At 66.3% G+C, this 109561-nt stretch carries 115 protein-coding genes and 2 pseudogenes (2 of these 117 cut by a window edge); 61 read left to right on the top strand and 56 right to left on the bottom strand.

All coding sequences use genetic code 11. The features are described from left to right. The 6 genes from ACWEO2_RS03680 to ACWEO2_RS03655 all read left to right on the top strand — a co-directional run. A protein-coding gene (locus ACWEO2_RS03680; protein WP_452403917.1) for a form I ribulose bisphosphate carboxylase large subunit crosses the window boundary here: on the top strand, nt 1-1282 show its 3' portion. 161 nt of this gene lie to the left of the window's left edge; 1282 of the gene's 1443 nt are visible here — the last part of the coding sequence; its start codon lies off the left edge, out of view; its stop codon occupies nt 1280-1282. A gap of 16 nt (nt 1283-1298) precedes the next feature. Continuing rightward, nucleotides 1299-1721, top strand: coding sequence for a ribulose bisphosphate carboxylase small subunit (locus ACWEO2_RS03675; RefSeq protein ID WP_452403916.1), 423 nt, complete (start codon nt 1299-1301; stop codon nt 1719-1721). Then, complete coding sequence (locus tag ACWEO2_RS03670) at nt 1711-2811, top strand: AAA family ATPase (protein ID WP_452403915.1); 1101 nt, start codon at nt 1711-1713, stop codon at nt 2809-2811. Before ACWEO2_RS03675 ends, ACWEO2_RS03670 begins: the two co-directional genes overlap by 11 nt. Nucleotides 2812-2826: 15 nt before the next feature. Further along, nucleotides 2827-3891, top strand: coding sequence for a class 1 fructose-bisphosphatase (locus tag ACWEO2_RS03665; protein WP_354956715.1), 1065 nt, complete (start codon nt 2827-2829; stop codon nt 3889-3891). A gap of 41 nt (nt 3892-3932) precedes the next feature. Continuing rightward, nucleotides 3933-4811: a phosphoribulokinase gene (locus ACWEO2_RS03660; protein ID WP_354956717.1), complete on the top strand. Its 879-nt coding sequence runs from the start codon at nt 3933-3935 to the stop codon at nt 4809-4811. A gap of 207 nt (nt 4812-5018) precedes the next feature. Further along, nucleotides 5019-6185, top strand: a complete 1167-nt coding sequence (locus ACWEO2_RS03655) for a thiolase family protein (protein WP_452403914.1) — start codon at nt 5019-5021, stop codon at nt 6183-6185. 21 nt (nt 6186-6206) lie between these two features. Here the strand turns inward: ACWEO2_RS03655 and ACWEO2_RS03650 are convergent, their stop codons facing one another. Both ACWEO2_RS03650 and dinB read right to left on the bottom strand, forming a co-directional pair. After that, the gene (locus ACWEO2_RS03650) at nt 6207-6584 is read right to left on the bottom strand and encodes a PLD nuclease N-terminal domain-containing protein (RefSeq protein WP_452403913.1); all 378 of its coding nucleotides are present in this window, start codon (nt 6582-6584) and stop codon (nt 6207-6209) included. Between the two features lie 199 nt (nt 6585-6783). After that, a complete protein-coding gene (dinB, locus tag ACWEO2_RS03645) occupies nt 6784-8055 on the bottom strand; it encodes a DNA polymerase IV (protein ID WP_452403912.1) in 1272 nt (423 codons plus the stop codon). A gap of 286 nt (nt 8056-8341) precedes the next feature. On the opposite strand from dinB, the gene ACWEO2_RS03640 reads away from it, so the two are divergent. Then, on the top strand, nt 8342-9541 hold the full coding sequence (locus tag ACWEO2_RS03640) for an FAD-dependent monooxygenase (protein WP_452403911.1): 1200 nt from the start codon (nt 8342-8344) through the stop codon (nt 9539-9541). An 81-nt stretch (nt 9542-9622) separates the two neighbouring features. Here the strand turns inward: ACWEO2_RS03640 and ACWEO2_RS03635 are convergent, their stop codons facing one another. Next, nucleotides 9623-10840: an erythromycin esterase family protein gene (locus ACWEO2_RS03635; protein WP_452403910.1), complete on the bottom strand. Its 1218-nt coding sequence runs from the start codon at nt 10838-10840 to the stop codon at nt 9623-9625. A gap of 113 nt (nt 10841-10953) precedes the next feature. On the opposite strand from ACWEO2_RS03635, the gene ACWEO2_RS03630 reads away from it, so the two are divergent. Continuing rightward, nucleotides 10954-11652, top strand: coding sequence for a TioE family transcriptional regulator (locus ACWEO2_RS03630; RefSeq protein ID WP_452404148.1), 699 nt, complete (start codon nt 10954-10956; stop codon nt 11650-11652). 414 nt (nt 11653-12066) lie between these two features. Then, entirely contained in the window at nt 12067-13116 is a 1050-nt protein-coding gene (locus ACWEO2_RS03625; RefSeq protein WP_452403909.1) for a hypothetical protein, read from the top strand. A gap of 134 nt (nt 13117-13250) precedes the next feature. Here ACWEO2_RS03625 and ACWEO2_RS03620 read toward each other — a convergent pair whose 3' ends face one another. Next, a complete protein-coding gene (locus ACWEO2_RS03620) occupies nt 13251-14129 on the bottom strand; it encodes an alpha/beta hydrolase family esterase (RefSeq protein WP_452403908.1) in 879 nt (292 codons plus the stop codon). A 98-nt stretch (nt 14130-14227) separates the two neighbouring features. Here ACWEO2_RS03620 and ACWEO2_RS03615 point away from each other — a divergent pair, with 98 nt between their 5' ends. From ACWEO2_RS03615 to ACWEO2_RS03605, 3 genes are all read left to right on the top strand, one after another. Beyond that, the gene (locus ACWEO2_RS03615) at nt 14228-14638 is read left to right on the top strand and encodes a BlaI/MecI/CopY family transcriptional regulator (RefSeq protein ID WP_354961760.1); all 411 of its coding nucleotides are present in this window, start codon (nt 14228-14230) and stop codon (nt 14636-14638) included. A 17-nt stretch (nt 14639-14655) separates the two neighbouring features. Then, on the top strand, nt 14656-15585 hold the full coding sequence (locus tag ACWEO2_RS03610) for a M56 family metallopeptidase (protein WP_452403907.1): 930 nt from the start codon (nt 14656-14658) through the stop codon (nt 15583-15585). Nucleotides 15586-15676: 91 nt separating this feature from the next. After that, on the top strand, nt 15677-16789 hold the full coding sequence (locus tag ACWEO2_RS03605) for a winged helix DNA-binding domain-containing protein (protein ID WP_452403906.1): 1113 nt from the start codon (nt 15677-15679) through the stop codon (nt 16787-16789). Here ACWEO2_RS03605 and ACWEO2_RS03600 read toward each other — a convergent pair. Beyond that, on the bottom strand, nt 16683-17024 hold the full coding sequence (locus ACWEO2_RS03600; RefSeq protein ID WP_452404147.1) for a methyltransferase: 342 nt from the start codon (nt 17022-17024) through the stop codon (nt 16683-16685). The two genes, ACWEO2_RS03605 and ACWEO2_RS03600, sit on opposite strands and share 107 nt — an antisense overlap. Before the next feature lie 76 nt (nt 17025-17100). On the opposite strand from ACWEO2_RS03600, the gene ACWEO2_RS03595 reads away from it, so the two are divergent. The 3 genes and pseudogenes from ACWEO2_RS03595 (at nt 17101) to ACWEO2_RS03585 (ending at nt 19798) form a co-directional block, all read left to right on the top strand. Then, nucleotides 17101-18015, top strand: a complete 915-nt coding sequence (locus tag ACWEO2_RS03595) for a D-alanyl-D-alanine carboxypeptidase family protein (RefSeq protein ID WP_452403905.1) — start codon at nt 17101-17103, stop codon at nt 18013-18015. A 73-nt stretch (nt 18016-18088) separates the two neighbouring features. Further along, nucleotides 18089-19013 (top strand): annotated as a pseudogene (locus ACWEO2_RS03590) (NADP-dependent oxidoreductase). A gap of 548 nt (nt 19014-19561) precedes the next feature. Further along, on the top strand, nt 19562-19798 hold the full coding sequence (locus tag ACWEO2_RS03585; protein WP_452403904.1) for a DUF6400 family protein: 237 nt from the start codon (nt 19562-19564) through the stop codon (nt 19796-19798). 157 nt (nt 19799-19955) lie between these two features. Here ACWEO2_RS03585 and ACWEO2_RS03580 read toward each other — a convergent pair whose 3' ends face one another. After that, nucleotides 19956-20102, bottom strand: coding sequence for a hypothetical protein (locus tag ACWEO2_RS03580; RefSeq protein WP_452403903.1), 147 nt, complete (start codon nt 20100-20102; stop codon nt 19956-19958). Then, nucleotides 20099-21043 (bottom strand): aldo/keto reductase, encoded by a 945-nt coding sequence (locus ACWEO2_RS03575; protein WP_452403902.1) that lies wholly within the window; start codon nt 21041-21043, stop codon nt 20099-20101. Before ACWEO2_RS03575 ends, ACWEO2_RS03580 begins: the two co-directional genes overlap by 4 nt. A 77-nt stretch (nt 21044-21120) precedes the next feature. Here ACWEO2_RS03575 and ACWEO2_RS03570 point away from each other — a divergent pair, with 77 nt between their 5' ends. Continuing rightward, nucleotides 21121-21708, top strand: coding sequence for a TetR/AcrR family transcriptional regulator (locus ACWEO2_RS03570; RefSeq protein ID WP_452403901.1), 588 nt, complete (start codon nt 21121-21123; stop codon nt 21706-21708). Nucleotides 21709-22006: 298 nt separating this feature from the next. On the opposite strand, the gene ACWEO2_RS03565 is transcribed toward ACWEO2_RS03570, so the two are convergent. Further along, entirely contained in the window at nt 22007-22360 is a 354-nt protein-coding gene (locus ACWEO2_RS03565) for a YybH family protein (RefSeq protein WP_452403900.1), read from the bottom strand. 61 nt (nt 22361-22421) lie between these two features. Here ACWEO2_RS03565 and ACWEO2_RS03560 point away from each other — a divergent pair, with 61 nt between their 5' ends. Continuing rightward, nucleotides 22422-23396: a helix-turn-helix transcriptional regulator gene (locus ACWEO2_RS03560; protein ID WP_452403899.1), complete on the top strand. Its 975-nt coding sequence runs from the start codon at nt 22422-22424 to the stop codon at nt 23394-23396. A 15-nt stretch (nt 23397-23411) separates the two neighbouring features. Here the strand turns inward: ACWEO2_RS03560 and ACWEO2_RS03555 are convergent, their stop codons facing one another. Further along, nucleotides 23412-24134: an SDR family oxidoreductase gene (locus ACWEO2_RS03555; RefSeq protein WP_452403898.1), complete on the bottom strand. Its 723-nt coding sequence runs from the start codon at nt 24132-24134 to the stop codon at nt 23412-23414. Between the two features lie 152 nt (nt 24135-24286). Here ACWEO2_RS03555 and ACWEO2_RS03550 point away from each other — a divergent pair, with 152 nt between their 5' ends. Next, nucleotides 24287-25168, top strand: a complete 882-nt coding sequence (locus tag ACWEO2_RS03550; RefSeq protein ID WP_452403897.1) for a helix-turn-helix domain-containing protein — start codon at nt 24287-24289, stop codon at nt 25166-25168. Between the two features lie 188 nt (nt 25169-25356). Here the strand turns inward: ACWEO2_RS03550 and ACWEO2_RS03545 are convergent, their stop codons facing one another. Next, nucleotides 25357-26784, bottom strand: coding sequence for an MFS transporter (locus ACWEO2_RS03545; protein WP_452403896.1), 1428 nt, complete (start codon nt 26782-26784; stop codon nt 25357-25359). A 15-nt stretch (nt 26785-26799) separates the two neighbouring features. Then, on the bottom strand, nt 26800-27603 hold the full coding sequence (locus ACWEO2_RS03540; RefSeq protein ID WP_452403895.1) for an acyl-CoA thioesterase: 804 nt from the start codon (nt 27601-27603) through the stop codon (nt 26800-26802). Nucleotides 27604-27656: 53 nt separating this feature from the next. Between ACWEO2_RS03540 and ACWEO2_RS03535 the strand changes: the two genes are divergently transcribed. The 4 genes from ACWEO2_RS03535 to ACWEO2_RS03520 all read left to right on the top strand — a co-directional run bounded on the left by ACWEO2_RS03535 (nt 27657) and on the right by ACWEO2_RS03520 (nt 29554). Next, complete coding sequence (locus ACWEO2_RS03535; RefSeq protein ID WP_452403894.1) at nt 27657-28145, top strand: winged helix-turn-helix transcriptional regulator; 489 nt, start codon at nt 27657-27659, stop codon at nt 28143-28145. A gap of 25 nt (nt 28146-28170) precedes the next feature. After that, complete coding sequence (locus ACWEO2_RS03530) at nt 28171-28587, top strand: NUDIX hydrolase (RefSeq protein ID WP_452403893.1); 417 nt, start codon at nt 28171-28173, stop codon at nt 28585-28587. Between the two features lie 38 nt (nt 28588-28625). Then, the gene (locus ACWEO2_RS03525) at nt 28626-29123 is read left to right on the top strand and encodes a hypothetical protein (protein WP_452403892.1); all 498 of its coding nucleotides are present in this window, start codon (nt 28626-28628) and stop codon (nt 29121-29123) included. Nucleotides 29124-29389: 266 nt separating this feature from the next. Beyond that, nucleotides 29390-29554: a hypothetical protein gene (locus ACWEO2_RS03520; RefSeq protein WP_452403891.1), complete on the top strand. Its 165-nt coding sequence runs from the start codon at nt 29390-29392 to the stop codon at nt 29552-29554. Here ACWEO2_RS03520 and ACWEO2_RS03515 read toward each other — a convergent pair. From ACWEO2_RS03515 to ACWEO2_RS03495, 5 genes are all read right to left on the bottom strand, one after another. Then, entirely contained in the window at nt 29551-30159 is a 609-nt protein-coding gene (locus ACWEO2_RS03515) for a GTP-binding protein (RefSeq protein WP_355184940.1), read from the bottom strand. The two genes, ACWEO2_RS03520 and ACWEO2_RS03515, sit on opposite strands and share 4 nt — an antisense overlap. Next, complete coding sequence (locus tag ACWEO2_RS03510) at nt 30140-30514, bottom strand: DUF742 domain-containing protein (protein WP_452403890.1); 375 nt, start codon at nt 30512-30514, stop codon at nt 30140-30142. The genes ACWEO2_RS03515 and ACWEO2_RS03510 overlap by 20 nt, the downstream gene beginning before the upstream one ends. Then, nucleotides 30511-30906, bottom strand: coding sequence for a roadblock/LC7 domain-containing protein (locus ACWEO2_RS03505; RefSeq protein ID WP_355184936.1), 396 nt, complete (start codon nt 30904-30906; stop codon nt 30511-30513). Before ACWEO2_RS03505 ends, ACWEO2_RS03510 begins: the two co-directional genes overlap by 4 nt. Further along, nucleotides 30884-33370 (bottom strand): sensor histidine kinase, encoded by a 2487-nt coding sequence (locus tag ACWEO2_RS03500; protein ID WP_452403889.1) that lies wholly within the window; start codon nt 33368-33370, stop codon nt 30884-30886. Before ACWEO2_RS03500 ends, ACWEO2_RS03505 begins: the two co-directional genes overlap by 23 nt. Before the next feature lie 424 nt (nt 33371-33794). Continuing rightward, nucleotides 33795-34523 (bottom strand): TetR/AcrR family transcriptional regulator, encoded by a 729-nt coding sequence (locus ACWEO2_RS03495; RefSeq protein ID WP_452403888.1) that lies wholly within the window; start codon nt 34521-34523, stop codon nt 33795-33797. A gap of 102 nt (nt 34524-34625) precedes the next feature. On the opposite strand from ACWEO2_RS03495, the gene ACWEO2_RS03490 reads away from it, so the two are divergent. Together ACWEO2_RS03490 and ACWEO2_RS03485 are read left to right on the top strand one after the other, a co-directional pair. Continuing rightward, complete coding sequence (locus tag ACWEO2_RS03490) at nt 34626-34880, top strand: hypothetical protein (RefSeq protein ID WP_452403887.1); 255 nt, start codon at nt 34626-34628, stop codon at nt 34878-34880. A gap of 156 nt (nt 34881-35036) precedes the next feature. Then, on the top strand, nt 35037-36605 hold the full coding sequence (locus ACWEO2_RS03485; RefSeq protein WP_452403886.1) for a carboxylesterase/lipase family protein: 1569 nt from the start codon (nt 35037-35039) through the stop codon (nt 36603-36605). Between the two features lie 205 nt (nt 36606-36810). Here the strand turns inward: ACWEO2_RS03485 and ACWEO2_RS03480 are convergent, their stop codons facing one another. Beyond that, nucleotides 36811-37179: a DoxX family protein gene (locus ACWEO2_RS03480; RefSeq protein ID WP_354960369.1), complete on the bottom strand. Its 369-nt coding sequence runs from the start codon at nt 37177-37179 to the stop codon at nt 36811-36813. A 180-nt stretch (nt 37180-37359) separates the two neighbouring features. On the opposite strand from ACWEO2_RS03480, the gene ACWEO2_RS03475 reads away from it, so the two are divergent. Further along, complete coding sequence (locus ACWEO2_RS03475) at nt 37360-38913, top strand: succinic semialdehyde dehydrogenase (RefSeq protein ID WP_452403885.1); 1554 nt, start codon at nt 37360-37362, stop codon at nt 38911-38913. 156 nt (nt 38914-39069) lie between these two features. Here the strand turns inward: ACWEO2_RS03475 and ACWEO2_RS03470 are convergent, their stop codons facing one another. The 3 genes from ACWEO2_RS03470 to ACWEO2_RS03460 all read right to left on the bottom strand — a co-directional run bounded on the left by ACWEO2_RS03470 (nt 39070) and on the right by ACWEO2_RS03460 (nt 42303). After that, complete coding sequence (locus ACWEO2_RS03470; protein ID WP_452403884.1) at nt 39070-39474, bottom strand: DUF779 domain-containing protein; 405 nt, start codon at nt 39472-39474, stop codon at nt 39070-39072. Next, entirely contained in the window at nt 39474-40991 is a 1518-nt protein-coding gene (gene exaC, locus ACWEO2_RS03465; protein WP_452403883.1) for an acetaldehyde dehydrogenase ExaC, read from the bottom strand. Before exaC ends, ACWEO2_RS03470 begins: the two co-directional genes overlap by 1 nt. Nucleotides 40992-41082: 91 nt before the next feature. Further along, complete coding sequence (locus ACWEO2_RS03460; RefSeq protein ID WP_452403882.1) at nt 41083-42303, bottom strand: transcriptional regulator; 1221 nt, start codon at nt 42301-42303, stop codon at nt 41083-41085. Nucleotides 42304-42446: 143 nt separating this feature from the next. Between ACWEO2_RS03460 and ACWEO2_RS03455 the strand changes: the two genes are divergently transcribed. Continuing rightward, the gene (locus tag ACWEO2_RS03455) at nt 42447-42872 is read left to right on the top strand and encodes an MmcQ/YjbR family DNA-binding protein (protein WP_452403881.1); all 426 of its coding nucleotides are present in this window, start codon (nt 42447-42449) and stop codon (nt 42870-42872) included. A 25-nt stretch (nt 42873-42897) separates the two neighbouring features. Here ACWEO2_RS03455 and ACWEO2_RS03450 read toward each other — a convergent pair whose 3' ends face one another. From ACWEO2_RS03450 to ACWEO2_RS03435, 4 genes are all read right to left on the bottom strand, one after another. Then, nucleotides 42898-43266, bottom strand: coding sequence for a hypothetical protein (locus ACWEO2_RS03450; RefSeq protein ID WP_452403880.1), 369 nt, complete (start codon nt 43264-43266; stop codon nt 42898-42900). A gap of 70 nt (nt 43267-43336) precedes the next feature. Continuing rightward, a complete protein-coding gene (locus tag ACWEO2_RS03445) occupies nt 43337-44470 on the bottom strand; it encodes an alkaline phosphatase family protein (protein WP_452404146.1) in 1134 nt (377 codons plus the stop codon). Between the two features lie 74 nt (nt 44471-44544). After that, the gene (locus tag ACWEO2_RS03440; RefSeq protein WP_452403879.1) at nt 44545-44856 is read right to left on the bottom strand and encodes a nuclear transport factor 2 family protein; all 312 of its coding nucleotides are present in this window, start codon (nt 44854-44856) and stop codon (nt 44545-44547) included. Nucleotides 44857-44943: 87 nt separating this feature from the next. Continuing rightward, nucleotides 44944-45090, bottom strand: coding sequence for a hypothetical protein (locus ACWEO2_RS03435; RefSeq protein WP_452403878.1), 147 nt, complete (start codon nt 45088-45090; stop codon nt 44944-44946). A gap of 56 nt (nt 45091-45146) precedes the next feature. Here ACWEO2_RS03435 and ACWEO2_RS03430 point away from each other — a divergent pair, with 56 nt between their 5' ends. The 4 genes from ACWEO2_RS03430 to ACWEO2_RS03415 all read left to right on the top strand — a co-directional run bounded on the left by ACWEO2_RS03430 (nt 45147) and on the right by ACWEO2_RS03415 (nt 48710). After that, on the top strand, nt 45147-45398 hold the full coding sequence (locus ACWEO2_RS03430) for a hypothetical protein (RefSeq protein WP_452403877.1): 252 nt from the start codon (nt 45147-45149) through the stop codon (nt 45396-45398). A 52-nt stretch (nt 45399-45450) separates the two neighbouring features. After that, nucleotides 45451-46359 carry an aldehyde reductase gene (locus ACWEO2_RS03425; protein WP_452403876.1) on the top strand — a complete coding sequence of 303 codons (909 nt, stop codon included), beginning with the start codon at nt 45451-45453 and terminating at the stop codon, nt 46357-46359. A 244-nt stretch (nt 46360-46603) separates the two neighbouring features. Next, nucleotides 46604-47491 carry a TIGR03621 family F420-dependent LLM class oxidoreductase gene (locus tag ACWEO2_RS03420; RefSeq protein WP_452403875.1) on the top strand — a complete coding sequence of 296 codons (888 nt, stop codon included), beginning with the start codon at nt 46604-46606 and terminating at the stop codon, nt 47489-47491. 352 nt (nt 47492-47843) lie between these two features. Then, nucleotides 47844-48710: a class I SAM-dependent methyltransferase gene (locus ACWEO2_RS03415; RefSeq protein WP_452403874.1), complete on the top strand. Its 867-nt coding sequence runs from the start codon at nt 47844-47846 to the stop codon at nt 48708-48710. A 321-nt stretch (nt 48711-49031) separates the two neighbouring features. Here ACWEO2_RS03415 and ACWEO2_RS03410 read toward each other — a convergent pair whose 3' ends face one another. From ACWEO2_RS03410 to ACWEO2_RS03400, 3 genes are all read right to left on the bottom strand, one after another. Continuing rightward, a complete protein-coding gene (locus ACWEO2_RS03410) occupies nt 49032-49241 on the bottom strand; it encodes a DUF397 domain-containing protein (RefSeq protein WP_452403873.1) in 210 nt (69 codons plus the stop codon). A gap of 75 nt (nt 49242-49316) precedes the next feature. After that, on the bottom strand, nt 49317-49523 hold the full coding sequence (locus ACWEO2_RS03405; RefSeq protein ID WP_452403872.1) for a DUF397 domain-containing protein: 207 nt from the start codon (nt 49521-49523) through the stop codon (nt 49317-49319). After that, nucleotides 49513-50421, bottom strand: a complete 909-nt coding sequence (locus ACWEO2_RS03400; RefSeq protein WP_452403871.1) for a helix-turn-helix domain-containing protein — start codon at nt 50419-50421, stop codon at nt 49513-49515. Before ACWEO2_RS03400 ends, ACWEO2_RS03405 begins: the two co-directional genes overlap by 11 nt. A 378-nt stretch (nt 50422-50799) precedes the next feature. On the opposite strand from ACWEO2_RS03400, the gene ACWEO2_RS03395 reads away from it, so the two are divergent. The 3 genes from ACWEO2_RS03395 (at nt 50800) to ACWEO2_RS03385 (ending at nt 53627) form a co-directional block, all read left to right on the top strand. Then, complete coding sequence (locus ACWEO2_RS03395) at nt 50800-50922, top strand: hypothetical protein (RefSeq protein WP_452403870.1); 123 nt, start codon at nt 50800-50802, stop codon at nt 50920-50922. Then, nucleotides 50919-51155: a hypothetical protein gene (locus ACWEO2_RS03390; protein ID WP_452403869.1), complete on the top strand. Its 237-nt coding sequence runs from the start codon at nt 50919-50921 to the stop codon at nt 51153-51155. The genes ACWEO2_RS03395 and ACWEO2_RS03390 overlap by 4 nt, the downstream gene beginning before the upstream one ends. A 189-nt stretch (nt 51156-51344) precedes the next feature. After that, nucleotides 51345-53627, top strand: coding sequence for an ATP-binding cassette domain-containing protein (locus ACWEO2_RS03385; protein ID WP_452403868.1), 2283 nt, complete (start codon nt 51345-51347; stop codon nt 53625-53627). Between the two features lie 207 nt (nt 53628-53834). Here the strand turns inward: ACWEO2_RS03385 and ACWEO2_RS03380 are convergent, their stop codons facing one another. Beyond that, on the bottom strand, nt 53835-53927 hold the full coding sequence (locus ACWEO2_RS03380) for a hypothetical protein (RefSeq protein WP_452403867.1): 93 nt from the start codon (nt 53925-53927) through the stop codon (nt 53835-53837). A gap of 27 nt (nt 53928-53954) precedes the next feature. Here ACWEO2_RS03380 and ACWEO2_RS03375 point away from each other — a divergent pair, with 27 nt between their 5' ends. Beyond that, a complete protein-coding gene (locus tag ACWEO2_RS03375; RefSeq protein WP_452403866.1) occupies nt 53955-54101 on the top strand; it encodes a hypothetical protein in 147 nt (48 codons plus the stop codon). A 121-nt stretch (nt 54102-54222) separates the two neighbouring features. On the opposite strand, the gene ACWEO2_RS03370 is transcribed toward ACWEO2_RS03375, so the two are convergent. From ACWEO2_RS03370 to ACWEO2_RS03360, 3 genes are all read right to left on the bottom strand, one after another. Next, complete coding sequence (locus ACWEO2_RS03370) at nt 54223-54660, bottom strand: hypothetical protein (RefSeq protein WP_452403865.1); 438 nt, start codon at nt 54658-54660, stop codon at nt 54223-54225. 664 nt (nt 54661-55324) lie between these two features. Next, nucleotides 55325-56215, bottom strand: a complete 891-nt coding sequence (locus ACWEO2_RS03365) for a tetratricopeptide repeat protein (protein WP_452403864.1) — start codon at nt 56213-56215, stop codon at nt 55325-55327. Nucleotides 56216-56610: 395 nt separating this feature from the next. Next, nucleotides 56611-57180, bottom strand: a complete 570-nt coding sequence (locus ACWEO2_RS03360; protein WP_452403863.1) for an SMI1/KNR4 family protein — start codon at nt 57178-57180, stop codon at nt 56611-56613. Here ACWEO2_RS03360 and ACWEO2_RS03355 point away from each other — a divergent pair. Then, nucleotides 57179-57346, top strand: a complete 168-nt coding sequence (locus ACWEO2_RS03355; RefSeq protein WP_452403862.1) for a hypothetical protein — start codon at nt 57179-57181, stop codon at nt 57344-57346. The genes ACWEO2_RS03360 and ACWEO2_RS03355 overlap by 2 nt on opposite strands. 46 nt (nt 57347-57392) lie before the next feature. Further along, nucleotides 57393-57707, top strand: a pseudogene (locus ACWEO2_RS03350) (DUF4158 domain-containing protein); the annotation flags it as partial. Nucleotides 57708-57939: 232 nt separating this feature from the next. Here ACWEO2_RS03350 and ACWEO2_RS03345 read toward each other — a convergent pair. From ACWEO2_RS03345 to ACWEO2_RS03335, 3 genes are all read right to left on the bottom strand, one after another. After that, complete coding sequence (locus ACWEO2_RS03345) at nt 57940-59571, bottom strand: MFS transporter (protein ID WP_452404145.1); 1632 nt, start codon at nt 59569-59571, stop codon at nt 57940-57942. Nucleotides 59572-60160: 589 nt separating this feature from the next. Beyond that, nucleotides 60161-60607 (bottom strand): tyrosine-type recombinase/integrase, encoded by a 447-nt coding sequence (locus ACWEO2_RS03340; RefSeq protein ID WP_452403861.1) that lies wholly within the window; start codon nt 60605-60607, stop codon nt 60161-60163. Beyond that, on the bottom strand, nt 60604-61320 hold the full coding sequence (locus tag ACWEO2_RS03335; RefSeq protein WP_452403860.1) for a hypothetical protein: 717 nt from the start codon (nt 61318-61320) through the stop codon (nt 60604-60606). Before ACWEO2_RS03335 ends, ACWEO2_RS03340 begins: the two co-directional genes overlap by 4 nt. Nucleotides 61321-61353: 33 nt before the next feature. On the opposite strand from ACWEO2_RS03335, the gene ACWEO2_RS03330 reads away from it, so the two are divergent. Together ACWEO2_RS03330 and ACWEO2_RS03325 are read left to right on the top strand one after the other, a co-directional pair. Continuing rightward, nucleotides 61354-61608, top strand: a complete 255-nt coding sequence (locus tag ACWEO2_RS03330) for a Tn3 family transposase (RefSeq protein WP_452403859.1) — start codon at nt 61354-61356, stop codon at nt 61606-61608. Next, nucleotides 61605-62054 carry a hypothetical protein gene (locus ACWEO2_RS03325; RefSeq protein WP_452403858.1) on the top strand — a complete coding sequence of 150 codons (450 nt, stop codon included), beginning with the start codon at nt 61605-61607 and terminating at the stop codon, nt 62052-62054. Before ACWEO2_RS03330 ends, ACWEO2_RS03325 begins: the two co-directional genes overlap by 4 nt. Before the next feature lie 429 nt (nt 62055-62483). Here ACWEO2_RS03325 and ACWEO2_RS03320 read toward each other — a convergent pair whose 3' ends face one another. Further along, on the bottom strand, nt 62484-63323 hold the full coding sequence (locus ACWEO2_RS03320; RefSeq protein WP_452403857.1) for an SDR family NAD(P)-dependent oxidoreductase: 840 nt from the start codon (nt 63321-63323) through the stop codon (nt 62484-62486). A gap of 96 nt (nt 63324-63419) precedes the next feature. On the opposite strand from ACWEO2_RS03320, the gene ACWEO2_RS03315 reads away from it, so the two are divergent. The 6 genes from ACWEO2_RS03315 to ACWEO2_RS03290 all read left to right on the top strand — a co-directional run bounded on the left by ACWEO2_RS03315 (nt 63420) and on the right by ACWEO2_RS03290 (nt 68338). After that, nucleotides 63420-64706 (top strand): PucR family transcriptional regulator, encoded by a 1287-nt coding sequence (locus ACWEO2_RS03315; protein WP_452403856.1) that lies wholly within the window; start codon nt 63420-63422, stop codon nt 64704-64706. Nucleotides 64707-64853: 147 nt separating this feature from the next. Continuing rightward, nucleotides 64854-65258, top strand: a complete 405-nt coding sequence (locus ACWEO2_RS03310) for a DUF1330 domain-containing protein (protein WP_452403855.1) — start codon at nt 64854-64856, stop codon at nt 65256-65258. Next, nucleotides 65255-66133 (top strand): alpha/beta fold hydrolase, encoded by an 879-nt coding sequence (locus ACWEO2_RS03305; protein ID WP_452403854.1) that lies wholly within the window; start codon nt 65255-65257, stop codon nt 66131-66133. Before ACWEO2_RS03310 ends, ACWEO2_RS03305 begins: the two co-directional genes overlap by 4 nt. Further along, nucleotides 66130-66501 carry a hypothetical protein gene (locus tag ACWEO2_RS03300; protein WP_452403853.1) on the top strand — a complete coding sequence of 124 codons (372 nt, stop codon included), beginning with the start codon at nt 66130-66132 and terminating at the stop codon, nt 66499-66501. The genes ACWEO2_RS03305 and ACWEO2_RS03300 overlap by 4 nt, the downstream gene beginning before the upstream one ends. Further along, on the top strand, nt 66498-67058 hold the full coding sequence (locus tag ACWEO2_RS03295; RefSeq protein WP_355186263.1) for a 2,4'-dihydroxyacetophenone dioxygenase family protein: 561 nt from the start codon (nt 66498-66500) through the stop codon (nt 67056-67058). Before ACWEO2_RS03300 ends, ACWEO2_RS03295 begins: the two co-directional genes overlap by 4 nt. A 512-nt stretch (nt 67059-67570) precedes the next feature. Next, entirely contained in the window at nt 67571-68338 is a 768-nt protein-coding gene (locus ACWEO2_RS03290) for a pirin family protein (RefSeq protein WP_452403852.1), read from the top strand. 290 nt (nt 68339-68628) lie between these two features. Here ACWEO2_RS03290 and ACWEO2_RS03285 read toward each other — a convergent pair whose 3' ends face one another. Beyond that, nucleotides 68629-69468 carry an MBL fold metallo-hydrolase gene (locus ACWEO2_RS03285; RefSeq protein WP_452403851.1) on the bottom strand — a complete coding sequence of 280 codons (840 nt, stop codon included), beginning with the start codon at nt 69466-69468 and terminating at the stop codon, nt 68629-68631. On the opposite strand from ACWEO2_RS03285, the gene ACWEO2_RS03280 reads away from it, so the two are divergent. Then, nucleotides 69467-70414, top strand: coding sequence for a LysR substrate-binding domain-containing protein (locus ACWEO2_RS03280; protein WP_452403850.1), 948 nt, complete (start codon nt 69467-69469; stop codon nt 70412-70414). The two genes, ACWEO2_RS03285 and ACWEO2_RS03280, sit on opposite strands and share 2 nt — an antisense overlap. 341 nt (nt 70415-70755) lie before the next feature. On the opposite strand, the gene ACWEO2_RS03275 is transcribed toward ACWEO2_RS03280, so the two are convergent. Together ACWEO2_RS03275 and ACWEO2_RS03270 are read right to left on the bottom strand one after the other, a co-directional pair. After that, nucleotides 70756-71487 carry an arginase family protein gene (locus ACWEO2_RS03275; RefSeq protein ID WP_452403849.1) on the bottom strand — a complete coding sequence of 244 codons (732 nt, stop codon included), beginning with the start codon at nt 71485-71487 and terminating at the stop codon, nt 70756-70758. A gap of 121 nt (nt 71488-71608) precedes the next feature. After that, a complete protein-coding gene (locus ACWEO2_RS03270; RefSeq protein WP_452403848.1) occupies nt 71609-72517 on the bottom strand; it encodes an NmrA family NAD(P)-binding protein in 909 nt (302 codons plus the stop codon). A gap of 81 nt (nt 72518-72598) precedes the next feature. Here ACWEO2_RS03270 and ACWEO2_RS03265 point away from each other — a divergent pair, with 81 nt between their 5' ends. After that, nucleotides 72599-73021 (top strand): winged helix-turn-helix transcriptional regulator, encoded by a 423-nt coding sequence (locus ACWEO2_RS03265; protein ID WP_452403847.1) that lies wholly within the window; start codon nt 72599-72601, stop codon nt 73019-73021. A gap of 56 nt (nt 73022-73077) precedes the next feature. Then, the gene (locus ACWEO2_RS03260) at nt 73078-73734 is read left to right on the top strand and encodes a hypothetical protein (RefSeq protein ID WP_452403846.1); all 657 of its coding nucleotides are present in this window, start codon (nt 73078-73080) and stop codon (nt 73732-73734) included. 2 nt (nt 73735-73736) lie between these two features. On the opposite strand, the gene ACWEO2_RS03255 is transcribed toward ACWEO2_RS03260, so the two are convergent. Beyond that, on the bottom strand, nt 73737-74585 hold the full coding sequence (locus ACWEO2_RS03255; protein WP_452403845.1) for a helix-turn-helix transcriptional regulator: 849 nt from the start codon (nt 74583-74585) through the stop codon (nt 73737-73739). A gap of 100 nt (nt 74586-74685) precedes the next feature. Between ACWEO2_RS03255 and ACWEO2_RS03250 the strand changes: the two genes are divergently transcribed. Beyond that, nucleotides 74686-75405 carry an SDR family oxidoreductase gene (locus ACWEO2_RS03250; protein ID WP_452403844.1) on the top strand — a complete coding sequence of 240 codons (720 nt, stop codon included), beginning with the start codon at nt 74686-74688 and terminating at the stop codon, nt 75403-75405. Nucleotides 75406-76081: 676 nt separating this feature from the next. Here the strand turns inward: ACWEO2_RS03250 and fabG are convergent. Beyond that, nucleotides 76082-76834, bottom strand: coding sequence for a 3-oxoacyl-ACP reductase FabG (gene fabG / locus ACWEO2_RS03245; protein ID WP_452403843.1), 753 nt, complete (start codon nt 76832-76834; stop codon nt 76082-76084). A gap of 34 nt (nt 76835-76868) precedes the next feature. Continuing rightward, nucleotides 76869-78017, bottom strand: coding sequence for an acyl-CoA dehydrogenase family protein (locus ACWEO2_RS03240; protein WP_452403842.1), 1149 nt, complete (start codon nt 78015-78017; stop codon nt 76869-76871). 131 nt (nt 78018-78148) lie between these two features. On the opposite strand from ACWEO2_RS03240, the gene ACWEO2_RS03235 reads away from it, so the two are divergent. Next, entirely contained in the window at nt 78149-78796 is a 648-nt protein-coding gene (locus ACWEO2_RS03235) for a TetR/AcrR family transcriptional regulator C-terminal domain-containing protein (protein WP_433734355.1), read from the top strand. On the opposite strand, the gene ACWEO2_RS03230 is transcribed toward ACWEO2_RS03235, so the two are convergent. Further along, on the bottom strand, nt 78793-79401 hold the full coding sequence (locus ACWEO2_RS03230) for an HAD family hydrolase (protein ID WP_354960048.1): 609 nt from the start codon (nt 79399-79401) through the stop codon (nt 78793-78795). The two genes, ACWEO2_RS03235 and ACWEO2_RS03230, sit on opposite strands and share 4 nt — an antisense overlap. A gap of 188 nt (nt 79402-79589) precedes the next feature. On the opposite strand from ACWEO2_RS03230, the gene ACWEO2_RS03225 reads away from it, so the two are divergent. Beyond that, entirely contained in the window at nt 79590-81704 is a 2115-nt protein-coding gene (locus ACWEO2_RS03225) for a serine/threonine-protein kinase (protein ID WP_452403841.1), read from the top strand. Between the two features lie 18 nt (nt 81705-81722). On the opposite strand, the gene ACWEO2_RS03220 is transcribed toward ACWEO2_RS03225, so the two are convergent. Next, nucleotides 81723-83291, bottom strand: a complete 1569-nt coding sequence (locus ACWEO2_RS03220; protein ID WP_452403840.1) for an alpha/beta hydrolase — start codon at nt 83289-83291, stop codon at nt 81723-81725. Between the two features lie 173 nt (nt 83292-83464). Here ACWEO2_RS03220 and ACWEO2_RS03215 point away from each other — a divergent pair, with 173 nt between their 5' ends. Next, nucleotides 83465-84853 (top strand): phenylacetate--CoA ligase family protein, encoded by a 1389-nt coding sequence (locus ACWEO2_RS03215; protein ID WP_452403839.1) that lies wholly within the window; start codon nt 83465-83467, stop codon nt 84851-84853. 91 nt (nt 84854-84944) lie between these two features. Here ACWEO2_RS03215 and ACWEO2_RS03210 read toward each other — a convergent pair whose 3' ends face one another. Beyond that, nucleotides 84945-85193 carry a hypothetical protein gene (locus tag ACWEO2_RS03210; protein ID WP_452403838.1) on the bottom strand — a complete coding sequence of 83 codons (249 nt, stop codon included), beginning with the start codon at nt 85191-85193 and terminating at the stop codon, nt 84945-84947. Between the two features lie 16 nt (nt 85194-85209). Continuing rightward, nucleotides 85210-87057, bottom strand: coding sequence for an asparagine synthase (glutamine-hydrolyzing) (asnB, locus tag ACWEO2_RS03205; RefSeq protein ID WP_452403837.1), 1848 nt, complete (start codon nt 87055-87057; stop codon nt 85210-85212). Nucleotides 87058-87127: 70 nt separating this feature from the next. Here asnB and ACWEO2_RS03200 point away from each other — a divergent pair, with 70 nt between their 5' ends. Continuing rightward, complete coding sequence (locus ACWEO2_RS03200) at nt 87128-87724, top strand: TetR/AcrR family transcriptional regulator (protein WP_452403836.1); 597 nt, start codon at nt 87128-87130, stop codon at nt 87722-87724. A 10-nt stretch (nt 87725-87734) separates the two neighbouring features. Then, a complete protein-coding gene (locus ACWEO2_RS03195) occupies nt 87735-88247 on the top strand; it encodes a recombinase family protein (RefSeq protein ID WP_452404144.1) in 513 nt (170 codons plus the stop codon). A 74-nt stretch (nt 88248-88321) separates the two neighbouring features. Here the strand turns inward: ACWEO2_RS03195 and ACWEO2_RS03190 are convergent, their stop codons facing one another. From ACWEO2_RS03190 to ACWEO2_RS03175, 4 genes are all read right to left on the bottom strand, one after another. Beyond that, entirely contained in the window at nt 88322-89362 is a 1041-nt protein-coding gene (locus ACWEO2_RS03190; protein ID WP_452403835.1) for a crotonase/enoyl-CoA hydratase family protein, read from the bottom strand. A 104-nt stretch (nt 89363-89466) separates the two neighbouring features. Next, nucleotides 89467-89880, bottom strand: a complete 414-nt coding sequence (locus ACWEO2_RS03185; RefSeq protein ID WP_452403834.1) for a YybH family protein — start codon at nt 89878-89880, stop codon at nt 89467-89469. 139 nt (nt 89881-90019) lie between these two features. Beyond that, the gene (locus ACWEO2_RS03180; RefSeq protein ID WP_452403833.1) at nt 90020-91441 is read right to left on the bottom strand and encodes an APC family permease; all 1422 of its coding nucleotides are present in this window, start codon (nt 91439-91441) and stop codon (nt 90020-90022) included. A gap of 48 nt (nt 91442-91489) precedes the next feature. Next, entirely contained in the window at nt 91490-91627 is a 138-nt protein-coding gene (locus ACWEO2_RS03175; RefSeq protein WP_452403832.1) for a hypothetical protein, read from the bottom strand. A 147-nt stretch (nt 91628-91774) separates the two neighbouring features. Here ACWEO2_RS03175 and ACWEO2_RS03170 point away from each other — a divergent pair, with 147 nt between their 5' ends. Then, nucleotides 91775-93325, top strand: coding sequence for a flavin-containing monooxygenase (locus tag ACWEO2_RS03170; RefSeq protein ID WP_452403831.1), 1551 nt, complete (start codon nt 91775-91777; stop codon nt 93323-93325). A gap of 189 nt (nt 93326-93514) precedes the next feature. Here ACWEO2_RS03170 and ACWEO2_RS03165 read toward each other — a convergent pair whose 3' ends face one another. The 3 genes from ACWEO2_RS03165 to ACWEO2_RS03155 all read right to left on the bottom strand — a co-directional run bounded on the left by ACWEO2_RS03165 (nt 93515) and on the right by ACWEO2_RS03155 (nt 96506). Next, complete coding sequence (locus ACWEO2_RS03165; RefSeq protein WP_452403830.1) at nt 93515-94744, bottom strand: glycosyltransferase; 1230 nt, start codon at nt 94742-94744, stop codon at nt 93515-93517. 400 nt (nt 94745-95144) lie between these two features. Next, nucleotides 95145-95375, bottom strand: a complete 231-nt coding sequence (locus ACWEO2_RS03160) for a hypothetical protein (RefSeq protein ID WP_452403829.1) — start codon at nt 95373-95375, stop codon at nt 95145-95147. A gap of 21 nt (nt 95376-95396) precedes the next feature. Continuing rightward, a complete protein-coding gene (locus tag ACWEO2_RS03155) occupies nt 95397-96506 on the bottom strand; it encodes an FAD-dependent oxidoreductase (protein ID WP_452403828.1) in 1110 nt (369 codons plus the stop codon). A gap of 68 nt (nt 96507-96574) precedes the next feature. Between ACWEO2_RS03155 and ACWEO2_RS03150 the strand changes: the two genes are divergently transcribed. Next, on the top strand, nt 96575-97255 hold the full coding sequence (locus ACWEO2_RS03150) for a TetR/AcrR family transcriptional regulator (RefSeq protein ID WP_452403827.1): 681 nt from the start codon (nt 96575-96577) through the stop codon (nt 97253-97255). Between the two features lie 307 nt (nt 97256-97562). Here ACWEO2_RS03150 and ACWEO2_RS03145 read toward each other — a convergent pair whose 3' ends face one another. Together ACWEO2_RS03145 and ACWEO2_RS03140 are read right to left on the bottom strand one after the other, a co-directional pair. Then, entirely contained in the window at nt 97563-99014 is a 1452-nt protein-coding gene (locus ACWEO2_RS03145) for an amidase (RefSeq protein ID WP_452403826.1), read from the bottom strand. 333 nt (nt 99015-99347) lie between these two features. Then, nucleotides 99348-99959, bottom strand: coding sequence for a TetR/AcrR family transcriptional regulator (locus ACWEO2_RS03140; RefSeq protein ID WP_452403825.1), 612 nt, complete (start codon nt 99957-99959; stop codon nt 99348-99350). 28 nt (nt 99960-99987) lie between these two features. Between ACWEO2_RS03140 and ACWEO2_RS03135 the strand changes: the two genes are divergently transcribed. After that, entirely contained in the window at nt 99988-103398 is a 3411-nt protein-coding gene (locus ACWEO2_RS03135) for a carboxyl transferase domain-containing protein (protein WP_452403824.1), read from the top strand. A gap of 6 nt (nt 103399-103404) precedes the next feature. Here the strand turns inward: ACWEO2_RS03135 and ACWEO2_RS03130 are convergent, their stop codons facing one another. Further along, the gene (locus tag ACWEO2_RS03130; protein ID WP_452403823.1) at nt 103405-104571 is read right to left on the bottom strand and encodes a serine hydrolase domain-containing protein; all 1167 of its coding nucleotides are present in this window, start codon (nt 104569-104571) and stop codon (nt 103405-103407) included. A 341-nt stretch (nt 104572-104912) separates the two neighbouring features. Here ACWEO2_RS03130 and ACWEO2_RS03125 point away from each other — a divergent pair, with 341 nt between their 5' ends. Genes ACWEO2_RS03125 through ACWEO2_RS03110 form a run of 4 tightly spaced genes read left to right on the top strand, consistent with a single transcriptional unit; the run spans nt 104913 to nt 107666 of the window. Then, nucleotides 104913-105326, top strand: coding sequence for a YciI family protein (locus tag ACWEO2_RS03125; RefSeq protein ID WP_354959492.1), 414 nt, complete (start codon nt 104913-104915; stop codon nt 105324-105326). Nucleotides 105327-105335: 9 nt separating this feature from the next. Beyond that, a complete protein-coding gene (locus ACWEO2_RS03120; RefSeq protein ID WP_452403822.1) occupies nt 105336-106601 on the top strand; it encodes an RNA polymerase sigma factor in 1266 nt (421 codons plus the stop codon). After that, nucleotides 106601-106969 carry a hypothetical protein gene (locus ACWEO2_RS03115; RefSeq protein ID WP_452403821.1) on the top strand — a complete coding sequence of 123 codons (369 nt, stop codon included), beginning with the start codon at nt 106601-106603 and terminating at the stop codon, nt 106967-106969. Before ACWEO2_RS03120 ends, ACWEO2_RS03115 begins: the two co-directional genes overlap by 1 nt. 52 nt (nt 106970-107021) lie before the next feature. Continuing rightward, nucleotides 107022-107666 carry a pentapeptide repeat-containing protein gene (locus ACWEO2_RS03110; protein WP_452403820.1) on the top strand — a complete coding sequence of 215 codons (645 nt, stop codon included), beginning with the start codon at nt 107022-107024 and terminating at the stop codon, nt 107664-107666. On the opposite strand, the gene ACWEO2_RS03105 is transcribed toward ACWEO2_RS03110, so the two are convergent. Then, complete coding sequence (locus ACWEO2_RS03105) at nt 107663-109042, bottom strand: bifunctional lysylphosphatidylglycerol flippase/synthetase MprF (RefSeq protein ID WP_452403819.1); 1380 nt, start codon at nt 109040-109042, stop codon at nt 107663-107665. The genes ACWEO2_RS03110 and ACWEO2_RS03105 overlap by 4 nt on opposite strands. Before the next feature lie 499 nt (nt 109043-109541). On the opposite strand from ACWEO2_RS03105, the gene ACWEO2_RS03100 reads away from it, so the two are divergent. Then, nucleotides 109542-109561 carry the 5' end (the start) of an SDR family oxidoreductase gene (locus tag ACWEO2_RS03100; protein ID WP_355186327.1) on the top strand. 841 nt of this gene lie beyond the right edge of the window, so the window shows 20 of its 861 coding nt (coding positions 1-20); the start codon lies at nt 109542-109544; the stop codon falls past the right edge of the window.

The following is a 109561-nucleotide window of genomic DNA, read 5'->3' as shown; positions in this document are numbered from 1 at the left end:
AGTTGCGGGTGAATCCTCAACGGCCACTTGGACCGTCGTATGGACCGACCGACTCACGGCGCACGATCGCTACCAGGCCAAGTGCTATCACATCGATGAGGTGCCCGGCCGCCAAGGGGAGTACTTCGCCTATATCGCCTACGATCTCGACCTGTTCGAGGAGGGGTCGATCACCAACCTCACCTCCTCGATCATCGGCAATGTCTTCGGATTCAAACCGCTGCTGGCATTGCGCCTGGAAGATATGCGTATTCCGGTGGCCTACGTCAAGACCTTCCAGGGTCCGCCGCACGGCACCGTCATGGAACGCGAGTATCTGAACAAATACGGCAGGCCGCTGCTCGGTGCGACGGTGAAGCCGAAACTCGGTCTGTCCGCGCGCAATTACGGGCGGGTGATCTACGAGGCGTGCAAGGGCGGCCTGGATTTCACCAAAGACGATGAGAACATCAACTCCCAGCCGTTCATGCGCTGGCGCGACCGGTATCTGTTCGCCATGGAGGGCGTCAACCGCGCGGTGGCCGAAACCGGGGAGATCAAGGGCCACTACCTCAATGTCACCGCGGCAACGATGGAGGAGATGTACGAGCGCGCCGAGTTCGCCAAGGAACTGGGCAGCGTCGTGATCATGATGGACCTCACCGTCGGATTCACCGCCATGCAGTCGATGTCGCACTGGGCGCGGCGCAACGGTGTGCTGCTGCACCTGCATCGCGCGGGGCACTCCACCTACACCCGGCAGAAGACCCATGGTGTGAGCTTCCGGGTGCTGGCGAAGTGGTGCAGGCTGATCGGCGTCGATCATCTGCACGCGGGCACCGTGGTCGGCAAGCTGGAGGGCGATCCGGCAACGACCAGGGGTTTCTACGATACGTTGCGGGAGAACCACATTCCTACCAACCCGGGCAATGGCATCTTCTTCGATCAGGAGTGGGCGAGTCTGGGTGGGGTCATGCCGGTCGCTTCCGGCGGTATCCACGCGGGGCAGATGCACCAGCTGCTCGACCTTTTCGGCGATGACGTGGTGTTGCAGTTCGGCGGCGGCACCATCGGACATCCGCTCGGCATCGCCGCGGGCGCGGAGGCCAATCGGGTGGCGTTGGAGGCGATTGTCAAGGCCCGCAACGAGGGTCGCGACCTGCTGAAGGAGGGGCCGGAGGTGCTGCGCAAGGCCGCCGAGATCTGCCGCCCGCTCGATGTCGCGCTCTCGACCTGGGGCGATGTCACCTTCGACTACACCTCCACCGACGCACCGGATGCCGTGCCGACGGCCAGCCGCTGAACGACAGGACCTTCCCATGTATCTGCGTCATGGCACCTTCTCCTACCTGCCCGAGTTCACCGATGCCGAAATCGCGGCCCAGGTGCGGTACGCATTGCTCAACAATTGGCCGGTGTCCATCGAGTACACCGATGATCCGCACCCCCGCAACGCCTACTGGGAAATGTGGGGGTTGCCGCTGTTCGATCTCGACGAGCCCGACGGCGTGCTCGCCGAGATCGACGCCTGCCGCAATAATTTTCCGCGGCACTACATTCGGGTACTCGCCTACGATGCCCGCTACGGCAGGCAGACCACCGCATTGAGCTTCCTGGTGCAGCGCCCCGCCGATGAACCCGGCTTCCTGCTGACCCGCACCGAGGGCCCGGACCGGCGGCAGATCTACGGACTGCGGCCGTATGCCGCCGACGAACGGCCGGGTGCCCGCTATGGCGGCTGAACGGTCTGGCGCGGCAAGCGGTTTCCGATTGCACCGGCCCGCCGTCGACGACGGCAGGCCGGTGCGGGCCGTGCCCGCGGACGCACCACCGGACGGCGAGGTGCTGGCCGAGGACGCCGTGCTGGATCTGACCACCGATATCGCGGGCAACGACGTCGAGGACGTATTGAGCAGGCTCGACGCCGAACTCGTCGGATTGGCGAATGTGAAGCGGCGGGTGCGCGAGATCGCAGCGCTGCTGCTCATCGACCGGGCCCGGGCGCGGTTCGGCCTGCAAGCGTCCCGGCCCACCATGCACATGAGCTTCACCGGCGGCCCTGGCACCGGTAAGACCACAGTCGCATTGCGGATGGCGCAGATGCTGCACGCGCTCGGCTATATCCGCAAACCCAAGGTGCACACGGTGACTCGCGATGATCTGGTCGGCCAGTTCATCGGGCACACCGCACCCAAAACCAAGGAAGCCCTCGCCAAGGCGGCCGGGGGAGTGCTGTTCATCGATGAGGCGTACTACCTGTTCCGCCCGGAGAACGAACGCGATTACGGTCAGGAAGTCATCGAAATCCTGCTGCAGGAAATGGAAAGCGAACGCACCAGCCTGGTGGTGATCTTCGCGGGCTATCCGGATCGGATGGAGAAATTCTTCTCGGCCAACCCAGGACTGTCCTCGCGGGTGGCCCATCATCTGGAATTCAGCGACTACACCCACGACGAATTGGTGCGCATCGCCGAACTCATGGTGGCGCGCGACAACTTCCGCTTCGACGACACCGGATCGGCTGCCTTCGGCGAATATCTCGCACTGCGGATGAGCAGACCTCGATTCTCCAATGCGCGCAGCGTGCGCAATGCCCTGGACCGCTGCCGGTTACGGCAGGCCAAGCGGCTGGTCGAGCTGCGGCGACCGCTCACCAAGGCCGATCTGATCACGCTGACCGACCGGGATGTCTACGGCAGCAGTGTGTTCGGCGGCGCGAACGACGAACCCGGAGGCGGTAGCTTGCGTGACCACGCAGGGCCCCGCGAGTGCCGCCGATCCGACCGAGCAGAACAGCAGCCGGATGGGCCGACCGCCAGGGCGCCCGCGTGACGAGATCGAGAACTCATGCCAGAAGGACTGAAGACCCTCACCCGATACACGATCGAGGAGGAACACCGGCATCCCGGATCGTCCGGTGAATTCTCCGCTCTGGTGAATGTCGTCGCGACCGCGACGAAGATCATCGCCAACCAGGTGACCAGGGGAGCCATTGTCGGCTCCCTCGGCGCCGCCGAACCCGACAACCTGCCGCCGACAGTGCACCGCAAGCTCGACGCTATCGCCAATGACATCATGGTGGCCGAGACCCAATGGACGGGGCATCTGTCGGCGCTGCTGTCCGAGCAGATGACCGATGTCCACCCGGTGCCCGACACGCACCGGCGCGGCAAATATCTACTTGCCTTCGATCCGTTGGACGGATCTTCCAATATCGATGTAAATCTGCCTGTCGGAACGATTTTCAGCATATTGCGGGCCTCGGATGGCGGCCCGCCGAGCGCCGATGACTTCCTGCAACCGGGGGTGCGCCAGGTCTGTGCCGGATTCACCCTGTACGGACCGGCGACAATGCTGGTACTCACCACCGGCAGCGGTGTCGACGGATTCACCCTCGATCGGGAGATCGGGGCGTTCGTGCTGACCCATCCGCGAATGCGAATTCCCGAGGACACTTCGGGTTTCGCGATCAATGCGGCCAATGAGCGCTTCTGGGAGCGGCCGGTGCGCCGGTATGTGCACGAATGCCTCGACGGGGTGGACGGGCCACGCGGGCGGGATTTCAATATGCGCTGGGTCGCATCGTTGGTCGCGGATACCTTTCACATTCTGACCCGTGGCGGGGTGTATCTGTACCCGTATGACACCCGGCGGCCGGGGCGGGTCTCGCTGCTGTACGGCGCCAATCCGATCGCCTACATCGTCGAACAGGCCGGGGGATGGGCGACCACGGGCGGCGATCGGGTGCTGGAGGTGCCGCCGGAGCAGGTGCACCAGCAGGTGCCGCTGATCTTCGGTTCGCGCAATGAGGTCGAGCGGATCGAGCGCTATCACCGCGAGCCCGAGGAAGGGCCCAGCTTCGACAGCTCACTGTTCGGTTCCCGGTCGCTGTTCCGTCCGGCCGGGCGCTGACTGCCCACACATGAACATTGTCCGGCAATCGAGGAGACGCCATGTCGGTCAAACATCCCGTCGTCGCCATCACCGGATCATCCGGTGCGGGAACGACCAGTGTCACGCGGACCTTCCAGGAGATATTCCGCCGCGAAGGCATCACTGCGGTGATCGTGGAAGGTGATTCGTTCCACCGCTACGACCGCAACGAGATGAAACTCGCGATGGCCGAGGCGGAACAGAACCACAATCGCACCTTCTCACATTTCGGCGAGGAGGCGAATCTGCTCGAGGAGCTCGAGACACTGTTCCGCGATTATGGTGAAACCGGCGTCGGCTCGGTGCGCAAATATCTCCACGACGAGTTCGAGGCGAAACCCTATGGGCAACCCGCGGGCACGTTCACGCCTTGGGAGGACCTGGCTCCCGGTAGCGATCTGCTGTTCTACGAGGGACTGCACGGCGCCGCCGTCACCGATACGGTGAACGTCGCGCAATACGCGGATCTGCTGGTCGGGGTGGTGCCGATCGTCAATCTCGAATGGATCCAGAAGGTGATCCGCGATAAGACCGAACGTGGCTATTCCAGTGAGGCTGTAATCGATACGATCCTGCGCCGCATGCCCGACTACGTGAAGTACATCTGCCCCCAGTTCTCGCACACCTACGTCAACTTCCAGCGCGTCCCCACCGTGGACACCTCCAATCCCTTCATCGCCCGCACCATCCCCACCGCCGACGAGAGCTTCGTCGTCATCCGTTTCGCCGATCCGAAGGTCATCGACTTCCCCTACCTGCTGTCGATGCTGCACGACTCCTTCATGTCCCGCCCCAACTGCATCGTTGTCCCCGGCGGAAAGATGGAGCTGGCCATGCAACTCATCTTCACCCCGCTCATCCTGCGCCTGATGGACAAGCGCCCCAAGCGTTTTCGCTGATCGAGACTGCTGACGGTTCGGGTGCCGTTGGGCAGGAATCGGAGTGTGCGCGGCGCGTCGAGGTGAAGCCGGGCCGGGAGGCAGGTCGGTGCCCCGGATATGTAGCGAGCGAACCCGGGGATCGCGGGCGTGCGGCGGTTCGACGTACAGTGTCCTAAGTTAATCATCGTTCGCATTGTCGAATCGCCGACACAGCAAGGAGCCGTCATGACATCCGCAGTCATCGTCGACGTTGTCCGCACCCCCTCCGGTAAAGGGAAAACCGGTGGTGGACTTTCCGATGTGCACCCGGCGACACTGCTGGCGGGGGTGCTGGGGACGCTGATCGAGCGCACGGGCATTGATCCAGCACTCGTCGACGATGTGATCGGCGGTTGCGTCACCCAGAGCGGCGAGCAGGCGTTCAATATTTCGCGCACGGCGGTGCTGGCGGCCGGGTTCCCGGAGTCGGTGCCCGCGACCACCGTCGACCGGCAGTGCGGATCCAGCCAGCAGGCCGCGCATTTCGCGGCGCAGGGTGTGATCGCCGGGGCCTATGACATCGCGATCGCCTGCGGCGTCGAGTCGATGAGCCGGGTGCCGATGTTCTCCAATGCCCAGGGCAAGGACGCCAACCGTGCCCCGCTGGCCCACCGCTTCCCGGAAGGCCTGATCGGACAGGGTATTGCGGCGGAGATCATCACCCAGCGCTGGAAGCTGGACCGGGAGACCCTCGACGCGTTCGCCGCCCGCTCGCATCGGCTCGCCGCCGAAACCGCCGCGGCCGGTGGCTTCGACAACGAACTCGTCCCCGCGGGTACCCTGACCGCCGATGAGACCATCCGCCCGGCCACCACCCCCGAAGGGCTGGCCGGCCTGCGCCCCGCCTTCGCCGATGACGAATTCAAGGCGCGCTTCCCGGAGATCGAATGGTCGATCACTCCCGGCAATTCCTCACCGCTCACCGATGGCGCCTCCGCCGCGCTGATCATGAGCGAAGACAAGGCCAACGCCCTCGGGCTGCGCCCGCGTGCCCGCTTCCACTCCTTCGCGGTCACCGGTGACGACCCGCTGCTCATGCTCACCGCCGTCATCCCCGCCACCCGCAAGGCGCTCGCCAAGGCCGGTCTCACCATCGACGAGATCGACACCTACGAAGTGAACGAGGCCTTCGCCCCCGTCCCGCTGGTCTGGCAGCACGACCTCGATGCCGACCCCGCCAAACTCAACCCCCGCGGTGGTGCCATCGCCCTGGGCCATCCGCTCGGCGCCTCCGGCACCCGCATTCTGTCGACCATGGTCAACCACCTCGAACAGTCCGGCGGCCGCTACGGGCTGATGACCATGTGCGAAGCGGGCGGCCTGGCCAACGCCACCATTATCGAGCGTCTGTAGATTCCGGTGCGCCGCTGATGATTACAGCTCGCCCTGTTCGTGGCGCCGATCCAGGTCGCGCTGGCGCTCTTCCTCCTGGCGGCGGGCCTCGCGGCGTTGGGATTCGGCGCGTTCGCGCAGGCCGCGGAGGAAGGCTTCGTCATCGTCCGGATTCTGCGGAACGTGGCGGCCGGGGCGGTCGTATTCGGCATAGCGGGTGGTTGAGCGCGGGCGGGCCTCATCGAGAGGGCGGCCCGCGAACAACCACAGCAGCGCGCCCACGGTCGGCGCCAGGATGACGATGATGAGCCAGCCCATTTTGGGGAGATGGCGGATGCCCGCGTCCGGGCAGGTGACGATGTCGACCAGGCAGTAGACCCACAGGGCCAGGGTGATCAGGCCGAGTATCGCGTAGGGCATCGGGAACTCCTCGGGTTCGCGGCATGGCTGCGGGCCTGTTCTTCCGCGGTTTCCGAAGTTCGATGCTCACCCCCCCGCCGAACCGGCCCGCATGGAGAATACACGGTGTGGGCGTGCCTGTTCGGGCGCTCGGTCGGCTGGACCTGGCCACCGCATTTGCGCCCACCATGTGTGCGTGCGCCCAGTCGACCGATCCGAATCAGTCCGGTAGCAACGGAACTGAGAGACCTTCGCCGCGGCCGATGAGGGCGGCGCGGGTGACGGCGGCGGAGCCGAAGCGGCGGCGCAGGTCGTCGAGGGTGGCGTCCAGAGTGTTGGTGGCGCGGGGTTCCAGGGGCAGGGTGAGTTGGACGGCATCGGCATTGTCGAGATTGGTCAGGGCCAGGCCGATCAGGGTGAGGCCGCGCTCCTGGATCATGGGCATCGCGGTGCCGAGCAGGGCGCGGGCAGCCTGCAGGATCGTCTCGGTGTGGTCGGTCGCCTCGGGCAGGGTGTGTGAGCGGGTGGCGCGGGTGAAATCGTCGAAACGCATGCGCAGCACCACAGTTCGGCAGACGCGCTCGGCCGCACGCAGTCGGCGGCCGAGGCGGTCGGTCAGGCCGTGTAAGTAGGCCTCGATCTCGTCGGGCGGGCGATACCTCCTGCCGAGTGCGCGTTGGGCACCGATGGAGCGGCGGCGGACGCCGGTTTCGACGCGGCGCGGATCACGGGCCCACGACAGTGCGTACAGGTGCCGGGCGGCAGCGGGTCCGAGGATCGAGCGCAGCGGCGCCTCACCGAGTTCGGCAAGTTGGCCGATCCGGGTAATGCCGTGTTCGTGCAGGGTGCGGGAGGTGACCTCGCCGACGCCCCAGAGTCGTTCGACCGGCAGCGGATGCAGGAAGTCGAGTTCGAATTCCGGTGGCACCAGCCGCAATCCGTCGGGTTTGGCGACCGCGCTGGCCACCTTCGCGAGGAATTTGGTGCGCGCGATGCCGACCGAAATCGGCAGCCCGACCTGATCGCGCACCGCAGCCCGCAGCCGCCGCCCGATCTCGATGGGTTCGCCCGCGATCCGCCGCAGCCCGCCCACATCGAGAAAAGCCTCGTCGATGGAGATGCCCTCGACCACCGGTGTGGTGTTGTGGAAGACCTCGAAGACGGCCCTACTCGCCTCGGCGTAGGCCGACATGCGCGGCGGCACGACTACGGCATGCGGGCAAAGCCGCAGCGCGGCACCACCATTCATCGGCGTGCGCACCCCGAACGCCTTCGCCTCATAACTGGCCGCGAGCACCACCCCGCCGCCGACTATGACCGGACGCCCGCGCAGCCGAGGGTTGTCCCGCTGTTCAACCGAGGCGTAGAACGAGTCGAGGTCCGCATGCAGAATCGACGCCTCGGCCCGCGCCTGGATCCGCGGCCGCCCCGACCGGGCGCGAGCACCGTTGACCTGGGGCTGCGGCGGGCGAACGAACTCGGACACGAACATATGTTCGCATAGACCGGTGTCCAGCGCGATGGTCCTATAGACCGTGGAGCCAGGTTGCGCATGGCCGTCCAGTTGTTTCGCAGTAGCTGCACGGTCCCGGCAGCACCGCTTCGATGCACCCTCATGCCGAGTTCAGGGTGTTCGCAGGAGCGTGGACACGATCTCGGCTGCACCGATGAATTTTGTGTGGATCCGTCGTCGATACCTCTGGATACACCGACAGCGGTGGGTCAGAGCAGGAGTAAACGATCCGGACAGTGATCCGGACGGGTGAGCAGGAGGCGCAGTGAGTGGTACCAGGGTGTTGGTGGCGGGGGCGAGCATCGCGGGGCCCGCGCTGGCCCACTGGCTGCGCCGGCGGGGGGCCCAGGTGACCGTGGTGGAGCGGGCCCCCGAGCTGCGTCCCGGTGGGCAGGCGGTGGACGCGCGCGGGGTGGCCAAGGAGGTCATCCGGCGGATGGGGCTGGACGAGGCGGTGCGCGCGGCCTGCACCGAGACCGCTGGCGCGTACACCGTGGACGCGGACGGGAACGTGCTGGAGACCTACCGCGCGGACGACGACGGCGGCGACGGGTACATCTCGGAGATCGAGATCCTGCGTGGGGACCTGTCCCGAGTGCTCCACGACGACACCCGCGACGGTGTCGAGTACGTCTTCGGCGACCGGATCGCCGAGCTCACCCAGGATGCGGACGGGGTCGACGTGGCCTTCGAGGGTGGCGACCGGCGGCGCTTCGACCTGGTGGTCGGGGCGGACGGGCTGCACTCGGCGCTGCGTGCGATGGTCTTCGGGCCGCGCGAGCGGTTCGTCCGCCACCTCGGGCACGTGCTGGCCTTCTACAGTGTGCCCAACGAGTTCGGGCTGGACCGCTGGCTGATCGACTACCAGGAGTCCGGGCGCTCTGCCGGCCTGCGGCCGATCCAGGACGCCACCCGGGCGATGGCCATGTTTTCCTTCCCCGCGGCCGACCTCGACGTCGACTACCGTGACGTCGCGGCCCAGAAGCGCCTGCTGCGCGCGCGGATGGCCGGCCTGGGCTGGTTGACCCCACGCATCCTCGCGCACCTGGACGACACCCCGGACTTCTACCTTGACCAGGTCGCCCAGGTGGTGATGGACCGCTGGTCGAGCGGACGGGTGGTGCTGCTCGGGGACGCGGCGTTCAGCTCGTCGCCGATGTCTGGGCAGGGCACCGGGCTGGCCCTGGTCGGCGCCTACCTGCTGGCCGGAGAGCTGGCCGCCGCGGGGTGGGACCCGGAGGCCGGGTTCGCCGGCTACGAGGGGCGGATGCGCTCGTTCGTCGAGGCCAACCAGGAGATCGGCCGGTTGAACGCGCGCAGCCGCGACGTCCCCGGGCCGGACGCCGAGCCGAACATCGATTTCGGCAGTGAATGGTTCACCGAGCTGGTCGAGCGTGCGATCAACGGCGCCGAGCTGCCCGACTACGCAGGGGTGCCGGACTCCGGGGCCCCGGCCAAGCCGTAGGTGTCACATAACGTGCCGAGAGGGACGACGCTTCGGTACGGCTCTGCCGAAATTCCCGTGGCACCTCCGTATCAAAAGCGGCTACCAGTACTGATGCCGTTTTCCGTCGGTATCGGCGACGAATATGACCGCGTCGACGCCGTCCAAGTCCGCCGGGGTGAGCGGGATGTGGCCCGGCAGGATGGGTTCGCCCGCTCCGATCGACGGGGCAAGCGCGGCGCGCAATGCCGGTGTCGGGAACAGGGCGCGGCGGCTGGTCGCCGCCGCCAACACACCCTGGAGGGTGTCCGGATCGCTGTGGGGGTTCGCGTCGGTTGCCAGGAACACATAACGCTCGCCGAGGGTGATTCCGACGAGCGCGCCAGCGCTGCCCCGGCTCAGGTCGTGCTCGCCGTCCGGTATGAGGGACTGCGCACGCTGCAGGTGCGCGTTGTGCGCGAACACCAGGCTCGGACCGCGGTGCCGCTCCTGGGCAACGATTGCGAGTAGGTTCTCGGCCATCATCTCGGTGCGCAGGCTGATCAGAGTTTCGATGCGATCGGATGCGGGGCTGGCCATGGCCGCGTGATAGCGCAGTAGGCCCTGGGCGGTGCGCGCGTGCGCGACGGCATGGTCGTAGCCGGTCGGGTCGGCCGGACGCAGGGCGGGCGCGGCGCGGCGCAGTGCGCTGGCGAGGTCGTCGGCGACGATGCGCAGGACGCGAGCGCGGTCGGAATCGCCGACCGATGCGGCCGGGTCGAACATGGCCGCCTCGTTCGTCCAGTCCGCGTCCTCGCCGAGCAGCGCGTCGAGGTCGCGGACCGATGCGGGGCGGAGCGCCGCGGGCAGATAGTCGGTGGTCGAGGACAGTGCACGTCGCGGACTCGGCGCACCGGAGTACTCCACCGGCGCGTCGAAGCCGTAGAAGCGAATCCGGTCCTGCGGCGAGCGGTCGGCATTATGGGCCCGGAGCCATTCGACCAGTTCACGGTTGCCCGGCACGGCGCCGAAACCGTGGCTGAACCCGGTAGCGAGCACCTCGTCGATATTCGCCGTTGCCCCGGCCACGTAGTCGTCGACAACGGACGCGGCGAAGACATCGGTCTCCAACCCGATCGACCGGTACCCGCGTTCGATGAGGTGACCGAGGAGTTCGTTGCGCAGCAACGGGAATGCCTCGATCCCGTGGGTCGGCTCGCCGAGGGCGAGCAGGGTCGGCGGCTCGGACCGCGCGGCGAGCAGTTCGTCGATGGCACGGCCAAGGCTGGCCGGGTCGTCGAGTTGGCGGCCGACCTCATGCAGCGATGTGGCAGCGGACATGAACACCTCTCTTCAGAAGGAACTGCCCTTGACAGTATCGTTGAAGATTCCAGTGAAACTTCTGCGACTTCTACCTGAGATCCAGCGATCAAAGCCTCAATCGGAGGTGCAATCTGCGACCCATCGACCTGGCCCGGGAACACGGGTTGTCCGCGCAGGCGATCCGCAACTACGACGACGCGGGCATTCTTCCGCCGACCGAGCGCAGCGAGACCGGCTACCGGCGCTACACGCCCCTGCACGCGCAGGCCCTGCGCGCCTTTCTTGCGTTACGCGGTGGCCACGGGCACCGGCAGGCAATGGAAATCATGCGGGCGACGAACCAGGGCGACACCGAGTCCGCCTACCGGCTCATCGATGCCGCGCACGTCGCGCTGCTCGCCGAACGCGATACCCGCACCGAAGTCGCAACGGCCCTGGGCAGCCTGTCCGCCACGACACCGCCCCCGGTCCACGGTCGACCGCTGACCGTGGGTGAACTCGCGCGTCGACTCGGCGTGCACCCGGCGACGCTGCGCACCTGGGAGGCCGAGGGCATCTTGCGCCCCGAACGCGACCGGGCAACGGGGTACCGCGAATACGGACCGGACTGTGTGCGCGACGCCGAGATCGCACGACAGCTGCGCCGAGGCGGGTACCTGCTGCACCAGGTCGCGCAGTTCATCGAGTCGCTGCGCGAGGCGGGCGGGACGGACGCGTTGAGCGCCTTCCTCGACTCCTGGCAGGACCGGCTGACCACGCGCAGCCGTAACCTTCTCACCGGCGCGGCCCAGCTCGATACCTATCTCACCATGCTCGGTCGGACACCGTAGGGATGTCCGGCGACATAGCGTGAGGGCAGGTCCGAGTCGTGGGACCGCTCGCGCGGTGCTGTCCAGAAACACACCTCGCGTGCGGTTAACACATTCGACTCGGCATCAGCGAGCCGGCCGGCGTCCGTCGAGCTCTTCGGCGGTCTTGACGACGGCAATGTTGTAGGCGCGGAGAGTGTTCGCTTAGCACATCGTGTCCAGGAATTCCGCGGCCGACTCGCGCAGGGTGCGCGATGGTTCGGATCCGGGTCATGGTCGCCGCCATGCGTTCCCGCCTTTTCGCTTGCCCCGGATAACGGGGGCACTTCGTGTACCGCCCAGGCGAGGTTGCCACAGGCGCTACCGTCCTCCCAGGTGGTAACGGTAGGGCACGCGATATGGGGCATCGCAGTACGTTTGCGAACCGCGCGGCCGGTGGCGGCAGTGCAGGATGTTGTCATGACGAATGGGCACGAATCCCTGAGGAACGTTCTCGTCGCTGGGTTCACCGCGCCGACCACGGCCGCCGAGCGTAAAGCGGCGTTTCGTCGGCCGTATCCGGTCCCTGCCGCCATGGCTCCCGCTCGTGACCAGGTTCTGCGGGAGCTCGAGGCCCGGCTCCCGGACGAAGGGGACGGGCCGCCTACGGTCACACGAGCCTTGGGCCCGATCGAGAGTTATCGCGAAACGGTCCGTCTGCTCGGTCTGCCGGGCTGTGGGCTTTTCGAGTTTGCAGATGCGACCTGTGCACTGATCGCGGTGGGGGCACTGACCACGGCTGAGGTCGAGGACCTTGCCCCCTTCCTGCGCGAGTGGTGCGGTTTTCGCCGGCAGTTCGTACTGAACCGCATCATCGCTGGTGATCTGGAAGGCGCCCGCCTTTTAGCTGGACAGCTCGAGAATGAATTCCGCTGGCGCGCTTATCGCGATATCGGCACCGTACTCGCGGCTCGCGGCGATGCCCGGGGCTTTTTCACCGAGTGGAGGCATTACGGGATCGCTCGCGATCGTGACGACCTGGCCGAACTCGCGAAGCTACTGGTCGCGGGTGTCGCTCGTCGCGAGGGGTGGCGACCCGCGCCGACAGTCACCCGTGCCGAACGAATCAGTCCGTTCGGCGACCAGGCGTTCTCCGCATTCATCCACACGGCCGACGTCGAGGGGCTACAGCGCGTGCTCGACAGCCACGCCGTAGGGATCCTGTCCGAGCTCGATCAGCTGGTTCTGTTGTCCATCGCCATCAAGGCCGCTACCGAACCCAATCCCCAATGCAACCACCCCCTGCTGGATACGGTCATCGACCGCCTCATCGCCATAGACCCGACCGAGGACAAAAGGACCATGCACCGACGCGATGCCGAGCTCGTGGGATTGTGGCCGGCCATTGGCGATCAAAGCACGCTCGCCTGCGTCCGCAAGGCTGTCCGCGGGTACCGCGAGGAGCTGACGAGGTTGCCGCGGGATACGCCGACCTGCCCGAACTGACCGTTCATTCAGCGCGTGCGTTGGTAGCGAAGGTAGACCTCCCACACCAGCATTCCCTGATACACGCCGCGCCGGCACAGTTGCGCGAATACCGGGTTCGCGCTGAGCGCGACGGGCTGGCGTGCCGAAACGCATCAGAGTTTGCGGTCTTCGGCCGGTGCGAGGAGGGGGCGGGCGAAGCGAAGGATTTCCTCGGCGGCATCGAATTCCATGGTCACGCCCGTACCCGGGCGGTCGGCCCATTCGGGCGGCACCGGCGTGCCCGGCCAGGTGTGCCCGCCGCCGAATACTGTCCAGGCCGTCACCTGGGTGCCTCCGGCGCCGCCGGTCACGGTCTGTCGGCTCGAGGTCTCGGTGGTGATCGTGGGCTGGTTGTTCCCACAGCGGTTGAGTGTCCGCCAGTGCTGGGCGGTCTCGATCAGTCCGAGTGCGCGGCCGCGCGGTTCACCGTCGGGTCCGCGGTGGCGCGAAAAGCCGCCGGTGATCGGTTGGATGGGGTCGGCATCGCCATTGACGAGCATCGCCGATACGGCATGGCTGGGCCGGATATCGCGTAATGCCGCAGGGAAGCCACCGGCGACCGCGGCGAATACCGGCACCAGGTCGGCGGCCCCCAGTGCGAATCGGTGAGACATGAACGCGCCGTTGGACATACCGACCACAATGGTCCGATCTGGTGCGGTGCCGAATTGGTCGGCGCACCGATCGATCACCGCGCGCAGAAACGACACATCGTCCACGCCCGCCAGGTCAGCGGTCGTGACGCCCCGCCCGTCGGCCCAGCAGCCGCCGTGCCCGTCGGGATAGGCGACCGCGATGCCCGAATCGTCGGCATGCGCCGCGAAACTGGTCCAGTCGTACATGATCGGTCTGGCCGCCGCCGCCGGATTTCCGGACATATTGCCGTGCAGAACCACCACTAATGGCGCGTGCTGCTCACGCGGTGGGCGCACGGCGCAGGTGCGGACGAGCCCGTCGATGGCGAATTCGCCGGTTACCAGGTCATCGACCAACGCCTGCCTCCTCGAGCCGAGGTCTACAGCCTAGCGAGCGAATCTACGGTATGGCTACGTAGCAACAAGCCCGGACAGCTACCCTGGGACGTCAGAGGGTGTCCAGTAATGATGAGGGAGTCGGCATCGTGCGTGGTTTCGGGGACTTGGAGGCGGTGATCATGGACCGCATTTGGGATCGGGACGCGGAGACCACAACGGTCCGCGAAATCTTCGACGAACTGGCCGCCGAACGCGGCATCGCCTACACCACGGTCATGTCGACCATGGACAATCTGCACCGCAAGGGTTGGCTGGCGCGCGAACGCGCGGGCAAGGCCTACCGATACTGGCCCACCCTCACCCGCGAGGAGCACAGTGCCCGACTCATGCTCGAGGCGCTCGGCTCGGGCGGCCGTTCGGATCTGGTGCTCAGCCATTTCGTCGATCGGATAAGTGAAGAGGAGTCGGCCGGGCTGCGCGCCGCGCTGCGTCGGCTGACCTCGCGCAAGACCCCCGAGGCGCCGTGAACATAGCGGTGAGCCTGATGATCTACGGCAGTATGGTGGCCACCTTCGGCCCGACCGTGCTGCGCAGACTCACCCGCCGCGGCGCCGCCCCGAGGCTGGGGGCGCTCGCGTGGCTGGTCGCGATCGCGGGCGCGCTCGGCGCGTGGGCAATGGCGGCCGGACTGCTGGTCATCGAATTCGCCACCTTCTGTCAGCATCCCGCCGACACCCTGCGTGACTCCTACGCGGTGCTGTCCACGCCCGTCCACCTGCACGGCGGCTTGATCGCCCAATTCGGCACCCTGACACTCGCGGCACTGGTCGCCATCGCCGTTATCGGCATGCTGGTACATACCGCGCGCGCCATGCTGCGCTTGCGGCGCACCACCCGCGCGCACGGGCGCGCCGTGCGGATGGTCGGTCGCCGAGTGCCGGGCGTGAGTGCGGTGGTACTGGATTCGCCGGTGCGCCAAGCCTATTGCGTGGCCGGACGCCCCGACACCATTGTCGTCACCAGCGCGGCGGTCGACGCGCTGACCCGCGACCAACTCGCCGCGGTGCTAGCGCACGAACACGCGCATCTGAGCGGCCGCCACGGCACGCTGATCGGCTTGCTGCGCGCCATCGCGATCACGTTGCCCGGTGTGCGTCTGGTGACCGACGGCGTCGGCGAAATCGGTCGGCTGCTGGAGATGTGCGCCGACGATACGGCCGCGCGCAGACACGGCGCGGAACCACTGCTCGGCGGCCTGCTCGCGATCGTCGGCGCGACCGGTCCGGTCCCGGCGGGTGCGCTCAGCGCTGCGGCCACCGCGGTATTGGCGCGGGCCGAGCGCTTGGCGGCGCCGGTCGGCCCGGTGCAACGTGCGACCAACCGGACGGCCTTGCTCGCCGTAATCGCGGCAACGGTAGTCGGTCTACTCGAAATCGCCGTCGGAGTACTGTTCTGCACCACAGTGCTGGGATGAATCAGGTGGGATGAATCCGGCGCTGGCATGAATCCGGCGCTGGGCTCAGTCCGCCGCGTGCCGGTCCGCCGAATCGGAGGAGGGGAAGTAGGTGCACGTCACCTGGGATCAGGTTTTCGCCTGGAGACTGCGCAGGCAATACGTCACGAAACCGGTCGATATCGGGATCTCAAACATTGTCGAGCGACTGTGCGGCGTGCAGGCTCAGGTGACCGCGTCGGCCGATCTCGCGGTCGCGCTACGGCGCTGCAAACCCGAACCCGGCGCGCTACTACCGGAGTTGGCCGCGGGCACGCTGATGAAGACCTGGGCCATGCGCGGCACTCTGCATGCGCTCGCCCCGGACCTGGCGGCGGCGGTCCTTTCGTTGATCGGCTCGGCCCGCACCTGGGAAAAGCCCGCCTGGCAGCGCACGTTCGGGGCATCCCCGGCGGAGGTCGCGGCATTGGCCGATGCGGTGTCGCAGGTGCTCGATGGTGTCGTGCTCAGCCGGGAGGAACTGGTCGACGCACTGGTCGCCGATCCCGCCTTCCACCGACTCGGTGCAGAGTTGCGCTCCGGCTGGGGTGCGCTGCTCAAGCCGCTGGCCTGGCAGGGGGCGCTGTGTCACGGTCCGGCGCAGGGCAATCGGGTTACGTTCTCCAGTCCGTCCCATCTCATTCGCGGCTGGCGCGGCCTGCCCGATCCGGATGCGGCCGCACCGGTGGCCATCACGGCCTACCTCGGCGCGTACGGCCCGGCCACTCCGGAAAGATTCGACGCCTGGCTCAGTCGCAACAGTCTCGGGAAAACGACGGTGCGTCGGTGGTTTTCGGAATTGGGGGACGCGTTGACCGAGGTCGATATCGCGGGCCGCCGCGCCTATGTGCTCACCGAACACGCCGATGAACTCGGCGCCACCGAGCCGCTGGACACCTCGGTCCATCTACTGGGCGCCTTCGACCAATACGTGCTCGGCCCCGGCACCGCCGATACCGAACTGCTGCCCGCCGAGCACCGCGCGCGAGTAAGCCGGGCGGCAGGGTGGATCTCGCCGATCCTTGTCATCGGCGGTCGTATAGCGGGTACCTGGGAGATCAGCGGCAACGACCTGTCCGTCACCACTTTCGACGGATCCTTGCCGCCGACCCTCGAACTGAAGGCCGCCGCCGATCACGTCGCGGCTGCCACGAGCCACAGCGGATTCGCCGTGCACGTGGCATAAGGCCCGACTTATGTTGTGCCTCTTGATCGGTGCTGGCTCGCCGTCCTCCTGCTGGTTCTATGACGAGAACGCGGCCGGTTGGACGTGCGGCCTCGACGCATCGAGCGAGGATGCGGTGGGCGTGCTCGACGTCCCAGTCGTGGAGGATGTCGCACAACAATGTAGGCGCCCGCTCCTGCCGGGAGCGCACGCGAGAAGCGTCGGGCCGAGAACGTCCTGAATTAGCCAACTGCATGCTGTCGTCGGAGAAACGCGGCAATTCGGTCGCTGAAATCCTGCTTATTGACTGGGACACACTGCAGAATGTGGCAATGCGGACATTTGCCCGATTGTTGCAGACTGCCGTCGCCGCGGCGCTTGTCGTGGTAGCCGGTCATGGTCTCGCGGCCGCCCCCGCCGCGAGCGAGGCCCATATTCAGTTGCCCTGGCTGACTCCTGAGCCGGACGCAGTGCAGGCGTCGGGAGCAGCGCTGGCAGACGGAATCACCGGCACGGTGCTGTGGTCGCGACAGCCGAACACCCCCGTCCCGATAGCCAGCATCACGAAGGTGATGACGGCACTGGTCGTGATCAACGCCGGCGACCTCGACCGGACCATTACCGTGCCGCAGGAAATCATCGCCTACGGCACCAAGTACGGCGGAAGCAACGCAGGCCTGGTCCCCGGCGAGGTGCTCACCGCGCGACAGCTCCTCTACGCGATGATGCTGCCGTCCGGCTGCGACGCCGCCTATGCCCTTGCCGAGGCATACGGGCCCGGCCAAGACGGCTTCATCGCCAAAATGAACGACACCGCGCGTCAAATGGGCCTGGCGGGAACATATTTCACCGACCCCAGCGGGCTGCCCGCCCCCACCGACGACTCCACCTACTCCACGCCGGCGGACCTGGTGGCCCTCGGCCTGCGCGCGATGAGCCTGCCGGTGTTCCGCGACATCGTTAGGTCGCAGAGCTATCACCTGCCCGCCGGACCGGACAACCGCGATCACCTCTGGCGGACCACGAACTCGCTGCTGCGCGACTATCCCGGCACTGTCGGCATCAAAACCGGATCCACCGACGCTGCGGGGACCTGTCTGCTGTTCGAGACGGTCAGGGCAGGAATACCGCTGATCGGTGTGGTCCTGCACAGCTCACCCGACAGCGGCATTGCCGCAAAGGAAGACGCCGAGCGCATGTTGAATTGGGCCTACAACCCGATCCTGAGCGCGCTGCCGATCGGTTAGCGCCGAATGCGGCAGGCTGCCCAACGTTATGCCTCGCCTCCACGTCGCGACACACGACAACGAAGGACCAACCATGCAGGCCATCATTGTTGGAAACCGTGACGCCGGCGTCGCCGGGATGAGCCTGACCCACGACCTGCCTTACCCCCACGCCGCCGAGAACGACGTGATCGTGAAAGTACACGCCGCCGGGTTCACCCCGGGCGAGCTGGACTGGCCCGGCACCTGGACCGACCGCGCCGGTCGGGATCGGACTCCGAGCGTGCCCGGGCACGAATTATCGGGAGTGATTGTCGAACTGGGGTACGGCACTACGGGTTTGACCGTCGGGCAGCGGGTCTTCGGTCTGGCCGACTGGACCCGCAACGGCACACTGGCCGAATACACCGCGGTGGAAGCCCGCAACCTCGCTCCCTTGCCCGCAGATATCGACCACACCGTGGCCGCCGCGCTGCCGATCTCGGGGCTGACCGCCTGGCAGGGCCTATTCGACCACGCCCGCCTCACCACCGGTCAGACCGCCCTGATCCACGGCGCCGCCGGCGGTGTCGGCTCGATCGCGGTGCAACTCGCGCGCGAGGCCGGGGCCCGAGTCATCGGCACCGGCCGGGCGCGCGACCGCGACCGCGCGCTCACGTTCGGCGCGCACACCTTCCTGGCCCTGGACACTGAACCGCTGGAGCAGGTCGGCGCGGTCGATGTGGTATTCGACGTGATCGGCGGAGACGTCCTGGATCGCTCGACCGCCCTGGTACGCGCCGGCGGAACCCTGGTCACCATTGCCATGCCGCCCACTATCCAGCCCGACAACGGACGCGCGGTCTTCTTCGTCGTCGAACCCGACCGGACCCAACTCACCGAGCTTGCCACGCGCCTGCGCGACGGCCGCATCAAGCCGGCCGTCGGTGCCGTCCGACCCCCTCGCCGAGGCACCCGACGCCTTCAGTCCCGGCAGGCACAGCCCCGGCAAGACGATCATCCGCGTCAGCGACGAATGAATGCACACCGCCGTTCACCCTGATTGCGATCGGTCGCCGAGTCGGACGCCTGGGCCCCGATCCATTCCGACTGCAAAAATGCGAGAACAGCAACAGCGCGCCGACTGCAATCAGAGCGAGTGACCGCTTAGGCCGTGACCCGCGCGGTCGATCGGGGACAAACGTTGGCCAGCAGTTGATCTCGTGAACACGCGCTTATGCCGAACAGCGGGGCTCGTTGTCGGCGTACGATCCAGTTCGCGTTCGATCGGTGCACGGATGTTCGCCTCGGGGGAATAGCAACGAGGGCAACAACAGCGCCATCGACGGCCATTGACGAGTTCCGCTCTGTTGGTGGCGCGGCTATAGCGTGGCTGTGACCGACTTCAGCGGTGGACTGTGTCGTGGCGATTGTGTGGACGCATCTACTCCATGGTCCCAGTCCGCGCACGGGCATCAAATGTGATGAAGGCCAACCGTAGAACGTGACGCAGGTCATTGCCCGAGAAGGCGTGGTTGGGCATCGTCGTCACTTCGTTTTTGGAAAGAACCTGGTTGGAGATGCCCAAATGGCCGACCACAATGTTGACTTTGCTTACGATCTCACGCTGGACGAGGCACGGCGGCGCAGCGCCGTCGTCGCGGCGCTCGGTGACGACTGGGATCCGGTTGCGGTGCTCGCCGAGGAAGACCTGGCGTACGACATGCTGTACTCGAATCTCGACGATGAGCAGCAGCGGATCTACGAGGAACTCGTCCGAGCAGGGGTCCTGCCGGAGCGGGCAACGCGCTATATCACCGACTGATCGCACCGCCGAGTTGGTGTTCGGCATATTGCCTCCGGCGTAGCTGCTCCGGCCCCCTTCCTGAAGTCGCCAGCCGCACGCTGACACCCCTCGGACTGCTGTTACGACGAGTACGTGACAGCTGAATCCGACCTGATGAACTGCTCGCTCACGCTGATTACGTGATATCCGGTTCAGGGTAGGGAGCGTTCTTACCACCGTCGTCGCGGTCGAACTCGTCGTCGGCCAAGTCATCGTCGGGGTCGGCCCGCCCGAAGCGGTACCCGCGCGGCCGGGCCGGTTGCATCCCAACAGGTGTGCTCAACCGAGCGGAATATCGGCGGAGGTCGACGGGATCGTGTCGAGTGCGGCCATGACGGTGTCGTGCGGGGCGATCGTCGCGGCGGCGATGTTGGCTTCGAGATGACGGATGTGGGCGGTGCCGGGTATGAGCATTACGTTCGGTGCGTGGTGCAGCAGCCACGCGAGGCCGACCTGTGCGGGGGTGCAGCCGAGGGATTGCGCCGCGGCGGCGACGACCGGATCGTCGGTGACCTTCGGCATGGCAGGGAAGGCGCCGCCGAGCGGGAAGAACGGGACCCACGCGATCCGTTCGGCCGCGCAGAGTTGCAACATGCCCTCGTCGCCGCGGGAGACGAGACTGTAGGCGTTCTGGACGCATGCGATCCGGGCCGGAAGGGCCCGGCGCAGGCCATCGAGGGTGATGCCGCTGAGCCCGATCGCGCCGATCTTGCCCTCATCGCGCAGCGTGATCAGGGTCGCGAGTTGATCGTCGAGGTCGACGACCTGGTCGCCGGAGGCCCGCAGGCCCGGCCCGGCATCGAGGCGGCGCAGGTTCACCACCGGGATCCGATCGAGGCCGAGGGAGCCGAGATTGTCCTCGACGCTGGCCCGCAGTTGTTCGGGTCGCTGAGCCGGCCGCAGCGGGATATCGGCACCTGGGTCGGGGTCGGCGCCGACCTTGCTGACGACCACGACGCCGTCCTCGGGGCCGAATGCGTCCCGGATGAGCCCGTTGACGAAGCCGTCGCCGTAGAACTGGGCGGTATCGACGTGATCGACCCCGAGTTCCCACGCACGGCGCAGCACCGCGATCGCGGCGGCGCGGTCGGCGTGCAGGCGTTCGAGCTGCATCGCGCCGTATCCGATGCGCGACACGGTGTGGTCGCCGAGCGTCCCGGCCCCACCGGGGCGCGGCACGCCCGAGGGAGCGAGCTTGGTGAGGGACGTGGTGTTCGCGGTCATGGGAGCCCTCCCACATGAGACGATAGGTGAAGCGGAGGATGCTCCGCTTTTTCAACTATACCGGAGGTGCCTCCGAATTGAGTCCGACGTCCCCTGGGAACAAGCCTCGCGCCCCCCGTGCCGACGCACAGCGCAATCGCAACAAACTCGTCGAGGTTGCCAGGGCCGCATTCGCCGATGCCGGCGAGACCGCGACATTGGAGGGCATCGCTCACGGCGCCGGTGTCGGCATCGGCACCCTGTATCGCCATTTCCCCACCCGTGAAGCCCTGGCCGAAGCCGTGTACGCCGCCGAACTCGACGATGTCACCGACAGCGTCGCGGTCCTGCTGCAGCAGCGGCCCCCGGATGCGGCGCTGCGTGCGTGGATGGGGAAATACGCCGCCTTCGTCGCGACCAAGCGCGGCATGGCCGACACCCTTCGCGCCGGTTGGGCCTCGGGCCGGATCGCGGTACCGGCAACCCGGGAACGCATCACCGCAGCCATTGCCACAATCCTGGCCCGTGGAGCCGAAGCCGGCTCACTGCGTGGCGATGTCGAACCGGAGGACATCACGGTGATGCTCCTCGGAATTCTGCTCACCACGGCGGGCGATTCCTCCGAGCAAACCGAGCGGGTACTCGACCTCATGCTCGATGCCCTACGGCCGAAAACGACCAGCTGACCCAGCCCAGAAGCGGAACCACGTCGGCCGCTGCTGCCGCAGACGCAACACGATTGCCGAGTTGAGTGCGGTCAGGTCAGCGGTTTTCGAGTTGGTCTGCCCGCCGGCAAAGATCGGCCGCAATGCTGTTGAGGCTCCGGCCGTAGACGCCGATCGTCGCGATGCGCCTCATCGCAGCACCCGGCCGGCTGGGTGGCGTGGCGGAAGCCGAGGCGCCGGTACCGACGCGGCGCGCGCCGCACGTCCACACGGCGCTGCGCGGCGGTGGGCTCGGTCACGCCGGCCCACCGCCGCCCCGCTACGGCACTAGTGCGGGCTGGTCCACGGCCCATAGCCACGACCCGTCCGGCTGCCGACGGGCGATCTCGACGGTCACCTCGCCGGTGGTCAGCGTGGACGCTGTCAGCGCCAGGTCGCCGCTAACCAGCGCTGGATGCTGCCTACCCGGCGACAGCACCGGCGCGGCCGCGACGAACTGCTCGTACACCTTGCGGATCTCCGCATGTCCGGTCGCGAGGTTGCCCGGTGGGAACGCCAGCACGGCGTTCGGCTCGTACAACGCCACCAGCCCGTCGACGTCGCCCGCGTTTGCGTGCTCGATGAAGTACCTGCCCAGGTCGTTCGGCTCAGTGGCCACTTTCTTGTTCGTCATACTGATAAGGCTCCCAACGAATTACGACATCCTGTGTCGTGTATTTCTGCAAAGGTTCCATATGCGCGCCGACCGGTTGGTCTCGCTGGTGCTGCTGCTGCGCCAGCACGGTCGGATGTCCGCGGCGGCGCTGGCCCGCGAACTGGAGGTATCCACCCGCACCGTGCTGCGCGACATCGAGGCGCTGTCCGCTGCCGGCGTCCCGGTCTACGCCGAACGCGGCCGGCACGGCGGTTTCGCATTGTTGCCCGGTTTCCAGACCGAGCTGATCGGACTGAATCACGACGAGGCACTTGCCCTGCTGGTCGCGGGATCACGGCGCGGCGCACAGGCATTCGGCCTCGGCTCGGCGCTCGCTTCGGCCATGCGCAAGGTGGTCGACGCGCTACCCGAAAGCTATCGGGCCACCGCGACCGGCGCGGCCCAGCGGTTGCTCATCGACCCGGAGACCGACCTGTTCTCGCGCCGACTGTTCGGTGAGGAGGTGCCAGACACCATTGCGACCGAGGTCCGGCGTGCGGTTTTCGCCGGACACAAGCTGCGCATCCACTACGCGGCGGTGGACCAGACCCCGAAGTGGCGCACGGTGGACCCGATCGGCCTGGTCACCGTCCGCGACCAGGGCTACTTGCTGGCCACGAGGTCTGGCGCGGACCGCACCTACCGGCTGTCCCGGGTCTTGGCCGCCGAGGAACTCCCTCAACCCGCACAGCGACCGAACCGGGTCGATCTGGACCGGGCCTGGCAGGAACGCAGCACGCACTTTCGGACCGGCGGCGATCAAGTCACGGTGCTGGTACGGGTGAACCCCGCACGGCGGGAGGAACTGGTGGGCACCGCGCTGGCCGTCCGTGCCGAAGAAGTCGACGCCGACGGCTGGCTGCGGCTGGAGGTGACCTTCCAAGATCCGAGACACGCCGAATGGGCGCTGTGGCAGCTCGCCACGAATGCGGAAGCACTGGCCCCGCAGTGGTTGCGCACCGCACTGCGCAACCGCGCCGCCGAGATCGCCACCTGTTACGGAGTGTCATCCTGAGAGTTGTCGCCTGGTTCAGGCTTCCTGGCCGGTGGCGGCGAGGACGATCTCGCGGATGGTGACGTTGGGCGGCTGCTGGTAGGCGTAGGCGATGGCCTCGGCCACGGCCTGTGGGGCCAGTGCGCCGCCGGCGGACTTCTTCCACGCCTCGTAGTCGGTCTTGATCTGCTCGTCGCTGGTGTGGGAGAGCAGTTCGGTCTCCACCGCGCCGGGAGCGATGGTCACCACGCGCACGCCCGAGGAGGCGACCTCCTCGCGCACGTTCTCCGACATGGCGTGGACCGCGAACTTCGTGCCCACGTACGCGGTGTGGTTGGGGAAGGTCTTGCGGCCGGCGATGGAGCTGACATTAATGATCGTGCCGGTGCCCCGGGCGATCATGCCGGGCAGCACCGCCCGGGTGCCATAGAGGACACCCTTGATGTTGAGGTCGATCATCCGTTCCCACTCGTCGACCGGCTGGTCGGCGATGCGGCCCAGCAGCATGACTCCGGCGTTGTTGACGATCGCGTCGGCCGGGCCGAACCGCTGCTCCGCCTCGCGCACGGCCTCCGCGACGGCGCCGCGGTCGGTGACGTCGACCTTGTGGCACAGGGTGTTCGGCAGGGCGAGTTCCTCCAGCTTGTCGAGCCGTCGAGCGAGCAGCAGCAGCGGGTGCCCCTGCGAGGAGAGCAGGCGGGCGGTGGCGGCGCCGATGCCAGAGCTGGCTCCGGTGATGACGATCAGGGGCTTGGTCATGGGAACCTCCGAGGTGGTGGGTGGTGTCGCAGTCCAAGAGATCACGGATCGGGGCCCCGCTCGTACCACCAGAGGGGGCCGGGTTCACCGGGGGTCCGACAGACCCCCTCTCATGGGGCACTCGGCCCCGTGCACCGCCCTAGTCTGAAGGGATGAGCACGTCACCGGAGCGCGGACCCAACCTGGAGCTGCGGGACTTCCTGCGCTCTCGCAGGGCTCGGATCAGCCCCGACGAGGTGGGCCTTGGTTCGCACGCCGGTCGGCGTCGGGTGCCGGGCCTGCGCCGCGAGGAGGTCGCACAGCTGGCCGGGGTCAGCGTCGACTACTACGTCCGTCTGGAGCGTGGCCGTACCCCGAACGCCTCGGCGTCGGTGCTGGAGGCTGTGGCCCGCGCCTTGCGGCTCGATCCCGCCGAGCGGGCCCACCTGTTCGACCTGGCCGAACCCAGGCCGGGGTTCGGCCGTCGGCGTCCCGCGCCGCCCCAGCGGGTGCGGCCCGGACTGCTGCGGGTCCTGGACGCCCTGACCGACACCCCGGCGATGATCCTCGGACACCGGCTTGACGTTCTGGGCGCCAACCCGCTCGCCAAGGCCCTGTACACCGACTTCGACGCCCTGCCGAGCCGCGATCGCAACCTCGCCCGGTTCGTTTTCCTCGACCCCACCGCCCACGACCTGCTCGCCGACTGGGAGACCGCCGCCCGTGGCACGGTCGCGGCCCTGCGGCTGTACGCGGGCCGCCATCGGCACGACTCGCGCCTGAACGAACTGGTCGGCGAGCTCTCCGTGCGGGACGAGGACTTCCGCCAGTGGTGGGCCGATCACGACGTCCTGCAGTACACCCACGGCCTCAAGCTCTACCGCCACCCCCTCGTCGGCGAGCTCACCCTGGCTTACGAGTCACTCACTCTCCCCGACGACCCCGACCAAGCCCTCTACCTCTACACCGCAGAACCCGACAGCCCCTCCGAACACGCTCTCCGGCTGCTCGGTAGCTGGTCAGCCTCCACACGGCCACTGTCCAGATCTGAATAGTTCGGTGCCGCGACGCCGGTATTCCCGACTCCGTAGCCGACGGCCTTGGCCCGCAACGTGACACTGTCGCCGTCAGCAGCGCCAGCAGCCGCTCCCGCTGTGGCCGCAGATGCGAGGTCTTGCGACTCGACCGTTGAAACAGTCCGGTGCTCGCCCATCTCGAAGATGGGCGAGCATCGGTCGGGGTGTCAGGCGGTGACGTGCTCGCTCACCGAATTCTGTTGTGCGGCAGCCGGTTTTGGCATGCGTGCGCCGAGGCCGATGAGTCCGGCCAGCACCGCGGCGGCCGCGGTGACGTACCAGCTGCGGTGGAATGCGTCGAGGGTGGCCTGTGGTCCGGTGGGGGAGCCGAGGGTTGCGACCAGGATGGCGACACCGATGGCGAGGCCCAGTTGGCGTGACATGCTCAGGACTGCCGAGCCGGTGGCGAAGCGCTGTGGCGGCAGACCCGCGCTGCCCGCGGCGAAGGCGGTCGGCAGTGTGAGGCCGACGCCGAGGCCGCTGACTACCATGCCGCCGAGCAGTCCGCCCACATAGTCGGGTTCCAGGGTGATGGCCCGGGCCCACCACACCATGCCCGCCGCGAACAACACCCCGCCCGCGGCGATCACCGGACCCGCGCCGACGCGGCCGATGAACCGGCCCGCGAGTATCGCGACGAGCGGCACCACCAGTGGTCCGGGCGCGATAGCCAAGCCGGTCTTCAGCGCCGACCAGCCCCACACGTTCTGCGCCCACAGCACCACTGAGAGCAGCATCCCCGCGAACGCGATCTGGAAGAACAGCGAATTGCCCGCCATCAGTACAAAATTCGGCGCACGCAGCAGCGCCGGATCCACTACCGGACTGTGGTGACGTGCCGAGGAAATCCTGAACGCGACTGCGAACACCACCGCGACCGCGAAGGAGATGAGCACCCCCGCCGACGTCCATCCCCAATCCGCACCCTTCACCAACGCCAGGATCAGTGCCCCGATCGAGCCGATCAGCATGACCGCACCGAAGACATCGGGCAGTGCGCCGCCGTCCCCGCACACCTGTGGCAGCAGCCGCAGCCCGACCGCGAGCGCTGCCGATCCGATCGGCACATTCACCAGAAATACCCAGCGCCAATCGATTTCGACGAGCAACCCGCCGATCACCGGGCCGAGCGCGGCGCCGAGACCGCCGAAGGCCACCCACAGCCGTACGGCCATCGGACGCCGTTCGGGCGGGGTGGCGGCCAGCACCAGCCCCAGCGAGGACGGCGTCAGCATCGCCGCGCCGACCGCCTGCAACACCCGAAACGCCACCAGCGACTGCACATTCCAGGCCGTCGAGCAGAGCCCCGACCCCAGTACGAAGATGGCGAGCCCGATCAGGAATGTGGCCCGGTTGCTGCCGCGATCGCCGAGTCGCCCGGCGGGCACCAGCAGCGCGGCGAAGACGATCGCGTAGGCATTGAGCACCCACGACAGGCCCGAGAGTTGGGTATCGCCGAAATCGCGGGCCATATCCGGCAGTGCGACATTGACGATGAACAGATCCAGGCTCGACAGCAGAATGCCGACCGAGACGATGGCCAGCACCACCCGGGAATCGATGGGCCGATCCTTCGATGTGACAAGGGAACTCACGACTATGTCTCCGATTCAGCCGAGCACTCGGCGGGTCTGGCGGGCCGAGGCCAGTAGCGCGCCGCCGCGATCCCAGATATCGATGTCGTCCACCGACCAACCGCCGCCGGTGCTGGCATTGGTCGCGCGGATGAGGGCCGGCTGATGGGTCGGCCGGGTCAGGTCGGTGTGCAGATGCATCGAGAACGCCACCGTCGGCACGGCGACCGGCATGGTCAGGGTGGGGAAGAAGGCGGGCGGTAGCGCGTCCGCGAGCACCGCGAGCGTCGCGGCATCGGTCGGCAGCCGCGGCACCAGCGAGATCCACGCGCACATCCACGCCTCATCCGCGCCGGTGAGCGGCAGCGGCCCCGCGGCCGGGCGGATCTCGAAATGCGCTCCAACGGGCACGATTTCCGGTGGCAGCCGGAACGGCGCACAGTCATCGGGCGCGGGCACCTGCGGCGCGGTGGTCGGCAGGAGATCAGGTACCCGGGTGGGCGTGGTCCGGCCGAAGGTGACCGCCGCGGATGCGACGGATTTGCCCTCTTGATCGGCCATTACCTCGACGACCGCGGTGCTGCGTCCCACCGGATGCGAAGTCGTCCGGAAGGTGAGCACCCCGTCCGCCGGTCGGCCGAGGAACCGCAGATCCAGCGCACGCACCGGGAGGTCGTCGCCGCCCGCGCGCCGCGCGACCTCGACCAGGAGTCCCGCGATAACACCACCGTGCGGGCCGGTCCAGCCGCGCCAGGTCTTATCGATCTGGGCCCGCCAGATGCGGTAGTCGGTCTCGGCCAAGGCGAACTCGTCACCCAGCCGACTAGTGAGTTGCATCATGAAACGAACCATAGGTCAGTGAGTTCTTTCAAGCAACCGACTATGCTGGGCCCATGCGCAGGACCAGCTTCGACGAGATGAACTGCTCGGTCGCCCAATGCCTGGAGGTGGTGGGCGAGTGGTGGACGCTGCTGATCGTGCGTGACGCGCTCTTCGGCGTGACCCGCTTCGACGACTTCCGCGCGCGTCTGGGCATCGCGCGCAATGTGCTCACCCAGCGCCTGGAGCACCTGGTCGCGCACGACATCATGGTCAAGGTCCCCTACCAGGAGAATCCGGTCCGCTACGACTATCGGCTCACGCCCAAGGGACGCTCGCTGTGGCTCGTCGTGAACGCCATGCGGCAATGGGGCGACGAATGGGCTGCGCCCGACGGTCCGCCGGTGCAGGCGGTCCATAAAAGCTGCGGCAAGACCACGGTGGTCGAACCGGTCTGCGCCGAATGCGGCGAGCACGTGCAGGGGTCCGATCTGCGCCCTGTCGACGGCCCTGGCGCGGGCGGGCACTCGATACTCCCCGCCAGCCTCCAGCACACCCACTGAGTGCCACGTCCATTAGGCTGCGGCGGTGGCGGATGGGCGAGTGGAGAAGCTGATCGACACGGTCGCGTGGGTGCGCATCGAGGGCGGGCGCATTCTGTGCGCGCGCCCGAAGGGCAAGGACATCTTCTATATTCCGGGCGGCAAGCGCGAGGGCACGGAATCCGATCTGCAGACGCTGTTGCGCGAGATCGAGGAGGAACTGACCGTCGCGCTGGTCCCGGAAACCGTCGCCCACTTCGGGACCTACGAGGCCGCGCTGCACGGACCCGCCACCGATGTGATCGTCCGAATGAGTTGCTACACCGCCGACTATCGCGGCACGCTCGCGGCCAGCAGTGAAATCGAAGAGGTCGCCTGGTTCTCCTACACCGACCGCGCACTGGTACCACCGGTGGATCAACTGCTCTTCGACGATCTCGTCGACGCGGGTCGATTGGCATGATGCGCTAGCGTGCCCACCGAAGGGATACCGTCGATGTCATGACCACGGTTCGCACACTGTTGCGTTGGGCCGCATACGCGTTGGCGGCGCCGGTGCTCGCCCTCGGCCCCATCGCGAGCCGGTTGCGCGTTCCGCGCCGAATGCTCGCCATCTTCATCGCGCCGCGCGATGCCTTGGCGGTGCGTGCGACTGTGCATTCGATGCTTGCCGTCGCAGTCGGCCTGGTGACCTGGTTTCTGGCCTTTCTGGCCACCGTCGCAGCGGTGCGCGGGGCCGTCTACCCGCTGATAGCGGCCGACGATCTGGAGCACTCGTGGGGTGGTCCGACCTTGGCCGGAGCCTGGGCGGTGCACGCGTTGCTCGGGATCGGCCTGCTGCCCGCGTGGGGTCTATTGCTAGCCGGACTCGGCGTCGTGCAGGTGCGACTCACCCGGCGGCTGCTCGGCCGGGACGGGCCGTGGTGGCCACTCCCGGTATCGCTGCTGTTGACGGTCGGCGGCGTACTGCTCTTCATTTCCTGGCTGCACCAGATCTGAGATCGCCGACCCGTCGAAATGTGACGACCGCTACTGCCCGCTGGCGCGGTGGTGAATCATGCTGAGCCGCCTACTCATTCCGACCGTGCTCACGGTGATCGCGATCGCCGCAGGCATGGCCTTGGCGTTCAGGATGAAGTCCACACCGACCGCGATACCGCCAACACCCGCGCGGTAATCCGTTTCGACGCGCAGACCCGTGACCTCGATCCCGTGGAGGATCCCGCGCTGACCTGTGGCAGGAATGCGCGAGCACCGTGAATCATGTGCACATCGTCGCAGGTCCGCTGGAGTACGAGGGGATCTGGCTGATCACCCTCGAACCCGCACTCGGTGAACAAACCGAACGCCGACTCGTCGGCTGTCTCGACGACCGAGAGGTCGCTGGCATCACCGGCCGCTGCATCGGCCCCCGCTGCGAATACCGCTAGGTCGCAACCGGTGCCCGTCCGGCGCGTTCGATGAGGTGTTGCACCAGTTCGAGTAGTACTTGTTTGCAGGAGGCGCGGTCGCGGGCGTCGCAGAGCAGTGTGGGGATGTGGGGGTCGAGGTCGAGAGCGTCGCGGACCTCGTCGACGGTGTAGACCGGTGCGCCGTCGAAGCAGTTGACCGCGACCAGGAACGGCAGCCCACGGCGTTCGAAGAAGTCTACGGCGGCAAAGGAATTGCCGAGGCGGCGGGTGTCGGCGATGACGACCGCGCCGAGTGCTCCACGTGAGAGTTCATCCCACAGGAACCAGAATCGGTCCTGGCCCGGTGTCCCGAACAGGTAGAGCACCAACTCGCTGTCGATGGTGATCCGACCGAAGTCCAGTGCGACCGTGGTGGTGGTCTTCTGTTCGACGCCGGATAGGTCGTCGATGCCGGTGCTGACCTCGGTGATCAGTTCCTCGGTGCGCAGCGGCGCGACCTCGCTGATTGATGAGACCATGGTCGTTTTGCCGACGCCGAAGCCACCGGCGATGAGAATCTTGACCGAGGCGGCCAGATGCGGTGTCGCACCGGGTCGGGTCGGGTCAAAGCTTTCGGATGCCATCCAGTACCGCTCGCAATACGTTGAGATCGCCGGGGCCCGCATCCGGCTGTACCGGTGCCCGGAAGATCAAGTGGCCCTCGCCGATCAGGTCGCCGACGAGGATCTTGGTTACCGCCAAGGGAAGTTTCACATGCGCAGCCACCTCGGCGACCGACTGCGGAACGCGGCACAGCGCGACGATGTCCGCGTATTCGGGTTCGGTGCGGCGCAGGGTGGGCGCGCGATCGGCCACGACGACCACGGTGAGCATGTCCAGATCGTGACCTGCCCCCATGACCCGCCCGCGGGTCAGCGCATAGGGCCGGACCAGCGGACCGGCATCCTCATCGAACCATTGCCCGCCGCTGCGTGTCATGGCAGTCGCGCTGGGGTCGATAGGTAGGTGCCGACGCGTTGCACGGTGACGTTCATTTCGTAGGCGACCATTCCGAGATTCGCGGTTTCGGCCGCCTGCAGGGCCAGGCAGGCATTGTCCCCGGCCGAAGTCACGAACAGTACGGCGCGATCGAGTTCGATCACCGCCTGGCGGACCCCGCCGCCCTCGAAACGGCTGCCCGCGCTGCGGGCCAGTCCGTAGAGGGTGGAGGACATGGCGGCGAAATGTTCGGCGTCCTCGCGGGTCATCGCGGTGGAACGGCCCAGCAGCAGGCCGTCGGTGGACAGCACCACCGCATAACGCACGCCCGCCAGCCGATCGACTAGATCATCGAGCAGCCAATTGAGATCACCGGGGCTGGAAGAAGTCACCGTTGCCTTCCTGTTCATCCGAGGGATTGACGGCAGGCGCAGTGGATGCGCCGTAATGCTCAGTGGATGCTACCTCGGGCACCACAACATCGGGGATCGCGGAATCGGGGACCGCGCGGCGGCCCTGTCTGGTCCCATTTTCGATGGCCGACATCAGATCTCGGGCCTGCTCGGCCGAGCGCTCCCGCTCCGGCTGCTGTTCGGTAGCCGGTTCCGCCGGGGCCTGCTGCGCCAATTGTGGTGCGATACTGGCCTGTCGGTTGCGGCGCGGCAGCGCCGGCCTGGTGTCGGATGCCGATGGCTGCGGCGCCTCGAACGCGGGCCGCGGCGGATCCGCCGGAGTCTCGAGCGCTACCGCGGGCGGAGCCAGTGGCGGCGCGGTGAGCACCGCGGAATCGGACTCGGCGCCGCCATAGGGCGAGGAGTCGACGAAGGGGACCGGATGCCGTCGTCTGCGCACCGAATCCGATGGTTCCTCACCCGACGTGAGCGCGGGGGTTGTTCCGTCGGCGAGCAGGGACTTCGGGATGAGCACGATGGCGCGGACGCCACCGTAATCGGATTCGGTCAACCGGACCGAAACACCGTGGCGGGCGGCCAGCTGCGCGACGACGAACAGTCCGAGACGCGAATCCGCCGACAGTGCGGCGACACCGAAATCCGGTGGCTGGCGCAGCATTTCGTTGACCCTGGTGATCTCGGACTCGGGCATACCCATGCCCTGATCGCTGATTTCGACGACCACACCCTTGCCGACCACATTGCCGGTCAGCTCGACCCGCGACTGCGGCGGCGAGAATGAGGTCGCATTGTCCACCAGTTCGGCGAGCAGGTGGATGAGGTCGGCCACGACCGCGCCGAGTACCTGCGCCTCCGGGAGCCGGGCCACCCGAACCCGTGCATAGTCCAGGGTTTCGCCGACCGCGCTGCGCACCAGATCGAGCAGCGGCACCGGATTGCGCCACTGACGGCCGGGCCGACCGCCGCCCAGGATGATCAGGTTCTCGGCATTGCGGCGTTCCCGGGTGGCCAGGTGGTCGAGCCGGAACAGCGTGTCCAGCAGGGCCGGATCCTCTTGGCGCTCTTCGGCTTTGTCCAGGATCTCCAACTGCCGGTGCACCACGATCTGGCTGCGGTGGGCGATATTGAGGAAGACCGCCTTCACGCCCTCGCGGGTGCGCGCCTCGTTCACCGCGCCCGCGACGGCCGCGGCGTGCGCATGCTGGAATGCCTTGGCCACCTGGCCGATTTCGTCGGAACCATAGTTCAGGTTCGCTGCCTCGGCATCGGGATCGATGAGTTCGCCCTCGCCCAGCCGCCGCATGAGCTCGGGCAGACGCTCATCGGCCAGGGCCAGGGTTTCGCCGCGAAGTCGCTTGAGCCTGCGGATGACTCGGTTGGCCAGCAGGATCGCGATGACAAATGCCAACAGGCTGACCGCCACGACACCGCCGCCCGCCCACGCGGAGGTCTCGGTGGCGTCGGCGGCCTTGTCCTCGGCGAGTCTCTGCGAGTTCTTGTTCTGGGCGATCCAGACGTCGATCAGTCCGCGGTTCACCTCGGCGGCGGCATTGTGCCACTCCTGCGGGCTCAACGGCAGTGGCGGCGGCGTCGACTGCTTGGCGGTGCCACTGGACGTGCTCGATGAGCTGGTGCCGGTGGAAGTTGTGCTCGTCGCGGTCATATTGCGCTGGGCCACAGCGTTTTCCATGGCCGTCAACTGCTGCCAGGCCTGACCGGCCATCAGCGCGTGCAGGCTCTCCTGCAGCTTCGGGTCGAGCTCGCCCGCCAGATTGGCGACTTCGGCGTGGTAGAAGCCGCTCTCGTGCAGGAACTCCTCGATCGAAATGGGGGTCGGCCCGTTCACATTGACGATCACGGCCGCGAGCGCGTTGCTGCGCGACATCGCCTCGGTCGCCAGGAAGATCCGCATACCGTCGGCGATATGCACGCCGATCTCGGCATCCGGCGCGGTCTGCTCGGCGATCTCGGTGCCGAAAGAGATGACATCGAGCAGCCGGTTGTAGAAGTTGTACGCGTCGGGGATGGGCAGTGCGCCCGCATCGGTTGCGGTGCGCACCTGGGTCATCGACGTCGAGAGCGTCATGAAGTTGGCGGCATTGTCGCCGATCTTGGAATCGTCGACCTCACGCAATCTGTCGCCAGCCGCGACAAGGCCCTTCAGTGCGCTGTCCAGCCGGATCCGGGCCGCGCCGAGTGCGGGTGCCGCGGTCTCGTCGCCGGTGAGCGCGGCCAGCGTGAGCTGACGTTCACTTTGGACGGCCTCCAGCAATTCCCGGATCGAGGGAATCGCCTGCTGATTCTGCGACGCCCAGTTCTTGGCCTTATTTCCCTCGGCAACCAGGTATCCCGCCGATCCCACGCCGACCACGAGCAGAGTCAGGCTCGGGACGAGCGCGATCGCCAGAATCCGCGTTCGGACCCCGAGCCTCGCTCTGAACATCGACCCAACCTAAATCAGTTGTGACCATTTCGTTTCCCGCGTCCCGGTGAGCGGGACCCGATTTGACATTCCGAAACGGCGCCGGTCCGGATTTGACTCCCGCCTGCGATCGGCTGGAACTGTTGCGCCGCATCGGGTTCCCTGTAGTAATCGCGCGAAAACCAACGGCAATGGCTTGACCAGCAGCGATGGCGTGTTGCTGGTTCGAGCTGCGGATGGGCTCGGTTGGTGCTCGGCTTGGCTGCCGATGAGGTGCTGGCCCACATCCAGCCGGCGCACAGTGCGAACATCAACTTTCTTCGGCGCGATCGAGGTCGACATCGACGCCGAGCTGGTCCAGCTCGGTCCCACCGGCTACCGGATGCTGTGGGTGCGCGACATCCTCTTCTGATCGGGCGTCCGGTGATGGTTCGCTATGGAGCAACTACTCGGTTGGGTCCGCTCGTGAGCCGGAGTCTCGACTAACGATGGGCGGTTTCGCCTTCCCAACGTTGTGGCCTGCGCGTTCTTCGGTTGCCTGCCAAGCGGTCCGGTCACGAATTCCGCCGAGCACGGCGTCGAGCATCCGGTCGAATTCCGCCACGGACCCAAAGTCGGCCATGGTGGGTGCGAGGGCGGCCATCGTGGGGTACAGCGTGGGGTCGATCGCGGGCACGGTTGCAGCACTGTCGGATCCGCCATTGAGGACCGCCAGCAGATATCCGTTGAGGAAGCCGAACAAGACCAGCGGTGCGTCCGAGATAACCTGGTCGGGCAGACCGGCCGTACGCATTGCGATGACCAGCTGTTCCAGCGTGGCGAGGGCCGGCGGCGAGTTTTGCGGCCGGGTTGCCAGCAATGGGACCACGTGGGGGTGCCGGTAGGCGGTCTCCCGGTAGTTGTGCGCTGTCCAGCGAGCAATCTCTTCCCAGGTATCGGGTGCGCCCTCGGCGTTGATCGCCATCTCGGCGAGCACAGCCTCGGAGACCGCGTCCAGCAGCGCCGCCTTGCCCTTGATGTGGTTGTAGATCGACATCGGGTCGACCCCGAGCTCGTCGGCGAGCCGCCGCACCCCGAAGCGCTCCAGGCCGTCACGGTCGACGAGTGCGACGGCGGCGGCCGCGATGCGCTCGCGGCTGAGCCCTGCCGACGTCCCCTGTGTGCGCCGGGTCACGTTCTACTCCCTCCTCTTGTCAAACCTACACCGTAGGATATACCGTCGCTGCGAAACCTACATCGTAGGTATCGGGAATCAGAGTCGTATCAGGGAGCGGACATGAGCGAAGCCGTCGACGTCGAACGGCTAGTGGGGCCGAACTATTCGACCGTCACGGTCGAGGAACTGGTCGCCTACCGTGAAGCGGAGAACCGTTTCCGGGCGTCGGAGGCGGCGCGAGCGATCCTCGGGAGCCCGGATCCCGGCGCCACGATCACTGGCAGAAAGTGCCGCTGCCCGGCCGCGAACTCCCCGTCCGGGTGTATCGGCCCTCGCTCGAGCGCGGCGGCACGGGGATCGACCTGCCACTCGTAGTCCATGTGCACGGAGGCAGCTTCGGAGGCGTCTCTCGCCGAGTGTGACGGGTCTGGGACTGCCGCGTTTCGCGCCACATCGTCGGTACAGCCGAGAAATGAAGAGGGGCTCCTCGATGGGCGTCGCGTGCTGGGCGGGAAGAAAGGAAGAAGAATCTTGAACCGCAGAACATTTCTTCGCGGCGCGGCCGCAACCTCCGCGTTCGCCGCATTGGCCGCCGCCGGTTGCGGTGCTGGCAGCACAACTGAATCAATCGTCGCGACGCGAGCCGGGCGAGTGCGGGGCATCGTGACCGCAGGTGTGCACGTGTTCAAGGGTGTGCCCTATGCCGCGCCACCGCAGGGTGTGGACCGCTATCTGCCGCCGCACCCGGTCCAGTCGTGGACCGGGGTGCGTGACGCGCTCGCCCTCGGCCCCACGCCACCGCAGCTGCCGACCCCGCCGCCGCTGGACTTCTCCGCGCCACCGATTCCGGGCGCGGACTACCTTAACCTGAACATCTGGACCCCCGACCCCGGCTCGGCGCGCCTGCCGGTACTGGTGTGGATCTACGGTGGCGGTTTCGATACTGGCAGCAACGGACTCTACGACGGCAGCGCATTCGCCCGCGACGGCGTGGTGTTCGTCGCGATGAACTACCGGCTGGGTGCCGAGGGATTCCTGTTCCTCGACGACGGTGTGGCGAATGTCGGTCTGCTGGACCAGATTGCGGCGCTCGAATGGGTGCACGACAACATCGCGGCCTTCGGCGGCGCCCCCGGCAACGTCACAATCTTCGGGCAGTCCTCCGGCGCCATGGCCGTGGGCACACTGCTGGCGATGCCGGGCGCCACGGGGCTGTTTCGGCGCGCGATCATGGAAAGCGGTGCCGGCAATATCTGTTACTCCACCGACACCGCCCACGAGATCGGACAGCGCCTCATCGCGAAGCTCGGCGTGGAACCGACACGCGACGCCGTCGCCGCAGCCGGTGTCGAGCGCGTGCTCGCCGCGCAAACCACGGTCATGGGTGACTTTGCGCAGCAACCGGATCCGCAACGCTGGGGCGGCGAGCCGGGATGCCGCATCAATATGTGGCGGCCCACGCTCGACGGCGCCACCCTGCCCGCCAAACCCATCGACGCCGTCACCGCCGGAGCAGGTGCCGATGTGGATGTGCTGCTCGGACACAACGGCGAGGAGGGACGGCTGTCGCTGGTACCGTTCCGCAACCTTGATTCGGTCACCGAGGAGGAATTGACCACTGCGATGCGTATGTACCGGCTGCCCGTCGACCGGGCGCTACCGGCCTACCGCGCCGCCTACCCGGGCGCCGATCCCGGTGCATTGCTGGCGATCCTGCAGGCGGACTGGTACTACACCATCCCCGGCCTCCGGCTCGCCGACGCCCGCACCAGTGCACCGGCGGCCACCTACATGTACGAATTCGCCTGGCGCTCCCCACAATTCGATGGACAACTCGGATCATGCCACTTCCTCGAGGTCCCGTTCGTCTTCGACCAACTCCGCGATCGGCGGATGCAATGGATCACCGGCCCGAACCCACCACAGCAGCTGGCCGATATCGTGCACCACACCTGGGTGCAGTTCGCCAGCACCGGGCGAGTGAACTGGCCGCATTACGAACCCACCCGCAGGACCACCATGCGACTGGCCCTCCAGCCCACCGTCGTTGACGACCCGTGCCCGGTCCGGGATCTGTGGGACGGAGTCGAGCTCTACTGACGCTGCTGATCTACCGCCTCACCGTCACCGCTGAAGCTGATCGTCTCAACGTGATTCGTGCGCAGGATAGCCGAGGCCGGAGAGATCCTGACCGGTCTGCGCGAGCAGGAGGTGCTGTTCGGACTCGGCAATTTGATTACTACCGGAACCCCTCATCGTGATCGAGCGCTGGCGAAGGCCCTCGGTGCCGGAATCGCCACCGCGTTCACAGGCCAGCGAAACGGCCGATGGCAACCAGGACGGCGATGATGAGGATCGTCGTGGTGATCGCGATATTGCGGGGTTCGCGCAGGCGCACGTGCGAGGTGATCGCGCCGATCATCACCACGGCGAAACCGACCGCGGCAAGCGGGGTGAGCACCCGCGCGATCCCGGTCCACCAGGGCACGATGATCCCGATGGCGCCGAGCAGTTCGCTGTAGGCGGTCAGCCGCACGACCGGCTTCGGGAATACCGCGACGCCGGTCTGGCCCATTTCGACCAGTTTCTCCTTGGGCTGCGTGGATTTCGCGAGCCCGGATGCGGTGAACACGATGGCTAGGAAGATCTGTCCGATCCACAACGCGACATTCATGATTCCTCCCTGAGTTCGTCGGGGGCGAGGTATCCATGAGACAAATCAGGTCCGCGGAAGGTGACAGTTCCGGCCGAATACGCGTCGATCTCCGTCAACCGCGGGGTAGTGGCTGCTGCGGGCACCTCGTGCGGCGTATGTTGTGTGTATCCCGGGGTTACTGACAAGTAGGAGGCACCGATGTCCGCGCCGAATGCCGAAGTCTTCGACCGTCTCAGTGCGCTCGCCGCGATCAATGATCCCGCCGAGCGTGCGCGCAAGACAATCGCCGAGACCTTCACCGGCAAACCACTAGGCACCGTATCGGTGGGCAGCGCCGAGGACGTGACGGTCGCATTCGGCAAGGCCAGGGCGGCACAGGCCCGGTGGGCCGTGCGGTCGGCCAAGGACCGGGCCGAGGTGCTCGAGCGGTATCGGGAACTGGTCATCGAACAGCGGGAATTCCTGATGGACGTGATCCAGGCCGAAACCGGCAAGGCCCGCTGGGCCGCCCAGGAAGAGATCCTGGGCCTGATCTTCGCGGCCCGCTACTTCGCCAGGGTCGCGCCCGATCTGCTCGATGCGCACCGTGTGCCCGGCGCATTCCCGGTACTCAATCGCGCGAGCGTGCGCCACCAGCCCAAGGGCGTCGTCGGTGTGATCGCGCCGTGGAACTATCCGATGCTGCTATCCATCGGCGATTCGATCCCGGCGCTGCTCGCGGGCAATGCGGTGGTCGTCAAGCCGGACAGCCAGACCCCATTCTCCGCACTGGCCAGCGCGGAGCTGCTCTACCAGGCCGGGCTGCCCCGCGACCTGCTCGCGGTCGTACCCGGTCCGGGCACCGTGGTCGGCACCGCGATCGTCGACAGCTGCGACTACCTGATGTTCACCGGATCCTCGGCGACCGGGCGCACACTGGCCGAACAGTGCGGGCGCAGGCTCATCGGCTTCTCCGCCGAACTCGGCGGCAAGAACCCGATGATCGTCACCCGCGGCGCGAAATTGGATCGGGCCGCCAAGGCCGCGGTGCGGGCCTGCTTCTCCAATGCCGGACAGCTGTGCATCTCGATCGAGCGGCTGTACGTGGAGAAGGCGGTCGCCGCGGAGTTCACCGAGAAGTTCGTCGCCGCCGTCAAGGCCGCGAAACTCGGTGCCGCCTATGACTATTCGGCCGATATCGGCAGTCTGATCTCCGAGGCGCAATTGGAGACCGTCGCCAAACACGTCGCCGACGCGACCTCCAAGGGTGCGAAGGTGCTCGCTGGCGGTTCCGCGCGCCCGGATCTGGGGCCGCTGTTCTTCGAACCGACCGTCCTCGCCGATGTCACCGACGAGATGGAATGCGGTCGCAATGAAACCTTCGGCCCGCTGGTCTCGATCTACCCGGTCGAGAATGCCGAGCAGGCGATCGAGCTGGCCAACGACACCGAGTACGGACTGAACGCGAGCGTATGGGCGCAGAGCAAATCCGCGGGCGAGCGGATCGCCGAGCGGTTGCATGCGGGCACCGTCTGCGTCGACGAGGGGTACGCACCGGCCTGGGGCACCACCGCCGCGCCGATGGGCGGTATGGGCATTTCCGGTGTCGGGCGTAGGCATGGCCCGGACGGTCTGCTGAAGTTCACCGAACCGCAGACGGTGGTCGTCACGCGATTCATGAATCTCGATGCGCCAGTGGTGATTCCGCAGGATAAGTGGCAGCGGCTGCTGATGACCCTCGCCCGCAGCTTCCGGTTCCTGCCCGGCCGCTGACCCGGCCCCCGACCCCGCCGTCCCGGTCTGCAGCGGGACGGCGGGGCCTCGCGGTGTCGGTCCGGGGCTGCGGAACCCCCTGGCCGAACACCGGGTTGTCGCCCGCGGACGCACCTACGCAGGCGTGAATCAGGCCGAGGCGACTGCTCGCGGCAGTCAGTCCATCCGATCGGCTCCCTTCCGCGGCGGTGGCCCGGCTGCCAGCACCGTAGTCTCCTCATCGGTCAGCAGCCGTGATCGGATGATGAAACGCATGCCCTCGGGCGCCTCGAGCGAGAATCCGCTGCCGCGTCCACTCACCACGTCGACAGTGAGATGAGTGTTTTTCCAGTGTTCGTACTGCTCGCCGCTGATCCAGAATTCGGTATGCCACGGCAGCCGACCCAGCAGCACATCCGCGCCGCCGATGCGGAATTCGCGCACACCGAAGCACATCGGTGAGCTGCCGTCGCAGCAGCCGCCGGATTGGTGGAACAGCACCGGGCCGTGCTCGTCGATCAACCGGCGCAACACTTCTCGCGCCCGCTCGGTGATCGCGACGCGGGCTACTCTGCCATGCATCAAAAGAGTCCGAGTTTTGTCGGTGAATAGCTGACCAGCAAATTTTTGGTCTGCTGGTAGTGGTCGAGCATCATTTTGTGGTTTTCCCGGCCGATGCCGGATTTCTTGTATCCGCCGAAGGCGGCATGTGCGGGGTACGCGTGGAAACAATTGGTCCATACTCGCCCTGCCTTGATTGCCCGGCCCATCCGATATGCCGTGGTGACATCCCTGGTCCATACGCCCGCGCCGAGTCCGTAGAGGGTGTCGTTGGCGATCCGGACTGCCTCGTCCACGGTGTCGAACCGGGTCACCGCGACCACCGGGCCGAAGATCTCCTCCTGGAAGATCCGCATGGTGTTGGTGCCCTCGAAAATCGTCGGCTGCAGGTAGTAGCCACCCGGCAGTCCGTCCACCTTGCGTATTTCCCCTCCGGTGAGCACGCGGGCGCCTTCCTGCCTGCCGATATCGATGTAGGACAAGATCTTTTCGTATTGGTCGTTACTGGCTTGGGCTCCGATCATGGTGCTGTCGTCGAGCGGATTACCGCCCCTGATGGCCTTGGTCCGCTCGATGCAGCGGGCCAGGAATTCGTCATAGATCGACGAGTGGATCAGCGCACGCGAGGGGCAGGTGCACACCTCGCCCTGGTTGAGCGCGAACATCACGAAACCCTCGACGGCCTTGTCCAGGAATTCGTCGTCGGCGGCCATGACATCGGGCAGGAAGATATTGGGGCTCTTACCGCCCAACTCCAGACTGACCGGAATGATGTTTTCGCTCGCGTACTGCATGACGAGCCTGCCGGTCGTGGTCTCACCGGTGAAGGCGACCTTGGCCACGCGCGGGCTGGCGGCCAGGGGCTTCCCCGCTTCGACACCGAACCCGTTGACCACGTTGAGAACTCCGGGCGGTAGGAGATCCGCGATCAGTTCGATCACCAGCAGAATCGAGGCCGGAGTCTGCTCCGCGGGCTTGAGCACCACGCAGTTGCCCGCTGCCAGGGCCGGGGCCAGCTTCCACGCGGCCATCAGGATCGGGAAGTTCCAGGGAATGATCAGGCCGACCACGCCGAGTGGTTCATGGAAGTGGTAGGCGATCGTATCGGCATCGATTTCGGCGATGCTGCCCTCTTGGGCGCGGATGGCCCCAGCGAAATAGCGGAAATGGTCGACCGCCAAAGGTAGGTCGGCGGCGAGGGTCTCGCGGACAGGTTTGCCGTTGTCCCAGGTTTCGGCGATGGCCAGGGGTTCGAGGCTGTGCTCGATCCGGTCGGCGATCCTGTTGAGGATGTTCGCACGCGCGGCCGGGGAGGTGGCGGCCCACTCGTCGGTTGCGCGGTGCGCGGCTTCCAGGGCCATATCGATATCGGATGCGGTGGAGCGCGCGACCGAGCAGAAGATCTCGCCGTCGACCGGTGACGGGTTGTCGAAGTACCTGCCCTCGACGGGAGCCGCCCAGTCACCTCCGATGAAGTTGTCATAGCGACTGGCGTAGTTGACGATGCCGGTGGCCGACCCTGGTTTGGCGTAGATCATCTGTGGGCGCTCCTCGCGAATCATCTCTGCGGGGGCCACTATCGCCCGACAAGGTTGGTGCGAGGTTGGCGCCGCGATGGCGACGGAAAACTCAGGCGCGCTGCGCGGTATGCAACCGGGCCACGACCACGGCGCGGCGCACATCGTCGTCGGGCAGCAGCCGCAACGCATGTTCGTGCACCTCGATATCGCCGGGGGAGCGCTCACCGAACGCCACCGCGTGGTCGGCGCTATCGCTGGCCAGCACGGCGGTTCGGACCCCGACATCCAGATGGTCGCGCCAGGTCAGGACACCAGGGGTATCCGAGGCGGGCAGCAGTGGTCCGCGGTACAGCCAGACCGCCGAGGTGGTATCCCCGGCCTGGATTGCGGCCAGCAGGTCGACCGCATCGCAGGAGACCGGGCCGGTCAGCATGTAGCGGCGGTTGCTGATCTCGCCGCCGGTGGTGCGGCGCAGATGCGACACATCGGCCTTGAGGGTGCTGGAGGAGACCGGACGGTCGCCATAGACCGCGGCCTGCAGTTGTTCGGGCGTGAACCCATCGGGTTCCAGAGCGAGCAGCGCCAGGATTTCCAGGTGGCGTGGCGGTAGCGGGACCGGCCTGCCGTCGCGGACCAGCCGTGCGCCGCCGAGACATTCGAGACGGACGCCAGTTCCCGGATCGGGCGCGGCGGCACGCAACATCGTCTCGACTGCGGTCACCAGGGCTCGCACCGAGGTCATCACCATCGGATGCGAGCGGTCCCAGGAACTGGACAGATCGAGCACACCGAGCTGTCGGCCGTCGGGCGCATGGATCGGCGCGGAGTAGCAGACCCAGCCGTGCAGTGCCGCGACCAGATGTTCGGCGGCGAAGACACTGGTCGGGCGGTCGCCATGTAGGGCCAGCGACAATCCGTTGGTGCCCATATGGCTTTCGTCCCAGCAGCCGCCGGGCGCGAAGTTCACCGCCTCGGCCTGTCGGCGCAGGGCGCGATCGCCGCACGACCACAGGACGGTGCCCGCGGCGTCGGTGACGACGGCGAGATAGCCGGAGTCCTCGGCGATCCCGCGCAGATCACCGGCGAGTTCGGTGATCGGTTGGCGCAGTGGAGATTCGGTCCAGCGGTCGCGGATATCGCCCAGACTGGGCGCCTCGGTGCAATTCGGATCGACGGTCATCAGTGAGCGCTGCCAGGATTCGACCACCTCGGTGCGTAGCGAGGTGGTGCCCGCGGGGATGCGCACGGCGCTGCTGGGAGCCGCCGCCCACCGGGCCCATTCCTTTTCCAGTGCCGCACGTTGCTGGGTGAGGGTGCGGGATTGTGCCACCTCGTAAACCCCATCGTTAGTGTGAGCTCACATTCGCTCTCTCATGATGGCGTATGCAAGTTGGTTAGGGGAGGCTTTGATGGCAAACCGACCAGTCCCCAAGGTTCGATCCCGTTGTGCGGCCGAGGTTCTAAGCTGCTGTTATGGCGACTGTATCGCGGCAGGCCCGGCTCGCCGACGTGCACGAACTTGCGACCGGCATGCCGTTCGTCAGTCGAGTGGACGGTCCGAGCGGCAATCCGGTGTACCAGGTCGGCGGCAAGTCCTTCGTATTCTTCCGCAACCCGCGCCCGGACGCCGTCGATCCGGACACCGGTGAGCGCTATCCCGACGTCATCGTGATCTGGGTGCCCTCGGAATCGGACAAACTGGCGCTGGTGCAGGATCCGGATTCACCATTCTTCACCACACCGCACTTCGATGGCCATCTGTCGGTCCTGGTACGCGGCAGCCGAATCGGCGAGCTCAGCAAGCAGGAACTGGCCGAAGTCATCCAGGATGCCTGGCTGTCCCGGGCCTCGCGCAAGCGGGCAGCCGACTGGCTGGCCGCGCACAACGTCGCTAACTGAGGGCGGCGCGATCGCCTACCCACCCCTACTTGTTGATGAAAATGCCTGCGATATCGGCCTTCTTGATCGGGGTGTCCTGATTGACTTGGACGCCGCACAGCAGGTCGACCTGAATCATGGTGGCGTCGACCGCCGTTCCCGCGGGCTCATGGTCATCGTTGGTCTGCTGCTTGATGAATTTGGTGATCGTCATGCGCTTGCCGTCCTGGTCCTGCTTGACGTAGTCGCGGCAGGTGGTGTCGCCACCCTGGTTGAGCGCACGCTGGATATCGGAGCAACCGGCCAGCAGCAATGCGACCGCCGCGAGCGCGAATCCGACCCGTGACATCGTGGCGCGCCCATGCATCGCCCGAGCGCCACCCCTCATCGAATCGCTGCGCGGTGCTGCACCCATGGTTCCTCCTGGCGGCTTGGCGGGCGGTGATGCCCGCGACGTCGCGGTACAGCCTAGGGCAGCGGCGCGATTACGGCCGGAACGTGCACAGCGGCACAGTCATCTCTGCGGGTGTCAGCGAACCGTGCAGGCCGATGAGTATCGATTCCAGCGGTTCGACGCCGGTGCGCACGATGCCGCGCAGGCCACCGGCCACCGCCACCAGATCGCCGATGCGCTCGGCGATCCGCGGTGTGACGGTGGGGCCGAACCAGCCGCGCCCGATCGCCTCGGCGCGGGTGACGACCTCGAAGTCGGCGCCGAGGTATTCGCGCCAGGTCGCCGCGACATCGGCGGCCGCGCCGTCCCGGGTGTAGACGTGGCGGGCGCGCGGTTCACCGCCGAGTTGGCACACACCGTCACGCAGGACCTCGGTGGTGTCGAAGTCGACGCGGTCCGTGAGTTCCACCATGCCGTGGTCGGCGGTGACGATGAGCGCGGCATCCGGCGGCAGATGTTCGGCGATGGTCGCGGCCAGCCGGTCGACGTGCGCGAGCTCCAAAAGCCAAGCGTACGAAGACGGTCCGCGCACATGCCCGGTGGTGTCGAGGTTGCCGTGGTAGGCGTAGACCAGCGAGCGCCGGCCCGCGTGCACGGCGGTGGCGACGCCGTCGACGAAATCGCCGAAGGAGACGTAGGGGCGGAATTCGCAGCCGCGCAGCACAGCGCGGGTGAGACCGGAACCGGCCTGCAGATGCGGGGCGACCTGCGCCACTGCGATGCCGGCGGCCGCGGCGCGCTCGAATACCGTTGGGATAGGTTGGAATTGCTCGGGCACCAGTTCGCGCAGCAGGTCGATTTTCGGTCCGGGACCGTGCAACCGCCAGGTCAGCGCATTCATCAGCCGGTCGTAGCCGGGTACGTGCATCAGATACCCGATGATCCCGTGTTCGCCGGGTGGCACTCCCACGCCGAGTGAACTCAGACTGACGGTGGTCGTGCTCGGGAAGCCCGCCGTCAGCGTGCGTTGCGCCAGAGCTGACAGGAATGGCGCCACTTCGGAATTCGCGGTGAGCGCCTCCGCGCCGAGGCCGTCGACCAGCAACACACAGATGCGGTCGGCGGTGAGTTCGAGTCCCAGCCGGTCGACCTCGCCGCGCGCGCCGAGCCCGGCGAGGAGGGAGGGGAACAGATCCGCCAGGGAGCCCGTGCCGTAGCGGGGAATGCAGTGTCGCGAAGCGACTCCGTGAGGGGTTGGTGGACGGGCGGCGGGCGGGGGTAGCACGAGCTCGAGCGTACTCAGGCCTGACCGGTCTCGAACCGGCTGATTTTGCCTTCACGCACGGTGAACCGCCATGCGGTGCGCATCGACCCCCAGCGGGAATTCGTGTAGTCGGCGACCAGCACGGTGCCACCGTCATCGACGGACTCGACATTCATGCGTGCGTTGCTGGCGAAGATCTCGGAATCGGTCCACTGCGCGAGATTGCGCTCCACTCCGTCATCGGACATGGTCGCGTCCGCGGTGAGCACCGCCTGGAAGCGATCCTGGTCATTGGCATTGAGCGCGTCGACGAATTCTCGGACCGCGGGATCGAGCTGCTGCGTCATCGGACATCCCTCTCGAAGAGTGTGGGTGTATCTGACAGCAAACGTTCAGCTTTCACTTTAGGGCACGGATCTGTGCGCGGTTCGGTGTCACGCGCCGGGCGCGACCAACGCGGTAACGGTCCGCATGATGGTCCTCCACCAGGGTCGGCCCGGTGGTGCCCAGTTGGCGGCTGCGTCTTCGAGCTGGCCGTCCAGCCGCAGCGATGCCATGCCGTGGGCCGGGCTCCACGACATGAGGGCAAGAGTGTTGGCCCGGTCGGCTGGTAGCAGTCCGGCGGTGACGCATTTCGGTGCTGGTGGCGGCCAGGACATCGAAGGCCGCATCGCCCGGCGGCCATGGCGTCGGGATGTTTCTCGGGCTCGAAGAGTTCCGGGCGGAACATGAGGCGGAAGTAGCCAGGATGTTCCTGGGAGACCCGCACGTACGTCTCGGCCAGCTCGGTCAAGGCCGTCTGCGGCGTATCGGCGGCCGCGCAGGCGGCGGCCAGTTCGCCGGCCAGGTGTTGGAAACTCCGGGTGGACAGCGCGGCGAGCAGGGCTGAACGATCGGCGAAGTGGTGGTAGATCGCCGAACTGCTCGAGCACGGGTACGCCGTGCGCGGTACGGTTCGCGATCTCGGAAAAGTGGTCAAACGCGCACATCTGCCGGCACTGGCGGATCGCCTCGGTGGCGAGTTGGAGTTCGTCGCGGCGGATCTGAACGACGATGCCGGGTGGACGGCAGCCGTTTCGGGCTGCGCGTTCGTACTGCATGTGGCGTCACCGTTTCCGGCGACGCCGCCGAACGACGAACGGGAACTGATCGATACCGCGGTCGACGGGACATTGCGGGTATTACGGGCATCTGCCGACGGCGGCGTTCAGCGGGTGAGTGCTGACCTCCTCGATCGCGGCGGTGACCTCCGGCCACGTGACGGAGCGGACGGCGTGGGATTTCGCGGCGAAGTCCCACCTCGAGCTGGTGGTGGTGAATCCGGAATGGTGTTGGGTCCATTGCAATCCGCGGCGACGAGCACCTCGCACGAGCCGGTGCGCCGATTGCTCGCCCGCGAAGCGCCGGGTTCTCCGCGGGTGGGGTGGGCCGTGGTGGATGTGCGGGATCTGGCGGTGGCGCATCGGCTGGCAGTGGAGGTTCCCGAAGCGGTCGGGAATCGGTACATCTGTGCGGGCGAACATGTCTGGATGGCGGATATGGCTCGGCTCCTGGCCGAGGAGTTCGGCCCGCGTGGGTTCCGGGTACCGACACGGGTGATCCCGGATGTTCTGGTGCGAGCGATTGCACTGTTGTTCGACAAGGGGATTCGATTGACCTTGCCGATGTTGGATCGTACCGAGCTGCTCAGCTCCGAGAAGGCGGGACGGGAGCTCGACTGGGCGATGCGGCCGGTGCGGGAGACGGTGCTGGATACCGCGGAGAGTTTGATCGAGTTCGGTGTCGTGCCGCGGGCGGCCGGGGCGTCCTCGCGTCGACAGCCGTGCATGCGTAGGGGCGGGCCGTGCTGATCGCGACACTCATCATCGGCACCATCGGGTTGGTGCGACGCTGGCTGGGTAGGCGGACCGGAAACGAACTCCGGTGCGCGGCAATGGCGCAATGCCATGCGGAGGATCGTCGGATCCGCCCGGTTGCGGCGATCGGGTCCGGCATTGGCGGCGGTGGTGACCTTGGCCGGGATGGTTCGGGTGGGACTGGCGCTCGCACCCTGTTGATCGGCGGTTGGACGCACACGCTGGTAGACAGGAAAGGGTGACGGCTGCGCGAGGCAAGTTCCGGTTCGGTGTCACCCTGCTCGCTCCCGCTTCGCGGGCGGAGTGGATACGAAAGTGTCGCAGGGCCGAGGAACTCGGGTACGACGTGGTCGGTGTGGCCGACCACCTGGGATTGCCCGCACCCTTTCCGGCAATGATGCTCGCGGCCGAGGCGACCGAGCGGGTTCGGCTGACCACGTTCGTATTGAATACCCCGTTCTACAACGCGACACTCTTGGCGCGCGAGGCAGCCACGGTCGATCAACTCACCGATGGACGGCTGGAGTTGGGACTCGGCGCCGGATATGTCCGAGAAGAATTCGAAACGGCCGGAATCACTTTCGAAAGCGCGGGCAAGCGGGTCGAACAGCTGGCGGCGACCGCCGCGACCCTGCGGCGATTTTTCGCCGATCCGGAGTACCAGCCGCGTCCCGCGCAACCAGCGGGCCCGCCGCTCGTCATTGCCGGTTGGGGCGATCGGTTGCTGCGGGTCGCGGCCGACTATGCCGATATCGTCGCCCTGCCCGGTGCGGCCCCGGCGTTCAACGGTGGACCGCTGCAGTTCGTCGGGCCTGCCGCCACCGATGCGCGGATGGTGTACCTGCGGGAGTTGCTCGGGGCGCGGGCCGAGGATGTCGAGCTGAATATTCTGCTACAGCGGGTAGTTCCGCCGGAGGAACGGTCGGCCGCACTGGAACTGTACGGGCCCCATCTACCCACCGATGTCGCCGACCGGCCAGAGGAGTTGCCCGCCTTGCTGATCGGCACGCCGAAGGAAATGGCGCGGCAATTGGAAGAGCGCCGGGAACGGTTCGGATTCAGCTATGTCTCCGTGCTCGAGAGCAGCATGGAGCCGATGGGCGCGGTAATCGAACTGCTGCGCTGAGCGCAAACATGTGAAACTGCCTCCGGTGCAAAACCAATGAGATTTTCTCAGCGATGATCAATTTCAGAGTCGGTTGAGCATGCAGTGCGGGCGAGGCCGCCGTTTCGACAGGGGCTGAGCGTGACGTGCGGCGGGGAGCAGCGCTGCTCGAGCTCGGCGGCAGTCACTCCCGGAGAGCCCGCACGTGCCGCGCTGCGGACGCCGAAGATCAATCGTGCGTTGGCGGAGCTGTCCCCACACCCGCATCCGCAGTTGGCTTTCGAGAGCCGTTCGATCTGCTGGTGACCATCGAAAGGGTTGGCGAGTCCAGCAACGCAGTGCGCCAGTCCGCCTCCATGTATCGTCCGGGTTCATGGGTGACCTGGCAGGGCGCTGGCGGGAGTTGAACAAGGCGTACTGGGACGAGCGGGTGCCCGTTCATCTGGGCGCTGCCTTCTACGACATGGAGGGGTTCCGCGCCCGGCCCGATTCGCTGAAAGACTTCGAGACAGCCGAGGTGGGAGATGTCAGGGGCAAGAGCCTGATCCATCTGCAGTGCCACTTCGGCCGGGACACGCTGTCCTGGGCGGCACGAGGAGCACAGGTCACCGGGCTGGACTTCTCTGCACCCGCGATCGAAGCAGCTTCACAACTCGCGACCGAACTCGGCATCGATGCGCGCTTCCTGACCGCGGATGTCTACGAAGCGGTCTCGGCGGTCGGGAGGGAGACCTTCGACATTGTCTATGCCAGCTTCGGGGCGCTGAACTGGCTTCCCGACATCAGCCGCTGGGCGTCGGTGGTCGCTGAACTACTCGCTCCCACTGGGTGTCTGTACCTTGCCGAGTTCCATCCCTTCAGCTTCGTCCTCGACGATGAGACCGGAAGCACGGTCACGCATGACTACTTCGATGAAGGTCCGGAAGCCTCGGGAGGCTCCGGCACCTACGCCGACGAGGCGGCGATGACCGAGCACAACGAGACCGTCGAGTGGCGGCACAGTCTGTCGACGGTTGTCTCGGCGATCGCCGGAGCCGGGCTACGGATCCAGTTCCTCCACGAGCACGACCACACCTTCTACCTTCAACGCCAGTCGCTCGAGTGCCACGACGGCGAGATCTACCGGCATCCTGAAGGCGCTCCGCGGATCCCCCTCACCTATTCGATCCGCGCCGAGAAGGCTCGAGCCACTCGATCCAGCGCGGATCGGGCATGCGGGCCTGTGCCCAGACAGACGTGAAACCTCTGGTGGGACAGGCTCTCTCACAAGATCGTCGGCTGAGCCAGCGGCCCCACCTTGGTCACCTATGCTGCCCGCTCGACATCGCGCGCCACGTCGTGGAGCACCAGTCCCGTCTGCTGGCCGCCACCGACGGCGCATCGGCATCCCGCACACTCGGCCCTTCCGCCAGGCCGTGCTCGTCCTTCGCTGGTTCCGCGAGCGCGGCTGCGTGCACTGCCTGGCCCGGGACGCCGGCGTCTCCCATGATCAACGCTGAGAAAACGTCAGTGGCTCAACCAATTAACGCGCCCCCGTGCCGGGTGATGTCCACAGGCACCATCACTGGTCGAATTCGCTGTCTTTCATGCCTGCGGTGAAGGCGTCCCATTCGGATGGAGTGAACACCAGCGCGGGATCGGTCGGGTTCTTCGAGTCCCGCATACCGACATGGCCGTCGTCGAGGAAGGCCACTTCAACACAGTCTTTTCCGGCTTCGCTGCGTCGGGACTTGAACCACTGCGCCCCGGTTAGGTCGATATCAATGTTCACTGTCACAACTCCTGACGGGATGGACCGGGCATGCAGACGGCCCCAGAGAAAGCTGGGGCCGTCTGCTACCTCGGCCTACGTCCGGTCGAATTCGCCGTCGTTCACGCCAGCCGTGAAGGCGTCCCACTCGCCAGGCGTGAAGACCAGCGCGGGGCCGGTCGGGTTCTTGGAGTCTCGGATCCCGACATGTCCTTGTTCGAGGAAGGCAACTTCGACACAGTCAGATCCTCCCTGGCTACGGCTCGACTTGAACCACTGAGCGCCGGTTAGGTCAACGTTCATTCCCGTGTCTCCTTGCTGCTATCTCTCTCAACATGTCGCGGCTCGGACGAGGGTCCATGCTCGCATGGTGGAGCTTGCGGAAAGCCTTGCGAAACATCAGCACATCCGCCCTCCTCTCAAGATAGGCGCTACCCGCGTAACCCTCGCAGTAGACCTGGGACGGTTCCACCACCTGTTGGCCGCGCATGTCACGACCGAAGTCCATGATTGTGAACGGTGGCGGCGCTGCACCGAGCGGGATTCCCGCGCGGAATGGCATCACGCGGATCTCGATGTTGTCGTGTGTGCCCATGTCGGCGATGTGGCGCGCCTGCGCGGCCATCAGCGCATGATCGCCGACCACTGTCCGCAGCACGTTTTCATGCAAGATGACTGACACTGCGGTGGGTTCGCGTGAACGGGTCAGAATGCGCTGTCGCTGAACACGCACCTGTACACGCCGTTCGATTTCATCGTCGGTATCGTCCGGGAAGTAGAGCCTGTCAATTGCTCGTGCATAGTCGGCGGTTTGCAGCAGGCCGTGCACCATCAGAGGCTGGAAGATCGTCAAAACCTTTGCGCTGGACTCTAATCCGACATACAAGTTGGCCCACGCCGGGATCAGATCACTGTAGGCATGCCACCACGACTTTACCGGTGCCAGCTCGGCGAGGCCCCGTGCGACGCCCGTTCTTTCCTCACTGAGTCCGTACACCTCGCAGAGCGCCAAGACATCTCGGACCTTCACCTTTTCGGTCTCACCCCGTTCGAGGCGACTCAGCGTCGGTCTGCTCCACTGCACGAGCACCGCCGCCTCCTCCAGGCTCATTCCCGTTGCTGTGCGCGCATCTCGCAGCAATCGACCAAGCTGCCTGCGGGGCAACGTGGTTCCGGTGTCCTCGAGTTCGTCTTCCGCCATCTGCCCCACCCTCTCATTCAGCCGAACCGATCCTCTCGTTTCGAGAGGCACCCTATGCGTCTCACGAGAAGGATTCAGGGGATTCGCGGAGATTTCGGCAGCTCGTGGTTGTGCCCCGCCCAACATCAGCACTTCACACAACCTTGCGTCATGTCCACGCCGAAACGAGAGCTTCCACAACGAGATCCGTTCACCGGGCCGCCAGCCGCGTACTGCGGCGCACCGCCCGATCTGGTCGAGCAGGTGGCGCTCGCGGTCCGTGAGTGGGCTGGCCCGCCAATAGCTCCATCCGTGCGTCGTCTGCTTGCGGACTTTCACGAAGACACCCAGCAGAAACTCGACTGCGCTCCCGTCGACAGTCGTCCGATGCTTCACAGAGTGGATGGCTCGCAAATGCCGGTCGACGAGGACGGATGGACTTCCGACTCGGACGCCGAGCTCGACGCGGCCGACGCAACCACCATGCAGCCCACCGATATTCGCGACATCGAGGCGCCATGAGCGGGCAACCCCGAGGCCCAGAAGGCGTTTCGCCTCGTCCCGACGAACCGGATGTCCACCTCAGCGTGTTCCTACACGGCGTGCGCTTCGACTACGCCGCCTGCCTTACCGCCGCGCTGATATTCACGCACGAGCACCGGATGCAGCATTACGCCGACGCGGTCACCGTCGACCTCGTCGACACCAGTCGCTATCCGCGCCTTCCGTGCGAACGCTTGTTCCTCGGCTCATGAGATGAGACCCGAAGATGACGAAATCCAAGAGCGCCAACGGAATCCGTCGAACCGTTCGACTTTCCCGGCGGCAGCCGAAGAATGCACTGGTCAAGCCCTAGTCGGCGTTCCATGCAGAGACTGTATTATTGTGATCTACATCACATTTCCCCCGACATTTTGTCGGTAGTCCATGGCATGGTGGTCGGCATGCCTTCTGCCGATTCCGTCGCCGCGACCGATGTCATCCGCCTGCTCGGTGCCAGCGAGCACAATCTGCGCAATGTGTCGTTGGAGATCCCGAAGAACAAGATCACCGTATTCACCGGTGTCTCCGGCTCGGGGAAATCGTCGATCGTGTTCGACACCATTGCCGTGGAGTCCCAGCGTCAGCTCTATGCGACGTTTCCCGCGTTCATTCTCAACTTCCTGCCGCGCTACGAGCGTCCGCACGCCGAGGCGATGGAGAATCTGACGGCCCCGGTCATTATCGACCAGCAGCCCGTCGGCGGCGGTCCGCGCTCGACCGTGGGCACGATGACCGATATCTACTCGATGGTGCGCGCCATGTTCGCCCGATTCGGTTCGCCCTCGGCCGGATTCGTCTACAACTACTCGTTCAATGTGCCGCAGGGCATGTGCCCGGACTGCGACGGACTCGGGGTCACGGTGCGGGCCGATCCGGATCGGCTGCTCGACCGGACCAAGTCACTCAACGAGGGGGCGATCCTGCTGCCCGGCTATGCCGTCGGCAGCGGAGAGTGGCAGATGTACGGCAAGTCAGGGCGATTCGACCCGGACAAGAAGCTGGCCGATTACACCGAGGAAGAGTTCACCGAGCTGCTCTACGGCACCGGCGGCAAGGTGGAACTGACCTTCAGCAAGGGCACCTGGAAGGCGAATTACGAAGGGCTGGCGGCCAAATTCACCCGCACCCGATTGCAACGCGACACCTCGACGCTCAGCGAGAAGACGCGTGAACAGATGCAGAAGTTCCTCACCGAGGGCGTCTGCCCATCCTGCGACGGCGCCCGGCTCAACCCCGCGGCGCTGGCCACGAAGATCGACGGCCGCAATATAGCCGACTGGTCAGGTCTGCAGATCACCGATCTGATGGCGGTGCTCGACGAGATCAGCGATCCGGCCGCACTCGGGCTGGCCGCCGCCATCCGGACCGCGCTGCGGCGAGTAACCGATATCGGGCTCGGGTATCTCAGCCTGGATCGCCCGACCGCCACACTGTCCGGCGGTGAGGGGCAGCGGCTCAAGATGATCAAACACTTGTCCAGCACATTGATCGGGATGACCTACATCTTCGACGAGCCGAGCGTCGGACTGCATCCGCGCGATGTCGGGCGGTTGAACAACCTGCTGAAGGCGTTGCGGGATAAGGGCAATACGGTGCTCGTGGTCGAACACGATCCCGATGTCATCCAGATCGCCGACCATATTGTCGATGTCGGGCCGCGGGCCGGCCTGCACGGCGGACAGGTGGTGTTCGAAGGCAGCTTCGAGGACCTGCGTACCGCGGATACGCCGACCGGCGCCGGATTGCGCAGGCCGTTCACCGTCAAGCAGATATTCCGAAAGTCCAACGGCGAGTTGCTGATCGAGCACGCGAACGCACACAACCTCAAGGATGTTACGGTCGCGATCCCGACCGGCATCCTGACCTCGATCACCGGGGTCGCCGGATCCGGAAAGAGCAGCCTCATCCGGGATGTGTTCATACGCGAGCATCCCGACGCCATCTTCGTCGACCAGTCGGCGATCGCCGCCTCGTCCCGCTCGACTCCGGCAACCTATCTGGGGCTGATGGATCCGATCAGGAAGCTCTTCGCGAAGGCGACCGGTGAGTCGCCCGGCCTGTTCAGTTTCAACTCGACCGGTGCCTGTAAGCAGTGCGAGGGCCGCGGCGTGATCATTACCGAGATCGCCTATATGGACCCGGTGACCACCCACTGCGATGCGTGCGACGGGCGTCGGTTCTCCGACGAGGTGCTGGCATTGACGCTGCGCGGCAGGTCGATTGCCGATGTGCTGGAACTGTCGGCGGAAGAGGCACTGAACTTCTTCACCGAAAAGGCACTCGTCACGAAATTGCGCACGATGAACGAGGTCGGCCTCGACTATCTGAGCCTCGGTCAGGCAATGAGCACCCTTTCCGGCGGTGAGCGCCAACGCATCAAACTGGCCACCCAACTCCAGAACACCGGCACCACCTACGTTCTCGACGAACCGACCACCGGCCTGCACATGTCGGATGTGGATACGCTGCTCGCCCTGATGGACGGCTTGGTCGACCGCGGCAACACGGTAGTGGTCATCGAACACAACCTCGACGTGGTAGCCCATTCCGACTGGGTCATCGACCTCGGCCCCGACGGCGGAAAAGCCGGCGGCGAAATCGTCTTCACCGGCACCCCCGCCGAGCTGCTGACACACCCGACATCACTGACAGGTGAATACCTGCGAAAGTACAAGGGCGCCTGAGTAAGCGGGCGCGGCCGACGGCGGCAGGGGGCCGATGCCGATGAACAGGGTCTGAGGGCCGCGCCCGATCAGGCCCTGCTCGTCGATAGGCAGGACTCGGCCAGGCCGACACCGCTGCGTTCTGGATGGGGTGATCGCGTCCAGGCGATCGATGTACTACTTCGCCGCCGCCGAGAGTGTCCAGCGATGATGCCAACATCGGCAGATTCAGTGACCGCGAACAGCCGCCGCGGGCAGCTTCAACACCCTAATGTTGCCGCTGTCGGTAACGAAGAGGTCGCGGGCGGGGTTCACGGCCACGCCGTATACCCGCCTGCCGATCTGTGCGTGCGGGCACTCGCCCGGCTATTTCCCGATGCGCCGGACTCCACCGAGCCGTGGACCACCCTGCTGTGGGCCACCGGACGTGCCGAACTCCCCGGCCATCCACAGCTCACAACATGGCGGTGGGACGGGACACCTCGTCGCACTTGACCGCGCACCCTGCCAACGAGTTGAGGCAGGACAACGCGATGCCCCGTCCGGACACGCACTACCGGGTTTCAGCGCCCGCCGCGATGGCGGTTCGCAGCCCGATGCTCGGCGAGGCGATTGTTCAGCGCGCGATGCGAACCGACTGCGGGCCGGTTGATGCAATGACGGTCTGGCCTTGGCTGAGTGTGACCGTGACCGTGCCACCAGATTCGTTGGGCAGTGTGCGACCGGGCGCGACGAGATTGCCCGACCAGGTGTGCGCTGTGCTATCGCAGTCGACCATGACCGGTCCGTCGAGTTGCACGGTGATCGGGCCACCTAGATCACCTTGCATCATTTGTTCGAGCGAGCCGTCCACAACATCGACTCCGGCGGTTCCACCGCCATCACAAGTAGCCGATCCGTTGATAGTCAACGCGGTGACGTTGTAGCCGAGTTCAGGCTCGACAGTGATCGATGTGGCTGGCTGGGCGGTTGCGGTTGCAGCGAGGATTCCTGCGCAGCAGCCGACTACTCCAGTGACAAACGCAAGATCCGAGCGAAGCGAACTGTTGAACATGGTTGTTCTCCCGTCGATGCTCGTTCGAAGGATGCCAACCCTCCCATCATCCCAGCCTCCGTCAGCTTCCACCTCAGTTTGATTTGATAGGAGCGAGCGCCCGCTCATTGCCATCACCACGCGCGTTCAGTCCGCGTCGATGGCCCGTCCGCCCGACACCCAAGTCGCGGACCGTCAGATCCGGCCAAGATCTTCACCCGGGACGAGATCGTCGGTAGTTGATGTATTACCTGTTCAAGCTACTATTTTCGCCTGCGGTTGATAGTGGATGGTTGGTCGCGTCAGCCGCCTTCGGCGGTACCGAGAAGGTCACGGGTTCGATTCCCCTTAGCTCCACAAGCCCGCATTGCGCGAACACCCGATCAAGCAGCCCGGCCGGCTCCGTCGATCCGGCGAGGCTTGCGTCCCCTATCTCAGTGTGTCCCCAGCGGGCGCCGTCCGCCGACATCCGCTCATGCCATATTGAGTGCATTCCATCCGATTGGTTCGGGTGTGTGGCTGGTGGGCCGGAATCGCAATGGCGGCTCGTTGTACTCGCGCAATCCAGCCGATGGTGCGGGCGATGACGAAGAGTGTCTCATCGGCGTCGGGTCGTGTTTGGGAATCGACGTGCGACGAACGGGTCGATGTTGCAGACGCGGCGGGCTCTGTGCTGGCGGTGTTCTCAGGCTGCGCCTGTGGCCTGTTCGCGGAGCCATTGGCAGTAGGCGGGATCGATGTCGGAGGCCAGGCGCTCGAATTCACGAAGTGCTTCGGCGGTACGGGCAAGACGAGCATGGTGGGCTGCGCGAGCGGCGAGCAACTTGGGTTCGTTCGGGGCGTGGCTCAGGCCCGCGTGGGCAGCGGCGAGAGCGGCGGGATGGTCGCCCTGCTCTGCGTACAGGTCGGACAGGTCGAGATGGAGTGACCAGTTGTCCGGTTCCAGAGCGAGTGCACGACGGAATGCGGCGGCCGTTTCGTCGTGGTTCCCTAGCAGCCGCCAGGTTCCGGCTCGAACGACCTCCGCCAGCACGGTTCGGCCCACGGCGTCGGCGCGGTCGCACAGAGCCAGCGACTCGTCGGTTCGGCCCAAGATGCGGAGCGAGATCGCCATTCCGGCTAGGTCTTCGGGGCCCAGACCCGCCCGAGACCTGACCGTCTCGACCGCCCGCAGCCAGGGCCGGGCGGCGGCATCGGCAGGCACCGCCGTGTGGTCGAAGAGTCGGTATACCGCCTCGCGCAGGGCTTCGGTGCTCACCCCTGAAAGGAAAGACGCCTCGGAGAACCAGGGAGCGTCAGCCCATGCGATCCGCGGGCTGACGCCGCTGAGCGCACCGAGCGCGAGCGCGGCATCGTCCATCCGGCCGTCGAGGAAGTGGCGGAATGCCAGGATCGGCGCGACGCTCGGGTCGTCGGCGGACAACTCGCCGAGTTCGGGCAGTAGCTCGACCGCGGCCGCGTAAGCCGCGGGGTCGCTCGGCGCGGTTGCGATCGCGCGAGACAGGTGGCGGGCGGCCTGTTCGGGATCGCCGCCGCAGTGGGCCAACACGTTCGCCAGGGTGATGTCGAGAGACATCCAACGACGGTATCGGACGAGAAGTGACTGTCCGGGCCCGAAATACTTGGGGCGAACGAATTTTGACACATCCGCTCATGCCGCTGAGCGGGCGGTCCACAGTCGCACCACAGTGGCCTGCCGCTCGACGGCTTGCCGCTATCGAACCGCGCTCGCCGTGCGGGTGCCGACCGGTTGGACCCGGATCTGCGGCCCGACAGCCCAGGGTGTTCGCGTTGTGGAGCGTTAGGCCCACTGCACACCGAGGCCGCAGGTCATCGACCCTGCGGCCTCGGCGTCGTGTGGCCTTGCGCGAACCCCTTGGTGCGGTTCAGTCATCAACGAGCATCGTTTGTGTCCGAGCGATCCTGGGCGTCAGGACCTGATAGCCCTCCCATCAGTCTCTAAATAGTCGATTACAGCACCGAGGTCAGGAGCGTCTCCTCGGACAACTCCGACTCGTAGACCTCGGGTCGGAAATCCTGGAAGTCGGTTCGGGCGTTGAGCACACTGGCGATAGTGTCGAAGAATGCAGCGAGGCTGGATCCCCACAAGGTTCCGTCGATGGCGCCCGAACCGATGCCCGCTTCGTAGACATGGCCGTAGGTCGGCTCCGGCCGGTGGTCGATGAACAAGACACCGGCATCGATGGAACGGGCGATCGGAACCCACTGGTGAGCGTGGCCGAAAAGGCTGTCCTCACGCAGCCCCGACGCGATGTTCTCGGCACCGAACCCGACGCACCACCGGTGGTCCGAAGCGATCACAGCGGTATCCAGCAGTTGATACCTCAGTGGCAGGAACGCACCCGGCTGCTCGATGAAATCACCGTGTCTGGTCTCGATAAGTCCGTTATTCCGCTCGAGCAGTGCCCGCAAATCCGGGTGCAGGACGAATCCGAGATCAGTCTCCAGCCGGGCGAGCTCGTCGGGAGTCGCCGGGGGTCCCAACGCGGTTCGGGCTGCCGGTGAGTACACAGCCAACATGGACAACAACCTGATCGAATGTGCCGATTTCAGAAGCAACCACGAGGCGACCCTAGAAGACGGCACCGATATCCCTTCGGCCACAGCCACGCCAGCCTTCATCGCGCGCAGATTGACAATCTGCTATTCGGGGGTCGAGGAGCATCCGGGAGAAAAGTCACGGTAAGCGGACGGGTTGAATCTGGTTGTTGTGCTGGTGATTTCATGTCGGCGTGATTGACGATGGTGTGCCCGGTTACGGGCGGTTCGGTGTGTTGTCGCGGGTGGAGTTGGAGCGGTTCTTCTATCTGGATGATGAGGATCGGCGGTTGATCGCGGCACGTCGCCGGGATTACAACCGGCTCGGGTTCGCGGTCCAGGCCGTGACGGTCCGCTACCTGGGGATGTTCCTGGCCGATCCGCTGGATGTACCGGCGGAGCTGGTGGCCTATCTCGCCGAGCAGCTGGAGATCGATGACCCGTCGTGCCTGGGTGAGTACGTGGTGCGGCGCACGACCCGGTTCGAGCATCAGGCCGAGATCGTGGCCCAGCGCCCCAGGTCGTTCTTCCTCTTGCCCCGGATAACAGCCCATTATCCGGGGCAACGAAGGCACTCGGGCAAAGCTGTCGAATACGCGATATGCGTCCACTCCGCCGGTACATGGGCAGCTGCCACTGGCTATTTCACCGGGGCCTCGTCGGTGGGTAGTGCGCTAGGTCGCCTGCGCCTCATCGACCGAGGTCACCGGCCATGCTGCCTGTCGACGCCATTCCGAACTGTTAGCGGTTGCCCACGTCAGTGCTCTCATGAGCGGGCTGGTTATCGGCCCCGGAATGGGGGGTGGCCTCAGTCGCGAAGCGGCTGCCTCCTCGACCGTCGGCCGGCTCCTGCGCCAGACCCGTCGGCTTCCCGACAGGACGCAAGGCGAATACCAGCACAGCTGCGCCGAAGAGTGCAATGAGCATGATCCAGCCCGCGCCAACGTGCATGGCATGGATAAACGCATTATCGGCAGCCTGCGCAAGAGTGGGCCGGTGAATCGCGGTGGCGACATGCCTGGCCTGTTCGGCGGAAACCCGCGCCTGGTCCTGCACCTGCTCGGGTACATCGCTCAGCGAGGGTTCGATCGCGCGCCGATACACGATCGACATGATCGTGCCGCCTACCGCGATCCCGATCACGCTGCCGGTCTGTCGCGCAGTGTGGGTGACGGCCGAGCCGGCACCGGCCCGTTCCAACGGCAGGATGCTGATCAGTGCTCCCGTCACTGGCATCATCATGCCGACCGAAAGACCCTGGACCAACAACATGATCTCGATCCAGACGAGGGGGGTCTGCAGTCCGAGCAATCCGACCGCGCCCATGGATAGCGCCGCCACGGTTAGCGCTGGTACGGCGACAGGGCGTAGCGACCAGCGGCGAACCAGACGCGCGCCAAGGGGCGCACCCACGACCGCGCCGACTGCGGTCGAGACATTGGCCAAGCCTGCCTTCATCGGCGAGAAGCCAAGTGCACCTTGCAGATAAAACGCGTTATAAAAAGTTATGGCAGCCACAGAAAAGAAGAGCAATGCCATGGCCGCGTTCCCGCCACCGAATACCCGTTGCGCGAGCAGTCGGGGATCGAAACTGGGCGCCTTGATTCGCAGTTCGACGAGTGCGAAAGCTACCAACAAGGCCAGTCCGGCGCCGATCGGCGCCCAGACATCCGGACGGCTCCAGTTGACCACCTGCCCCGCACGGATCAGCCCGTAAGCCAACGCCGCGAGTCCGCTGATCGAGAGCAACATCCCAGCCGGGTCCAGCGGCCGCACGGTGGGACTGCGGAAATTAGGAACCAGCATGGCGATCCCGGCCAACGCCAGCACCGCAACCGGGACGTTGACGAGGAAGGCCGAGCCCCACCAAAAATGGCCGAGAAGGAGCCCCGCCAACACCGGGCCCGCAGCCATTCCGACACCGGCGGCTGTCGAGGAAATGGTGATCGCGGTTGCCCGCGCGGGGCCGGTGAAGGTCCACAAAAGGATGGCAAAATTGGCAGGCATGATCAGCGCGGCGCCTATTCCCATCGCGGCTCGGGCGGCAATTAGTTGGCTTGGGTCACTTGCGTACGCTGCCCATATCGAGGCCCCTGCGAAGATCACCATTCCAGTTGTGAGCACAGTCCGGTGACCGAAGCTATCGCCCAGTGCGCCTGCGGTGAACATCAAGGTGGCGAAGACCAGAGTGTATGCGCCTGTGGCCCATTGAAGCTCGGCCGGGCTGGCACCCAGTCCGCTGACCGGGTCCGCAAGAGTTTCCAAGGCGACACTGAGGATGGTGTTGTCCAGCCAGATCACCAGCTGGGAGAACATGAGAACAGCAAGGATCAAATGCTGCCTGAACTTCGGCAACGTTGGGGACGCGGTCATGAACACCCTTGGATTCGATCGGAGAGAACCTGACGACTGGACCGTAAACAATCATCACGCCCCAATCAATTACTGAGATATTTATCCAATCAATTGCATCTGGACGAATTCCATGCCCTGTGACGTATTTGCATCCCAGCAGATTTTATGACCTATGACGGATTGCATCTCAACGGATCTTATGCCCTTGAACTCATTTGCATATGAGCGGTTTTTATGCCCTATGGCGGACTTTTTGAGGTTTCGGTGGGTCTCGACGTCGCACTTCTCGGCAACGGTGCCGTCCTCGGTCGAGGGGGTTGCGGAGATCGCTTGTGCCGCCACCGACACGCAGCGCGCCGTCGATGGGGCGTTTCGGTAGCCCCGATTGCCACCTCGCCGCCCCTGATTCCGGCCCGAGCAATAACCAATACGCCACAGCCCCCCGATGATGAACGCACGCAACTCGGCTACTTAAGGCGACTTCGCCGGCGCGGGAGCGGGTTCGATGTCGAGGACGAATAGATCCGCCTGCTCGTCACCGGGCCTTTGCGGGACTGCTGGACGACGGTGGGAACGGGTGATGAATGACGTAGGCGTAGTCGCGTATCTAGGCACCGAACACCGTCGCAACATCGTCGGCGCTGTAACCGGTGGGATGGGTCGGCTCCGGTCGCGGCCGGGCGTAGTGCTCTTGGAGACGATCGAACATGTCCTCGACGCGGACGTGGGTGTAGATGCTGGTCGTGGTGATGTGCGCGTGCCGCAGGATGGCCTGGACCTCGGCGATAGGGATCGTCGCATCGCTGACCAGGCGGACCGCGGCGGTGTGCCGCAAGTCGTGCAGAGTCCAGTTCGTGCCCAGCTTGGCGTTGGCCCGCTGCAGGATTCGCCTCATCGCCCAATAGGTGAGTGGGCGCGACTCCCCCCGAACGGTCCGGAATACCGGCTGACCAGGCGCGGGCGGCCCGTCTTGTTCCAGGTAGCTGGCCAGATAGAGAAACGCTCGGCGATCGGCAGGGATATCTTCGCGTGCTCGGGATCCCTTGGAGATCACCCAGATTCGCTGTCCACCGCAGTGTCGTCGAGCAGCAGGCCAAGCAGTTCACTGGCTCGGGCTCCGCTGGAAACGTAGAACAGCAGCAGCGCTCGATCCCGGTCGCATCCCATCTCGTCGAACAGTTCGTCCCACATTCGGTCGGGAATCGACCTCGGCTGCGCTTTGGGAACTCGTTGTCGCAACCGTGCCCGGCGGACAACGGGCTTCGGCTCCAGTGGGCTGTGGTGCGCCATGGCTTGCCGCCTGGCCGCCGACTGCGGCACCGGGTTGAGGACCGGGCCGCGGCCGAAGCCGGCGTGGAAGTCGTAGAAGCCCCACAACACCGTCAGGCAGTGGTTGATCGTCCTGGGCGCGTAGCACGCCTTCAACGACTGCTTGCCCGTGCGGACGTTCACCGCTCCCAGCTCCGGCGTACCGGGCTGGCGGCGTTGCCGCTGGTAGTTGGGTGCTGTGCGGAGCCAGCCGACCAGCACTCTCACCTCGGATTCCGTGGCCTTGTCCCATGGGACGTCGAGCAGCCACAACAGCCGATGCCATCGCAGCAGGTCGTAGCCGTAGCTGCGGCACGTGAGCGGACTGACGTCGCTCAACGCCAGATCCCGCAGATACCCAACCGCCGGTTCCACCGGCACCCGGTGCTCGTCAACAACCAGGAACGGCGGGAGCCTCCCCGGCCCGGCCACAACCGCACCGAGACGGGGAAGCTCCACCAACCCATTCATCACTGATGTTCGGAGGTCCTTATGCACACCAAATCCTTCGTAGCGAAGGAATTGGTGCAGTCAACAGAACACGTGCTACGCCTGGCCGACGACGAACCCTACCGTCGCGAGATCAAGGGCCAGGCCAACCTCACCGAGGGGCGTCACGACCTCGCGCGGCGAATCTTCCACGGCGCACCGTGGACCCGGAAGCCATCGTGGCAGCACAGCTGCGGACTGCAGCCGCCCACCGGGACCGCACCGGTAGCGCACTGGAGCCTCCGTTCACACCAGTGACCGGGACCGGTCCGCTGCGCGCCCCCGGCGGTTCGTTCCACGCCAATGTCCGTGGTCTGGATGTTATGTACGGATGGAATGCCGACGACATGTCCGCGTTCCCGCAGGCCGCCGGTGACAGCGGCGACGTCGCCGAACGGACCCGACACATGTACGAGACGCCGCTCGCGGACCTTCGTGCACGGCTCCTGCGGGCGGGCGCCCGCGTACACGCCTACCGACTGGACTGGCGCCCCAGCGTCTCAACGTTCGGCGCGACCCACTGCGTCGAACTGCCGCTTCTCCTGGGCTGCGAGAGCGCCTGGCAAAGTGCGCCGATGCTCGGCGACCTGGCCTGGTCGGACATCGACGCCGTCGGCGGTGCCGTCCGCGCGGCGTGGATCTCCTTCGCCCGAACCGGCGCTCCGGGCCCGATGCCGGACCCACTTGTCCATCTCACCCCATGAGCGCCTGGCCGCGCGCTGAGGGACTGTGGGTGACGACGCGAGCAGCTTGCGCGGCGCCCGCGAGAGCTGCGCACCGCCGCGGCGAGACCTTGGCGCCCGGCCCGGCCGCTGCCCCTCCGTCGGTCGAGTGGTCGACACCCGGTGGACCTACTCGTTGTAGCAACCGCAGCAATATCGCGACCCCCAGGGGAGTCGCACCGCGCTTCCAACGATCAGCTCGGGCTCATCCCCGACAAGCGTCCACCGGTCGACAGCTCGTCCCGGTCCAGCTCACACACCAGAGTCGCGCAAGCTACACCGAAATAGCTACTGCCACAGGCAATTTGCGGCAGGTAACACGATTCTTGTCAGGCGAACCTCCGATGCCCGCCAGACCGGCCATAGCAGCACAGCGCATCGGCGGGCGACATCGGTGAGTTCGTTGTCGGGCTATTTGGCGACCGCGGCAAGCTTGGCCGAGACTGCTGCCGCGATGCGAGGCGTGAACCGAGCCAGTGTGTACATCAGGTGGGCTTCTGCGGCGATGGGGGCGACGCCGGTGTTGCGGTCGACGGCCTTGAGGATGTTGACCGCAACGCGTTCGGGTGTGTACCCACGTTTGGCGTAGAGGTCGCCGAGCTTCTTGCGCACCTCGTCTGCACCGTCACCCCGGATCGGGGAGTTGGCGGTGATGGGGGTGTTGATGACGCCGGGGCAGATCGCAGTGACTCCGATGCCGAGCGGCTTGAGCTCACTGCGCAGCGCCTCGGAGAACCCGCGCACCGCGAACTTGGTCGCGCTGTATGCCGTCAGGCTGGGGTTGGCCAGCAGGCCTGCAGCCGAGGCGACGTTGACGACGTGGCCCTGGCCCCGCTTGACCATGTCCGGCACGAATGCGGTGCAGCCGTGCACGACACCCATCAGGTTGATCGAGACGAGCCACTCCCAGTCCTTGATGGTGGTGTCCAGGAAGCCGCCGAAAACTCCCACGCCAGCGTTGTTCACCAGAAGGTCGGGGGCGCCGAACCGCTCCTGTACCGAATCCGCGAAGGCTTCCATCTCGTCGACGGAGGAGACGTCCACCTTCGCAGTTAAGACGTCGCGGCCCAACTGTCGGGCCTGCTCCGCGGTCACCTCGACGGCTGCGAGGTTGATGTCGCACAGGGCGAGCGAGGCGCCCCTGCGCGCGCACAGCAGTGCGAGCTCGCGGCCGATACCGCTGCCCGCTCCGGTGATGACCACAGTACGGCCGGTGAGGTCCTTGGTCCTGAGATGGTTCGTAGGAAGCATGACGGAACCGTAGGCGTGGGCGCCACCGACCCGCTCGTACGACGACGCCAGCATTTACCTGGGCAGTTGTCGTCCCGCGACAGTAAGGTGCGCTGCATGGAGTCGGGTTGGCCACCGTTACAGGAACCGGAGTCGAAGCGCATCTGGGGCGACGTGGTCACCGGAGTCGCCGCCGACCTCGGTGCCCATGCCGCCGACCTCGCCGTCCGCGTGGCCGACCTGATGCGTGCGGAGTTACCGGAGTTCATCTCCGACGCCGAGGCTTACGACCAGCAGGTCGCTTCGGCGGAGTCGTCGCTGCGGGCGATCTCGGCGCAGCTCCAGCGCGGCGGTGACCCGCGAGCGGTGATCCTGCCCGAGGCCACGGTCGCGGTGGCGACAACAGGGGTGCACCGGCTGGTGGCGCTGGCCCCGATGCTGCGCTCGTACCGGCTGGCCCACCAGGTCGTGTGGCAGTGGCTGCTGGCGCGGATCTCCGAGCGGACCCTGGAGCCCGTCACGCTGGCCAGGGCTGCAGATCTGCTCTCGGCCTGGTTGTTCGCGTTCGTCGATACCTCTTCGAGCCTGGCTGAGCAGCTGTACGAGACCGAGCGCGACGAGTGGATGCGTAGCGCGATGGCGGCCCGGGTCGAGGCGGTCGAGGCGATCCTGTCCGGTCGCGAGTGTGACGCGCGACGGGCCTCGACGCGGCTCGGCTACGAGCTGGGGCGCCATCACGTCGGCGTGGTCGCGTGGGTGGAGTCGGCACCGGAGGGTTCGGATCCGCAGTCGGCGCTCAACCGGCTGCTGCAGCAGCTGGGCCGGCTGGCCGGTGCCGATGCCGTGCTGGTGTGTCCGCGCGGTGCGAAGAGCAGCGTCGCCTGGATCAGTCGGGCTCGCGCGTTCGGTGACGGCGACCTCGGCAAGATCGCCATCTCGGTTGAGGCGATCACGCACGAGTTCGCCCCGCTGCTGGCGGTGGGCACCCCGGGCCACGGGCTGACGGGCTTCCGGGCCAGCCAGACGCAGGCCGGCCATGCCCGGCGCGTGGCGACCCTGATCGATGCAGCGACCGGCTCGGTGACCCGGTACGACGAGGTCGCGGTGGTCGCGATGGCCACGGTGGATCCTGAGCAGGCCAGAGCGCACGTCGTAGGTGTGCTGGGTGGCCTGGCCGCCGACGACGAGGCGACCTATCGGGTAGCCGAGACGCTGGCGGTCTATCTCGAGGAGAACCACAGTCGCAACCGTGCCGCCGCGCGGCTGCACATCCACGCGAACACGGTCGCCTACCGAGTCCGGCAGGCCGAGAGCATCCTCGGTCACGCGATCGGGGGCGGCGATCTCGATCTCCGCGTGGCGCTGGCACTGCTGCCTGCCCTGCGCCGGCTCCCCTCCAGCTGACCTCACCCGTGAGTTGCCGGCTGTCGCGGCAGCACAGTGAGGCGACCGAAATCTGTCGTGGCTGACCGAGACGGCACCTGCCTGCGGTTCGTAGTGTCCTGCATCACAGGGCCACATGGCCCACCGTCGATCGCCCAGGAGGCTGCCATGACCGTTGAGTCATCCGTGTACATCGAGCCCACCGAGCGCCAGGTCGGCGCCCTGGTCGAGGCGGCCCAGCGGACCAGTGGCCCCGTGATCATGCTGAACCTGCTGAAGTTCAACGACGAGGGGGGCCGCGACAGCTACCTGCGCTACGCCCGTGACGTGCAGCCGCATCTCGACCGCGTGGGTGCCTCGATCGTGTACTTCGGCAACGCCGGCAGCGTCGTCATCGGCCACGAGGGCGACGCTTGGTGGGACACGATCCTGCTGGTGCAGTACCCCTCGCGGTCTGCATTCTTGGACATGGTCATGGACCCGGGCTACCAGCAGGTCAGCCAGCACCGCACTGCCGCACTGACCACCTCGGCGCTGGTGTCCACCGACCCGTGGCTGGTCGACCTGTCGTGAGCGCCGCGTTCGAGAACCGTCAGGTCGTCGTGGGCGATGTCAGATCGCCCGTGCTGGTGGGTGGTCCGCACGACGCCTCGCCCACCGAGGCCGTGGTGTTCGTACACGGCAACCCCGGCGGCGGCGCCGACTGGCTTTCCCTGATGGCGCCCGTCAGCGAGTTCGCCCAGGTCATCGCCCCCGACATGCCCGGCTTCGCCCGCGCCGAGAAACGAGCCGACCAGGACTACACCGTCGCCGGTTACGCCCGTCACCTCAATGGCGTCATCGCGGCCTTCGGCTTGGAGCGCGTGCACCTGGTGGCGCATGACTTCGGCGGCCCGTGGGCGCTGACGTGGGCCGCTGACCATCCCGAGCAGGTCGCCAGCATCACCCTGGTCAACACCGGGGTGCTGCTCGACTACCGCTGGCACCGGCTGGCCCGGATATGGCGACTCCCGCTGGTGGGCGAGCTGTTCCAGCGCGGTGCCACTCCACGGCTGGTCAGGAGCCTGCTCCGACATGACAACCCGGGCCTGGACCGCCAGTGGGTGGCCCAATTGGGTGCGCACCTTCGACCGTGGGGGACCAAGCGGGCCGTCCTGCGCCTGTACCGGTCCACCTCGGTCTCCTCGATGCCGCCGCTGGCCGCGGCGCTACGTCGCCACGATTTCCCCTGCCTGGTCGTCTGGGGCACCGCTGACGTCTACCTCCCCACCGACCAAGCCGATCGGCAGCGCGAGCCGTTCCCGTCGGCACAGATCCACAAGATCCCCGGTGCCGGCCACTGGGTGTGGCTCGAAGAGCCTGACCGCGTCGCCCACCACGTCCTGCCGCACCTGCGCAGCCAGGTTGGCGCGACCCGCCTGCCTGAGCCCAGGCAGGAAAGCCAGTGATCGACGGTCCCACCACCGACGACTATCCCCTCGCCGCGGTGGTCGAGCGGGCCGAGACGTTCCACCCCAACCGGTCGGTCGTCTCGCGGCGGCCCGACGGGAGCGTCCATCGCACCACGCTCGGGTCCTGCGCCACCCGAGCCGGTCGGATCGCGTCCGCGCTGCGCGACAGCGCTATCGCCGACGCGCCCTCGCTGCGCCGCCATCTGGAGACCGAGTTCGCCAAGCGGCAGGTGCCCGAACAGTTCGAGTTCGTCCCGGCGATCCCCACCAACGCCACCGGCAAGTTCAAGAAGAACGAGCTTCGCAGCACCTACGGCAACGTCGACCGACCTGCCGCCGTCACCCCTCGAGAGGAACCGTCATGACACTCACCGCCGCACCGCAGCCTGCCACCACCAGCGCAGGTACGCCGCTGCCGCTGGTCGCCCTGCCCCAGGGCGAACTGCTCACCGTCAATTCCAACGACATCCCGCTGATCCGCGACGCTCTCGGTCCCGGGGTCCACTTCAAGCCGCTGCGCCTCGACCTAGAGACCGGCCAGTGGGTCGTGCTCGCGATCTTCGAGCCCGGCGCCGCGGTGCCACTGCACTACCACACCGGCATCGCCCAGGGCTACACCCTGGCGGGCCGCTGGCACTACCTGGAGTACCCGGACCAGATGCAGACCGCGGGCTCCTATCTCTACGAGCCGGCCGGCTCGGTGCACACCTTCGTCTGCCCCGCGGACAACACCGAGGACACCGTGCTCCTGGCCTTCGTCGAGGGTGGCAACGTGAACTTCACCGAGGACGGCCACTTCCACTCCATCCTCGACGGCGTCACCATCCGGCACCTCACCGACACCCTCAGCCAGGCTCAGGGCCTCAACGGCGTGCAGTACATCGGTGGCGGGGCCGCCGGAGTCGTCAGCGTCAACGCCTGAGACACACCACGGCCACCTCGGGCACTGCGTCAGCCACCGGGAGGGCGGGCGCATGCACGAGGTGTTGGTCGGAGCATCGACCACGAAGACGAAGACCGGCCGTGAAACCCTCGCACCCAGCGCCTGGCCCTGCTCGCCTGCATCTTTCTGCACCTGGAGCACCGGGCGACCCCCTGCGCACATCCCTGCCGGTCTTCCAAATCCCCGAGGGATCCCTGCGGCCTTCGTCGCTGACCTGGTCACGACGTTGCGTGGGTTGGCCCCGACCAGCCCCTTCAACCCGCTCGGTATAGAAGCGCAGCAGAATCGCGAACCCCAGCCGCATAGCGGGACGCGTACCCACCACCAAGTCCAGCTCACTGCCCACCAGCGTCCACTGATCGACCAGTTCGTCCTGATCACGGCGTGTTCGCTGGCGGAAATAATTCCGCTCCGACCCAAGTTAGTTTCCATGGAAACCAAATTGCGGGATCGGCGATCGGGCCGGCACCGACCTTGAAGGAGGGCACCTCATGAGCACCATCGACTTGACTCCCACCGTCGATATCCGCCGCGCCGAGGACCGGTTCAAGTCCGACTTCGGCTGGCTGGATTCCAAGCACTCATTCTCCTTCGGCCACCATTTCGACCAGACCAACACTCATCATGGGCTGCTGCTGGTCAACAACGACGACATCGTGGATCCCGGTACGGGGTTCGACACCCATCCACACCGCGACATGGAGATCGTCACGTGGGTGCTGGAGGGCTCGCTGGTCCACCAGGACTCCACCGGCCACAACGGCGTGATCTATCCCGGCCTGGCCCAGCGTATGAGCGCCGGCACCGGCATCCTGCACTCGGAGAAGAACGACTCGTGGCGGCTCAGCGGCGACGTCCACCAGGACCCGGTGCACTTCGTGCAGATGTGGGTGGTGCCCGACGAGGCCGGTATCACCCCCGGTTACGAGCAGCTGGAAATCGAAGCGGAACTGCTGTCCGGCAGTCTGCTGCCGGTCGCCTCGGGTATGCGCAAACATGACGGTCACGCCGCGATCCGGATCCGGAACTCGCACGCGGCCCTGCACGCCGCGCGGCTCGCCCCAGGACAGTCGGTGCACCTGCCCGATGCGCCGTTCCTGCACCTGTTCGTGGCCCGCGGCGCGGTGACACTGGAGGGTGCTGGCCCGCTGCATACCGGCGATGCGGTGCGCTTCACCGCTACCGGCGGCCAGCAGGTCACCGCGAGCGAGCCCGCCGAGATCCTGGTCTGGGAAATGCACGCCGGCGTCCAGTTCTGACCTTCGGTGCCCATCCACCGTCAGGGGGACCGTTCCGCGGAGCACACGACCCCTCCTACCAGGACCTGCTCGCACGCTCACCGAATTGATCGAGAACCGCCACTACGCCGGCTCATCGACCGGTCGGCCACCATGCTCGACGAAGCGGTGTCGGCATCGCGAGTGGAAGCCGTTGCGAGCCGCTGTGGTGGGGATGCCGCCGGCCGGTTGACCGGGGCCAGGATTCATGCCGGCTGCTACTCCTTTCGCGGGATCGATCTTCTCGTTCGGACAAGTCGAGCCGCGATCATCTAGACCGGTAGCAGCGGGATGCCGTCGTAGGCGGTGACGTCGTGCGCCGGCACCACCTGCATGGCGTCAGCCAGCGCGATCACGTGAAGCAACCCCTCGCGCACCCTCTTGGGATCGATGTCGGCGAGCGAGCGCATCAACAACGGCCGCTCGACGCGGCGGCGGATGCCGTCGAGTTGCCAGGTCAGGTCCCCGATGAAGGCGTACCGCTTGCCCGTCGGCAGCGTGACGAAGACGACCACCGAGCCGTTGGTGTGGCCGCCGGCGAGGGCGACAACCACCGAGCCGTCACCGTGCACATCGAAACTCGACGGGAAACCGAGATAGGAGGGGCCGTTGAACTGGTATTCGTGAATCTCGTGACCCGCGGACACGTCGCGGAACACTTGCGCGTCGCGCGCATGTCTCACGTATTGCAGCTCGCCCTCGTTGATCCAAATCGGGACCTGAAGGTCGCCGAGACCGCTGACGTGATCCCAGTGAGCGTGCGTCACCAGGACACCGGCGAGGCAGCCCTGGTCGTAGCCACTGGATTTGAGTTGTTCGCTGACGGTGCTGGTCAGCCGGTGCGGGGCCCGCTGCATCCGAGGCAGGGCCTGGATGTGCGTATCGAGGTCGGAGCCGAAACCCGCGTCGATCAGCAGGTCGCCTTTGGGATGTCGCACCAGGACCGCCGTAGCGGCGAAACGGCGCTTGTCGCGGAAAGACCCGCCCTTGAACGCGAAGGCCGCCCTGGTCTCGTAGGTCCCGGTCGGCAGTTGATAAATGGCCATGTCCGATGGCGGCGACGCCTCGGGAAGCGGTCCGACCCAGGTCGGCGGCTGAGGAAGAGGTGACATGACTTCAGCCTGGACCGCGGGCCCATCGGTCGTCCAAGGCCGATTGGTCTCGCCCGATACCGAGAAGGTATCGTCGCCGGTAATGGACCTGAGGACGCTGCGGTATTTCGTGGTAGTGGCGGAGGAACTGCATTTCCGCCGCGCCGCCGCCCGCCTGCATATGACCCAACCCCCGCTGAGCCGCGCCATCCGCAAACTCGAGAACGAACTGGGTTGCGAGCTGCTGCGAAGGTCTCCGAACGGCGTAGCCCTCACACCCGCGGGCGAGTCGCTGCACAAGGATGCGCGTGCCCTGCTCGCGCAGGCCGACCAAGCGCGCGCCCGCGCGGCCGCGGCCGCCGGAGCGGCGATCCTACGGCTGGGCACGCTCGCCGACAGCGCCGAGCAGGCCGGCGCCGCGCTGGCCGCCGCATTCCGGCAGCGGCACCCAGGAGTCGAGATCCGAATACACGAGGCCGACTTCGCCGATCCGACAGCGGGTTTGCGATCGGGCCTGGCCGATATCGCCTTGACCCGGACGCCTTTCGACCAGGCCGGCCTGACGACGAGGGCGCTCCAGTCCGACCCCATCGGAGTGGTGCTGCGATCGGACGATCCGCTCGCGGCGCGCCCGAGCCTGAGCCTCGGGGAACTCGTCGACCGGCGTTGGTTCCGCCTGCCAGACGACGCGGACCCAGCGTGGCGCGCGTACTGGATGCCCGTGAGTGGCGCGGGCTCCGACGGCCCGGTGGTTCGCACGATCCACGAATGCGTCCAGGCGGTGCTGTGGAATGACACCGTCGGGCTCACCTCGCTCGGGCACACGATGCCTCCCGGGCTGACGGTCGTCCCCCTGCTGGACATGCCCCCTAGCCACCTGGTGATCGCGTGGAAGACCGACGAGCGCAACCCCTTGGTCCGTTCGTTCACCCGTGTCGCCGAGGACATCTACCGCGGGCGTCGATGATCGACCGGCTCGGACGATGACGCGCACCAACAAATGTCCGTCGGCGAAATGCGCGGCGGGTCAGCTGAAGTTGCGGCGGTAGGCGAGGGGACTGACGCCGGTTGTGCGTTTGAAGCGGTCACGGTTGCCGTGGCCGAGCCGAACCCGACATTGCCCGGCCACCACACTGTCCGGCGGTGAGGGGCAGCGGCTCGAGCACCCTTTCCGTCAAGGTGCAGTCGTCGCGATCGGTGGCGGCCGTGCGCTGTCCAGCAATCGTTCGGTCCGCATCCTCTGGTGGCGGATTTCCACGAGCGCACGAGGGCCAATGCTGGCTGCTCTGGGCGTCCGGGAGGCTCTGGTCAGGCGGAATCGATCAGGGGGCGGACGTGGTGGGCGGCGTCGGCGTCATCGCGCCATGTGCAGGCGAGGCCGAAGGCGGCTACTCGGCCGGTGGCGAGGACGGTGTGCACTGCGGCCGATACCACGGAGAGGGTGGGGCCGCCGGGGGCAGGGATGAGGAGTCCGGGGAGATCGTCGGGGTTGATGACGTCGAAGTCGAGGTGTAGGTAGAGCGGGCCGTCCGGGAGGTCGCCGAGGTCGTCGACGGGGCGGTGTCGGATCCGCGCGGTGCGCAGGTATTCCGCTTCCGGCGGGTCGAGGTCGCGGCCGCCGACCAGGACGGCGCGCTCTTCGGCGATGTCGTGCAAGCCGATTCGGTCGGCGAGCAAATGGCGGCCGTACCCGACGAGCATGCGCAGGGGGAATCCGCCGAGGTATCCGGAGGTAGAGGTCTCCATGGTCTGGACGTCACCGTGTGCGTCGAACCAGACGAGTGCCGGATCCAACCCGGCCCGTTGCAACCCGGCCACGGTGGCGAGCGCGGTCGTGCAATCTCCGGACGCGACCACCGCTCGTTCACCCCCGCGCACCGACTCCGCGACCCGATCCGCCACAGCGTCATAGAGCACGGCCATCCGAGCCCACGGATCGTCGATCTTCGGCAGCACGGCCGTCACCACCGCGTCCGGACTGATGGGAGCATCGAGCTTTGGCCGATACTCGTCGAGGTGGTACGGCACGAGCAAGCGCATCTTCGCGAGCCTAATTCAGCGTTGAGCGGGCGCGCCACTGAATTACCGCGCGCCGGAACCCAGCACTCTGCTGACGTCCAGGGGCCTGCTTCAGGCAATGAAGCAGGCCCGTGAACGACCTTCAGCGGGTCGAGCCGACCGATACGGATTGATACCCGCCAGCGCGCACCGCGTCGGTGATGAGCGTCCGAACATCGCGGGGTGCGGTCGGCAGCAGCTCGGGTAGGTCGGTGCCGGACGACTCGAGGAGACCCGCACCGAGGTTGGCGAACAAGGACAGCGTATGGGTGATCTGATACGGCTCTAATCCGCTGCCCTGCAACATATTCCGCATTTCGGTCAGGGAGATGGGCAGATAGTTCACCGGGCGGCCCAGGGATCCGCTCAGTATTTCGGCAATATCGGAACCACCGATCGCGGTGACACCCGCGAGCTCGTATACCTTGCCCGCATGCCTGCTATGCCGCCCCGCGGCGAGATCGCGGTCGGTCTCCGCGGCCACCCGCACGGCCACTTCGGCAAGATCCTCGCGCGCCACCACCGAGATCCGGCCCGTGCCGAACGGCGCTGCGAATACACCGGATTCGGCGGATGCGGCGGCACCCGCGACGGCGAGACCAACGGGCACCTCGGCGTAGAGGCCGTTGCGCAGGATGGTTACCTCGAAAGGTGCTGCGGCCAGCCGCTTTTCGGTCCAGCGATGCGGCAGGGCGATGGTCATCAGATCGCCAGAACCCGCAAGACTCGTATAAATTACGTGCCGGACCCCGGCCGCGGCGGCCGCATCGACCACCGCACCGTGGCGCCCGAGCACGATATCGTCCTCGGCATATCCGGCGGAGATCATGACCAGTACGTCGACGCCGCGCAGCCCTGCGGTCAGCGCGGCCGGATCGTCGAAATCGATTCGGCGCGTTGCAGTGTCGTCGCCCGAGCGGCTGCCCGCCGCCACTGCCAGATCATCGCGGGTGGACAGTCCGCGGTAGACGAGGCCACCCAGGGATCCGGAGATGCCGGTTACCAGAATCATCGGAACACTCCCGATTGTTGTAGTTGCTGAAACTCGTCCCAGCATCGGCGCTCGCGTATCGCGGCATAAGGAGGCACTTTCATGTCGGTCACGAACACGGCGGTCACCGCGCAGGTGGCGGGCACTAATCCCGAGGGCCCCTGTGGCGATGACGACTGCGGCATTCGCGATGTGCTCGACCGGCTCGGCGATCGGTGGACGGTCCTGGTGATCGTGGAGTTGAGCAAGGGAGTGCGGCGGTTCCGCGAATTGGAGCGGGCGATTCCGGGCATCTCGCAGCGGATGCTGACACTGACCACCAAGCGGCTGTGCCGTGACGGCATGGTCGAGCGGATCGCCTATCCGACGATTCCACCGCAGGTGGAGTACCGGCTCACCGAGACCGGACGCAGCCTCGCCGCAGCGATCGGTGCGCTCGCCGACTGGTCACGTGCGCACCGGGACGTCATCGCCTCGGCCCGGCAACGCTGGGACGTCGAACACGGCGTCGACGGAACCGAATGACGCCGTGATAGTCGGGTTGAATAGATACAAGTATCCGTACGGATAGGGAGGTTCCGATGACGCTTTCCGCCCGTGCACTACTCGACGGAATCCAGGCCGAACTGGCCCCGCGCGATAGCGATAACCGCTTGCTCCCGCTGATCACGACGGGCCAGGCGCCGCAGGCGGTCTTCGCGGCGATCGCGGCGGAGGAACAGCGCATTACCAGCAGCGATTTGCGCAGCTTCCACGCCATGGCGGCGCGGACGGACGAACCGAACGCCATGGCCTTCTTCGGCGGGCTCCCGCCGGGCGAGCAGCAGGCGCATGATCTGCTGGACGCGCTGGTGGATGCGGTGGGACCCGACCAGGGCATGGAGTTGCCGAGAGCGGGCTGCCAGGCCTATCCGGCCTACGTCGCCTGGTTGGCGTTGCACGCCGAACCCTCCGCTGCCGCAGCGGGCATCTACTCGAATTTCACCGCATGGGGCCGCTACTGCAAGGCAGTCGCCGAGGCAATGCGCACGCACTACGATTTCGACGACTCCGCATGCGCGTTCTTCGACTTTTTCGCTGCCGATGTCCCCGAGATCGAACAGCGGGTCCTTGCCGCCATCCAAGCCGGACTCGACACCGGGCGGCTGAAGCCGGAGGAGGCGCATTTGTACGCAAGGCTGTTCCAGAACTACGAGCTCATGTTCTGGAACACTCTCGCCGATGAGTTCTCGGCATAGCCCTAACGCCGCTCACTGAGCTGCTGAGTCCCCGTGATACGCAGCAGTTCCAGCGCCGAAGCAGCCGGAGTGCCGGGTGCCGCCGAGTAGACGACAACCGCCTGATCGGTATCGGGCACGAACAGCGCATCGCAATCGAGCACCATCCGTCCGACCTCGGGATGATCGATGGTCTTGGTGGCACTGCGCCAGTTCCCGGTCCGTCCCTCGCGCCACAGCCGCTCGAATCGCTCACTGCGCGAACATAATTCGGTGATCAGGCGAGCCAGGTCCGGATCGTCAGGATATGTGGCCTTCGCGCTGCGGAGCGAGGCGACCCAGGACTCCGCCGCCGCCTCGGCCTCCGCGGGGGTGAACACCACACGCGAGGGCTCGGTGCCGAGAAACGACTGCCAGATGATATTCCTCCGCGCGGGTGACCACCCGGAGAAGTCGCCGAGCAGCGCCGCTGCCATCGAATTCCAGGCCAGCACATCGGCTTTGGCGGAAATCACCAGCGCGGGCAGATCGGCCATCCGGTCCAACAGCCGCAACACGCTCGGCCGCACCACCATGGCGATACGCCCCACCTGCGGCGGCGCCGAACCGGCGAGCCGGAACATCAGATCCCGTTCGATGTCCTCGAGCCGCAGCGCGCGGGCCAGTGCGCCGAGCACCGCGGCGGACGGGCGTGGTCCCCGGCCCTGTTCGAGGCGGACCACATAGTCCACGCTGACACCGGCGAGCTGGGCGACCTCCTCCCGTCGCAACCCGGGCACCTGACGGCGCGCGCCGTTGGGCAGTCCGACATCGCCCGGCCGCACCCGAGCACGGGCCTGGCGCAGCAGTGCGGCGAGTTGGGTGCGATCCATGCCTCGATGATGCCGCAGTACCCAGCCGCCGGGGTGGTACTGCCGGTCCCAGGAGTTCTCGGCCCTGGAGCCGCACCAGTGCGGTGGCCAAGCTCGAGCTATGAGCAACACGACTACAGCGCTGGTGACCGGGGCGAACAAGGGACTCGGCCGCGAGACGGTGCGCAGGCTGGCCGAACTCGGCTGGCAGGTCTTCCTCGGTGCCCGCGACGCGGACCGCGGCAATGCCGCCGCCGTCGATCTCGCCGAACAGGGCTTGCATGTCGAATTCGTCCAGCTCGACGTGACCTCCGCAGCGTCGATCGCGGCCGCCGTCGAGACCATCGCGCGCCGGACACCGCACCTGGATGTGTTGATCAACAATGCGGGTATCGGCGGCACCCGCGCCACGCCCGCCGACACCGTGGCCGCCGATTTCCGAAATGTCTTCGAGACCAACGTTTTCGGGCCGGTGCAGGTGACCCACGCCTTCCTTCCGCTATTGCGCGCCGCCACGCACCCGCGCATCGTGATGGTGTCCAGCGGCATCGGTTCGATTACCAATACCTCCGATCCGAGCCGGATCGAATCGCAGATCCTCGGGCTGGTCTACCCCTCCTCGAAAACCGCGCTGAACATGATCACCACGCAGTACTCCCGCGAGCTGCCACAGATGCGCGTCAATGCCGCCGATCCGGGTTACACCGCAACGGATTTGAACGGGAATTCGGGCCATCAAACGGTTACCGAGGGCACCGATGCCATCGTGCACCTCGCGACGATCGGACCGGACGGACCCACCGGCGGGTTCTTCAACCGTTCCGGCGCCGTTCCCTGGTGAACGCCGAGCCCGGGGCTCAGCGGTCCTGTGGGTGACAGACCCACTGACCGTCGTCGCCGCAGACGCAGAAGTAAGGGCCCTGGTTCTGAGATTCTCCGGCCTGGCACTCCGGCGTTGGATTCGAGGGCGGAGGTTGAGCCATGGCGACCGGACCGGACACCATCACGAGGCTGCCGAATACCGCGGCAAGCGCGGATCCGAAGAACCGATTCGACTTGGCGCGCATGGTCGCTCCCCTCAGTCGACGGCTATCTCCCTTGCGCTGTGTCCATTGGCCCGAGCAACTCGGGAGCCGATGAAACTGACACGGCACTTTCGAAACACGCCTTAGACGCCTCCGTGCCCCCGTTCGTTGCAGACCCACTTGCCGTCCGGCCCACAGTTGCAGTCGTAGGGGCCTTGGACCTGAAAATCTCCGGGCTTGCACTCCATCGTCGGATCCGAAGACGGAGGTTGAGCCATGGCGACCGGACCGGACACCATCACGAGGCTGCCGAATACCGCGGCAAGCGTAGATGCGAAGAACTGATTCGACTTGGCGCGCATGGTTGCTCCTTCAGTCGGCGGCTATCTCCAACGCGCTATTTCCTCTGGCGTGATGCCATACGTCGGTTCCCGCTGTCGAGTGCGCGAACCACCTCCATCTTCCCATACCATTCGGTCTCGACTACAGCCTTCAACGAGCCCCACCATTGACGTACAGCGTCTGACCGCTGACATAGGACGCCTCATCACTGGCCAGGAATGCGATCACCGCCGCGACCTCCTCGGGCTGTCCAACCCGCCCCAGCGGCGTCCGCTCGGCCACGGCCTGCTGATGGGCCTCGGCACTGAGCCCGACCCGATTCGCGGTCGCGGCCGTCATCGCGGTGGCGATATAGCCCGGTGCGACAGCATTGACATTGATGTTGTACGGCCCGAGCTCGATGGCGAGCGTCGCGGTCAGGCCCTGGATGCCCGCCTTGGCGGCGGCATAGTTCGCCTGACCGCGATTACCGAGCGCCGAGCGACTCGACAGCGAGACGATCTTGCCGTAGCGCTGGGCGACCATGTACTCCTGAGCCGCCTGGGTGCAGTGGAAGACACCGGTCAGGTTGACCGAGAGCACCGCGTTCCAGTCGTCTTCGGACAATCGGAAGAACAGATCGTCGCGGGTGATGCCCGCATTATTGACCAGAATGTGCGGACCGCCGAGATCGGTTGCGATCTCGGCGAATACCGATTCCACCGAGGCGCGCTCGGTAACGTCGCAGACGTAGCTGCGGGCCGCACCGCCCGCCGCGACTATCTGCTTCGCGGTGTCCTCGGGTGCATTGCGGTCGAGCACCGCGACCTGCGCGCCCTGCGCGGCCAGCAGTTGTGCGGTGGCCGCGCCGATGCCCTGGGCCGCGCCGGTGACAACGGCGACCCGGTCGGTGAATCTGGTCATCTGACGTCCTCCTCGGGGTTGTGAACGGCGGTCATCAGAATGCGCTCACCCCGGTGAGTGCACGTCCGATCAACAGCTTCTGAATCTGGCTGGTGCCCTCGTAGAGGGTCATGACCTTCGCGTCGCGCAGATACTTACCGACCGGGAATTCGTCGATATATCCGTAGCCGCCGAAGACCTGCAGCGCCCGATCGGCCGCGCGCACCGCGGCCTCACTGGCGAACAATTTGGCCTTCGACGATTCCACCGCGAATTCGGCGCCGCGGTCGATGAGATCGGCGACCCGCCACACCAGCAGCCGGGCCGCGTCCACATCGAGGGCGATATCGGCGAGCAGTTCCTGGACCAGTTGGTGGCCCGCGATCGGCTTGCCGAATTGTTCGCGCTCGGTGGCGTATCCGACGGCGGCGTCCAAGCAGGCCTGCGCTATGCCGACGCAGCCTGCGGCCACCGACATCCGCCCCTTGGCCAGCGCCGCCATCGCGACGGTGAAACCCTTGCCCGCGTCGTGTAGTCGGGCGCTGTCAGGGATACGGACGCCGTCGAGCACAAGTTCGGCGGTGGCCTGTCCGCGCAGTCCGAGCTTGCCGTGGATGGTGCGGGCGGTGAAGCCGGGGGAGTCGGTCGGGACCAGGAATGCGGTGATGCCACGGTGTCCCTCACCGCCGGTGCGGGCGAAGACGAGAGCGATATCGGCCCAGGTGCCGTTGGTGATGAACATTTTGGTCCCGGACAACACCCAGTTGTCGCCGTCACGAACGGCGCGCGTGCGCAACTGTGCCGCGTCGGAACCGGTTCCGGGTTCGGTGAGGGCGAAGCAACCCAGTGCGGCGCCCGCGGTGAGGCGCGGCAGCCACGTGCGCTTCTGCTCGTCGGTGCCGTAATGGTTGATCGATTTGGTGACCAAACCCAAAGAGACCGAAACGATTCCACGCACGGCGGAATCGCCGCGCCCGAGTTCCTCCAGGACCAGACAGTAGGTGAGGTGGTCACCGCCGCTGCCGCCGTACTCCTCGGGAATGGTCAGGCCGAGGAAGCCGAGTTCGCCCAGTTTGGACACGATCTTGGGATCGACGGATTCGGCCCGGTCCCATGCGGTGGCGTGCGGGGCGATCTCACGGTCGACGAAATCCGCCGCGAGCTGCTGGGCGGCGGCCTGTTCGTCGCTGAGTTCCAGGTTCATCGCGACTCCCGGCTGCTAAAACTAACGGTGAAAGTTTCTGCCATGCTAACCCTCGATAAACTAACGATGCAAGTTTGTTGCCGCGGGTATCCGCCGTGCGACACTGGATTGGATCTACCAGGAGGTTTTCATTGGGCAGACCGCGTCGGCCCTTGCTCAGCCGCGACCGCATCGTGTCGGCCGCGCTGGATCTGGTTGATGCCGAAGGCCTGGAAGCGGTATCGATCCGCAGACTCGCCACCGAACTCGGCGTACAGGGCCCCTCGCTCTACAACCATGTGGCCACCAAGGACGATCTGCTCGACGCGATGGTCGACGCCGTACTCGGGCGGATCGACCTGTCGATGTTCACCGATATCTCGGATTGGCAAGTGGCGCTGCGCGATTGGGCAAGATCGTATCGCGCAGCGCTGGCGGCGCACCCGAAGTTGGTGCCCGCCTTGAATCACGGCATGGGCCGACGACCGAACGCGTTGCGGCAGGCCGACGCGGTGTTCGGAGGTTTGGTGGCGGCGGGCTGGCCGCGGCGGGAGGCAACGCAGGTGGGTGCGCTGATGCGGTTCTTCGTCACCGGATCCACGCTCGGGTCGTTCGCGGGCGGGTTCCCCGAGGATGCGGCCGTTTATCGCGGGAACTACCCGCATCTGGACGAGGCGCATCTGCTGTCGGGGCGCCAGCGCGATATTGATGACGCCGCATTCGAGACCGGGCTGCGCGCATTGCTGGACGGATTGGCGTTGCGCTTCGCGGCGCTGGAAGGCGCAGCGCGGGGACGTTAACGCGGGCCGTGCGCGGCCAGCCAGTCCGGGAACTCGCTGAGATCGCGCACAACGCATTCGGCTCCCGCGGCCCGCAACTCCTCGGCATCGCAGGGACCCGTCGTGACCCCGAGCGCGTAGACCTCGGCTGCCCGTGCGCCACGCATATCGCCCTCGTGATCGCCGACGAACAGATCGGCTCCGTGTTCGCGCAATGCGACCGCCTTGCCGTCCGACCAGAGATCACCGACCACCTCATCGATCCGCCAGTCCAGTTCTTCGACGTGCAGTCGCGCCAGCGGTTCGTGCTTACCGGTCACGATGAGCACCCGCCCGCCGCGCGCACGTACCGCCGCAAGGGCGGCGTCGGCACCCGGCATGGCCGGAATGTGGGGCACGATCGACGGATAGATCTCCCGGTAGCGGGCCACGAGCGGCGCAATCAACTCCTGGGGCGCACCGGCATCGGCCAGCAGCATCCCCAGCGGCGGACCGAGCCGGTCGGCGAACTCGGCCCCACGCAGCGCCAGCCCGAACTCCGCACCCAACTGGTCGATCGCCTTGCTCACCCCCGGGCGGGAGTCGATCAGTGTCATATCGAGGTCGAAGCCAACGGTCCAGCTCACAATTGGACCCTATCGTCGGCGTCCGATCGACGGCACTGCGGCTCCACTGGTTAACCAACGGAGGCGCTGCGAAGATCAATGGAGGGGAACATTCCCGCAGTCGGTGCGAAACCGCTGATGGGAACCGGCGGGCGAATTTACAGTTGACCGACGAGCGAACGGCTCCGGTCTGTATCGCGGAGGACGAGATGACGAGCCAGCAGGGCCAGCCACTCATGGTGGGCTCGCTGTTCGGGCACTACCGGTTGGATCGGCTGATCGGTCGCGGCGGCATGGGCGAGGTCTATCAGGCCTACGACATGCGCAAGCGCCGGACCGTCGCGATCAAGGTGCTGCTGGAAAAGCTCGCGCTGGACCATGGGTACCGCGAGCGCTTCCAGCGCGAGGCCGATGCCGCCGCGCGGCTGCGGGAACCGCATGTCATCCCGATTCACGATTACGGCGAGATCGACGGCCACCTCTACATAGATATGCGATTGGTGGACGGTGCCAGCCTGGTGCCGGTGTTGCGCACCAACGGGCCGATGGCGCCGGAGGATGCGGTTTCGGTGATCCGTCAGATCGCCGCCGCATTGGATGCCGCGCACGCGGAGGGACTGATCCACCGTGACGTCAAACCGGACAATATCCTGCTCACGCCGGATGGCTTCGCCTATCTGGTCGATTTCGGTATCGCCCATTCGAGTGCCGATCATCGGCTGACGACCCATGGTGCGGTGATCGGTTCGTTCAGTTATATGGCGCCGGAGCGATTCCGGGCCGAGCACACCACACGCGCGGTCGATGTCTATTCCTTGGCGTGTGTGCTGTACGAATGTCTCACGGGCGCAAGGCCTTATCCAGGTAGCACCGATGCCCAGATCATCAGCGCGCATCTGTTCGAGCCGGTGCCGCGCCCGAGCATGATCCGGCCGAATGTATCGCCCGCGCTCGATACCGTCGTCGCCCGCGGCATGGCCAAGAATGTGCGCGAACGTTTCGGCGCCGCCGGTGAACTCGCGAGCGCCGCACAGGCGGCGCTGACGAGCGCCGCAGCCCTTACCGAGGGGCGCACCCAGACCTCGGTAACGCCTGGACCCGCCACCGGTGTGCACGATGCCGTCGCTGATCGAACATCGAATGCCACAGGGGGAATGGGTGATTCACCCGCTGCCGGGCTCCTCGATGCAGAGCATGCCCATCCCGAAGCCCAGCCCACCGATTCCCGGTCTACCGGCGACCAGAAAACAGATGCCCCGAAGCGCGGACGGCGTCGCCGTGCTGTCGTCGCACTCATCCTGACCGTCGCCGCCATCATCGCCGCCGGAACCGGATTCGGGGTGTGGACATTGCTCGGTGATCGCAAAGGCACCGCGCTCGCCGATGCCAGCGCGTTGCGTGGCGCGGATGTCGACCTACTGAAGATCGTCGCCGAGACCGGCCGCAAACGTTCCACCTGCCAGCACGAGCAGCCCGACACCTCCACCACCGTCGCGGTCATCTTCTGCGCCGAGCACCCCGCGGCCAGTGAACCTGCGGCCCGATACATGCGTTTCCGCCGCCTCGACGACTTGCGCGACTACTACAACCTGCTGGTGCGCACCTTCCAGGCCAAGAACTGCCCGGATGACCCCGCCGGATCGGACGGCCCCTCGATCCTCGACGGCAAGGAGATCGGCCGCAAGGCCTGCGTCGCCAACCGCGCGGAAACACCGAACGCGCCGAAGCCATCCCTGCTGATGACCGATGAAACCCAACTGGCACTGGCATTCTTCATCTGGCCGACACCGAGTGACGAACCGCTGCGCGATTACCTGGGCAAGTTCACCGCGTCGCAGTTCCTGACCAACGAAACCGCCCGTGACCCGGACTATTTCACCCCGGAGGACCGCGCGGTCTTCAGTCGGCTCGGCAACGACTATCGGCCGACGAACTGTTCGCACATGTCCCCGCCCGGCGGCACGGTGAACGCCGCCATCGAGTGCAGTACTCCGGCCGATTATCCGTCCGCCGTCTTCTTCGGATTCCCCGACACCCAGTCGGCCCAGACCCTGTACCGAGCCGATGTCGGCCTGCTCGGTGGACACGTCTGTGGTGGGGGCGGCGGCGCCGACGACGTATGGGGCACGGCGAGCAACCCGATCGGCCGCTTGTTCTGCTTCCTGGACAGCGATCCAAAACTCGGCACCCGGACCTGTCTGGTCGCCGTGCACGACGACGCACACCTGATTGCCCAATTCTGCACACTCCTACCGGAGAATCCGCTGCCCGGTCCGAAAACCGAAGCCCAACTGCTGAATTGGTTCGATAAGCACTTCCGCTAGTGCTGCGCCGCGAGGGAATCAGTCGTCGCAGCGGGTGCCGCGGTCGGGGACCACGCCGTCGAAGAAGTATCCGACGGCGATGGCGTCGATGCAGGCAGAGCCGTTATCGAAGGCGATATGCCCCTCGTGTTCGCGGACAACGAGCACCGCGTCGGCGAGTTCCTCGGCGACATGCTGCGCCTCCGTCAGCGGTGTAGCCGGATCGCGGGTGTTGTTGAGCAGCACGATGGTCGGTGCGCCGATCGCGGGCGCGGCCTTCGACACGCTCGTCGGCGGCACCGGCCAGAACAGGCACAGCGGTTTGCTGAAGGCCCGGTTCCGGCCGAACAGCGGCGAGGTGACCTCGGCCAGATCGGCATTGTGCTGGAGTTCGGCCAGAATCTGCTCCTCGGACTTCGAGCGGTAGCTCTTGGGATCGTCGTTGGCGCACTGCACCGCCCAGAAGGCGGGATCCGAGGAGGTGTAGCGGCCGGTGTCACTACGGCCGACATAACGGTCGGCGAGTCGGGCGAGTCCGGTGCCGTCGCCCTCCAGTGCATCGGCGAACGCCCGCTCGAACCACGGCCACATGGCTTGGTCATAGGTGGCCTCGAAGATGCCGACCACCGCCAGATTCGAGCCGAGCTTGCGGCCGTCCTTGGTCGGAATAGGGTTCTTGTCCACGCGATCGATCAACTCGCGCAGCTTGCGCATGGCGATACCGGGATCGTGGTCAAGTGGGCAATCCGGGCGTGCGGCACAGGCGTTGAGTATGTCGCGCACGGTCCGGTCTTGTGCCCAGAGCCGGGTCGGATCCGGTTGGGGATCGGGAGTGAAATGCCAGCGATCCGTCGTTCGGCTCGGATCGTCGATCGAATCGAGCATCATGCGCCCGACATGCGCCGGAAACCGGTCGGCGTAGTACTGGCCGAGCCGGGTGCCGTAGGAGAAGCCGAAGTAGTTGAGCTTGTCCTCGCCGAGGGCCGAACGCATGATGTCCATATCCTGCGTAACGAACTCGGTGCCGAGGAAGCCGAGGAGTTTGCCGGTATGGCGCAGGCAGGCGGCGGCATAGCGCTTGTGCGCGTCGGCGACCCGGCGCACGCCGGCCGCATCGGTCGGGGTGAAGTCGGTGGCGAGGTAGTCGTCCATTTCCTTATCGCTGAGGCAGCTGACCGCGGCGGTGCGGCCGACGCCGCGCGGATCGAAACCGACCAGGTCGTAGCGGATACGGAATTTGCGCAGGCCCGTATCCTTCGGATTCAGCGCGTAACGCACCTGTTCATAGCCGGATTCGCCGGGCCCGCCGGGATTCGCAGTGAGAACACCGAGACGTGCCGCCGGATTGGTGGCGCGTAATCGGATCAGCGGCATGGTGATGGCCATGGCGCCGGGATCGGCATAGTCCACGGGTACTCGGATCGAACCGCATTCGGCCGCGCCGTTCTCGCACGGCTGCCAGTCGATGCGCTGGGCCATATAAGCCTCGACCGTCGGCAGCGGCTGCACGACCACCGGCGTGCCGGGCACGGTCAACAGGCTCGCACAGCCCGTCGTGATGAGCAGCAGCGCGGCCAGCGCGGGGAAGATCCGATACCGATACCGCATGCTGTGGGACCCCCCTGGTTACTGCGCGATTGCCCCGACGCCGCGTTTGTCCTCCAACGAGGCGTACGCCGAAGGCGATGAAACCATCTTCCCACTATTGATCCCGTCAGTGGCGCATGTCGTGAAAGCGACACCGGTAGCGTGGATGCCGCGAACGGGGAGAAAGGTCGGGCATGACAGCCGATCCGAATCAGCGAATTCTCGAACTGGTGGCGCGGACCGCAGCCACGGTGCCCGCGTACCGGGCATTTCTCGATGAACACGGTATCGATGCGGAGAAGATCACCGATACCGCGGCGTTCCAGCAACTGCCGTTGACGACCAAGGCCAACTATCACCAGCGCTATCCGCTACCGCAGCGATGCCGCGGCGGTGATCTGAGCAATTGCGATCTGATCGCGGTGTCCTCGGGATCGACTGGTACGCCGACGTTTTGGCCGCGCGCCGCCGCGGATGAGGCGGCATCGGTGCGCCGCTTCGAGCAGGTACTCGTCGGCGGATTCGGCGCCGCGCGGACGCGCACGCTGGCGGTGGTGTGCTTTCCGCTCGGGACCTGGGTCGGCGGGCTGTACACGCTGTCGTGTCTGCGGGCGTTGGCCGGGGAGCTGCCGCTGACGATCGTCGCGCCGGGTAATAACAAGGCCGAGATCCTGCGAGTGATCCCGGAGTTGGGCGGGCATGTCGATCAGGTTGTGCTGCTGGGCTATCCGCCGTTTCTCAAGGATGTGATCGATACCGGCCTGCGCGCTGGCATCGAATGGTCGCGCTATGCAGTCAAACTTGTGCTGGCCGGTGAGGTGATCAGCGAGCAGTGGCGCGATCTGATGGCGCGGCGGGCGGGTCTGGATCCGGTACGGGATGTGGCCGCGCTCTATGGGACCGCTGATAGGGGAGTGCTCGGCAATGAGACGCCGTTGAGCGTGCGGATCCGCAGACTTCTGGGCGAGCATCCCGCCGGGGTGGAATTGTTCGGCACGCGGCGGCTGCCGACGCTGCTGCAATACGATCCGGCGGATCGATATTTCGAATCCGTCGACGGCACACTGGCCTTCACCGCCGACTGCGGAGTTCCGCTGGTCCGGTATCACATCGCCGATGACGGTGGGGTGGTCTCGCATGCCGATATGCTCGCGTTCTGCGCCGCGCACGGCCTCGATCTCGGTACCGATACCGGGCCCGAACTGCCGTTCGTGTACGTATTCGGGCGCACACTGCACGCAGTATCGATATTCGGCGCGAACGTCTTTCCAGAGACCGTGACGATCGGATTGGAACAGCCCGAAGTCAGTGAATGGGTGACGGGCAAATTCGTGCTGGAGGTGTGGGAGAACGCCGACCACGACCGGATGCTGCGCGTCACCGTCGAACTGGTCACCGACGCGGCGAACACCCCCGAACGCACCCGCCGCGTCGCCGCATCCATCCGCGATGAACTGCTGCGTCGCAATAGCGAATACGCACATTACGTGCCACCCGAACGTCAACTCCCACACGTCGAACTGCGCCCCACCGGAGACCCCGACTACTTCCCATTCGGTGTCAAACACCGCTATACCCGCTGAGTCCGGGGCGGACCGCGCACGAGATGTCTTGTCCGATTGGGTGCACCCCAACACCACATGTTCGACCGGTGCGAACGACGTCTGAATAGGGTCAGTTGCCGAGTTTCTCGACGCCTCGCTGGACTCGATCGCTGCGACCGTGGCATCGGTGAGCAAGGCCGGTCAGCTCGCCGATGGTGCCCTCGCTGCGAGCGAGCAGGTAAGTCGCCATTTCTTGGGACGCGATCGGCGAAGGTCGCCGCAGTGGGAACGACGCGGCGGAAGACCGGCGGTGCTTGATGATCTGCTGGCGATCATCAACGACAGCAGATCGCCGACGAGGATGCCGCAGATCGGTCACACCGTTGGGATCCGGGTCACGCGGTCCGGACCACCGGGTCGTAGCGGTCCAACCACACGATCAGGTCCAGGAATTGTTCGAGCCCGATGCGCTGGGCCAGACTGATGCCACCATCCACGGGACGGTCGGCGAGCTTGGTCACCGCGTCGGCGTCGACCAGTTCGAATACCTGATGGCTGCGGCGGTCACGGAGCACCTGCATCGACTGCTGTTGCAGCGCAGTCAGATACGCGCTGTCCGACGCCAATGGATAGTGCGCCTTCTTGCGCTCGACCACCGACTGCGGCAGGAGTGCGGCAGTGGCGCCGCGCAGCAGGCTCTTCTCCTGCCCGTCGTATACACGCATCGTCCACGGCACGTTGTAGACGTACTCGATGAGCCGGTGATCGCAGAAGGGGACTCGCACCTCGAGCCCGGTCGCCATGCTCATCCGATCCTTGCGGTCCAGCATCGCCCGCAGGAAACGGGTGAGATGCAGATACGACAACTGTCGGATCCTGGTGTCGAGCTCGCCCTCACCCGGCAGGGTTTCGACCGGCGCGACGGCTTCCCGGTACTTGTCCTGTACATAGGTGTCGAGATCGAGTTCGCGCGTCAGTTCCGGGCGCAGCAGGCTCGTCCGCCGGGTCAGCTCTTTGGGCATCGCTGCCATCCAGGGGAATGTCTCGGCATCGCGCAGCGATGGTTCGTGGAACCAGCGATATCCGGCGAAGATTTCGTCGGCCGACTCTCCCGACAGAGCGACCGTGGAGTGTTCCCGTACCGCCCGCGACAACAGGTACAGCGAAGCATCGGAATCGCCGTACCCGCAGGGTAGATCGCGCGCCGCGACGACCGCGGCCCGAACCTCGGGTGCGGCCAGGTTCGCCGGATTGATGACAACGCTGCTGTGCCGCGCACCGACATGCCCGGCCACCTCGCGGGCAAACGGGGAGTCGAGCGTCGAACGCCATTCGTCGGCGACGAAATTGCGTTCCTGGTCGGCGAAGTCGACGGTGAACGACCGCACGGATTCGTTTTTGTCACGCAACCGCTCCGCGGCGAGTGCGGTGATCGCCGAGGAGTCCAGCCCGCCGGACAGCAGGGTGCACAGCGGCACATCGGCGACCAGTTGCCGCGCGACGCTGTCCTGCAGCAGCCCACGCACGGTTCCGATCGTCGCAGGCAGGTCATCGGTGTGCTCGGCGGTCGCCAATTCCCAGTAGCGGCGCCGATGCACCCCCTCCCGACTCACGGTCACCACGGTGCCCGGATCAACTTGTTGCATCCCCTCCCACACCGCTGTACGCGGATCACTGATCATCGTGAACAGCTCCCGCAGCCCGTCCAGTCCGAGCGCCGGCCGCGCCAGTGGATTGGCAAGTATCGCTTTGGGTTCCGAGCCGAACAGCACCCCGTCTGTCGTCGGCCACAGGTACAGCGGTTTGATGCCCAGCCGGTCGCGGATCAGCACCAGTCGCTGCACGCGCGTGTCCCACAGCGCGAAGGCATACATGCCGAGCAGCCGCTCGGCCACCGCGTTGCCCCACTCCAGGTAACCGCGCAGCACGACCTCGGTATCCGAGCGGCTGCGGAATCGGTGTCCCCGCGCGGCCAGTTCGCTGCGCAGCTCGGTGAAGTTGTAGATCTCTCCCGAATACACCAGCACCACAGTGCCGTTCGGAGTCTCGACGGCCATCGGCTGAACGCCGCCGGCGATGTCGATGACGGCCAGGCGGCGATGCCCGAGGGCCGCGGGGCCCTCGATCCACAGACCCCCGGCATCAGGTCCGCGTTCGCCCATCGTGGCGGTCATCGCCTCGACAGTGCTGCGCTCGCGGGTCAGGTCTCGGTTGAAGGATACCCATCCGGTGATTCCACACATGGTTCCATATTGCAGTCACTCTAACTTTAATGCAACATCAATTTTAGAGCAGCTGTAGTACAGTAGTGGCATGGGTGACACCGAGGTCGGATTGCGGGAGCTGAAGAAGGAGCGCACCCGCCGAACCTTGCTTCGGACGGCCTACAAGCTGTTCGGGGAAAAGGGCTACGACAAGACGACGACCGCCGAAATCGCTCGCACCGCAGAGGTATCCCCTGGCACGTTCTTCAACTATTTCGCCACAAAGGAGGACCTGGTCTTCGGCGACCGGTCTGACATCATCGACGCCGGACTGCATGCACTGCGTCGGCCGGAACCCGGCGAGGTGCCCGCGGATCTGGTACTGCGCGCGTTCGAGGCGATGCTCGAGACCGAGCGCCGAGACGACCCGGACAACGAGATGGGAGCAGCCCGGGCCCGCCTGCTGTTCACGGTGCCGTCGCTGTACGGTGCGGTGCTGCACCGTACGTTCACCACGCAGGAACGGATGACACAGGCGTTGCGGGAGAGCTTTCCTGAGGATCTCGATGAGTTGCGGGCGGCGACGATCGTCGGCGCGTTCGTCGGCGCGGGGATCGCGGCGGTGCGCTCGGCCGCCGATCGAGATGAACCGCTGACGCCGGCACTGGTGTCGGCGATTCACCTGGTAGCAGCAAACTTTCGCTGATGGCCCGGGGATCCTGAGTTCGGTCGATCGGATCTTCGTCGACAAGAGATTCTCCGGCACCACCCGCCGCAACCGCACCGGACCGGACAATGCGATCATCGCCGTGACTGCGGCGGCTGCGGCAGTCACCGACCGGCCGGTAGTGCTGACCGCGACGCGGTTCGACCGGTTCGCGCGCAACACAGCCGAAGCCGGGCAGATCCTCGGCGGGCTACGTGACCGGGAGGTGCTGCTCGGGGCTCGGCCCCCAGGTCTACGACTGGGCCAACCTGTTCGGGGGCCGCGTAACCAATTGTCTCGTCCGGGATCTCGGCCCGGCCGCGCGGGAAGCGCCCACGCTCGGTACAAACGGCAGCGATATCGCGAACCCGAGCCGGGTCGCACCGCGTTTGCCGCCGACCAACTCGATCTCGTCCTCGACAAGCGTCCAACGGTCGATCAGCTCGTCGTGGTCCAGCTCACGCACCACAGACGCGCAAACTACACCGAGAAAGCCACTGCCACAGCAATTTGCGGCAGGTAACACGATCCTTGCCGGCGAGCATCAGGTGGCCGCCTTGCCTTTGCGGCTGTTGACACGATCCTTATCAACACCCCCTATTCCTCGGAGCGGAACTGGGCCCGCTTGTAGTCGCCGAACGGTTCGTCGCGTTCGCGGACGGCCTCGCGGAAACCCACGGTGGCCGAACGCAGTTGGAAGGCGTAACCCTCGCGCGTATGCCGGGAGATTCCGTCGAAGACGGTGCTGATCATCGCGGAGTTCGTCACACCCTGCGAATGCAGTGCCGAATTGAGCGCGAGCTTGGCCATCATCAGTTGGTTGACCGGCATTCGCGCGATCCGGGCCACCAAGGCCTCGGTGCGCTCGTCGAGTTCATCGGCCGGACAGGATTCGACCGCGAGACCCCATTCCTCGGCCTGTTTCCCGCTGATGCAGTCGCCGGTGAACAGCAGCCGCTTGGCACGCTGATCGCCGAGGCGATGCGCCCACATGCCCGCCGCCGGGATGCCCCAGACCCGGGTCGGCGGGTAGCCGATCTTGGTGTCGTCGGCGCAGATGATCTGGTCGGAGTAGAGCGCGATATCGGTGCCGCCCGCGATGGCGAAGCCGTGCAGTTTGGCGACCGTCGGTTTATTGGCATTCATGAGGCTGGCGAATCCGCGGTTGAACCGGCTCATCATGGCGTAGTCGATCATCGGATCCCAGGTGCCCCAGGGATTGTGATTGACCGCCTGCACCACCGGATCGGCCACGGTGCCGGTGGTGTCGGTCGAACCATCGACACCGTGGCTGCCCTGTTCGGCGAACATATCCAGGTCATAGCCGCCGCAGAAGCCCTTGCCCCGTCCGGATACCAGGATCACGTGCACCCGCGGATCCAGGTCGGCGCGCTCTACCGCGTGCGCGAGATCGACCGGGGTATCCGGGGTGATCGTGTTGCCCTTCTCCGGACGGTTGAAGGTGATGCGCGCTATGCGCCCATCGCGTTCGTAGGTGAGCGTGCGGTATTCCCGTTCGCCGCCCGGCTCGGGCCGATCCCGCCACGGCGAATCGGGGACCTCCGTCCAGTTCTCGTACCAGGCGGCGGGGCGGGTGCCCGCATGGTTGGAAAAGGCGTCGTTATCAGGCTGATTCACGTGGAACTCCCGGTGCACTCGATGCCGCGCTCTCGGCAACGATGCTGGCACTGGCGGCCGGTGCATCGTTGCGCTCGATGTCACCGTAGCGAACCGGGGTCGTCTCAGACCTCGGGTGCGGCGCTGTCGTCGGGGAAAGAATGGTGTTCGTGCACCACGACCCAGCGGCCGTACTCTTTGCGCAGGCCGAACGTTATCCGCAGCCGCTTGGCCGGGTCGCGCGCGAAATCCTCCGCCGTACCGCACAAGAGCAGCGCGTATGCGAAGGCCACATCCGCACCGGCGACGACCTCGAGCGACACGATGTCGAATGTCGCACCCGATGCCTGCCATTCGAAGAAGCCGGGCCAGACATCCCGATACGCGTCGATACCGCGCACACCCTCGTTCGGCGGGGGCACGTCGAACATGACGATATCGTCGGCGTGATCGGTGAGCGCTCCGGCCAGATCACCGGTATGAACCGCCGCCGCCCACCGCTCGATCAGGATCCGGATCTGCTTTTCGTCATCGGACATATCGGGTCGTCGTCCTTTCCGGCACGGCCGCGCGGGTATAGGCCGTGGCTCTTACTCAGAGAGCGTGCCGAATTCGTCTGCGCGACGCAATGACTCGGAATGCATTCGTGCAGAATCCCAATGGCGAAATTCGCACCGGCTACCGGTCGGCAGAAACCGTTGAGACGGTTATGGCCGGAGTTGCCAAAGTGGAGCGTTTGCGACTGTAGCCCAGGTAGACCGCGATACCGACAATTACCCAGACCGCGAACCGCACCCAGGTCAGTCCGTCCAAGGTGGTTGCCAGCAGTACACAGCCGATGAGCGCGAGAATCGGCACCAGCGGTACCAGCGGGGTGCGGAACGGGCGTTCCCGATTCGGTTCCAGCTTGCGCAGGACCAGGACACCGACGCAGACGACGGCGAAGGCCGACAGCGCGCCGATATTCACCAATTCCACCACGATATCGATCGGCAGCAGACCGGCGATGGTCGCGCACACCACGCCGAGCAGCAGTGTCAGCCGGACCGGGGTAGCGCGCTTACCGGTTTCGGCGAGTCCGCGCGGCAGCAGTCTGTCGCGGCACATCGCGAACATCAGCCGGACCTGTGCGTAGACGATCAGCAGCAGGCCCTTGGTGAGCGCGATGATCGAGGCGATCACAATGACATTGCCGATCCAGCCGATGTGCAGATTGCCGAAGGCAGTCGCGATCGGCGACGCGTTGTTCAGGCTCGCGAACGGTGCGATGCCGGTGAGCACCGCGCTCACCAATGCGTAGAGCAGCGTCGCGATGAGGACGGTGCCGATGATCGCGAACGGGATATCGCGGCGCGGATTGCGCGCCTCCTCGGCGGACGCGGCGACCACGTCGAATCCGAGGAAGGCGAAGAACGCGATGGCGGCGCCGCCGACAATGCCGCCGAATCCGAAGGGTGTGAACGGGGTCCAATTGCCGATATCGATATGTGGTGCGCCGATCGCGACGACCAGGACCAGCACCCCGATCGTGACGGCGACCAGCGCCTTGGTGATCCGGGCTGTCAGGCTCACCTCGCCGACGAGCACCGCAACGATAGCGGCGATGACCAGTACGGCGGGCAGATTGACGATGCCGCCCTCGGACGGGCCCGCAGTAATCGCGGTGGGCAGGGTGATGCCGAACATGGTGTCCAGCGCCGATACCACGCTGCCGGACCAGCCGATCGCCACCGCCGCGCCTGCGATGACGAATTCGAGCAGCAGATTCCAGCCGACCAGGAATGCCGGACCTTCGCCGAGGGTGGCGTAGGTGTAGGTATAGGCACTGCCGGAGACCGGCGCCATGGCCGCGAGTTCGCTATAGCAGAGTGCGACCAGCACGCAGACCGTGCCGGCGAGCAGGAACGACAGCACGATCGAGGGCCCGGCCTTCTCGGCGGCGGCGACTCCGGTGATGACGAAGATGCCTGCGCCGACAATGGTGCCGACCCCCATCGCGGTGAGATCGATGCGACCAAGGCTGCGCTTGAGGGTCGCCCCGGATTCCTGGCTCGTCGCGGAGTCGGGCAGGCGGCGGCGCCATCGGGTTGCGCTGGTCATGAACTCCCTCACTGCGTGCTCTGGCTCCGGCCGACGGGACGGAGTCGGCTATCCATTCTGATCGGCGGAGTCGACGCGGTTGACGCCGGGGCGGTTGTGGGCGATCGACAGGCAACCATCGGCGCAAATATGCGTGCCGTGCGGTTGCGCGCCGAGCGCGGTATTGCACGCGGCGCAATCCAGCATCGGGGCAATTCTCGGGCAAGCGTCAATGCGCAATTGGTTGCGGCGATCGGGAAGCGGGCCACTAGACGTTACTGTCGATAACACGTAATCTCGTGAGGACGCTCGGACAAGGGTGTCCGGGTGAGACCAGACGAAACGGATACCTCAATGACGCGGCATGTCGACGTACTGATCATCGGCGCGGGTCTGTCCGGCATCGGGATGGCCTGCCATCTCACCCGCGAACAGACCGGACGCAGCTACGCCATCCTGGAGCGCCGCCGTGCCATCGGCGGTACCTGGGATCTGTTCCGGTACCCGGGCATCCGCTCCGACTCCGATATGTACACCTTCGGCTTCGGCTTTCGTCCCTGGATCGGCACCAAGGTGCTCGCCGATGGACCGCATATCCGCCAGTACATCGAGGACACCGCCGCGGAGTACGGCGTCACCGAGCACATTCACTTCGGGCGCAAGATGACCAGGGCCAGCTGGTCGAGCGAGGCCGGACAATGGACCGTCGAGGCGCTCGACGAGCAGGCCGGCGAGACCGAGATCTTCACCAGTAACTTCCTGGTCGGCTGCACCGGCTACTACGACTACGACAATGGGTACCGCCCGAAATTTCCCGGCGAGGAGAACTTCGGCGGGCCGATCGTGCACCCGCAGCACTGGCCGCAGGATCTGGATTACCGCGGCAAGCGCGTCGTGGTGATCGGCAGCGGCGCCACCGCGATCACCTTGATTCCGGCGATGGCCGACGACACCTCGCACATCACCATGCTGCAGCGCTCACCCACCTACATCACGGCGCTGCCCGCCGACGACCCGGTCGCGGTTGGGATGAAGCTGGCGCGGGTGCCGGAGAAGATCGCCTACCGAGCGGGACGGGCGCGCAATATCGCCCTGCAGCGGGCGAGTTTCCAGCTGTCGCGCACCAATCCCGAACTGGCCAAGAAGCTGTTCCTCGGCGCCGTGCGCATGCAGGTCGGCAGGGACATCGACATGCGGCATTTCACGCCGTCCTACAACCCGTGGGATCAGCGGCTCTGTGTGGTCCCCAACGGTGACCTGTTCAAGGTGCTGCGCAGCGGTAAGGCCTCGATCGCCACCGACCACATCGACACCTTCACCGAAACCGGCATCCGCTTGGCATCCGGCGAGGAGCTACCCGCCGATATCGTGATCAGCGCGACCGGCCTGACCGTGCAGATCCTGGGCGGCGCGACGTTGGAAGTGGACGGCGAACCCGTGCTTACCCGCGAGCGGGTGGTCTACAAGGGCACCCTGCTCGACGGCATCCCCAATGCGATGCTGGTGCTCGGCTACACGAACGCATCCTGGACCTTGAAGGCGGATCTGGCCGCCGAATACTTCTGCCGAATCCTCAACCACATGAAGTCGCACGGCTTCACGAAGGTGGTCGCGGTCGCCGAGGACGCCGACCGCTCCGAGCAATCGGTGATGGGCGGCGCGCTGACCTCCGGCTATATCCAGCGCGGCGACGGCGTGATGCCGCGGCAAGGCAGCCGGGGTCCGTGGCAGGTGGTCAACAACTACTTCCGCGATCGCGCGCTACTCCGCAAGGCGCCGCTGGAGGACGGGGTTCTCACGTTCGACGGTGCGGCAGGCTCCGCCCGTCCCGGTCGCAAGCTGACCGGCCAGGCCCGCAAGCTGATCGCCCAGGGCGCGGCCGCCGTCGTCTCCCGCAGCGCGTGAAAGCTCTTTCGGCCGTTGCCATTCGGCGTCCAGATACGCCCACGCGTTGAATCGCGGTCCGTGTCGGCTGATGCGCGCCGCAGGGTCTGTTCGGCCGCCGCCGCAAGAAGGGGCCCTTGAACGGGCTCGATGGTCCCCGGATGGCCGCGCGGACAAGCGCAGGGCCTGCCTCGCGCGGCCGGCGGGCGATCAGCCCGCGGACCCGCTCCCTTCGGTCATGTCCAGGAGCATTTTCGCGGCCACCGTCGCCCCGTCGGTGCGGATCGTATCGGCCACGGCCCTTGCCCGCGCTCGGGTCTCGGCGGCCAGGGCGACATCGAACGCAGCCGACAGGGAGTCAACGGTCGGCGTCCGGCCGTCGTGTGCCGCGCCGATGCCGAGCTCGGCCACCCGATCGGCCCAGTACGGCTGGTCCGCGATCTGCGGGACCACCACCTGAGGCGCTCCGACTCGGGCGGCCGTCGTCGTGGTACCAGCGCCGCCGTGGTGCACGACCGCGGCCACCCGGCCGAACAGCGCCTGCTGGTTGACCTCCCCGACGGCGAAACAGTCGTCGGCGTCGTCGATCAGCGCCAGCTCGGCCCAGCCACGCGCGAGGAGAACGCGGTGGCCGAGCGCGCGACTCGCTTCGATGGCCACCCGGGCGATGTCCTTCGGGGCGTGCGCGGCCATGCTGCCGAAGCCCACGTACACCGGTGGTTCACCCGCGTCGAGGAACGCCTCCAGCCCTTCCGGGAGCGGACGGTCGTCGGGCAGGATCCACGCCCCGGTCTGCACGATGTCGAGGTCCGTCATGCCGTGCGACGGGCACAGCGTCGCGTCCGCTGCCAGCCACGGCTGGTCGGTGAAGACGTGGTCGCGAACGTTGTCCACCGGCGGCAGGCCGATCGCCGCTCGATGGCTGTTGAGCGCTGGACCGTACAAGGTGTTCACCCGCTGGGCGTCCTGCTCCCACAGCACCCGCCTGTCGGTCTCGTCCCGCGGGGACTGCTTGCCCGGCCGCGCCCCTGGTGCGAAGTGTCGCGACGGCAGTCCGGCGAGGTGGTAGCACCCGTACACGTAGCGGATGCCCAGTTTCTCGGCCACGTCGGGTGCGCCAGCTGGCATCAGGCCGGTTGCCAGCAGCGCGTCACATCCTTCGGCGGCTGCGGTGAACGTGTCGAACCGCGCGGCGACCAGCTCGGGAGCGAGCCGGAACGCATCTTCCGCGGTCGGCGGCTTCGTGCCCGCGACCACCGAGCGCACCGTCGGCCCGAGCGGCACCAGCGGCAAACCGACCCGCGCCAGCAGCGCCGCGAAATCCTCGTCCGGCGGCGCGCACACCCGCGCCTCCGCACCGAGCCCTCGCAACGCCACTGCGAGCCCCACTAGTGGTTCGACATCCCCGCGTGATCCCCACGTCGTCAACAGCACACGCACTTCGCGAATCTCCCATTTCCGCAGTTCCTGGCCTTCGGCCGACAATGATGGGCCACGACCCGGGTCTTGCCGCAAGCCCCCGGGTGCGCTATAGGTTGAAGGGGGAAGGGGTTCCTTCGATCTTCTTATCCGCTGCGGACGGATGGCCTTCTCGCCAACTTGCGGCCTCGCCCCGCGTGCATCGGTCGCGTGCTCGGTGCTCGGCAGATCCGTTGCGTTACAGCGGATTTCGTACGGCAGGTTGCGCGCTTCGCGTTTCGGGGTCCCGGCAGTAATCGCCGACAATCCAACGAAGTTCGTGTAGCCGCTGGTCAGTGGCGGTCGAACCGGGGCGAGTCGCCTGATTGGTGTACAGGCCCGGCGTAATCTGGTGGCTGATAGTGACTTCTGGTGTGAGTGGCTATGTCCGCGGTGCGGGGCCGCTGATGATGCGGTGGATGCCGGAACGGCCGACGCTGTATTCGTCGGCCAGGCTGTCGTCGTCTGGGTCGTGGTAGCAGCGGTGAATCGTCTTGCGTACTGCGAGAGGCGGTTTCGGCTGCTTGCCCTCGAGGCGTCCTTTAGCGCGGGCCTCAGCCATGCCTTCGCTGGTGCGCAGGTGGTTGCGGTTGACCTCGAACTCGGCGACCATCGGGAGGGTTTCGGTGACATTTCAGCCAGGTTGGAAGAATGCGAGAATTCTCCGGCTGGCGTCCGGCGATGTCAGGATTTCCTGCATGCGGGCGGACATCCGGGCGGCAGCGCTGGTGCGTTCGAACATCTCGCGTTCGTATTCTTTTACGGCGGTGGGAAAGTCGTCCGGGTGCGCGGCCAGCGCGAGGCCGAGCAGGGCGCCGTCGAGCAGCGCCATGTTGGCGCCCTCTCCCACCGGCGGCATCAAGTGCGCGGCATCACCGAGCAGCGTGATGTCTGGCGTCGACGGCCAGGTCAGGCCGACCGGGAGAGTGGTGATCGACCGCGGCACGACCGTGTCGTCGCAGGCCGCGATCAGCGCGGTGAACCGTGAGTCCCAGCCGGGGAGCAGTTCGATCAGCCGCGCCCGGGCCGCGGCCGGGTCGTCGAACGGGATCGCGCTGGTAGCGAACCAGTCCTCGGCGGTGTTATAGAAGCTGAGGCCGATGCGAACGCGGCCGTCGCCGTTGCGCTGCGCCGCCAGGGATAGTCCGTTGCCGAGCACCCAGTAGTTGCCGCGCCCGACCATCGCTGCGAGGTCGGGATGGGTGCGGTCGATGTCGGGAATGCCGACCTCGACGACATTCTGGCCGATATGCGTCGGCCGGGCGTCGGTGAGCAGCGTGCGGACCCGGGACTGCGCGCCGTCCGCGCCGACCAGCAGGTCATACGTCGCACTGCTGCCGTCGGCGAAGTGCAGCAAGCCGTTATCGGCGGATTTGAACGCGTGCCCCCAGCGCATCACGTCTTCGGGGAGGGAATCAAGCAGCAGGTTGCGCAGATCGGCGCGGTCGACCTCGGGTCGCTCGAGGGGGGCGTCGTCGGGCGTGTCCTCTTGGAGCAGCAAGGTGCCGTCCGGCTCCAGCAGGCGCATGTCCTGCCCTTCGCCGCGGGCGATCGCGTGGAACTGGTCGATCAGGCCGGCCGCACGCAGCGCTCGCTGCCCGGAATGTATGTCGAGCATGCCGCCCTGACCACGCGCGCCGCGCGAGGGTTCACGTTCGTACACGACGGCGTCGATGCCGTTCACGTGCAACACCCTGGCGAGGGTCAGGCCGCCCAGACCGGCTCCGACGATGGTGATGGTCATGGTCGCCCCTTCGATACGCTGAATTATCCGATACACTGTATCGCAGTGTGCGATGTATCGTCAGCGGCATGTTGGTGTGGGAGAGGCCGGAGCCGCCGGATCGACCGGTGCCGGCCCCACTAAGCCGGGAGCGGATCGTACGAGCGGCGATCCGGCTGGCGGACGCGGACGGGCTGGCAGCGGTGTCGCTACGCAAGGTTGCCGCCGCACTGGATGTCGGGCCGATGCGGCTGTACGGCTACATCGCCACCAAGGAGGAGTTGCTCGACCTGATGGTCGATGCGGTCTACGCCGAGATCCGGCCGGCCGGAGACAGTTGGCGAGAGGTGCTGCGCTCCCTTGCCGAAACCACCCGACAGGCCGCTCACCAGCACGAATGGCTCGCCGACCTGATCGGTGGGCGGCCCCAGCTCGGGCCGCACGCGCTGGCAAGGGGAGAGGCTGTGGTGGCCGCAATGGCCGGCGTCGATGTGGACACCGTCATGCCGGTGGTCGACGCGGTCAATGCGTACGTGATCGGCGCGGTGCGCCGGGAGATCACCGAGCGGCGCGCCGAGCGGGCCAGCGGGATGGACAAGCAGCAATGGCAGGCTGCCTTCGGGCCCTATCTGGAGCGAACCTTCGCAACTGGCCGATTCCCCGCGCTGGCCGCGGTCATACGCGACGGCGCCCACCTGGACGCCGACCAAACCTTCCGGACCGGCCTCGACTTCCTCCTCGACGGCATCCAAGCCCGCATCTCGAGCTGACGCGCGACCCGAGGGACCAGACGAGCGTCGCCCGTGGCACCAGCTCGGCGCTGACACCCAGCCCGCATCGGCAACCAGCCGACCAGCAACCCATCCGCACTGCGCACGAAACCATCGAATCACCCTCTAGCAGGGGATATGCCCAAACTTCGTTGGATTTTCGGCCATTACCACCGGGACCGTGAACCTCGGAAAGGGATGTGCGGGAGGAGGTTTCCCGTAGCAATCGCGCGAAGAACAACGGATATGGCGTAGCCGCTGGCCATTGGGTGCGGTCTGCACCCTCGTCCTCGCCGGGTGGTGCGCACTACTTCGGTGCCTGGAAGCCGCCGATCTTCTGCTCGAGCAGTTCGGCCAGCCGTAGCGGGGTGCGGTCCTCGAACATCGGACCGATGAGCTGAACTCCCACCGGCAGGCCCTCGGGGGACCGGCCCGCTGGGATGGCGGTGGCGGGCAGGCCGGGCATGGTGGCCAGACCGGCCCAGACGAGCTGGTCGCTGTACGGGTACTCGACGCCGTCGATGTCGATCCGTTGTTCCCCGCGGTCGGGGTTGTGGTCGTGCGGGAATGCGGGAATCGACGTGATCGGACACACCACGGCATCGAACTCGGCGAACAGTTGCCGCCAGCTGTGGCGGTGCAGTTCACGGCGGATGTCCGCCTCGATCCAATCGCGGTGGCTCAGGACCATGCCGCGCAGCCACGCCGCGTCGAGACCCTGGTCGTCCGCGCTCAGTCCGGCGGCGCGGGTCCGCAGCTGCTCGTACGCCTCGGCGGGAATACGCGCGCCAGCGTTCGAAAGCAGCAACTGCACGTAGAGCGTCGCGGCTTCGGTCAGATCGGGCAGTATCGGACTGTGCCGTTCGACGCGGGCCCCGCCGTCGACGAGCGCGTCGGCCACCCGGTTCACACCCGCCCGCACAGCAGACCCGGTCGCGATGAGCGGATGCTCGTCGAGGACCAGGACCCGGAAGTCGGAGAGGCGCTGGTGGCGTGCGGGCGGCAGCGTCAAGTCGTAGGCGACGCCGTGGGTCAGCGGGTCCGGTCCCGCCATCACGTCCAGCAGGAGCGTGAGGTCGCGGGCCGTGCGCGCCATCGGACCGCAGACGGCGAGGTCGCCGTCGACCGGCAACGCCGGTGCGGGCGGCGGCACCATCCCGCGGGTCGCCACCAGTCCGAGGGTCGGCTTGTGTGCGTAGACACCGCAGAAATGCGCTGGGTTGCGCAGTGAACCCGCGAGGTCGGAGCCGATGGACAGCGCGCCGAATCCCGATGCCAGCGCCGCCGCTGATCCGCCGGAGGATCCACCCGACGTGCGAGCGTGATCCCACGGGTTGTTGGTGGTGCCGTAGATCTCGTTGAAGCTCTGCCAGTCTTGCAGCATGAACGGCACGTTGGTCTTGCCGAGAATCACCGCGCCCGCAGCCTTCAGCCGCGACACCTGTACCGCGTCCTCGGACGGTACGTAGTTCCGGTGCATCGGCATGCCCCAGGTCGTTGGCAGCCCGGCGATGTTGTAGGACTCTTTGACCGTCACGGGAATGCCGAGCAGCGGCCGGTCCTCGCCGCGGGCACGCGCCTGGTCGGCACTGCGTGCGGCAGCTCTCGCGCGGTCGAAGTCCGGCACACAGATCGCGTTGATCACCTTGTCGTCGCGCTCGATACGGGCGATCGCCTCCTCGGTCAGTTCCACCGAGGTCACCGCACCGGCACGCAACGCGGCCGAAAGCTCTTCGGCCGCCAGAAAGCTCCACTCCATGAATCCGAACCTACCGGCCTGCCGCAGGCGCTCGACCCCACACGAGCCCGCCCGCATCCGCCGGAAAGTCGGAACGGGCCACCTGCACCGGCAAAGTCACGCACTCGTTCTGCCATCGAAGACGGCCAACCCCAGGTCACGGCGTCGGCAGTGGGCTGACTCCAGTAAGACGGGCCATGAAATACCGCTTCGCACAACGGGATAGATATCTCAATACTCATCCATCGTGATGTGCTGCGGCAGTTTCCGATTCGGCCAGAGATGTGAACGGATCGAGTCGGTTTCGGCCAGCGGCACGTCCGATGATCGGGGTCAGGGCCGATGGGGCCCGAATCAGGTCGGGGACAGGAGGGTTTCGGCGACGGTCCGTATGTGGGCCAGGTAGGTGGCGCGGGCGCGCGGGGTGGCGTCCATGCGGGTGAGGGTGCCGCGGGTCAGGGCGTAGCCGATGGTTTCGGCGACGATTCGGGTCGGGACGGCGGGGGAGATGCGGCCTGCGGCGCGGAGGCGTTCGAGGTAGCGGGTGAAGCGGCGGATGGGGCGTTCGGCGATTTCCTGAGCGAGGGCGGCGACGCGGTCGTCCACGGCGCCGCGCTCGTCGATCAGGCGCAGCATGGGGCCGGCATTGCGGACCGCGGCGGCAAAGGCATCGATGGTGGCGGCCAGCATTTCCCGGGGGTCGTCGGTGTCGATATCCGGTTCCTGGGCGGCGAGAAAGTCATCGCGGACCTGGGCGGCGAGGGCGAGGAAGATTTCGTCCTTGGAGGCGAAGTAGACGTACATGGTCGCACGGGAAACGCCTGCGGCGGCGGTGATATCGGCGACGGTGGTCCTATCGTAGCCGCGCTCGGCGAAGACGCGGGCAGCCGCGTCGAGCAGGGCGCGGTGGCGGTTGGTATGCGATCTTTCCCGCGCCGCGCGGACCGCCCAGGCTGCCTGAGTCATGCGCTCATCGTCGTTGACATTGACGTCAATGTCAACGCAGACTGTCGGCATGCATGTGGTGGTGGCGAACAGGGGTGAGGTGGCGGTCCGGGTGTTCCGGACCGCCCGCGAGCGGAATTACGCCACCCTGGCGTTGTATACCGGCGACGAAGCGGCGTCCCTTCCGGTGCGTCTGGCCGACGGCGCGGTCCAACTGCCCGGCGTCGGAGCCGCCGCCTATCTCGACAGCACCGCCGTGGTCGCCGCCGCCAAGTCGGCGGGTGCGGGTGCGCTGGTGCATCCCGGCTACGGATTCCTCAGCGAGAGTGCCGATTTCGCCGCGGCCTGCGCGGCAGCCGGGCTGGTCTTCGTCGGCCCGTCGCCCGAGGTGCTACGCACCTTCGGCAACAAACTGTCGGCTCGAGATGCCGCGCGGCAGGCCGGGGTTCGGGTACTGCCCGCGACGGCACTCGGCGCGGATCCCGCCGAGATGGCCGCATTCCTCGCCGCTCACCCCGCCGGTGTGATGCTGAAGGCCGCGGCCGGTGGTGGCGGACGCGGCATGCGCGTGGTGCGCACGGCCGACGCACTCGCCGAAGCACTCGACCGCTGCCGGGCCGAAGCCCGCGCCGGTTTCGGTAACGACACTGTCTACGCCGAGGCACTGGCCGCCGCCGCCCGACACATCGAAGTGCAGGTCATCGCAGATGGCGACCGGGCCATCACCCTCGGCGACCGCGACTGCAGCGTCCAGCGCCGCCACCAGAAACTGATCGAAATCGCCCCGGCTCCGAATCTGTCTGCCGCATTTCGGAAACGACTGCACCGCGACGCCATCCGGATCGCCGAATCGGTCTCCTGTCGCGGCGTGATCACCGTGGAATTCCTGGTCACCGCCGACGACGCCTGGTTCCTCGAGGTCAACCCGCGTTTGCAGGTCGAACACACGGTCACCGAAGCTGTGACCGGCGTCGACCTGGTCGCGGTACAACTTGATCTCGCGCTCGGTGCCGGACTGAATGATCTCGCGCTGGATGCCGAGCCCCGCGAACTCGTGGAAGCTGCTGAGTGCAGGGACTTTTCGCCCGCACACTCAGCACACGATCACGCAGGCCGCTCCCGATGGTCGGATTCTGAACACGGCGTCGCGAACGTTGCGCAGCACGGCCGACATGCGCAGACCGACGGCCTAGTGGATAGTGCCGGGCCGAATGTAAACGGCAACGTGGGGCTTGCCGGGATCCGCGGGTTTGCGGTGCAGGCGCGGGTCAATGCCGAGATGGTGACGGCGGGTGGGGAGTTTTTGCCGAGTACCGGTGTGTTGACGGAATTCGCCGCGCCGACCGGAGTCGGGGTTCGGGTGGATACCGCGGCGTTCACCGGGATGCGGCAGGGCGCGCGGTTCGACTCGCTGCTGGCAAAGGTCGTCGCGCACGGACCCACGTATTCGGCCGCGGTGCGACGCTGTTCGGATGCGCTGGCGGAAACGATGATCGCGGGCGTCGACACCAATGCCCGTCTGTTGCGTGCCGTGCTGGATCAGCTCGCCGATGGTGCCACCGTGTCCACGTCGTGGTTCGAGGAACATATCGGCGAACTCGTCGGTCGGACAGGCGATTACGAACCTGTCGTGGTTGGTCAGGACCGGGCGGCGGACTCCACGCGCAACCAGTCGGCGGTCGATGCCGTGCTGGACGGTGATGAGCAGGGGATGCGGTCGCCGATGGGTGCGACGGTAATGAGTCTTGCGGAGCAGGGCAGTGTTGTCGCGGCGGGGGCGGAAGTTGTTGTGCTCGAGGCGATGAAGATGCAGCATGTGCTGCGAGCGGAGCGTCCACTACGGGTGTTGCGGCATTTTGTGGCGCCGGGTGCGACGGTTGATCCACACGCATTATTGCTGAGCTGGGTCGAGGCAGACCACGATGGTCCGGCCGTGGATATCGAGGCCATCGACCTGGATGCGATACGCGCCGATCTGGCCGAGGTTCGGGAGCGGCATCGAATCGGGCTGGATGCGTGTCGTCCGGCGGCCGTTGCGAAGCGGCACCGGTTGGGTCGCCGCACGGCCCGGGAGAACATCGACGACCTTGTCGATGCGGACAGCTTCCTCGAATACGGTGCCCTGGCTGTCGCCGCACAGCGACTTCGCCGCAGCCCTGAGGATCTGATCGCGAACACCCCGGCGGACGGATTGATCGGCGGCATCGCCACCATCAACGCGGACGTATTCGAGGCGGAAGCCGCTCGCGCACTGGTGATGTCATACGACTACACAGTGTTGGCGGGCACCCAGGGCATGCGCAATCACGCCAAGACCGACCGGATGCTGGAACTGGCGCACGAACAGCGGCTGCCCGTGGTGTTCTTCACCGAGGGTGGCGGCGGGCGACCGGGGGATACCGATTACTCGGGCATCTCCGGCCTCGATGTGACGACCTTCCGTGCGATGGGTGCGTTATCGGGTCGAGTTCCGTTGATAGGCATCGTGTCCGGGCGGTGTTTCGCGGGTAATGCCGCTCTACTCGGTATGTGCGATGTGGTCATCGCGACCCCTGATGCCAATATCGGCATGGGTGGGCCCGCGATGATCGAGGGCGGCGGACTCGGTGTGTATGCACCCGAGGACATCGGCCCCATCGATGTCCAACGGCGCAACGGTGTCGTCCACATCGTCGCCACCGACGAGGTCGAGGCGGTTGCCACTGCCCGCCGCTATCTGTCGTATTTCCAGGGGCCCCTGCGGGATTGGGCAGCACCGGATCCGCGTGTCGCCCGCCATGCCATCCCGGAGAACCGACTGCGCGCCTTCGATATCCGTGAGGTCATCGCAGCGGTCGCCGACGTCGACTCGGTGCTCGAACTGCGTCGCGACTGGGGTGTCGGTGTCGTCACCGCGCTCATCCGAGTCGAAGGCCGCCCGTTCGGTCTCATAGCCAATGACTGCCACCACCTCGGCGGTGCGATCGATGCCCCCGCAGCCGACAAACTCAGCGCCTCCCTGCAACTGTGCAACGCACATGGCCTGCCGATCGTATCGCTATGCGACACACCAGGCTTCATGGTTGGCCCGGAAGCGGAGAAGGAAGCCACCGTCACCAAGTTCAGCAAGCTGTTCATCGACTCCGCCGCACTGACCGTCCCACTCGGCACCATCATCATCCGCAAGGGGTACGGCCTCGGCGCACAAGCGATGGCAGCGGGCTCGTTCCGCGCCCCGCGCTTCGTCATCGCCTGGCCGACCGGCGAAATCGGCGGTATGGGCTTGGAGGGTGCGGTCCGCCTCGGCTTCGCCAAGGAACTCGCGGCCATCGAGGACCCCGCCGAACGCCAGGAAGCCTTCGACAACCTGGTCCAACTCGCCTACGCCAACGGCAAGGCCCTCACCGCCGCCACTGTCCTGGAACTCGACGATGTGATCGACCCCGCCGACACCCGACGCTGGATCCGCACCCTGTGCTGAACCCGCCTACCCGAGCGCCTGATTCACGGCGTCGACAAGATTGCGGGCGCGCAGATCCGGTGCGCCTTCGATGATGTAGTTGGTGACATAGGCGAAGGCGATGCCGGTGTCCGGGTCGGCGAAGCCGAGGGATCCGCCGCGGCCGGGGTGGCCGAAGGAGTTGGGGCCGCCGAGGGCAAAACCCGCAGTGGGAAGCATGTATCCGCTGGCATAGCGGTCCTCTAGCATCATGACGCGGTCGATGCCGCTGGCCTGTTCGCGAGTTGCGGCAGTGCGGGTTTCGGGGGTAAGCAGGCGGGCGCCGTCGACCTCGCCGATGGTCGTGGCGTAGAGCCGGGCGAGACCGCGTGCGGTGCCGATGCCATTGCTGGACGGAATCTCCGCGGCATGCACCGCCGGATCGTTGAAATCGATATCGGCCGGATCGGTGACCTGGAAGGCGCGATTGACCAGCGCCTCCGGATCGCGCATCGCGGCGACCATCGGCCGCAGTTCCTCCGGGATGAGCTCCTCCGGCACCGACGCCACATCGACCTTGGGTGCGAACACAAGTCGGCTGACGCGGTGCCGTTCGGCCTCGGGCAAACCGATGAAGAAGTCGATACCGAGCGGCGCGGCGATCTCATCGGCCAGAATCCGCCCGACGGTACGCCCTGTCGCCCGCTGGATCACCTCACCGACGAGCCACGCGAACGTCCGTCCGTGATATCCGTGCGCGGTACCGGGTGCCCAGTTCGGCGCCTGCGCGGCGAGCGCATCCACCATCGGCCCCCAGGCCAGCGCATCCGCCAGCGGCACCGGCTTGTCCAGCGCCGCCAGCCCCGCCTGATGGCTCAGCAACCAGCGCACCGGAATGTCACCCTTACCCGCCGCCGCGAATTCGGGCCAATACCGCGCGACGGGCGCGTCCAGCTCGAGCTCGCCACGCTGGGCCAGCAGATGCGCGACGGTCGCGGTGACCCCCTTGGTCGCCGAATAGACCAGCTGCAGCGTGTCGCGCTCCCATGGCCGTTCTCCCTCCGGATCGGCCAGCCCACCCCACAGATCCACCACCGGCTCACCGTCCCGATACACGGTCACCGCCGCGCCGACATCCCCCTGCGCGGCGAAATTCGCCGCGAACACCTCACGTACCGCCTCGAACCCCGACGCGACAAAACCATCGATCACCATGCCCCCCAGCATGTCACGGGTTGCACACCGCCCGCCGTACGAGCATGCCAGCTCTGCTGCTCGCAGTCTGTCCATCAGCCGACCGCAGCCTCGACGTCCCTGACGAACAGTCCAGCGACCTCATACCGACAATGCGATAAGACTCGGGCACTGCTCACCTGCCCAATCCCGATCGGCCTGCCATTCGTGCTGCTGCAGGCGGCACACGCATCGGATTCGATCTCGGCCGCCATGCGATCAGCCTGCTGGGCTCGGCGGCGGCCATGTCCGAGAATGGTCAGCGGCTGCGACGTATCTGACGAACGGTGCCACCGGGGTGCCCTCACAGCGGAGGAGTTGTCATGAAGTACATGATCCTGAGCTACGGCTCTCAGCAGGACTACGACGGCATGGTCGGCAGGGAGACCGGCAAACCGGCATGGAGCGCCGAGGAGTTTGCCGCGATGGCCGAGTTCATGGGCAACCTCAATAAGAAGTTGGAGGAATCCGGTGAACTGGTCGAGACCCGCGGTCTGGCTCAGCCGGTGCACACCCGTCGGATCACCACCAAGAACGGTGCGCCATTCGTGACCGACGGGCCCTACGCCGAAACGCAGGAGGTGCTCGCCGGATACTGGATCGTCGAATGCGAGAGCTTCGACCGCGCCACCGAAATCGCGGCCGAACTCAGCAAATGCCCGGCTCCGGCACATATCGCCGAGGCGGCCTATGCCGATGTCCGGCCGATCCAGGAGTGGGCACCCGAATTCGGCTGAGCCCCTTCGATGTCGGATACCCAGGTGGAGGATCTGCTGCGCATATCCGCGCCGCAGGTCCTTGCCGCGCTGGTGCGGCGATACGGACGTTTCGATACCGCGGAGGACGCGGTGCAGGAGGGTCTGCTCGCCGCCGCCACTCAGTGGCCGGTGGACGGCATACCGGACAATCCGCGTGCCTGGCTGATCACGGTGTCCTCGCGCCGCCTGACCGATCTGCTCCGCAATGAGCAGGCCCGCCGCCGCCGCGAGGACACCGTGGCCCGCTGGGCGCTCCCCGAGGACTGGCTGACCCCGCCTGCCGATCGCGACCCGACCGACTCCGATGACACCCTCGTCCTGCTGTTCCTGTGCTGCCACCCGTCGCTCGCACCCGCCTCGCAGGTGGCGCTGACCCTGCGGGCGGTCGGTGGCCTGACCACCGCCGAGATCGCCCGCGCCTTCCTGGTGCCCGAGGCGACCATGACCAAACGCATCGGCCGCGCCAAGAAGACGATCAAGGACAGCGGTGTCGGTTTCGCCCCGCCCGCGAGCGCCAGGCGCGACTCGCGCCTGGCCGCCGTGCTGCATGTGCTCTATCTGATCTTCACCGAGGGCTATGCCAGCACCTCGGGACCGAACCTGCACCGCGTCGAGCTCTGCGCCGAGGCGATCCGCCTGACCCGTCTACTGCACCGACTGCTACCCGACGACGCCGAGGTCACCGGCCTGCTCGCGCTGATGCTGCTCACCGACGCGCGCCGACCCGCGCGCACCGGCCACACCGGCGAACTCATTCCGATGGAAGACCAGAACCGCACACTCTGGAATACCGACGCGATCACCGAGGGCATCGCGCTGGTCACCGATGCCCTGCCCCGCGGCGTGCCGGGCCCGTACCAACTCCAAGCGGCCATCGCCGCACTGCACGACGAGGCATCGACCTACGCGGCTACCGACTGGCTGCAGATCATGTTGCTCTATGAGCGCCTGCTCGCCATGGTGGACAATCCGATCATCGCCCTCAATCACGCGGTAGCCGTCGCAATGGTCCGCGGCCCACACGCCGGATTGAAGCTCGTCGACGACCTGACTGCCGAGGGCAAACTGGCCGGGGATCACCGATTGTCCGCGGTCCGCGCGCATCTGTTGGAATCGTTGGGGGATCGCACCGCCGCCCGCGCGGTGTATCTGCTTGCCGCACAACAGACCATGAGCCTGCCACAGCAGCGCTACCTGCACGCACGCGCGGCCCGCCTCGCACCCGACGAGCGCGGGGGAGTAACGATGGAGTGATGCTGATCGTGGTGGACGCCGCGAATGTCGTCGGCTCGCGGCCCGATGGTTGGTGGCGCGATCGCGCCGGTGCGGCCCGGCGCTTGCTCGTGCGGCTGCGCACATTGGCGCATCCGGCGGAGGTGGTCGTCGTGCTGGAGGGCGCCGCGAAGGCCGCGGCGTCGGAGGAGTTCGAAGGTCTGCGTGTGGTGCTCGCGCAGGGTTCGGGAGATGACGCGATCGTCGAGGTCGTCGCGGCGGCCGTCGATGAGGACAGCGACCGGCCGATCACCGTGGTGACCGCCGACCGCGGACTCCGCGTTCGACTCGAACCGCTCGGCGCCGAATCCGTCGGCCCGCGCTGGCTGCTCGAACGCATCGGGCCCTAGTCGGTCGCGACTGGTAGACAGGGACAACCGTCGCTGAATCCGGAGGTCACCCATGCCCGACCAGCTCGAAGATCTGCCCTATGCGCGTTTCCTGACGCCGCTCGAGGGGGCGCTCGAGCCCGAAGGTGACTACGACTGTGTGCACGTCTCCGGTGCCGATATGGATGACGTCGAGGCCGGCAATGGGCGCTTCAATGAAACCGTCTTCACCTCGCTCGCGATCAACCGCGGCAGCCTGCGCTTCGCCCGATTCACCGATGTCTGGCAGCGCAATGTGCGCTGGGTCGGCACCGACCTGTCCGACACCTCCTGGCAGGACGTCGAACTGATCGCCGGTGCGCTGTCCGGTGTCGATGCGGGCGGTGCAAACTTGCGTCGGGTGCGGTTCGAGGGCTGCAAATTCGACTCGGTGAACTTCCGCAGAGCCAAACTGCGCGAGGTGCAATTCGTCGATTGCGTCCTGCGGCACACCGATTTCGGTGAAGCCGAACTGACCAAGCTGAGCTTCCCCGGCACCACCATCGAGGGCCTGCTGATCAACCGCGCCCGACTGCAACAGGTCGACCTGCGCGGCGCCGCCCACCTCAATATCGCCGAGGGCTTGGACGCGCTGCGCGGCGCGACCATCACCCCGCTCCAGTTGCTCGATCTGGCGCCCGAATTCGCCCGATCGATCGGCATTACCGTCCGCGACTAGTGCTGCTTGCGGTGCGGCACGAACTCCAAGGTCAGCAGTGCCGCGGCCGCCAGCAGCACCTCACGCCAGCGGATGAGCACGAATCGCTGATCCGACATCGAACGGAACTTGCGCAGGAACCGGTACAGCGACTCCAGCCGGATCAGCGGATCGCCCAGATGCACGAGCACGTAGATGAGCTTCCCGATCCGTGAGCGCTCCTTCTCGGCGAACAGCTCGGGAAACGGCGCAAAGGCCAATGAGATCCGCTCGATCCCCTGTGCACGGGCGTGGTCGACGAGATCGATGACCATCCGCTCGTCCAGGCCGTTCGGGGCATCCTTGCGCCGCCACGGCACATCCAGGCTGAGTTCGCGCCCGCGCCCGGAGACGCCGTAGCGCTGGAAGCCCGCGACGCGCCCGTCCACATCCCTGGCGAGCACCAGCAGCATGCCCGGATTCCGGCCGTCGAGCAGGTGGTCGAGGATCATCGAGAAGCCGCGACTCTGCCGACCGGTCTTCCACGAATCGACAATGTCGAGCATTTCGGCCCGCAGCGGTTCGGTCAGGTCGGTCTCGCTGATGACCTCAGTGGTCACGCCGAAATTGCGGGTGCGACTCACGGCCTGGCGCAGGTTCCGGAAGGTCCGCCCGACCATCGCGAACGTCCCCACATCGATGACCACATCGCGTCCGACCGGTATCGCGCGCAGCCCACGATGCTCGATCGCCCGATATCGCCACAGCTCCGTCAGATCCGGACTGGCACCGAGCACCGCGATCCGCCATCCGTGATTCGCCGCGAACTCGGAGAAATCCGAGAGCAGTCCCGGGAAAGCGTCCCGGTCACCGATCGGATCACCGGCGACAACCGCGATACCGAAGCGGGCCCGATAGCCGATCGCCGCCGTCGAATTCGTGTTGAAGTAATAGGACTTCGACGAGTGCAGCGCGAATGCGGCGAGCGGATCGCGCTCGGTCCGTCCGACGAGTTCGGCCACGCGGTACAACTGCTCGGGCTGCGGCCGACTCGCCTGCGGCAGCATCAGGATGAATCCGGTCGCGGCCAGGAAGACGAACCCGAAGCCGGGATGTGAAGCACGATAGGCGGCATTGGCGGCCGCGAGGACGAAGACCGCGATGGTGAAATGTGGCAGCGTGATCGGGCGGCGCAGATGCAGCCCGCGCACCACGAAGAGTCCGGCGATGGAGATGGCGATGAACCAGCCGTGGTCCTGTCCGGGCGTGGCGCGGTCGGCCTCGTAGACCAGTGCGACGCTCATCAGCAGCAGCGCGATGGAAATGATCGGCCGCACCGCCGATGTGGTGCTGATCGAGGCATCGCGGTATACCGCGAGTGTCGAACTGCGCGCTGTTGTTTCCCGTCCTTCAGCCACGCCGGTACCCCCCTAGGCCGATCGACGCGGTGCGTCCGAACAGGTTCCCCATGTGGTCCTCCCGATGATCCTGTACATGTAACTGTATGCGGAACATGGGATGACGGCTCGAACATTCCTGGCGCACTTGGATCACTGGGCGGCGATGGCGTTTGGTCGGCTACCGCATCGGGCCGTCGGGGCGGGATGAGTTGTTGCGCCGTGACCCGATGGACGCTGCCGTGAAGTACGGATAACGACCGGATCTCGGGTGGCCCAGCCTCCGCGAATGCTCAGTCCAACACCTTCACGACCGGCCCGGCAGCTCGGACGACGAGGCGATGTATGGATACCGGACCTGCTCCAGCGGTCAGCCTGCACGCTGTCTATAGTCGATAGCTATCGTCCAGCTAGTCACGTATCAATCACGTTTTGCGATCTGGCGGGAAGATTCGTTCGTCTGAGACGGCGTTCGGGATCTATAGACAACAGTGTTCATAATTGTTTATCGTCTTGGTCCATGACGAAGTTCGACGGCAA

It is taken from the genome of Nocardia sp. NPDC004278, assembly GCF_053602975.1.
This window is presented reverse-complemented; position numbering and strand designations above follow the sequence as displayed.

What these genes read in the sequence shown, in the direction of transcription:
- ACWEO2_RS03390 (WP_452403869.1), top strand. Translation starts at nt 50,919, where the DNA reads ATGAGCGGGCAACCCCGAGGCCCAGAAGGCGTTTCGCCTCGTCCCGAC.
- ACWEO2_RS03200 (WP_452403836.1), top strand. Translation starts at nt 87,128, where the DNA reads ATGGGTGACACCGAGGTCGGATTGCGGGAGCTGAAGAAGGAGCGCACC.
- ACWEO2_RS03250 (WP_452403844.1), top strand. Translation starts at nt 74,686, where the DNA reads ATGAGCAACACGACTACAGCGCTGGTGACCGGGGCGAACAAGGGACTC.
- ACWEO2_RS03500 (WP_452403889.1), bottom strand. Translation starts at nt 33,370, where the DNA reads ATGTTCAGAGCGAGGCTCGGGGTCCGAACGCGGATTCTGGCGATCGCG.
- ACWEO2_RS03655 (WP_452403914.1), top strand. Translation starts at nt 5,019, where the DNA reads ATGACATCCGCAGTCATCGTCGACGTTGTCCGCACCCCCTCCGGTAAA.
- ACWEO2_RS03565 (WP_452403900.1), bottom strand. Translation starts at nt 22,360, where the DNA reads ATGACGAACAAGAAAGTGGCCACTGAGCCGAACGACCTGGGCAGGTAC.
- ACWEO2_RS03185 (WP_452403834.1), bottom strand. Translation starts at nt 89,880, where the DNA reads ATGTCCGATGACGAAAAGCAGATCCGGATCCTGATCGAGCGGTGGGCG.
- ACWEO2_RS03115 (WP_452403821.1), top strand. Translation starts at nt 106,601, where the DNA reads ATGCTGATCGTGGTGGACGCCGCGAATGTCGTCGGCTCGCGGCCCGAT.
- ACWEO2_RS03385 (WP_452403868.1), top strand. Translation starts at nt 51,345, where the DNA reads ATGCCTTCTGCCGATTCCGTCGCCGCGACCGATGTCATCCGCCTGCTC.
- ACWEO2_RS03480 (WP_354960369.1), bottom strand. Translation starts at nt 37,179, where the DNA reads ATGAATGTCGCGTTGTGGATCGGACAGATCTTCCTAGCCATCGTGTTC.
- dinB (WP_452403912.1), bottom strand. Translation starts at nt 8,055, where the DNA reads ATGTTCGTGTCCGAGTTCGTTCGCCCGCCGCAGCCCCAGGTCAACGGT.
- ACWEO2_RS03510 (WP_452403890.1), bottom strand. Translation starts at nt 30,514, where the DNA reads ATGACACGCAGCGGCGGGCAATGGTTCGATGAGGATGCCGGTCCGCTG.
- ACWEO2_RS03665 (WP_354956715.1), top strand. Translation starts at nt 2,827, where the DNA reads ATGCCAGAAGGACTGAAGACCCTCACCCGATACACGATCGAGGAGGAA.
- ACWEO2_RS03365 (WP_452403864.1), bottom strand. Translation starts at nt 56,215, where the DNA reads ATGTCTCTCGACATCACCCTGGCGAACGTGTTGGCCCACTGCGGCGGC.
- ACWEO2_RS03270 (WP_452403848.1), bottom strand. Translation starts at nt 72,517, where the DNA reads ATGATTCTGGTAACCGGCATCTCCGGATCCCTGGGTGGCCTCGTCTAC.
- ACWEO2_RS03120 (WP_452403822.1), top strand. Translation starts at nt 105,336, where the DNA reads ATGTCGGATACCCAGGTGGAGGATCTGCTGCGCATATCCGCGCCGCAG.
- ACWEO2_RS03175 (WP_452403832.1), bottom strand. Translation starts at nt 91,627, where the DNA reads ATGCTGGATTGCGCCGCGTGCAATACCGCGCTCGGCGCGCAACCGCAC.
- ACWEO2_RS03295 (WP_355186263.1), top strand. Translation starts at nt 66,498, where the DNA reads ATGACACTCACCGCCGCACCGCAGCCTGCCACCACCAGCGCAGGTACG.
- ACWEO2_RS03455 (WP_452403881.1), top strand. Translation starts at nt 42,447, where the DNA reads ATGGCGACTGTATCGCGGCAGGCCCGGCTCGCCGACGTGCACGAACTT.
- ACWEO2_RS03670 (WP_452403915.1), top strand. Translation starts at nt 1,711, where the DNA reads ATGGCGGCTGAACGGTCTGGCGCGGCAAGCGGTTTCCGATTGCACCGG.
- ACWEO2_RS03600 (WP_452404147.1), bottom strand. Translation starts at nt 17,024, where the DNA reads ATGCAGTTGGCTAATTCAGGACGTTCTCGGCCCGACGCTTCTCGCGTG.
- ACWEO2_RS03415 (WP_452403874.1), top strand. Translation starts at nt 47,844, where the DNA reads ATGGGTGACCTGGCAGGGCGCTGGCGGGAGTTGAACAAGGCGTACTGG.
- ACWEO2_RS03535 (WP_452403894.1), top strand. Translation starts at nt 27,657, where the DNA reads ATGCGCAGGACCAGCTTCGACGAGATGAACTGCTCGGTCGCCCAATGC.
- ACWEO2_RS03360 (WP_452403863.1), bottom strand. Translation starts at nt 57,180, where the DNA reads ATGTTGGCTGTGTACTCACCGGCAGCCCGAACCGCGTTGGGACCCCCG.
- ACWEO2_RS03125 (WP_354959492.1), top strand. Translation starts at nt 104,913, where the DNA reads ATGAAGTACATGATCCTGAGCTACGGCTCTCAGCAGGACTACGACGGC.
- ACWEO2_RS03150 (WP_452403827.1), top strand. Translation starts at nt 96,575, where the DNA reads ATGTTGGTGTGGGAGAGGCCGGAGCCGCCGGATCGACCGGTGCCGGCC.
- ACWEO2_RS03220 (WP_452403840.1), bottom strand. Translation starts at nt 83,291, where the DNA reads ATGCGGTATCGGTATCGGATCTTCCCCGCGCTGGCCGCGCTGCTGCTC.
- ACWEO2_RS03475 (WP_452403885.1), top strand. Translation starts at nt 37,360, where the DNA reads ATGTCCGCGCCGAATGCCGAAGTCTTCGACCGTCTCAGTGCGCTCGCC.
- ACWEO2_RS03525 (WP_452403892.1), top strand. Translation starts at nt 28,626, where the DNA reads ATGACCACGGTTCGCACACTGTTGCGTTGGGCCGCATACGCGTTGGCG.
- ACWEO2_RS03285 (WP_452403851.1), bottom strand. Translation starts at nt 69,468, where the DNA reads ATGTCACCTCTTCCTCAGCCGCCGACCTGGGTCGGACCGCTTCCCGAG.
- ACWEO2_RS03145 (WP_452403826.1), bottom strand. Translation starts at nt 99,014, where the DNA reads ATGGAGTGGAGCTTTCTGGCGGCCGAAGAGCTTTCGGCCGCGTTGCGT.
- fabG (WP_452403843.1), bottom strand. Translation starts at nt 76,834, where the DNA reads ATGACCAGATTCACCGACCGGGTCGCCGTTGTCACCGGCGCGGCCCAG.
- ACWEO2_RS03440 (WP_452403879.1), bottom strand. Translation starts at nt 44,856, where the DNA reads ATGACGCAGCAGCTCGATCCCGCGGTCCGAGAATTCGTCGACGCGCTC.
- ACWEO2_RS03330 (WP_452403859.1), top strand. Translation starts at nt 61,354, where the DNA reads ATGCACACCAAATCCTTCGTAGCGAAGGAATTGGTGCAGTCAACAGAA.
- ACWEO2_RS03180 (WP_452403833.1), bottom strand. Translation starts at nt 91,441, where the DNA reads ATGACCAGCGCAACCCGATGGCGCCGCCGCCTGCCCGACTCCGCGACG.
- ACWEO2_RS03675 (WP_452403916.1), top strand. Translation starts at nt 1,299, where the DNA reads ATGTATCTGCGTCATGGCACCTTCTCCTACCTGCCCGAGTTCACCGAT.
- ACWEO2_RS03130 (WP_452403823.1), bottom strand. Translation starts at nt 104,571, where the DNA reads ATGGTGATCGATGGTTTTGTCGCGTCGGGGTTCGAGGCGGTACGTGAG.
- ACWEO2_RS03140 (WP_452403825.1), bottom strand. Translation starts at nt 99,959, where the DNA reads ATGACTCAGGCAGCCTGGGCGGTCCGCGCGGCGCGGGAAAGATCGCAT.
- ACWEO2_RS03490 (WP_452403887.1), top strand. Translation starts at nt 34,626, where the DNA reads ATGAGCGAAGCCGTCGACGTCGAACGGCTAGTGGGGCCGAACTATTCG.
- ACWEO2_RS03405 (WP_452403872.1), bottom strand. Translation starts at nt 49,523, where the DNA reads ATGAACGTTGACCTAACCGGCGCTCAGTGGTTCAAGTCGAGCCGTAGC.
- ACWEO2_RS03215 (WP_452403839.1), top strand. Translation starts at nt 83,465, where the DNA reads ATGACAGCCGATCCGAATCAGCGAATTCTCGAACTGGTGGCGCGGACC.
- ACWEO2_RS03310 (WP_452403855.1), top strand. Translation starts at nt 64,854, where the DNA reads ATGACCGTTGAGTCATCCGTGTACATCGAGCCCACCGAGCGCCAGGTC.
- ACWEO2_RS03290 (WP_452403852.1), top strand. Translation starts at nt 67,571, where the DNA reads ATGAGCACCATCGACTTGACTCCCACCGTCGATATCCGCCGCGCCGAG.
- ACWEO2_RS03260 (WP_452403846.1), top strand. Translation starts at nt 73,078, where the DNA reads ATGACGCTTTCCGCCCGTGCACTACTCGACGGAATCCAGGCCGAACTG.
- ACWEO2_RS03560 (WP_452403899.1), top strand. Translation starts at nt 22,422, where the DNA reads ATGCGCGCCGACCGGTTGGTCTCGCTGGTGCTGCTGCTGCGCCAGCAC.
- ACWEO2_RS03315 (WP_452403856.1), top strand. Translation starts at nt 63,420, where the DNA reads ATGGAGTCGGGTTGGCCACCGTTACAGGAACCGGAGTCGAAGCGCATC.
- ACWEO2_RS03345 (WP_452404145.1), bottom strand. Translation starts at nt 59,571, where the DNA reads ATGACCGCGTCCCCAACGTTGCCGAAGTTCAGGCAGCATTTGATCCTT.
- ACWEO2_RS03155 (WP_452403828.1), bottom strand. Translation starts at nt 96,506, where the DNA reads ATGACCATCACCATCGTCGGAGCCGGTCTGGGCGGCCTGACCCTCGCC.
- exaC (WP_452403883.1), bottom strand. Translation starts at nt 40,991, where the DNA reads ATGATCTACGCCAAACCAGGGTCGGCCACCGGCATCGTCAACTACGCC.
- ACWEO2_RS03610 (WP_452403907.1), top strand. Translation starts at nt 14,656, where the DNA reads ATGATCTACGGCAGTATGGTGGCCACCTTCGGCCCGACCGTGCTGCGC.
- ACWEO2_RS03660 (WP_354956717.1), top strand. Translation starts at nt 3,933, where the DNA reads ATGTCGGTCAAACATCCCGTCGTCGCCATCACCGGATCATCCGGTGCG.
- ACWEO2_RS03635 (WP_452403910.1), bottom strand. Translation starts at nt 10,840, where the DNA reads ATGTCCGCTGCCACATCGCTGCATGAGGTCGGCCGCCAACTCGACGAC.
- ACWEO2_RS03225 (WP_452403841.1), top strand. Translation starts at nt 79,590, where the DNA reads ATGACGAGCCAGCAGGGCCAGCCACTCATGGTGGGCTCGCTGTTCGGG.
- ACWEO2_RS03160 (WP_452403829.1), bottom strand. Translation starts at nt 95,375, where the DNA reads ATGGTCGCCGAGTTCGAGGTCAACCGCAACCACCTGCGCACCAGCGAA.
- ACWEO2_RS03555 (WP_452403898.1), bottom strand. Translation starts at nt 24,134, where the DNA reads ATGACCAAGCCCCTGATCGTCATCACCGGAGCCAGCTCTGGCATCGGC.
- ACWEO2_RS03370 (WP_452403865.1), bottom strand. Translation starts at nt 54,660, where the DNA reads ATGTTCAACAGTTCGCTTCGCTCGGATCTTGCGTTTGTCACTGGAGTA.
- ACWEO2_RS03135 (WP_452403824.1), top strand. Translation starts at nt 99,988, where the DNA reads ATGTCAACGCAGACTGTCGGCATGCATGTGGTGGTGGCGAACAGGGGT.
- ACWEO2_RS03400 (WP_452403871.1), bottom strand. Translation starts at nt 50,421, where the DNA reads ATGGCGGAAGACGAACTCGAGGACACCGGAACCACGTTGCCCCGCAGG.
- ACWEO2_RS03435 (WP_452403878.1), bottom strand. Translation starts at nt 45,090, where the DNA reads ATGTCGTGGAGCCCGGCCCACGGCATGGCATCGCTGCGGCTGGACGGC.
- ACWEO2_RS03265 (WP_452403847.1), top strand. Translation starts at nt 72,599, where the DNA reads ATGTCGGTCACGAACACGGCGGTCACCGCGCAGGTGGCGGGCACTAAT.
- ACWEO2_RS03450 (WP_452403880.1), bottom strand. Translation starts at nt 43,266, where the DNA reads ATGGGTGCAGCACCGCGCAGCGATTCGATGAGGGGTGGCGCTCGGGCG.
- ACWEO2_RS03240 (WP_452403842.1), bottom strand. Translation starts at nt 78,017, where the DNA reads ATGAACCTGGAACTCAGCGACGAACAGGCCGCCGCCCAGCAGCTCGCG.
- ACWEO2_RS03515 (WP_355184940.1), bottom strand. Translation starts at nt 30,159, where the DNA reads ATGGCATCCGAAAGCTTTGACCCGACCCGACCCGGTGCGACACCGCAT.
- ACWEO2_RS03320 (WP_452403857.1), bottom strand. Translation starts at nt 63,323, where the DNA reads ATGCTTCCTACGAACCATCTCAGGACCAAGGACCTCACCGGCCGTACT.
- ACWEO2_RS03650 (WP_452403913.1), bottom strand. Translation starts at nt 6,584, where the DNA reads ATGCCCTACGCGATACTCGGCCTGATCACCCTGGCCCTGTGGGTCTAC.
- ACWEO2_RS03170 (WP_452403831.1), top strand. Translation starts at nt 91,775, where the DNA reads ATGACGCGGCATGTCGACGTACTGATCATCGGCGCGGGTCTGTCCGGC.
- ACWEO2_RS03575 (WP_452403902.1), bottom strand. Translation starts at nt 21,043, where the DNA reads ATGACCGCGAACACCACGTCCCTCACCAAGCTCGCTCCCTCGGGCGTG.
- asnB (WP_452403837.1), bottom strand. Translation starts at nt 87,057, where the DNA reads ATGTGTGGAATCACCGGATGGGTATCCTTCAACCGAGACCTGACCCGC.
- ACWEO2_RS03540 (WP_452403895.1), bottom strand. Translation starts at nt 27,603, where the DNA reads ATGATGCAACTCACTAGTCGGCTGGGTGACGAGTTCGCCTTGGCCGAG.
- ACWEO2_RS03355 (WP_452403862.1), top strand. Translation starts at nt 57,179, where the DNA reads ATGGACAACAACCTGATCGAATGTGCCGATTTCAGAAGCAACCACGAG.
- ACWEO2_RS03595 (WP_452403905.1), top strand. Translation starts at nt 17,101, where the DNA reads ATGCGGACATTTGCCCGATTGTTGCAGACTGCCGTCGCCGCGGCGCTT.
- ACWEO2_RS03585 (WP_452403904.1), top strand. Translation starts at nt 19,562, where the DNA reads ATGGCCGACCACAATGTTGACTTTGCTTACGATCTCACGCTGGACGAG.
- ACWEO2_RS03255 (WP_452403845.1), bottom strand. Translation starts at nt 74,585, where the DNA reads ATGGATCGCACCCAACTCGCCGCACTGCTGCGCCAGGCCCGTGCTCGG.
- ACWEO2_RS03550 (WP_452403897.1), top strand. Translation starts at nt 24,287, where the DNA reads ATGAGCACGTCACCGGAGCGCGGACCCAACCTGGAGCTGCGGGACTTC.
- ACWEO2_RS03110 (WP_452403820.1), top strand. Translation starts at nt 107,022, where the DNA reads ATGCCCGACCAGCTCGAAGATCTGCCCTATGCGCGTTTCCTGACGCCG.
- ACWEO2_RS03275 (WP_452403849.1), bottom strand. Translation starts at nt 71,487, where the DNA reads ATGCGCTTGCTCGTGCCGTACCACCTCGACGAGTATCGGCCAAAGCTC.
- ACWEO2_RS03280 (WP_452403850.1), top strand. Translation starts at nt 69,467, where the DNA reads ATGACTTCAGCCTGGACCGCGGGCCCATCGGTCGTCCAAGGCCGATTG.
- ACWEO2_RS03470 (WP_452403884.1), bottom strand. Translation starts at nt 39,474, where the DNA reads ATGCATGGCAGAGTAGCCCGCGTCGCGATCACCGAGCGGGCGCGAGAA.